Source organism: Faecalibacterium sp. Marseille-Q0746, from assembly GCF_017377595.1.
GTDB classification, from domain to species: Bacteria; Bacillota; Clostridia; order Oscillospirales; family Ruminococcaceae; genus Faecalibacterium; species Faecalibacterium duncaniae.
The window spans coordinates 114036-227925 of the sequence record NZ_JAFREI010000001.1 but is presented as its reverse complement, the minus strand read 5'-3'; the positions used below and the strand labels follow the sequence as shown (position 1 = coordinate 227925).

Sequence of the window (113890 nt, the reverse complement as noted above, 5' to 3'; positions counted from 1 at the left end):
CCCGTCACCCGGAGTTCCGGGTGGTCCGGCCCACTGTGGCGTTCCCTGACGGAATGACAGTGGGGGAGCACGGGGCGCTCTCGGTGCCCACCCGCACCGGGATGGACGGCTTTTTCCTCTGCGCCATGCAGAAAACGCAATGAACCCGCCGTCCGGTTCGTATTGATTCATAGGAGAATACCATGGAACAAAAACGCTGTATCTCTTCCCTGACGCTGGCCGAGCTGACCGCTGCGCTGAAAGCCATGGGTCAGCCGGGCTTCCGGGCAAAGCAGATCTTCCACTGGGTGCACCAGAAGCTGGTCACCGAGTTTTCTGCCATGACCGACCAGCCCAAGACCCTGCTGGCAAAGCTGGAAGAGCAGTTTTACATTGCTGCCCCCAAGATCGAGCGCCGGCAGGAAGCCAAGGACGGCACCGTGAAATATCTGCTGCGGATGGCCGACGGCAACTGCATCGAGACCGTTGTCATGCGCTACCACTACGGCAACACGGTCTGTGTCTCCACTCAGGTGGGCTGCCGGATGGGCTGCCGCTTCTGTGCCTCCACCCAGGCAGGCCGGGTGCGCAACCTGGAAGCCGGTGAGATCTGCTCTGAGATCTATACCGCCCAGAAGGACATCGGGGAGCGCATCTCCCACATCGTCCTCATGGGCATCGGGGAACCGCTGGATAATTTTGACGAGGTCATGCGCTTCCTTGAGAACATCTCCTCCCCGGAGGGCGTGAACATCGGAATGCGCAACATCAGCCTTTCCACCTGCGGTCTGGTGCCCAAAATCGACCAGCTGGCTGAGAAAAAGCTGCAGCTGACCCTTTCGGTCTCCCTGCATGCCCCCAACAACGAGATCCGCAGCGGCATGATGCCGGTCAATGATGCCTACCCCGTGGAGGTGCTGATGCCCGCCGTCCGCCGCTATCAGGAGACCACGGGCCGCCGGGTCAGCTTTGAGTATTCGATGGTGCGCGGTGTCAATGATTCCGATGCCTGTGCCAGACAGCTGGCCGACCTCATCCGGGGCATGGGTGCTCATGTGAACCTCATTCCCATCAACCCGGTGGACGGAAGCCCCTACTCGGCTACCGATGCCGCCAATGTCCAGCGCTTCCAGAAAAAGCTGGAGAGCCTGGGGGTCAACGCCACGGTACGCCGCCGTCTTGGCAGCGAGATCAGCGCCGCCTGCGGCCAGCTGCGCCGGGACGAAATGAATGGTAAGGCGTAAATCGCAAGAGGAGAAGCCTATGAAACTAGCAGGAAAAACGGATGTGGGCCGCGTCCGGCAGGAAAATCAGGATGATTACCGTGCCGGGGAGCTGCCTGGCGGTGCTGTCTGGGCACTGGTGTGTGATGGTATGGGCGGTGCCAAAGGCGGCCGCGAGGCCTCACAGGGGGCCTGCAATGTCATCGAACAGGTGTTTCAGGAGCAGTACGCCCAGTGCGGAGCAGGGCAGGAGGAAGCTTTTTTGAAAAAGGCCCTCATCAGTGCCAACCGCTATGTGTTCAACAAAGCTGCCCACGAGGAATCGCTGGCCGGTATGGGCACCACGGCGGTCTGCGCCCTGGTGCGGGGTGGGGAAGCCACCCTCTGCCACGCGGGCGATTCCCGCGCCTACCTCTGCCGGGGCGGTAAACTGACCCAGCTCACCCACGACCACTCCTATGTGCAGGAGCTGGTGGACTGCGGCACCATCACGGAGGAGGAGGCCGAGCACCATCCCCAGAAGAACATCATCACCAGGGCGCTGGGCGTGGATTACCGGCTGGAGCCGGAGGTCACCTCGGTGCAGCTGCAGGCAAAGGATCTGCTGCTGCTCTGCTCGGACGGCCTGACCAACATGGTGCCGGTGGAGCAGATGGAGCAGCTGCTGGCGCAGGGTCCGTTCTACGACCTGCCCGACCGGCTGGTGGATGCCGCCAACGAGAACGGCGGCTCCGACAACATCACCGCCCTTCTGCTGGCTGTGGAACCTACGGAGGTGCACCATGGATAACCTGATCGGCAAAACGCTGGACGGCCTGTACACGGTGCGGGAGCTCATCGGCACCGGCGGCATGGCCAATGTCTACAAGGCCGTTGTGGGGCCGGGGGGCCCGGTGCCGGAGGGCACGGTCGTGGCCGTTAAGGTGCTGCGGCAGGAGCTCATGCACGACCCCGACCTTGTGCGCCGTTTCAAGAACGAGTCCAAGGCCATCTCGCTGCTCAACCACCCCAACATCGTCAAGGTGTATGATGTCTCGGTGAGCGACCATCTGCAGTATATCGTCATGGAATATGTGGACGGTATGACCCTGCGCGAGTATCTGAACGAGCGGGGCGGCAAGCTGACCAGCCGGGAGACCGTCCACTTTATCTCTCAGATCCTGAAAGCGCTGGACCATGCCCACCACAACGGCGTGGTGCACCGGGACATCAAGCCCCAGAACATCATGCTGCTGGACAACGGCCAGCTGCGGATGATGGATTTTGGCATTGCCCGCATCTCCCGGGCCGAGAACCAGCTTTCGGGCGGCAAGGCCATGGGCAGCGTCCACTATATCAGCCCGGAGCAGGCCAAGGGCGATGAGACCGACTTCACCAGCGACCTCTATTCGGTGGGCGTGATGATGTACGAGATGCTCTCGGGGCATCTGCCCTTCGATGCCGATGACGTGGTGGAGGTGGCCATCAAGCAGATCTCGGATCAGCCCAGGAGCCTGCGGGAACTGGCTCCCTGGGTGCCGGTGGGGCTGGTGGAGATCACCGAGCGCGCCATGGCAAAGCGGCCCGAAAACCGCTACAAGAGCGCCGCTGAGATGCTGGAAGCCCTCAACGCCTATGTAGAGAACCCGGCCATCGTGTTCAACTACACCTATCTTCCCGATGAAATTCCTGAAAAGGTGGTGGAACCCCCTATGCCCAGAAAAGAATCCCGTCCGGAGCGCGGCAGTGCCCCGGCAAAAGGCAGAAAAAAGAAAAAGCGCACCGTGTTCCTGCCGGTGCTGTTTGGCATCACCGTGGCCTTTGCACTGGCCTGCGCGGCCCTGTGCTGGATGATCCTGAATGATTCCAGTTCCCTGATGGGGGAAAAGGCCGATGTGGTGCTGGCAGATTACAGCGGCATGACCCAGGATGAGGTCAACGCTTCCCAGCAGGTGGCATCCGGCCAGATCGTCATCAACTGGGAGCAGGCCTACAGCAACGATTACGCCGCCGGTTACGTCTACCGGCAGTCCCCGGTGGCGGGCCGTACCGTCCGCGAGGGTCAGAGCGTGACCCTGACCGTCAGCCTGGGCATCCAGTATGTCACCGTGCCGGATGTCTCCAACTATGTGCAGGCAGATGGTGAGCAGCAGCTCAAGGATCTGGGGGTCTCTGTTTTGATCACCCAGGCGGTGGAACCCAGCGTGGCCGCAGGCTCCATCATCCGCACCGAACCTGCTGCGGGCAGTCAGGTTGCCGCAGGTTCCACAGTGGTGGTCTATGTCAGCCGCCCGCAGGTCAACACCACGGCCAAGGTGCCTGCCCTGACCGGTCTCAAGAGCGTGAACGATGCCCGCTCCGTGCTGGTGCAGAACAAGCTGGGCCTTGGCAGCACCACCGAGCAGTACAGCGACCAGCCCGCAGGTACCATCATCGGCCAGAGCCCGGCGGCAGGATCTACCGTCAAGGTGAACAGCCGTGTCAGCATTACCGTGAGCGCAGGCCCCGAGCCGGTGCCTGAGACCCCGGCTGAACAGCCGGGCAGCTCCTCCAGCGATTGGTGGAGCGGCCTGATCGGGGGCAGCTCTTCCAGCAGCGGCGATTCTTCCAGCAGCGAGGGTACCGGCCTGGGCGACTGGTGGAGCGCGCTGCTGTCCTGAGGGAGGAACGGATGAAGGGATATATCGTAAAAGGAATTGGCGGCTTTTACTACGTCAAGACCGAAGAGGGTGTGATCGAGTGCAAGCCCCGGGGCATCTTCCGCAAACAGAAGATCACCCCCGTGGCGGGCGATGAGGTGACGCTGGAGACCGAGAACGGCGCGGCAGTCATTGCCGAGATCGCACCCCGCAAAAACGTGTTTGTCCGGCCGCCTGTGGCCAATCTGGATGTGCTGTTCCTTGTGGCCAGCACCACCCAGCCCACCCCCAGCACGCTGGTGCTGGACAAGCTCTCGGCCATCGCCGTGGACAAGGGGGTGCAGCCCGTCATCGTCTGCACCAAGGCTGACCTCGGTGAGGTGGAGTTCCTGCGCAGCGCCTATGAAAGATCCACTCTGCCCTTCATTGCCATCCGCTACGACAGCGGGGAAGGGTTGGACGAGGTCAGGCAGTGGATCAGCGGGCGGCTCTGCGCCTTCTGCGGCAACTCCGGTGTTGGCAAATCGACCCTGCTCAACACCCTGCTGCCTCAGGCCGAGCGGGAGACCAGTGCCATCAGCCAGAAGCTGGGGCGCGGCCGCCATACCACCCGCGAGGTGACCATCTTTGAGGCCTTTGGGGGCCGCATTGCGGATACCCCCGGTTTTGCCAGCCTGGAAGCCAACCGCGCCGGGTTCATCCCCAAGGAGAATCTGGAGCACGCCTTCCCGGAGTTCGGGCCCTACCTTGGGCAGTGTCAGTTCACGGGCTGCTCCCACCGCACGGAAAAGGGCTGTGCCATCCGTGCCGCTCTGGCCGAGGGAAAACTCTCCCGGACCCGGTACGACAGCTACTGTGCTATGTATGAGGAAGTCAAGGATGTCAAGGACTGGCAGAGGAGGGGAATGTGATGCGCTGTGTGATCCTCTCGGCCTGCCCGGTTTCGCCGGAGTTGAAGCGTCTGCTCCGCCCCGATGACTTTATCATCGCCTGTGATGCTGGCTACCGCAACTGCGCGCCGCTGGGCTGCAAGCCCAATATCATCCTGGGAGATTTCGATACCGCGCCCTGTCCGGTGCAGCAGAACGACGATATCATCGTCCTGCCTCACGTCAAGGACGACACCGACACCGAATATGCCGCCAAGCTTGCCAGTGAGAAGGGCTTTACCGAGGTGCTTCTTCTGGGCGCGCTGGGCGGCAGGCGGATCGAGCATACCCTCTCGAATCTTGCCACCGGCCTTGGGCTGGAAGAACGGGGGGTGCGGGTAACGCTTCAGGATGAGCGCAGCCGCGTCACCTTTGTCCGCTCCGGCGAAACCCGCGCCTACCCGAAGGAGGAGTTCTTCTATTTCTCCGCTTTCCCCATGGAGGGCAGGGCGGAGGGCGTGTGTGAGCGCGGTTCCTATTATGAGCTCACCGATGATGTGCTGGTGGCCGGTTACCCGCTGGGAGTCAGCAATGAGTATGCCGAAGGCTCAGACTGCATCACCATCTCCACCCGCAAGGGGGCGCTGGTGGTCGTGGAAACGGTGCCGGATACACCGATCCTGACCGGGAACAAGGCCTGAGCCGCACACTTTGCCGTCCTGCCGCTTATATTGTGGTATCACACCACGAAAGGCGGGAGAGCGATGCAGGTGGTCGTTATCAAAAGCCCAAAGTGTCTGCGCGGCGTTCTGCGCAGGCTGTTCGGCATCAAAAAGGGATAAGAAAAATACCGGGGCAGGCGGCTGCTCCGGTATTTTTTGTGGCACATCATTCTTTTGTGGTATAGGTCAGATCCAGCACCGGGCCAAAGGGGTCAAAGATGAGGTTCTGGATGCCGGGTGCGATCAGCAGGCGCTTCTGCTGGGCAAACAGAGGGACCGCCACGGCATCGCTGAGCAGCTGGCGCTCACAATCGCCCAGCAGGCGGCAGCGGGAGCTTCCGGTGGCCTGGGTGCTGGCCTGCAGCTGGGTGGCATACAGGGAATCTGCATAGCCGGTCAGGCCGTCGCCCGCTGCGGTGAACTGGTTCAGCATGTTGTACACACTGCCGCCCTCGGCGCTGATGGGGGCCAAGGCGATGGTGTAGTCCCCCTCGGCCAGCCGTTTCGCAAAGGTCTCCTCGTCCACTTCTTCTACGGAGAAGAAGAGGGAAAACTCCTTTTGCCACACGCCATTGATCTCCTCAGCGGCGCTGGTCACGCCGGAACCGGCGGGCACCATCAGGCTGACCTTGTTGAAGTCGGAGGTGGTCAGCGTCTGCCGCGCCGTGAGGTAGAGCGCCCGGGCATCCACCGCGGCGGGAGTCACATCCCCGGCGGTATCCCGGTAGTTCATGCCGTCCACAGTCAGGCCGTCCGGTACCAGACCGTTGGCGGCGGCATAGAGTCCGCCGTCCGGCACCTCGGCTGCACCCCGCGCGGCGGAGGCCAGTGCCTGCCGCAGCTCGGTGGAAGCAAACACGCTGCTGCAGTTGAACAGCAGGCTCCATGTGGTATCGGAGTAGGAGAGGGAAGTCAGGGTGGTGGGCGCGGCGGTGTCGTCCGGGGCGGCAGAGCACTTCTCGTTGGCAATCAGCTCTGCGGCGGACTGCCCGGCGCTGTTGGTGTTCTGCACCAGCCGCAGGCTGTCGATGAGGCTGCCCGAGGGGGCACGCCGCAGGAACAGGCCGCTGGCTGTCCAGTTGTAGATGTAGAAGCTGCCGCTGGAAAGGGTGGACGAAGCATTCAGACCGTAGGTGCCCCGGGTGGAATTGAAAAATTCCTCATCGCAGGGCATGGCACCGGGCAGGGTGAGCTTCTCGAGGAAGTTGTCGTCGGCACTGCTCAGGTGGAACACCAGCGTCAGCGGCCCGGAGGCCGTGACTCCCAGCGCGCTCTCGGGCATCTGCCCGGCCAGCACGGCGGCGCTGTTTTCAAGGGCCGCAAACTCCACCGCGTAGGGGGAGTTGGTCTCCGCCCGGAACAAGCGCCGGAAAGCGAACACAAAATCCTCGGCGGTGATGGCGTAGTCGGTGGCGTTGCCCTTGGTGGCGGTGTAAGTCAGGCCGTCCTTGAGGTAGAAGGTGTAGGTGAGGCCATCGGAGGACTTCTCCCACCGTTCGCAGAGGGCAGGCTCATATTTGCCGCTGGGAGCTTTGCGGACAAGGCCGCTGTACAGGTTCTCGCAGGCGATGACATCCGCAGAAGCCGAGGCCACCTGCGGGTCAAGGTTGGCCGGGATGCTGTCCACGAACCAGGTGAAGCTGTTGGAGCCCGAACCACAGCCGGTCAGGGCAAAAACAAACGCAATGGTCAGCACCACTGCGGAAAAGCGGATCAGGGAATGTTTCAAGAAAATGCGCTCCTTGTAAAATGATACGATTAAAGTATAGCGGAAACGGTCGGAAAAGACAATCGACATTTTGTGAATTCAGATAGGATTTCGGTGCATCCGGGGCCAGAACAAGGTTTGGCGTTGCCAATTGGCTGGAAAAGGTGTAAAATGGAGCAGTGAATCAATTTCAGCCTGAATTTTCATAGAGGAGGTTCTTTCTTTATGCAGAAAGATCAGCAGAAGCTTGCAGAACTCATCCAGGGCAAAAAGGTGGCGTTCATCGGTGCCGGTGTCAGCCACAAGACCCTTATCAAGGAGTTTGTGGAGCTGGGGGCCCATGTGACCCTGTGTGACCAGAAAAAGAGCGTGGAGGAGTTTGGCGATTATGCCGCTACCATCCGGGAACTGGGCATTGACCTGAGCCTGGGCGAACACTATCTGGACGGCTTCAAGGGCCAGGATATCATCATGCGCACCCCCGGCTTTGTGGGCTACTTTGAAAAGCCCCTGCAGGATGCCATGGCGGCGGGCACCATGGTCACCAGCGAGGTCGAACTCTTCTTCGATTTCTGCCCCTGCGAGATCGTGGCCGTGACCGGCTCTGACGGCAAGACCACCACCACCACCCTCATCTCCAAGTTCTATGAGGCCGCAGGCCGCAAAGTACATCTGGGCGGCAACATCGGCGCTGCCCTGCTGCCCATGCTGCCTGAGGTCCGGCCGGAGGATGTGGCTGTGGTGGAGCTGTCCAGCTTCCAGCTCATCAGCATGCACCAGAGCCCGAAGATCGCGGTGGTGACCAACGTCACCCCCAACCACCTCGATCACCATAAGGATATGCAGGAGTACATCGACGCAAAACGCAACATCCTGCTCTACCAGAACCCGCCCTGCCGTGCCGTGCTGGGCTACGAGAATGAGATCAGCCGCTCCATGCAGAAGGACTGCAAGGGCAGGCAGGTCTGGTTCACCCGCCTGCACGATACCGACAACGGTGCATTCCTGCGCAAAGAGGACAACATGCTCTGCATGGCCGAGGACGGCGTGGTAACACCCTTCCTGGCCCAGAAGGACATCAAGCTGCGGGGCCTGCACAACATCGAGAATCTGCTGGCCGCTGCCGCCGCAGTCTGGGGTGAGGTGCCCGTGGAGGCCATCCAGAAGGTGGGCAGCACCTTTACCGGCGTGGAGCACCGCATTGAGCCGGTGCGCACGCTGGACGGCGTGCTCTACTACAACGATTCCATCGGCACCAGCCCCACCCGCACCATTGCGGGCCTGCGCAGCTTTGACCAGAAGGTCATCCTCATTGCGGGCGGCTACGATAAGCACATCCCCTATGAGCCGCTGGCCCCCGAGATCGTGGCCCACGTCAAGGATCTGGTGCTGATGGGTGCCACCGGCCCCCGCATTGAAAAGGCCCTGCGGGAGGACCCCGGCTTCAACGAGGCCGCACTGCCCATCCAGCACGCGGACAATATGCAGCACGCTGTGGAGCTGGCCCGTGCCGCCGCAAAGCCCGGCGATATCATCATCCTGTCTCCCGCCAGCGCTTCCTTCGACCTCTACCCCAACTTTGAGGTGCGCGGCCGCGAGTTCAAGAACATCGTCAACGCACTGAAATGATCACGCAGGTCAGAACGCCCCGCCAGAGGCAGCGGTTCCGCAGTGCCTGCCGCGGAAAGCTCTGCCTTGAGGCCACGATGCCGCAGGCGCTGGAGCTTTTCGGCAAAAGCCAGCCGGGCCGGTTCTTCGCCGGGCCAACGCTGGCGCTGGATGTGGGCGGCAGCACCGCTTGGCTGGCGGGCCACGCCAACCCGGACGAACTGGCCAGCTTCCTGCATTTCTGCGGCTGTAGGGCAGTTGTCCTGGACGAAGCCGAGTGCCCGCCGCCCACCGGCTGGGCCCGGGTAAAGTCCCTTTTTGTCTTTGGCCTGGCACCCGGAAAGCAGCTGCCGGAACCCGCTGTGGAAGAAACGCTCTGGGCCTCCCTGCATTTTGACCCGGAGCCCCCGGCGGGCCCCGTTGCACAGATGCTGTTTCCGGACCGCCCCACGCGGCGGGATGACTTTTACTCTGAGCTCTGCTCAAAGCGCGCCCGCGGCAGGGCTGTGGTCTGGGCTCTGGAGCAGGGCGGGGAGCTTGCCTGCACCGTGGGCGCTTACGCCATTGGAACGGAGCAGGCTTACATGGCCTGCGGCGAGACTGCGGAGCCATTGCGGGGGCGCGGCATCGGCGGGCGGCTCATCGTCCGGCTGGCCAACACCCTCTCGGCGCAGGGGCTTCAACCCCTTTTCCTCTGCTCCCCGGAACGGGTGCACTTTTATACCCGCCTCGGCTTTGAAAAGCTGGGAGAGTATGCCCGATATGAAAATAAAGATCAAGGATAGATTATGTCAATGTTGAACCACTTTTTTGATTACAAACCCGAAGTCCTGGCGCTGGACGAAAAAGCCATGGAGCTCTGCCAGCCCTATTTCCGTCACATGGAGGAGATCCGGGACTACAACCAGCTGAAAATGCTCAAGGCCTTTGCCGATACCCAGATGTCCTCCACCGATATGCTGGGCACCACCGGCTACGGCCTGTGGGATACCGGCCGCGCCAAGCTCGAGCAGATCTTTGCCGAGGTGATGGGCGCGGAGGATGCCCTTGTGCGCAGTCAGTTCCAGAGCGGCACCCATACGCTGGCGGTGGCCCTGTTCGGCCTGCTGCGGGCAGGGGATACCCTGCTGGCTGCTACCGGCCGCCCCTACGATACGCTGGAGGGCGTGATCGGTCTGGACGGCAAGGGCAAGGGCACTGGCACCCTGATGGACTACGGCATCCGGTACGACGAAGCCCCCCTCAAGGCCGACTTTACCCCGGATTACGCGCTGATCGCTCAAAAGGCCCCGGGGGCAAAGGTCTGCCATATCCAGCGCAGCCGCGGCTACCTGCAGCGCAATGCCTTTGATCTGGATACCATTCAGAAGATCGCCGACACGGCCCGTGCCGCCAACCCCGAGATCATCATCTTTGTGGACAACTGCTATGGTGAGTTCACCCAGATGAAGGAGCCCTGCCAGGCCGGTGCCGACCTTGTGGTGGGCAGCCTCATCAAGAACCCGGGCGGCGGCATCGCCCCCACCGGCGGCTATATCGCGGGCCGGAAGGATCTGGTGGAGCTGTGTGCCTACCGCCTGAACGCCCCCGGACTGGGCAAGGAGCTGGGCTGTACGCTGGAAACGCCCCGTGATATGTACCTTGGCTTCTACTATGCCCCCGGCGTGGTGTGTGAGGCCATCAAGACCGCCATCTATGCCCAGTGCCTGCTGGAGCTGGTGGGCAAAAAGCCCATCCCGCGCTACTGCGAAGACCACAACGATATCGTGACCTGCTTCGATGCCGATACCGCCGATGCCCTCATCGGCTTCTGCCGCGGCATTCAGGCCGCCAGCCCCGTGGACAGCTATGCCGCACCGGAACCCTCTCCGGAGCCGGGCTATACCGATGAGGTCATCATGGCAAGCGGCAGCTTTACCCAGGGCAGCACCATTGAGCTCTCCTGCGACGGCCCCCTGCGTGAGCCTTACACCTGCTACCTGCAGGGCGGCCTGAACTTTGCCGCAAGCCGTGCCGGTGTCCTGCTGGCCGTGCAGAATGCTTATTTCAAGGATTGAACTTTTCAGAAAGAAAGCGTGAATCAAATGAATCGTGTTACTTCCATTGATGCCCGGATGCTGGAACGCTTTGAGCAGGGCTATGCTGCCCGCCCGGAGCTGAATGTGATGTCCAATGCAGTTTCCCGCACGGCTCTGCCGGACGCAGCCTTTGTGCCCGCCGCTGCTGCCAAGCTGCGGATGGACTTCTCTGTGCTGGTCAAGACCAATAACATCACCAACCAGAAGCAGAGCGGCCGCTGCTGGATGTTCTCCACCCTGAACGTCCTGCGCCAGCGGGTGATCGCCAAGTGCGATCTGGAGGATTTCTCCTTCTCTCCCACCTATCTGGCGTTCTACGATAAGCTGGAAAAGGCAAATCTCTTCCTTGAGAACATCCTCCACTTTGCGGATCAGGACCTGACCGACCGTGAGACCTACACCCTGCTGGGCAGCCCGCTGCCCGACGGCGGCCAGTGGGATATGGCCATCAGCCTGATCAAAAAGTACGGCGTGGTGCCCTCCTGGGTCATGCCGGAGACCGTCCACTCCACCGGCACGGCCAAGTATCTGCCCATCCTGAACCGCAAGCTGCGGGAGGATGCGCTGGAACTGCGGGCCATGGCAAAAGAGGGAAAGGACACGGCCGCCCGCCGCGAGGAGATGCTGGCGGAGATCTACAACGCCCTGTGCATCCTCTACGGCCAGCCCCCCAGGAGCTTTGACTTTGAGTATACCGACAAGGATGAGCACTACCACTGCGACCGGAACCTGACCCCGCACACCTTCCTGGAGAAATATGTGGGCAATGATCTGGATGATTACGTCGTCATCATCTCCTCGCCCATCCATGCACTGAACCGCACCTACTGCCAGCCCTTTATGGGTGACGTGGTGGAGGAGAATATGTTCTGGCTGAACCTCTCGCAGGAGGAGCTGGAGGATCTGACCATCCGCCAGCTGCAGGCAGGGGAGGGGGTCATGTTCAGCTGCGACTGTCACCCCGACGGTGACCGCGCCAACGGTTATTGGGATCCCGACTGCTTCCAGTACGGCGAGGTGCTGGGCGGCCTGACCTTTGGCATGACCAAGGCCGAGCGGCTGCTCACCCGTGAAAGCACCATGAACCATTGCATGATGTTCTGCGGTGTCAATCTGGACGAGAACGGCAAGGCTGACCGCTGGAAGATCGAGAACAGCTGGGGCGATGCCTCCGGCCAGAAGGGCTACTACATCGGCAGCGAGAAGTGGTTCAAGGCCAATGTCTACCAGATCACCGTCCGCAAGAGCCTGCTGAGCGATGCCCAGCGCGCCCTGCTGGATCAGGAGCCCCTGCCCATGAAGCTGTGGGACCCGCTGGCTTAAATTTAAATAAGATGCTATAAAGAAATCCCCCCCGCCTATGGCGGAGGGGATTTCTTTGTTAAGCGGATAATAGGGGAAGCTTCAACGTGAAGCAGCTGCCTTTGCCCACTTCGCTTTCCAATAGGATTTCTCCGTGGTGCAGGTGGGCAAGCTCCTGCGCAATGGTCAGTCCCAGACCTGTGGAGTCGTGCTTGGAAGAGGTGGTGGTGTGGAAATACCGGTCAAATACGGCGGCCTGATCCTCCGGCGCAATGCCGCAGCCCGTGTCCCGGACGCTCACCAGAGCAGCACCGGCCTCCACCCGGCTGTTGACGGTGATGCTCCCTCCTGCAGGGGTGTAGTGAATGGCATTTGTCAACAGGTTCTGCAGGATCTGCTGCAGCCGGATCTGGTCGCCCCACACCGGCAGCTCCGAAGCCGGGGGAGCCTGAAGCACCACGCCCTTCTTCTCAGCCTCCTCCCGGCAGCTGTCACAGACCGCAGCGATGACCTCCCCCAGAGATACCCGGTCCTCGTTGAGCATCACCTGTTTCTGCTCCAGCTTTGCAGCCAGAAACAGATCCTCCGTCAGGCGGCGGAGAAAGGCCGTCCGCTGCTGCAGGGCGGGCAGCAGGGCCGGCAGGGCCTCCGGTGCAGCCTCCAGTGTGTCCAGTCCACTGCTGACCGCAAACAGGGGGCTTCGCAGGTCGTGGAAAATGTTCAGCATCATGCTTTTCCGGGCCTCAGTCTCCTCCGTCAGGGCCTTTGTCCGCTGAATGACCCGGGCATCCAGCTCCCGGGCCAGCTGCTCCGCCCGATCAAATTGCAGGGCATACCGGCGGCAGACGTAGGCCATGCAGCCCAGAGTAAAAGGCGCATCGTAGATCCGGGCACACCGGAACAGGTAGAAAAACACGCTCTCCTGAAAAAACGGCACATGCATGCCCGGCAGGACCACCCATACCCGGAAGCCAATGGTGATGGCACAGGGAAACAGCATCAGCAGGGCAGCGTCGGAGCCCCGGGCATACATCGCCATCAGTATGCCCAGACAGTAGCCCATGCCCAAAAGCAGCCCCACCGCCCGTACACGGCTGGGGGGAATCAGCGTCAGAACAAGATACCCCAGCGTCAGAAGCAGGGAACCGAGCCGCTGCCTGTGAGACACCGGCACAGCCCCTGTCAGGGCGGCACACAGCAGAATACCTGCCAGAACCGTGACGGTAAAGAATCCCCGGCGGAAAAAGGCGCTCCAGCCGGAACTTCCCACCGGAGCCAGAATGATCACCAGAGCCCAGAGGGTCAGCACCGTCAGATACAGCAGAAAATACCCCAGTTCCTTCTGAGGCTTGTATCGGTACAGGGCCAGCACCACCGCTCCCAGAGTGCAGAATACCGCAATGGCCATCCACTGCAGCACCGTGCGGAAGGTCAGGGCAGCCACTCCTTTTTCCGGGAACAGGGCAGCCCATGCCATCAATTGGGCTTCGGAGTCCATGCCGGGGACTCCAAAATCCGCCAGCGCCGGCAGTCGCTGGTTGAACCAGATCCCTGCCAACCCAATGGTCAGTGCCAGTGCCCCGGCAGCAGCCGGAAGCAGAAATCGCTTTTTTATCATAAAAAGACCCCCTGCAAAACTTTGGAGAACCGGTTGAGAACAGCCCGGAAATACGGTATACTAGATAAAGATATTATAGCAAATTCACGCCGAAAAGGGGAGGGCAAACCGCATGATCCGCATTCTTCTGGTGGAAGATGATCCGGTGATCCGGGACACTACCAGCTATTTCTTGAAATGTCAGCAGAATTTTGAGGTGGTCTGTGCTGACACCGGCGGCGAAGCGCTGAGCCACGCCCGGGAAAAGTTCGATGTGATCCTGATGGATATCCTTCTGCCGGACACCAACGGCATGGATCTGTGCCAGCGCCTGCGCAGCTGGCACCACTGCCCCATCATTTTTACTTCCTGTCTGGACGATACAGACACAGTGGTACGGGCACTGGAATTGGGCGGCGATGATTTCCTGACCAAGCCCTACAACCACAAAGTTCTGCTGGCCCGCATCATGGCAAACATCCGCCGTGTCCAGATGGATGCCGCAGAGCCCAGCGTCAGCGGCTACCACTGTGTGGCCTTTACGCTGGATTCCAACAGCCATTGCGTGGAAAAGGATGGCCGGAGCATCCATCTGGCCGATATGGAGTACCGCATCCTGACCCTCTTCATCCGGCATCCCAACACTTTCTTTACCGCAAACGAGCTTTACCGGAAGATCTGGGGGAAGGAAAGCCTGGGTGATGTCCGCACTGTGCAGGTGCATATCCATAACCTCCGCAGTAAGATCGAGCCCGACCCCGCAAAGCCCATCTACCTCAAAAATGTCTGGGGCAAAGGCTATATTTTCCGCCCGGAAGGGGAGACGGAAGCCTGAAATGGTTTTGCTGTCTTAAATATCGTTAACCCTCAAAGCACCCACTTCTTAAGGAAACTTAAGCCGGGGGTGCTTTTTTCTGCTCTGATTTGACCGTTATTTATCAAACAAAGTGGGAAACAGGAATTTCCCAGCGAAGAAACGGCAAAGATGTTTAAGAATTCTTAAAAGACAACAGGCAGACTTTGTGTTAATTTATTATCGAACGAAGTCTGCACCGCATTGTGGCGGTACGTTTCGGATAAGAGGAAAATCGAAGAATAAGAACAGAAAAAGAGAAGAAAGGATCATCCAAGCATGAACAAGATCTCGCGTAAAGGCTTTCTGAAGATCGCCGCTGCCGCTGCCATGTCCGGTGTCACCGCCGGTGCACTGGCTGCCTGCAACGCTGCAAGCTCCTCCACCGCCGCTTCCGCCGGTGCAGCAGGCAGCTACACCCCCGGTACCTACACCGGCACTGCTGAGGGCATTTCCTCTACCGTCAAGGTCACCATGACCTTCTCTGACAGTGCTGTGACCGACGTTGTGGTCGATACCTCCGGCGAGACCGCTTCCTACGGCGCTGCTGCTGCCGAGGAGCTGAAGAACCAGCTGCTGAACGCCGGCTCTGACGAGATCGACGGCGTGTCCGGCTCCACCATCACCTCCGATGCCGTGAAGAAGGCCGCCAAGAGCTGCTTTGCACAGGCAAAGGGAGAGGCAACTGTAACTTCCGTACAGCTGCCCACCGGTGACGAGACAGATTGGCTGGGCAAGGAGCCTGACATTGACGAGGCTGCCATCACCGAGACCGTGGACACCGATATCCTCATCGTGGGTGCCGGCAACGGCGGTATGTTCGCTGCTGCTTATGCCGCTGCCAAGGGCCTGAACTTCCGTGTCATCGAGCAGAACGGCAATGTGCAGGATACCCGTCACTGGGTGGGTGCCGTGGACGGCTTTGGCGCTCAGGAACAGGGCATCAAGATGGATCGTGCCAAGCTGCTGAGCGAGGTCTCCCGTTACGCCTCCGGCAAGTGTGATCAGCGCGTGGTCAAGACCTGGATCAACGAGTCTGCCGAGATGATCGAATTTGTCCGCTCCATCATGGAGGACAAGTACGGCGTGAAGATGATCTACACCTACGGCGACGAGGCCAAATGGCCTGCAGAAAACGCCGAGCACAACACCGATTATATGTACCCCGAGATCGAGTATACCTATGATCGTTCCAGTGGTGCCGCCCGGAACGAGCTGCTGCTTCAGTACATTCAGGAGCTGGGCTACGATGTGGACTTCAAGACCAGTCTGGCCAAGCTGGAAAAGAACAGCGATGGCCGCATTACCGGCATCATCGCCCAGAGCACCGAGGATGACCACTTCATCCGCTACAACGCCAACAAGGGCGTGCTGCTGGCCTGCGGCGGCTTCCCCGGCAACCCCTACATGATGGAGCAGCTGGACCCGCTGGGAACCTCCGTCACCACCGCATGCTCCTACTCTCCCTCCGATAAGGGCTACGGCATCCGGGCTGCAATGTGGGCAGGTGCCAATCTGGACAAGGAGGCCGCTCCCATGCTGTTTGACCGCGGCATCGTGGCCCCCGGCGTGGATGGCGGCTATGTGGACAGCGACACTGCCTTTGGCGGCAAGGCTTTCCCGGGTACCATCCGTCAGTACAACCCCGGCACCCAGCCCTTCCTGAAGGTGAACCGCAACGGCGAGCGCTTTGCCAACGAGAGCAGCCCCTACAATGACATCGTCTACGCCGCTGCTCACCAGCCGGGCCGTGTCTACGCTCAGGTCTGCGATGCCAACATTCTGGAGGACGCAAAGCGTTTCCACACCATCGGCTGCTCTGCCCAGACCCGTAACGGCGGTGAGAAGTACATTCAGGGTAAGATGGACGAGGCGATCGAGGCCGGTGCATTGTTCAAGTGCGATACGCTGGACGAGCTGGCTGACAAGATGGGCTTTACCGGTGCTGCCAAGGACACCTTCCTTGCCACCGTGGAGCGCTACAACGAGCTCTACGACAAGCAGAACGACGAGGACTTCGGCAAGCCCGCTTACCGCCTCAGCGCCATCCGCACCGCGCCCTTCTACGGCTGCTGGCTGGGTGCCTCTCTGCTGACCACTGAGCAGGGCATTGCCATCAACGAAAAGGGTCAGGCTCTGGACAACGATAACAAGCCCATGCCCGGCCTGTATATCACCGGCGATATGTCCGGCAGCTTCTTTGCCAACAACTACCCCTGCCTGATGGCTGGTGTTGCCATGGGCCGCACCCTGACCTTCGCCATGAAGGCCGTCAAGCAGATGGCCGGTCTGGAATGATGCCACTCCCTGGAAAATGAACTGAAAACTGCATAAAAATGCAGCGCCGCTGAAGCCCTGAAAAGCTTCGGCGGCGCTGTTTTACGTTTCCCTCTATACACAAAAAATGTCAGGCAGTCCTCAGCACACGGCGCGGCGGGGAGCGGCCAGAGGCTCGATCACCGGCGGGTGCATCCCTTCCCGGTAGTCCAGATCCCCCTGATCCATGCCGCGGAGCAGCACCTCGGCGGTGGCAATGTTGGTGGCAATGGGTACGCTGTGCATATCACACAGGCGGAGCAGGTTCTGCTCGTTGGAGCTGCCGCTGTCGGCCCGGAGCGGGTCACGGAAGAACAGCACCAGATCCACTTCATCGCAGGCAACACGGGCGGTGATCTGCTGAATGCCGCCCAGCTTTCCGGAGAGGTAACAGTGAACTGGCAAGCCGGTGGCCTGGTTCAACATCCGGCCGGTGGTACCGGTGGCAATGACAGTGTTCCGGGACAGGATACCACTGTAGGCGGTGCAGAACTGAAGTGCAAGTTCTTTGCGGGAATCATGTGCAAGAATGGCAATTGTCATAATTCGCTCTCTCCTTTGTACTAGTGTCGTCATGCGGACATCCGTTTGAAATGGATTGCAGTTGTGAGAAGGACAGTTCCGGGTGCACTTCAGAGCGCCCCGCTGAACTTGTTTCCATACTTTCCAATATAGTTTTACCGCGTCGAAATATGGGTTGTCAAGGGGAAAATGAGAATTTTTGCCCTAATTTCCGATAAAAGTACGACTTTATTTTTGTACAGAATGGAGAAATGAAAAATACATCATGGCACAAACGGAAAAATAATTTCCGAAATTTTGGTCCGAAAGTGTTTCTATAACAAAAACAGTCCATCCCTGTAAAACAAAAATACAGGCCGCTGTCCTTCCACTGCGGCCTGTGAGAAAAAAACGGAAAAATGTTTTCGCAATTGAACGGTTCAGCGGATCTGGCCGCTGCCGTGAATGATGTATTTGTAGCTGCACAGCTCTTCCAGCCCCATGGGGCCCCGGGCGTGGAGCTTCTGGGTGGAAATGCCCATCTCGCACCCCAGCCCGAACTCCCCGCCATCGGTAAAGCGGGTGGAGCAGTTGACGTAGACCGCCGCACTGTCCACCGCCGCCGTAAAGAGGGCGGCATGGGCCTCGTTCCGGGTCAGGATGGCTTCGCTGTGGCCGGTGGAGTGCGCGGCGATGTGGCTGACGGCCTCCTCCACGCTGTCCACGACCTTGACAGCCAGGATGTAGTCCAGGAACTCGGTGTCAAAATCCGCAGGGCCTGCAGGGGTGCCGGGGATGATGGCGGCGGCACGCGGGTCCAGCCGCAGCTCCACCGGATGCAGTCCCTTTGCAGTGCGGTCAGGGCCCAGCCGCCGGGCCAGCTTGGGCAGGAACTCTGCCGCAATGTTACGGTGCACCAGGCACACCTCCTCCGCGTTGCAGACGCTGGGGCGGCTGGCCTTGGCGTTTTCGATGATATCCAGCGCCTTATCCTGCTCGGCAGAAGCATCCACGAAGATGTGGCAGATGCCGGTGCCGGTCTGGATGCAGGGGATTTTTGCATTTTCCACACAGGCGCGGATGAGCCCGGCCCCGCCGCGCGGGATGAGCAGATCCACATAGCCCACCGCCGTCATCAGGGCGTTGGCCGAGGCGTGGGTGGTGTCCTCGATCAGGCAGACCGCTGTTTCGGGCAGGCCGTTTGTCCGCAGACCCTCCCGAAGAGCCGTTACAATGGCGTTGGCACTGCGCCATGCCTCTCTGCCGCACCGCAGGATGCAGGCATTGCCGCTCTTGATGGCAAGGGCGGCGGCATCGCTGGTCACGTTGGGGCGGCTCTCGTAGATGATGGCGATCACGCCCATGGGCACGGCGGTCTTTTCAATGACCAGCCCGTTGGGGCGCTCTACCCGGCGCAGGACTCTGCCCACCGGGTCGGGCAGGTCAGCCACTTCCCGGATGCCCTTTGCCATGGCGTTGATGCGCTCCGGTGTCAGGGCCAGCCGGTCCAGCATGACCTCCGAAATGTGTCCCCTGGCTGCTTCCAGATCGGCGGCATTGGCATCCAGAATGGCCTGCTGGCGGGCAGGGGAGCAGAGCGCCTCCGCCATGCCCAGCAGGGCGGCGCGGCGCGCCTCGCCCGAAGAAAGGCCCAGCGCGCTTCTTGCCGCGCGGGCGGCTTCCAGGATCTCCTGTGTCGTCATGGATCAGCCCTCCTTTCTGCCCGCAAAGCGGGTGCCTGCGGGTCTGCCGTCTGCAATGTCGTAGAGCAGCTCCGGGTGGGAACCGTTGGCGATCACCATGTCCGCGCCCTCTGCCGTTACCATCTGGGCGGCACGGAGCTTGGTGGACATGCCGCCGGTGCCCAATGCGGAGCCTGCACCGTCTGCCAGCGCCAGCACCTCAGGGGTGATGCGCTCTACCAGCGGGATGAGCTTTGCGTCCGGGTGGGTGTGGGGGTTGGCGGTGTACAGGCCGTCGATGTCGCTCAGCAGCACCAGCAGATCCGCATGGATGCAGCAGGTGACGATGGCGGCCAGCGTGTCATTGTCGCCGATGGAGGTGATCTCATCAGTGGCAACGGTGTCGTTCTCGTTGATGATGGGCAGCGCACCCAGCTCCAGCAGCCGGGTCAGGGTGTTCTGGAAATTCAACCGCCGTCCCTCGTGCTCCACATCCACGCCGGTGAGCAGGATCTGCGCCACGTTGTGGTTGTAGGCGGTGAACAGGCGGTCGTAGGTGTACATCAGCTCACACTGGCCCACAGCGGCGCAGGCCTGCTTGGTGGCCATATCACCGGGGCGGGAGGGCAGGGACAGCTTGCCCACTCCCATGCCGATGGCACCGGACGAGACGAGAATGACCTGGTGCCCTGCGTTCTTCAGGTCGCTCAGCACCTTGACCAGATCCTCTGTGTGGCGGATGTTCAGCCGCCCGGTGGAGTGTGCCAGCGTGGAGGTGCCCACTTTGACGACGATGCGCATAAACTTAACCCTTTCCCATTTCCTTTGTCTTGTCGTAGGCGGCAATCACCGCATCGGTCACCGCGCCGCGGAAGCCGTGCTCTTCCAGCACGCGCACGCCCTGAATGGTGCTGCCGCCGGGGCTGCACACCGCATCCTTGAGCTCGCCGGGGTGTTTTCCGCTTTCCAGCACCAGCTTGGCGCTGCCCAATACCATCTGGGCCGCGTATTCCTGCGCCTTGGCCCGGGGCAGGCCGCAGGCCACGCCGCCATCGGCCAGCGCTTCAATGAACTGATACACCCAGGCCGGGCCGCAGCCGGAAACGCTGCTTGCCGCGTCGATCAGGGCCTCGGGCACAGCGTCCAGCCGCCCGGCGGGTGCCATCAGCTTCAGAAACTCCTGCTCCTCCTCCGCTGTCACATTGGCGGAGCAATATTGGATCATGCCTGCCCCCACCGAAGCCGGGGTATTGGGCATGATGCGGATCACGGGGTAATCTTCCCCCGCCATCTCCTGGATGCGTGCGATGGAAAGCCCTGCCGCCATGCTGCAAAGGATGAAGCGGCTCGGCCGCTCGTTCAGGGTGAACTTAAGCGGAGCCAGCAGAGCCTCCATCATCTGTGGCTTGACCGCCAGAAAGATCAGGTCGGAGCGGCCCGCCACTTCGGCGTTCGTGGTGGTGTTGCAGCCCAGCTCTGCGGCCAACGCCTCTGCCTTGGCGGCAGTGCGGTTGGCAAGATAAACATTCTGTGGGTCGGCAGCCTTGCAGACGGCCCGCGCAATGGCACCGCCCATGTTCCCACAGCCTAAAAATCCGATGGTCTTGATCATACTTACTTTCCCTTCCTTTCTCACTCAGAAAGAAATAAATGGAACGCACATTCGTTCCACTCCATCCATTGTAAGCATCCGGAGCCAGAAAATCAAGAGGAACCTCCCGGAAACCCGGCAAAAAGGCGGCGGGACGGCTGCAAAATGGAGAGGAACGTGAAAAAAATATCAAAATGAGAGATTTTGAACTTGCAAAACGGGGGGCATTTGCGTTATAGTATAAAGGAAGTATTCTTACTTCTCTGGCCCCATAGGGCGGCTACCACGGTCAGCGGCACAGTGTGTGCCGCTGGGAAAGGATGGATCTCGTGTCGCAAACTACAAAAAGGGCGTTGGAGGCATCGCTGAAAAAGCTGCTGCTTCAAAAGCCGCTGAATAAGATCACCATCAATGATATCACCGAGGACTGCGGCGTGAACCGTATGACCTTCTACTACCACTTCAAGGACATCTACGACCTCGTGGATTGGATCATGGTCGAAGATGCCGCCAAGGCATTGGAGGGCAGACAGAGCTTTGAGAACTGGACAGATGCCTTTCTGGACATCCTGCATCAGGTGCAGGACAACAAGGTTCTGGTGATGAATGTTTACCGCTCCGTGAGCCGTGAGCAGGTGGAACAGTACTTATATAAACTGCTGGACTCCATGCTGCGGGACTTTGTGGACCGCAGCGCGCAGGGCTTTACCGTGCAGGATTCCGACAAGCAGTTCATCATCGACTTTTACAAATACGCGCTGGTGGGCATGGCGCTGGAATGGATTCGCAAGGATATGAAGGAGGACCCCGTCCGGATGACCGAGCGGCTGAATGTTCTGCTTCATGGCGAGCTTGAGCGGGCGCTCCGCCGCTTCCGCACCGACCGCAGCCCCGCAGATCTTGACGACTGACAATATTTTATCAATCCGGGCACCGTGATGGGTTTTCCATCACGGTGCTTTTTCTGTTTATGGCCTTCCGTTTGACAAAATGTTACAGTATGGTCAGCGCAAAATGAAAGGTGAAAACCTGGAAACCACAGCAAACGGAGGGAATAAAATGTATTATTCCAGCGGGAACTATGAGGCCTTTGCGCGCCCGAAAAAGCCTGTGGGAGTGGATCGGAAATCGGCCTATCTCGTGGGCACCGGTCTGGCGGCGCTGACAGCTGCCTGCTACCTGGTCCGTGACGGTCAGATGAAAGGGGAACATATCCATCTCTTTGAAAAGGGGTCCATCCCCGGCGGTGCCTGTGATGGCTGCCAGTACCCCGGCATCGGTTATGTGATGCGGGGCGGCCGGGAGATGGATGACCATTTTGAAGTCATGTGGGATCTGTTCCGTTCCATCCCGTCGCTTGAGACCGAGGGCGCAAGCGTGCTGGATGAGTACTATTGGCTGAACAAGGCAGACCCCAACTACTCGCTCTGCCGCGCCACGGAAAACCGGGGGCAGAACGCCCACACCGATGGGAAGTTCGGCCTTTCGGATCAGGGCTGCATGGAACTCATCAAGCTCTTTTTTACCCCGGATGAGCAGCTCTATGATAAGCGCATCACCGATGTCTTTGACGCGGAGGTGTTCTCTTCCAACTTCTGGCTTTACTGGCGCACCATGTTCGCCTTTGAGAACTGGCACAGCGCACTGGAAATGAAGCTCTATCTGAAGCGCTACATCCACCATGTGGGCGGTCTGCCTGATCTGCGGGCACTGCGCTTTACCCGGTACAACCAGTACGAGAGCATGATCCTGCCCATGATCCGCTATCTGGAAGGGCACGGTGTGCGCTTCCACTACAACACCAAGGTCACCAACATTGAGTTTGAGCTGACCGGGGGCAAAAAGCAGGCCAGGACCATCTGCCTGCTGGTGGACGATGAAGCGGAACGGGTGGACCTGACCGAGAATGATCTGGTGTTCATCACCAACGGGGGCTGCGTGGAAAGCACTTCCATCGGCTCCCAGGATCAGCCTGCAGTGTTCAACCCTACCCTCCGGCCCGGCAACGGCTGGGATCTGTGGAAGAAGATCGCCGCGCAGGATGAGGCCTTTGGCCGCCCGGAAAAGTTCTGCTCCGCTCCGGAGCAGACCAACTGGATGAGCGCCACGGTTACCACGCTGGACGAACGCATCGTGCCCTACATCCAGAACATCTGCCAGCGTGACCCGTTCAGCGGCAGGACTGTCACAGGCGGCATCGTCACGGCACGGGATTCCGGCTGGCTGCTCAGCTGGACATTCAACCGTCAGCCCCAGTTCCGGGATCAGCCCAAGGGCCAGCTCGTGGGCTGGATCTACGGCCTGTTCAGCAACACGCCCGGCGACTACATCAAAAAGCCCATGCGGGATTGCACCGGCAAGGAGATCTGCATGGAGTGGCTGTATCATCTGGGAGTCCCCGAAAACCAGATCGAGGACCTGGCGGAGCACAGTGCCAACACCGTGCCCGTAATGATGCCCTATATCACAGCTTTCTTCATGCCCCGCACCGCAGGCGACCGCCCGGCGGTGGTGCCGGAGGGCGCAGTGAACTTTGCCTTCATCGGCCAATTTGCCGAGACGAAGCGGGATACCATCTTCACCACCGAGTATTCCATGCGCACCGGCATGGAAGCCGTGTACACCCTGCTGGATATCGACCGGGGCGTGCCGGAGGTCTGGGGCAGCACCTACGATGTCCGCGACCTGCTGAACGCCGCTGTTCAGCTGCGGGATGGCAAACCCCTGAGTGATCTGAAAATGAACTGGATCAAAAAATTCGCACTGGGAAAAGCGGTAGAAAAGGTACAGGACACCGACCTGGGCCGTCTGCTGCTGGAGTATAAGATCATCTGAGCGCCGGGAATTCAGCCCGGCAGGCAGGGAAGAGAACCCTGTAAAATTCTATTGAATCTGGAGGAAATAAAAATGAATACCGCATTTGATTCTCTGACGCACAAAATGCAGCGTGCTGCACTGGGCAAGACTGTGGATCTCGTGCTTTCTCATGCCGAGAAGGACCCCGCCAAGACGGTTGGACAGATCGTAGATCTTTCAAAGCAGTTCTACGGCGATTCCTTCAGCGAGGAGACCTACACACACGCCAAGCAGACCCTGACTGACCCCAACAGCAAGTGGTCGAAGCTCATCAACTGTATGCTGAACCAGCTGGACCCCAACGTGGCCCGCACCACGGCCCTGAACCTGGGCTATGAGGCCTTCTTCCGCGGTACCAAGACCATCCGCGAGAATCGTGTCAAATATCAGTGCAACATTCCCTGGCTGATCCTGTTTGACCCCACCTCTGCCTGCAATATGCACTGCGTGGGCTGCTGGGCCGGTGAGTACGGCCACAAGAACAACCTGAGCTTCGATGATATGGATAAGATCGTCACCGAGGGCAAGGAGCTGGGCGTTTATCTGTACATGCTCACCGGCGGTGAGCCGCTGGTGCGCAAGGCTGATATCCTCAAGCTGGCCGAGAAGCACAACGATGTGCAGTTTGCCATCTATACCAACTCCACCCTGATCGATGAGCCGTTCTGCAAAGAGGTCGTCCGCCTGGGCAACATCGCCTTCATGCTGTCCATTGAGGGCACCCCGGAGACCAACGATGCCCGCCGCGGCGAGGGCCACTATGCTGCCGTTATGCGCGCGATGGATCTGCTCAAGGAGCACGGCATCCTGTTCGGCACCTCCATCTGCTACACCCGCGACAACATCGAAGCCGTTACCAGCGATGAGTTCATGCGTTTCCTCTGCGATAAGGGCGCACACTTCGGCTTCTACTTCCACTACATGCCCGTGGGCAACGAGGCAGCGCCTGAACTGATGCCCTCTCCCGAGCAGCGCAAGTACATGATCGACCGCATCCGTTACCTGCGCAGTGAAGCCTGCGATATCCCGTTCTACCCCATGGACTTCCAGAACGACGGCGAGTTTGTGGGCGGCTGCATTGCCGGCGGCCGCAACTACTTCCACATCAACTCGGCTGGTGACGCTGAACCCTGCGTGTTCATCCACTACTCCAATGCCAACATCCATGACAGCAGCATTCTGGAGATCCTGCAGAGTCCGCTGTTCATGGCCTACCACAACGGCCAGCCCTTCAACAAGAACCATCTGCGCCCCTGCCCCATGCTGGAAAACCCTGAGCTGCTGCGCAAGATGGTCCACGAGACCGGTGCCCACAGCACCGACCTCCAGAGCCCGGAAAGCGTCGATCATCTGTGCGACAAGTGCAAGTCCTATGCCGCCAACTGGCAGCCGACCGCCGACGAGATCTGGTCCCATACCAAGATCCGTGAGAGCCGCTACGAGAACTATAAGGACTGGAAGCCCAATCAGCAGTAATTGCAGGTGCTCCCCCTGAAATCTCCCTTTTTGGTTTATCTGCCCTGAAAGCCGAAGCTCCCCCTTCCCCAAGCGCCGAGACAGCGCCGGGAAGGGGGAGCTTTGCGTTTCTCGGCTGCTCTGAGAAAATCATGCGGTAGGAATACAAAAACCGGCCCCGCCTCCCATGCAGGAGACAGAGCCGGTTTTGCGATTCTATTGTGTTTGGGATCACTCGTCGTCGGGGTCGCCGAAGGCATCGTGATAGAGGTTTACCATGCCGGATTCGTCGTTGCGATTCAGGCCGTGGAACACCAGCTTTTTGATGACATCATAGATGACTGCGAAGAGCGGAACGCCGATGATCATGCCCACAAAGCCCCACAGGCCGCCGAACAGCAGGATGGCAAAGAGCACCCAGAAGCTGGAAAGGCCGGTGGTGTTGCCCAGGATCTTGGGTCCGATGATGTTGCCGTCCACCTGCTGCAGCACCAGAACGAACAGCACGAACCAGAGCGCCTTGATGGGGTTCTGGATCAGGATGAGCAGGGTGGCGGGAATGGCACCGATGAAGGGGCCGAAGAAGGGGATAACATTGGTCACGCCGATGATGACCGACACCAGCAGGGCGCTGGGGAACTTGAAGATCAGGCAGGCAATATAGCACAGCACGCCGATGATGGCGGAATCCAGGATCTTGCCGTTGATGAAGCCGCCGAACATCCGGTCAGCGTAACGGACTTCCTCCATGATGAGGTCGGCCCAGCGGGGCTTGACCAAACTATAAAGGATGAGCTTGCCCTGCTGTCCGAACTTCTTCCGGCTGGCCAGCAGATACACCGAAACGATGAGGCCGATAATGAAATTTTTGATCCAGGTCACCACATTTACCACGCCAACAGCGGCACCACTGAGGATGTTCTGCATGGAGGGGAGCAGGGTGTTCTTGATCCAGGCATCCAGGTTGGCATCCAGGCTGTCGTAAGAGTTCTCGATGAAGTCCAGCAGCTTTTTGTTGTTGGCAATGAACTCCTGCCTGGAGATCCACTCCACAAAGTCGCCGATGTTGTCACGTGCCGTGTAGTACAGGGCGGTCACGCTGTTGATGAGCTGCGGCACGATCATCATGATCAGAGCGTAGATCAGCAGCAGGCCGAACAGGATGGTCAAAGCAACGGCCAGCATGTTGGCAAAGCGGTGCATCCTTTCCGGGAACAGCTTGTGGAGAAATGCTTCAAGCCAGTTGCACACCGGCTTGAGCAGATAGGCAATGACACTGCCGTAGATAAAGGGCATCAGGATGCCGGTCAGGGTTGAAACGGCATTGCCGAAGCCCTGAAAGCGGTAGATCAGGAAAAAGAAGAGGATGCTCAGGCTGATCGCGCCAAAGCCTGCGAACATTCCGTAGAGATAGGGTTTGATATGCGGTTTTTTGTCCATCATGTCATAGAAACTCCATTCCTGCCGCAGACAGCAGGATTCCCTGCGGCAATGTCAGCGCTTGTTGCTCCTGCGCCAGATGTGCAGTTTTTCGGCTTCGGCGATCAGCTCGTCCCGGAAATCGGGGTGTGCCACGCTGATCAGTGCTTCTGCCTTTTCCCAGCTGGTCAGTCCCTTCAGGTTCACACAGCCGTACTCGGTGCACAGGTAGTGCACGTTTGCGCGGGTGTCGGTGACGATGCTGCCGTTTTCCAGGGTGGGACGGATGCGGCTCTCCAGCTTGCCGGTCTTTTTATTCATAAAGGTAGAGGACAGGCAGATGAAGCTCTTGCCGCCGTTGGAAAGGTATGCGCCCAGGACAAAGTCCAGCTGACCGCCTGCACCGGAAATGTGCTTGATGCCTGCACTCTCCGCGTTCACCTGACCGAACAGGTCAATATCCACCGCATTGTTGATGGAGATGAAGTTGTCGATGGCGGAGATGCTGCGGATGTCATTGGTGTACTCCACGGGAGCGGCCATGCACTCCGGGTTGTTGTTCAGGTAATCGTACATCTTCTGGGTACCTGCACCAAAGGCGTAGACCTGACGGCCCTTGTCCAGATTCTTGTGGCGGCCGGTGATCTTGCCTGCCTTTGCAATATCCACAAAGGCATCCACATACATCTCGGTATGCACGCCCAGATCCTTCAGGTCGCTCTGCGCGATCAGGTTGCCGATGGCGTTGGGCATACCGCCGATGCCCAGCTGCAGGCAGGCACCGTCGGGGATCTGCGGGACGATGAGGTTTGCCACCTTCAGATCGACCTCAGTGGCGGCACCGGCAGCGGCCATCTGGCCGATGGGCGGGTTGCTGCCCTCCACAACACCGGCAACCTGGGAGATGTGCACCCAGTTCTCGGTGCCGCCCAGGCATTTGGGCATGTTCCGGTTGACCTCAACGATGATCTTCTTGGCCTTATCGCAGACGGCACCCAGGTGGGAAGCACAGGGACCAAAGTTGAAATAGCCGTGCTCGTCCATGGGAGTCACCTGGAACACCGCCACATCCACGGGGTCAGAGCTGTCGCGATAGTAGCGGGGCAGTTCAGAGTAGCGGATGGGGGAGTAGAAGGAGAAGCCCTGGGCAATGGCCTTGCGCTCAATGCCGCCCATGTGCCAGCTGTTCCAGGTCATGTGGGTCGCAGGATCCTCGATCTGGAAGATGGCGGGCACCCACATCAGGATGCCGCCGCGGAAGTTGACATCCTCCAGCTCAGGCAGACGCTTTGCAATGGCAGCGTCCACTGCAACGGGGGTGTTCACGGCCCAGCCGTAATCCACCCAGTCGCCGCTTTTGACCAACGCGGCAGCCTGGTCAGCTGTCATTTTCTTCTGCGCATACAATTCCGTAAAATCCATTATAAACCATCCTCTCTTACAATAACATAAAGGAATTGTAAATTCCAACTTAGTTATATCATTAACAAACGGGAGAATCAATACTTTCCTGACAAAAAACAGGGCTGGATGCAATATGACTAAAAATCTTAGCTTTTTGTAGAGATTCTTTGGTGCACAAAAAATAAATTTTACACAAAAAATACTTGATAAAATTTTGACGATGTGCTTTACTTATAGCGTAGCAGGATGCAGCGTGGCACTGCGGGTAAGATTGTTTAAAAATTAACGATACACCGCAGCAGAAGAAAAGAACATCTTGCACAGTAAACTGGAAAGTGCTATCATGTCAGAACCAATGCGCTTTTCAAAGGCGCGCAAGGAGGACAAAACCGATGGCAACTGCAGTTTACCCCGGGTCGTTCGATCCGGTCACACGAGGTCATCTCGATATCATCAAGCGCGCGGCAAAGATCAACGATCATCTGATCGTGGCCGTGCTCATCAACAGTGCAAAGCACCCATTGTTCACCGTGGAGGAGCGGGTGGCCCTGCTGCAGGAATGCTGCAAGGGTATCCCCAATGTCACGGTGGAAAGCTTCGACGGCCTGACCGTGGAGTTCGCCAAGAAGCGCCACGCTTCGGTCATGGTGCGGGGCCTGCGGGCGGTAACGGATTTTGAAAACGAGATCCAGCTGGCGCAGACCAATCACGCGCTGATGCCCGGTATTGAGACCATGTTCCTTGCAACCAGCATCAAGTGGAGCTATCTTTCCTCTACCATTGTAAAGGAAGCCGCCCGCTACGGCAGCAGCATCTCCAAGTTCGTCACCCCGAATGTGGAAGCTGCCGTGGAGCAGAAGATGGCCGAGCTGCGCAGCAGGGGAGAGAGCGTCTGACCCCCGTTCCTTATGCAAGAAACGCTTCGGCGTTTTGATAAAACAGTCTTTCTTAAATCACAACATACACAATCAGGAGGCTATTCACATGAAAAAGATCGTTATCGCATCTGCATGCCGTACCGCCATTGGTAAGTTCGGTGGCACCCTTGCCAACGTCCCCGCTGCTGAGCTGGGCTCCATCGTCATCAAGGAGGCTCTGAACCGCGCAAACGTCAAGCCTGAGCAGGTCGATCATGTTTACATGGGCTGCGTGATCCAGGCTGGTCTGGGCCAGAACGTTGCCCGTCAGGCTTCCCTGAAGGCTGGCCTGCCCATCGAGACCCCCGCTGTCACCGTCAACGTGGTCTGCGGTTCCGGTCTGAACTGCGTGAACATGGCTGCTCAGATGATCGAGGCAGGCGATGCTGATATCGTGGTCGCAGGCGGCATGGAGAACATGGACATGGCTCCCTTTGCAATGATGAAGGGCCGTTACGGCTACCGCATGGGCGCTCCCATGGGCAAGAGCGAGCTGGTCGATACCATGGTCAACGATGCTCTGTGGGATGCCACCGGCTTCAACAAGCACATGGGCATGACCGCTGAGAATGTCTGCACCAACGAGACCTTCCAGAAGAAGTACGGCTACAGCCCCATCACCCGCGAGATGCTGGATGAGTTCTCCTACAACAGCCAGGTCAAGGCTGACAAGGCCATCAAGGACGGCGCTTTCAAGGATGAGATCGTTCCTGTTGTCATCAAGGGTAAGAAGGGCGACACCGTGTTCGATACCGATGAAGGCCCCCGTCTGACCCCGGTCGAGAAGCTGGCAACCCTGAAGCCCGCTTTCACCAAGGACGGCATCGTGACCGCAGGCAACTCTTCCGCCATCAACGACGGCGCTGCTGCTCTGGTCGTTATGAGTGAGGAGAAGGCCAAGGAGCTGGGCGTTAAGCCTCTGGCAACCTGGGTCGCCGGTGCTCTGGCAGGTGTCGAGCCCGAGGTCATGGGCCTGGGCCCCATCGCAGCAACCAAGAAGGTCATGGCAAAGACTGGCCTGACTGTTGCTGATATGGATCTGATTGAGGCCAACGAGGCATTCGCTGCACAGTCTGTGGCTGTCAGCCAGGCTCTGAACTTCGATATGAGCAAGGTGAACGTCAACGGCGGCGCCATCGCTCTGGGCCACCCGGTCGGCGCTTCCGGCGCTCGTATCCTGGTCACCCTGCTGTACGCTATGAAGCACCGTGGTGCTCACAAGGGTCTGGCTACCCTGTGCATCGGCGGCGGCATGGGCTGCGCTACCATCGTTGAGATGTAAGCTCTCCCTTTGGAATTGAATTGAATGACAGCCCGCGCCCCGGCTCAGACCGGAGACTCTGCCGGGGCGCGGGAGCTGTTTTGAAACACTGAGAATCTGAATTGGAGGTTTTCACAATGGCTTTTGTAAAAACCGAGGTGCAGGGCGCTGTCGAGATCATCACCATCGACCGTCCCAAGGCACTGAATGCCCTGAACCCTGAGGTTCTGGCAGACCTGAAGGCAGCTTTTGAGGCTGTCGATCAGGAGACCATCCGCTGCATCGTCCTGACCGGCGAAGGCGACAAGAGCTTCGTTGCAGGCGCTGATATCGGCTCCATGAGCACCATGACCAAGGCAGAGGGCGAGGCCTTCGGCAAGCTGGGCAATGACGTGTTCCTGATGATCGAGAGCTTCCCCATCCCCGTCATTGCAGCCGTCAACGGCTTTGCACTGGGCGGCGGCAATGAGCTGGCCATGAGCTGCGACATCCGCATTTGCTCTGACAACGCTGTGTTTGGTCAGCCCGAAGTTGGTCTGGGCATCACCCCGGGCTTCGGTGGCACCCAGCGTCTGGCACGTCTGGTCGGCATGGGCATGGCAAAGCAGCTGGTCTACTCTGCCCTGAACATCAAGGCAGACGAGGCTTACCGCATTGGTCTGGTCAACGCCGTGTATCCGCAGGCTGAGCTGATGGAAAACGTGCTGAAGCTGGCCGGCAAGATCGCCAAGAACGCTCCCATTGCAGTGCGCAACTGCAAGAAGGCCATCAACGGTGGCATCAGCCTGCCCATTGAGAAGGCTGTGGAAGTTGAGGAGAAGCTGTTCGGCGATTGCTTCGAGACCCACGATCAGCAGGAGGGCATGGCCTGCTTCCTGAGCCGTGAGAAACCGAAGCCCAAGGCAGTGTTCACCAACAACTAATCTATTACATAATTTTTGATATTAAAGGAGAGATTTCCTATGAAGATCGGTGTTATCGGCGCTGGCACTATGGGCCAGGGCATCGCAAAGGCATTTGCACAGGTTGAGGGCAACACCGTTGCTCTGTGCGACATCAAGCAGGAGTGGGCTGAGAACGGCCTGGCAAAGATCAAGAAGGGCTACGAGAAGCTGGTTGCTAAGGGCAAGATCCCCCAGGAAAAGGCTGACGCGATCGTTGCAGCCATCACCCCGGGCCTGAAGGAAAATCTGTGCGCAGACTGCGACCTGATCGTTGAGGCTGCTTTTGAGGATATGAAGGTCAAGCAGACCACTTTCGGCGAGCTGGATAAGATCTGCAAGCCCGAGTGCATCTTCGCTTCCAACACTTCCTCTCTGTCCATCACCGAGATCGGCAAGGGCCTGAGCCGTCCTCTGGTCGGTATGCACTTCTTCAACCCCGCTGACCGCATGAAGCTGATCGAGGTCATCGCCGGCTGCAACACCCCCGCAGAGACCGTTGAGAAGATCAAGGAGATCTCCGTGGCCATCGGCAAGAACCCTGTTCAGGTCAACGAGGCTGCAGGCTTTGTGGTCAACCGCATCCTGATCCCCATGATCAATGAGGCTGCCTTCATCAAGATGGAGGGCGTTTCCGATATCGCAGGCATCGACACCGCTATGAAGCTGGGTGCCAACCACCCCATGGGACCCCTGGAGCTGGGCGACTTCATCGGCCTGGATATCTGCCTGGCCATCATGGATGTCCTGTACCATGAGACCGGCGACAGCAAGTATCGCGCCTGCCCGCTGATCCGCAAGATGGTCCGCGGCGGCAACCTGGGCTGCAAGACCGGCAAGGGCTTCTACGTTTACAACGCAGATCGCACCAAGACCCCTGTTGACCAGCTGTAATTTCTGATAAACATTTCTCCCGGCCGTGGGGAAAGCGGTCGGGAGGAATTTGTTTGCAACCGGATAGGGGAGAACCCCGACCCCGGGAGATAAAAAACACCCGTTAGGAGGATATAGCGATGGATTTTACTCTGTCCAAGCAGCAGCAGATGGTGCAGAAGATGTACCGCGAGTTTGCTGAAAACGAAGTCAAGCCCCTGGCTAAGAAGGTTGATGCAGAAGAGTACTTCCCCAAAGAGACCGTCGAGAAGATGGGCAAGCTGGGCATGATGGGCATTTACTTCCCCACCTCTGTCGGCGGTGCAGGCGGCGATGTGCTGTCCTACGTCATGGCAGTGGAGGAGCTGAGCAAGGTCTGTGGCACCACTGGTGTCATCGTCTCCGCTCACACCAGCCTGTGTGCTGCTCCTATTTATGAGAACGGCACCCCCGAGCAGAAGGCAAAGTACCTGCCCAAGCTGTGCAGCGGCGAGTGGCTGGGCGCTTTCGGCCTGACCGAGCCGGGCGCTGGTACCGATGCACAGGGTCAGCAGACCATTGCCAAGGAAGAGGATGACTGCTGGGTCCTGAATGGCTCCAAGATCTTCATCACCAACGCCGGTTTCGCTGATGTCTTTATCGTCATCGCTGTCACCGACCACGTTCTGGATAAGAAGGGCCGTCCCACCAAGCTGTGCTCTGCCTTCATCGTTGAGCGTACCGATCCGGGCTTCTCCGTCGGTAAGGCTGAGGATAAGATGGGCATCCGTGGTTCTTCCACCTGCGAGCTGATCTTCGAGGACTGCCGTATCCCGAAGGATCGTATGCTGGGCGTGCGCGGCAAGGGCTTCCAGCTGGCCATGGCTACCCTGGACGGCGGCCGTATCGGCATCGCTTCTCAGGCTCTGGGCATTGCTGAGGGCGCTCTGGAGGAGACCGTTGCCTACGTCAAGGAGCGCAAGCAGTTTGGCCGCAGCATCTCCGCATTCCAGAACACCCAGTTCGAGCTGGCTGAGATGAAGGCTCGCGTTGAGGCTGCCAAGTATCTGGTCTACGCTGCCGCTCTGAAGAAGCAGCAGGCCATGGACGGCGCAAAGGTCCGTTACAGTGTCGAGGCTGCTCAGGCTAAGCTGATCGCAGCCCGCACCGCAAGCGATGTGACCCGCCGCTGCCTGCAGCTGTTCGGCGGTTACGGCTACACCCGTGACTACCCCATCGAGCGCATGATGCGTGATGCCAAGATCACTGAGATCTACGAGGGCACCAGCGAAGTGCAGATGATGGTCATTTCCGGCGCTCTGCTGAAGTAAGGGAGGTAAGATTTACAATGAAAGCAATTGTTTGTGTAAAGCAGGTTCCTGATACCTCCGGCAAAGTCGCCGTCAAGGCAGACGGTACTCTGGATCGTGCCTCTATGGCCACCATCACCAACCCCGATGACCTGAACGCTCTGGAGGCAGCTCTGAAGCTCAAGGATGCTACCGGCTGTGAAGTCGTTGTCATTACCATGGGTCCTCCTCCGGCCGAGGGAATGCTGCGTGAGCTGCTGGCCCGCGGCGCGGACAAGGCTGTTCTGGTCTCCGGCCGTGAGTTCGGCGGTTCCGATACCTTTGCAACCAGCCAGATCCTGGCTGCTGCTGTCAATAAGATCGGCGTTGGCCCCGAGGACGTTGTGTTCTGCGGCCGTCAGGCAATCGATGGCGATACCGCACAGGTCGGCCCCCAGATCGCTGAAAAGCTGCATCTGCCTCAGGTCACCTATGTGGCCGACATCCAGAAGGATGGCAACACCCTGACCGTGAAGCGTATGCTGGAAGACGGCTACATGATGGTCAAGGTGCAGACTCCCTGCCTGCTGACCTGCATCAAGGAGCTGAACCAGCCCCGTTACATGAGCGTCAATGGCATCTTCACCTGCTACGACAAGCCCATGGAAGTGTTCGATTACAACGCTCTGAAGGACGATCCGCTGATCGAGGTCGATACCATCGGTCTGAAGGGTTCTCCGACGAACGTCTTTAAGTCCTTCACTCCTCCGCAGAAGGGCGCAGGCACCATGCTGACTGGCGACGACACCGCCGCACAGCTGGCAGGTATCCTGGCCAAGAAGCACCTGATCTGATGAAAGGAGCATAGGATTACAATGGCTGATTTTAACGAGTACAAGGGCGTTTGGGTCTTTTGTGAGCAGCGCCAGGGCAAACTCATGCCCACCGATTTCGAGCTGGTCAGCGAGGCCCGCAAGCTGGCTGATGAGCTGAACTGCGAAGTCACCGGCCTGCTGCTGGGCGATAACGTGGACGGCATTGCCAAGGAACTGGGCGGCTATGGCGCTGATAAGGTCATGGTTTGCGACAGCCCCCTGCTGAAGGATTACACCACGGACGCATACGCCAAGGTCGTCTGCGACATGGTCAACGAGTACAAGCCCGAGGTCCTGCTGATCGGTGCCACCAACATTGGCCGCGATCTGGGCCCCCGCTGCGCAGCCCGTCTGCACACCGGCCTGACCGCTGATGCTACCCACCTGGATATCGACACTGCAAAGTACATCGACTTCCTGAAGGAGAGCTCCACCATTGACCTGTCCAAGCAGAAGTTCGATATGGAAGACCGCAACCTGAAGATGACCCGTCCCGCATTCGGCGGCCATCTGATGGCTACCATCATCTGCCCCCGCTTCCGTCCTCAGATGTCCACCGTGCGCCCCGGTGTTATGAAGAAGGCTCCCTTCGATCAGGCCAAGGCTGATGCCTGCCAGATCGTGAAGCCCGCTTTCGAGCTGTCCGCTGCCGACATCAAGACCGAGGTCCTGAGCGTCGAGAAGGCTGCTGAGAAGCTGGTCGATCTGATCGGTGCCGATGTCATCGTCTCCGTTGGCCGCGGCATCAGCAAGGATGTCAACAAGGGCATCGAGCTGGCTGAGCAGCTGGCTGCTGCACTGGGCGGCGGCGTTGTGGGTGCTTCCCGTGCCGTTACCGATGCAGGCTGGATGACCGCTGACCATCAGGTCGGTCAGACCGGTAAGACGGTCCACCCCAAGATCTATGTTGCTCTGGGTATTTCCGGTGCCATCCAGCACACCGCTGGTATGCAGGATTCCGAGTGCATCATCGCCGTCAACAAGAACGAGAGCGCACCCATCTTCGGTGTTGCTGACTACGGCATCGTGGGCGATCTGTTCAAGGTCGTTCCCGAGCTGATCAAGCAGATCGAGGCTGCCAAGGTTGCTGAATAAGCACCTGATTTTCCCCGAACCCTGATTGTGATAAGGCCGCCGCGCAGTGGAAACGCTGTGCGGCGGCTTTTTGCGTCTCCGGAAAAGCGCTCCGTTCTATCCAACCTGTTCCCGGAATAAAATGACACCAAGAGCGGACAGGAAAGGAGCGCGTACCATGGAGTTGAAGATCTTTCGGGATGCCCTGCCGGCGGCGGGGACAAACTGTACCCTCAAGGCAGAGCTGCCGCTGGAAACAGAAATCCTGATCTCTGATTATCTGCCACCGGTGTTCAAGCTGGTCAAGTGCTTTGTCAGGCCGGTGGTGCTGCAAAAGCGGCTGCAGCCCGGCAAGCTGCAATTGGAGGGATATCTGCGCTGTGTGGTCTATTATCAGGGGGAAGATGGAGCGGGCCTGTGCCAGACCGAGCAGAAGCTCCCTTTTACAAAGCTGCTGGACCTGCCGGAGTTCGTCTTCACGGCATGGGCCGTGCAGGTGGAAGGCCAAACCGAATATCTGAACTGCCGCACCGTCAACCCGCGCCGCATCGAGGTGCGGGGGGCGTATGGGCTGGTGGTATCGGTGCATACGCAGGTCAAAACGGATGTCATCACGGCCCTTTCGGATGGCGGGGTGGAGCAGAAACTGGTCACCCTTTCCGGGGTGCGGCGCGCCGCTGTGCTGGAAAAGCTGGTCACGGTCGAGGGCGAGATCCGCTTTCCCACGCCGCCCGCCGCCGTTTTGGACCTCAGCGGCAATGCCTCTGTCGGAGACCTCAAGCTCCTGAACGGGAAAGCCGTTGCCAAGGGCGTGCTGGTCGTTTCCTGTGCCTGGCGTGCCGAGGGCGACCCGGCACTGCAGAGCCAGAGCGTGAACCTGAACTTCAATCAGGTGCTGGATGTGGACGGCCTGAGCGAGGACTGCCGCTGCCTCTGCGTGGCCGAGCCGGTGGGCTTTACGCTCACGGAGGGAGAAGGGGAGGAACCCAGCCGTCTGACCGCCACCCTGATGCTGCGCCTGCGGGCATGGAGGCCCTACCAGCTGCAGTGCGTGGCGGATGCCTTCTCCACGAAATTTGAGACAGAACAGACCCCGCAGACGGTACAGACGGAATCGCTGGCCTGCACCCTGGATGAGACCGTGACCCTGACCGGCTCCGGCCCTCTGCCGGACGCTGGGGCTAAAATTCTGGCCTGCTTTGCCTCCTTTGGCCCGGCCCTGCTGGCATACAGGGAAAACAACTGGGATCTGACCAGCCGGGTGACCGTGACTGCCTTTGGGGAGAACAGCCTTTCGGAGCTGGAAAGCTATGAAAAGGTGTTGGAGCTTGCCCTGCCGCTGGGGCGGGAGCTGCCCTCGGACGCGGAGCTGATCCCGGAGTGCTGGCTCCGTGCCGAGGACCTGCGCTGTGTCTGCGCAAACGGCACACTGGAGGTCAACCTTTCCGTCAAGGCAGAAGGAGCCATCCTACAGCGGAGCGGAAATACCTGTGTGGGCTCCATCGCGCTGGGAGAGCCGTTGACCCCGGCAGACCCGGAGATCAGTCTGCGCATCTATTATGCACAGGCGGGGGAGGAGCTGTTTGCCATCGCCAGGCGGTTCCATGTCTCCCCGGCCCAGATGCTGGCCGCCAACGACCTTGCGGAGGGCACCACGGCCATTGATGCGCCTCGGAGGCTTCTGGTGCCGGGAGCAGGGGGCTGATCCATCCGATTTTGTGCTTCACAGAAAAACAATTTAAAGTTAAAGTATGACTTATGAACTAAAAATGAACAAAAAACATCCCGGACCTCTCCCAATTTGAGAAAGGCTCTGCTATAATAATTTTTGTCGTGTAAAAAAGCCTTTTAGATAAAGGAGAAGTTATGATCAAAAATATCGAGTTGGAGAAGGGTGCATACCAGTTTGATGCCAAGATGCCCCTTCGCCAGGCCATCCCGCTGGGCCTGCAGCATGTATTTGCCATGTTCGTGGGCAACCTGACCCCGCTTCTTATCATCACCAGTGCCTGCGGCCTTGCAGGCGGTGAGTTTGCTGACCTGCAGGTCAGCCTGCTGCAGAACGCCATGTTCGTGGCCGGTGTGGTCACGCTGGTGCAGCTGTTCTCCATCGGCCCTGTGGGCGGTCAGGTTCCCATCATCATGGGTACCAGCTCCGGCTTCCTGGGCGTGTTCAACAGTGTGGCTGCTTCCATGGGCGGCGGCGTGCTGGCCTACGGTGCCATCATGGGCGCTTCCATTCTGGGCGGCCTGTTTGAGACTGTGCTGGGCTTCTTCCTCAAGCCCCTGCGCAAGTTCTTCCCCACGGTGGTCACCGGTACGGTGGTGCTGTCCATCGGTCTGTCCCTGATCTCCGTGGGTGTCAATTCCTTTGGCGGCGGCAACGCAGCCAAGGACTTCGGTTCCGCGGAAAACCTGTTGCTGGCCGTGTTCGTGCTGGTGGTGATCCTGTTCTTCAAGCATTGGACCACGGGCTTCCTGAGTTCTTCCTCCATCCTCATCGGCATCGTAGCGGGCTATCTGGCAGCCTTTATCATGGGCTTTGTCCTGCCCACTACCGGTGTCACTGCCGAGGGTGTGGAGTTCACCAAGGCATGGGTGCTGAACTGGAGCAAGGTGGCACAGGCCGACTGGTTTGCCATCCCCAAGCTGGTTCCCGTCAAGATCGTTTTTGATATGCGCGCCATCCTGCCCGTGCTGATCATGTTCATCGTCACCGCTGTGGAGACCGTGGGCGATATCTCCGGCGTGATGGAGGGCGGCATGAGCCGTGAGGCCACCGATAAGGAGCTGTCCGGCGGTGTTATCTGCGACGGCCTGGGCTCTTCCTTTGCCGCCTGCTTCGGCGTTCTGCCCAACACCTCCTTCAGCCAGAACGTGGGCCTGGTTTCCATGACCAAGGTCGTCAACCGCGGTGCACTGGCTACCGGTGCCATCTTCCTGATCCTCTGCGGCCTGATCCCCAAGCTGGGCGCACTGGTCTCCATCATGCCGCAGGCCGTTCTGGGCGGTGCTGCCGTGATGATGTTCTCTTCCATCGTGGTGTCCGGCATCCAGCTCATTACCAAGGAGAAGATGACCCCGCGCACCCTGACCATCGTTTCCGTTGCACTGGGCGTGGGTTACGGCATGGGTGCAAATGCCAGCATCCTGGCACACACCCCCCAGTTCTTCCAGTTGATCTGCGGCGAGAGCGGCATCGTGCCCGCAGCCTTTGTGGCCATTGTGCTGAACGTGCTGCTGCCCAAGGACGATAAGGCCGAATAAACCTCTCAGTCACCTTCGGTGACAGCTCCCCTGACAGGGGAGCCAAGAAGTGCCCTTGCCTCTCCTGTCAGGGGACACACCATTGCGCTGCAATGGCGGAGAGCTCCTCCAGAGCTTCCGGCGTATCTGCATCCAGCAGTTCTTCCCGCCGCTGGGCGTAAACGATCTGTACCTGCTCAGGGTGAGCCTTGAGCACAACACTGCCGCCCTTGCCCTCGGGCAGGGTGCGCAGAGCGGGAAAATATCCGCATCCAAACAGAACGGGACTTCCGACAACGGTGTCCGGGCCATGTGCGGCCCGGGCTCCCAGCCGGAAGATCGCCCGCTCTGTTTCTTTTTGTGTCTGGGCAAAAGCAGTGATCAGCGCTTCCAGCGTCTCCCGCTGCAGCAGTGGCTGATCTCCGGGCAGGAAGATGCAGCCTGCAAGGTTGGGGCATTGCTCCAGCAGCGCCTCCAGCCCCAGCTGAACAGTGTCATTCCGGCCCGGCAGGCTGTGGAGCAGGCAGGGAACGGCCTGTGCGTCACACAGGGCCTTTACCTCGGCAGAGCGGGTCACGACCACCCGGGCGGCAAGGGCGGGGGTGGCGGTGACCTCCAGCGCCCGGCAGAGCAGGGGGCGGCCCCCGAAATCTGCCAGCAGCTTGTTGGAGCCGAACCGCCGGGCCAGCCCCGATGCCATGATGACGCATCCCACCGAAGGGCGGGCGTTTCTTCTGCACAATTCTGCCATAAAATCATTCCTCCTGAATCTGCCGGATCTGCGGCAGTCTTTCCAGTGGCATTATAAGGGATTTTGTGATAAAATAAAAGTAGCAATCGAAAAAAGAGAGGTACTGCGTATGATGACGATCCGGGAATACAAACGGGCCGAAAGCCTCGAGGAAGCCTGGCAGCTCAACCAGAAGCGAAACAATCGGGTCATCGGCGGCATGATCTGGCTCAAGATGGAGAACATCAATGTCGGCACCGCCATCGACCTGTCGGGCCTTGGGCTGGACAAAATTGAGGAAACGGCCGAGGGCTTTTCCATCGGGGCCATGGTGCCCCTGCGGCAGATCGAGCTCCACGAGGGGCTCAATGCCTACACGGACGGCGCTGTGCGGGAATCTGTGCGCCACATTGTGGGTGTGCAGCTGCGCAACCTCGCCACCGTGGGCGGCAGCATTTACAGCCGTTTTGGCTTTTCCGATGTTCTGACCATGTTCCTGGCCCTGAACGCTTCGGTGGAGCTCTACAAGGGCGGCATCGTGCCGCTTTCGGAGTATGCCCAGCGCCCGTACGACAGGGATATCCTGGTGCGGGTCATCGTGCCGAAGGAGCAGGCAGCATTCTGCTATCAGTCGGTGCGCAACAGCCAGACGGATTTTCCGGTGCTGACCTGTGCCGCCGCGAAAACGGCCGGGGGCTTCCGGGTCGCCATTGGTGCCCGGCCCGGCAAGGCAGTGCTGTATACCCTGCAGCCCAATGCCGCCGAAACGCCGGAGCTGACCGCCGCCCGCTTTGCCGCTGAGGTGCGGGCAAACATCCGGACGGAGAGCAACATGCGCGGCAGTGCGGAATACCGCAATCATCTGGCCGGGGTGCTGGTCAAGCGCGCTGTGCTGAAATTGAAAGGGAACAGGTGAGACAAGATGCAGGTGAATATTATTCTGAACGGAACCAAAGTCACGGCAGAGGCCGCACCGGACACCCTGCTCATCGATTTTGTCCGCGCACACGGCTGTTACAGTGTCAAGCGCGGCTGTGAGACCTCCAACTGCGGCCTGTGCACCGTCTTTCTGGACGATGTGCCGGTGCTGTCCTGCTCTGTGCTGGCAGCCCGTGCCGACGGCCACAGGGTGACCACGCTGGAGGGCCTGCAGGAGGAGGCTGCTGAGTTCGGTGCTTTTATCGCCGATCAGGGTGCGGAGCAGTGCGGCTTCTGCAACCCGGGCTTTATTATGAACGCTCTCGCCCTCTTCCGGGAAAAGGAATACCCCACTGAGGAGGAGATCAAGGAATATCTCGCGGGCAACCTCTGCCGCTGCTCCGGCTACGAGGGTCAGCTGCGGGGCATCCAGAATTTCCTCGCCTGGAAGAAAGCAAAACAGGAGGGTGCCGAATGAAAAACGTCAACAAAGCATTCCGCAAAAAAGATGCCATGCAGCTTGTGACCGGCAAGCCCGTTTACATGGATGATCTGGCCCCGGCAGACTGCCTGATCGTCAAGCTGTACCGTTCGCCCCATGCCAACGCCATGGTGGAGCGCATCGACACGTCCGTGGCCAAAAAGGTGCCCGGCATCGAGGCCATCTTCACCTGGGAGGATGTGGATCAGAACGCCCGCCGCTACACGCAGGCCGGCCAGACCTACCCCGAAGCCAGCCCCTACGACCGCCTGGTCATTGACCGCCACGTCCGCTTTGTGGGGGACGTGGTGGCCATTGTTGTGGGCAAGGATGAGAAGTGTGTCGAGAAAGCCATGAAGCTCATCAAGGTGGAGTATCAGGTGCTGGAGCCGGTGCTGGATTTCCACACTGCGAAGGACAACCCCATCCTTGTCCACCCGGAGGACAACTGGGAGAGCCTGAGTCCTGTGGGTGCCGATAACAAGCGCAACCTCTGTGCCCACGATGCGTGCGGCGACGGCGACATCGATGCCGTGCTGGCAAAGTGCGATGTTGTCATCGACCGTGTTTACCACACCAAGGCCTGCCAGCAGGCCATGATGGAGACCTTCCGCACCTGCTGCTGGATGGATCTGTACGGGCGGCTGAACATCCTCAGCTCGACCCAGATCGTGTTCCATACCCGCCGCAATGTGGCAAACGCCCTGCACATCCCCAAATCCATGATCCGCGTCATCAAGCCCCGCATCGGCGGCGGCTTTGGTGCCAAGCAGACAGCGGTCTCGGCCATCTATCCGGCCTTTGTTACCTGGAAGACCAAGAAGCCCTGCAAGCTGATCTTCACCCGCGAAGAGAGCCAGACCGCATCTTCGCCCCGCCACGAGATGGAAATGCACGTCCGTCTGGGTGCCACCAAGGACGGCATTGTGAAGGGTATCGACCTCTACACCCTGTCCAACACCGGTGCCTACGGCGAGCACGGCCCCACAACGGTGGGCCTTTCCGGCCACAAGTCCATCCCGCTGTACGGCAAGGCCGAAGCCTTCCGTTTTGTCAGCGACGTGGTCTACACCAACCACATGTCTGCCGGTGCGTACCGCGGCTATGGTGCGACCCAGGGCCTGTTTGCGGTGGAATCTGCTGTCAACGAGCTGGCTGCCAGGCTCCACATGGACCCCTTCAAGATCCGTGAAATGAACATCGTCAAAGAGGACGATGTAATGCCCGCCTATTACGGCGCTGTGAACACCAGCTGCGCGCTGGATCGCTGCCTGAAAAAAGTCCACGAGATGATCGACTGGGACAACAAGTACCCTGTGCGCGACCTTGGCAATGGCAAGGTGCGCGCCGTGGGCATGGGCATGGCCATGCAGGGCTCCGGCATTTCCGGCATGGATGTGGGCAGTGCCACCCTCAAGGTAAACGATGACGGATTCTACTCCCTCATCATCGGCGCTGCCGATATGGGTACCGGCTGTGACACCACGCTGGCTCAGATCGCCGCCGAGGTGCTGGACTGTGACCTGGACAATATCACCGTCTTTGGCGCGGATACCGATACCTCGCCCTATGACTCCGGCTCCTACGCTTCCTCTACCACCTATGTCACCGGCAAGGCAGTGGAGAAGTGCGCCCTCCGGCTGCGCGGCCAGATCTGCAAGCTGGGCGCGGAGCTGCTCCAGACGACCGAAGATGCCGTGGATTTTGACGGCAAGTTCATTTCCCTGAACGCAGACCCGGAGAAGAGGGTCTCTCTCTCTGAGGTGGCATTCGCCTCCCAGTTCGGCCACATGGTGCCGCTGGAGATCACCGAGACCCACACCTCGCCCCTTTCGCCCCCGCCCTACATGGTCGGCGCGGCTGAAATTGAGCTGGACAAGGAGACCGGTGAAGTCAAGGTGGTGGATTATGCCGCCTGCGTGGACTGCGGCACCCCCATCAACCCCAACCTGACCCGTGTGCAGGCTGAGGGCGGCATCCTGCAGGGCATCGGCATGGCCCTGACCGAGAACATCACCTACGATGCCAAGGGTTGGCCGATGGAGAACTCCTTTATGCAGTATAAGATCCCCGCCCGTGTGGACATCGGCCACATCCGGGTGGAGTTTGAGAGCAGCTACGAGCCCAACGGCCCGTTTGGTGCAAAATCCATCGGTGAGGTGGTCATCAACACCCCGCTGCCCGCCATCGCGGATGCCATCTACAATGCCATCGGCACCCGCTTCTATGAGCTGCCCATCACCCCGGAGCAGGTCGCCATGGCGGTGGAAGAAAACCGCTGATGCTTCCGGAAAAACAATTTCCGTTTCTGGCTGAAAAGGGCCATGTGGTCTCGCTGGTGGGCGGCGGCGGAAAAACCACCCTGCTCTATGCCTTTGCCCGGCATTGTGCCGCCAAAGGCTGGCGGGTGCTGGTGAGCACCACCACCCACATCCGGCAGCCCGGGGAGAATTATGCCGCGGATGAAGCCGCGCTTGCGTCCCTCTGGGCGGCAGGGCGATATGCCGTGGCCGGTGTCCCGGCAGAGCAGGGCAAGCTGACCGCCCTGCCGCCGGAGCAGTTGACCTGCTGGATGGCACAGGCGGATATGGTTCTTCTGGAAGCGGACGGTGCAAAACGGATGCCCTGCAAAGTTCCGGCGGCCCATGAACCGGTGCTGCTGCCGGAAAGTGATATCGTGCTGGCCGTGGCCGGGTTGTCCGCACTGGGCAGACCTCTGCGGGAGGTCTGCTTCCGGCTGGAGCAGGCCTGCGCCCTGCTGGGCGCTGCCCCCGAAACGCTTCTGACCCCGGAGCTGCTGGCAAGGCTGCTGGCCAGCGAGAAGGGGGGACGAAAACTGGTAGGGAACCGCCGTTTTTCTGTGGTGCTCAATCAGGCGGATGACCCCGCCCGCATTGCCGCAGGCGAACAGACCCTCGCGCTCCTGCGCGAAAAATATGAGGTGCAGGGCGTGTTGACTTATTTTGATGAAAAGGAGCGTGCATGAAATGGCAGAACAAGGCCCCATTGTATTCTGCACCGGCGGCGGATGCACCGCCAAGCTGGGTGCCGGGGTACTGAGCCGCATTTTGGAAAAGCTGCCCCGGGGCGAAAAAGACCCCGACCTTCTGGTTGGCTACGACAGCCGGGACGATGCTGCCGTCTACCGCATCACCGAGGACGTTGCTCTGGTGCAGACGGTGGATTTCTTCCCGCCGATGGTCGATGACCCCTATACCTTTGGGCAGATCGCCGCGGCCAATGCCCTGAGCGATGTCTACGCCATGGGCGGTGAGGTCAAAACGGCACTGAATCTTGTCTGCTTCCCCGAGAGCATGGATCTGAACGTGTTGGGGGAAATCCTGCGCGGCGGTGCCGAAAAGGTGGCCGAAGCCGGGGGTACGCTGGCGGGTGGGCACTCCATTGCCGATACCGGCGTGAAGTACGGCCTGTCGGTGACCGGTCTGGTAGACCCGCACCGCCTGACGGCCAACGATACCGGCCGCCCGGGCGACAAGCTTCTTCTGACCAAGGCGCTTGGCGTGGGTCTGATCTGTACCGCCAACCGGGTGGGCGAAGCCGCTCCGGAGCAGATGGAAGCCGCCGTCCGTTCCATGACCACCCTGAACAAAACGGCGGCAGAGATCGCACGCAGGTACGAGGTGCACGCCGCCACGGATGTGACCGGGTTCAGCTTCCTGGGCCATCTGCACGAGATGATGGGGGAGAAGCTCTCCTGCGTCATCGATGCCCATGCGGTGCCGGTACTGCCCGGTGCGTGGGAGGCCGCAGATGCCTGCCTGTACACCGCCGCCGGTCAGCGCAACCGCAACCACACCGGGCCCTTTGTCCGGTTTGAGAAAGTACCCTTCCCGATGGAAGAAATCCTGTTTGATCCCCAGACCTCCGGCGGCCTGCTGTTTGCCGTGGCCCCGCAGGATGCCGCTGCCCTGGAAGCAGAGCTGCAGGCGGCGGGTCTGCCCGCAAATGTCGTGGGCACCATTGGGGAAAAGCAGACACCGGAGATCACAGTAACATACGAATGATGGAGGAACAACCGATGATCAAGATCGATGCCCGTGGAGATGCCTGTCCGCTGCCCGTGGTCAAGGCCAAAAAGGCCATTGCAGAGCTGCACGGCCCCGGCGAGGTGGAAGTGCTGGTGGACAATGAAATTGCTGTCCAGAACCTGACCAAGATGGCCCAGCAGAAGGGCTATCTGTCCAGCTCCGAAAAACTGGCCGAACAGGAATACCGTGTTCGCTTTACCATCAAGGACACGCCCGCTGCGGAAACCGCTGTGCCGGGCAAGGTGAAACAGCAGGCAGAAGCGGAAACCTGCATCCCGGATGCCCGCACCGATACAGTGGTGGTCATCGCGTCCGACAAGATGGGGGAGGGGGCCGAGGAGCTGGGCAAGACCCTGCTCAAGGCCTTCGTGTTCTCCCTGACCCAGCAGGACAAGCTGCCCAAGACGATCCTTTTCTATAACGGCGGCGCATCCCTGACCTGTGAGGGTTCGCCCATGCTGGAAGACCTGAAGGCACTGGAAGCTGAGGGTGTGGAGATCCTGACCTGCGGCACCTGCCTGAACTACTACGGCATAACGGAGAAGCTGGCCGTGGGCGGCGTGACCAATATGTATGTCATCGCTGAAAAGATGCTGAACGCCGGGAACGTGGTCAAGCCGTGATCTACCTTGATAACGCCGCAACCACTCTGCACAAGCCTCCGGAGGTGGGGCAGGCGATGCTGGATGCTCTGCAGACAGCGGGCAACCCGGGCCGTGGGGCCCATGCGCCCACCCTGCACGCCTCCCGTGTCGTCTACGAGACCCGGGAAGCGCTGGCCCAGCTCTTCCACGCCGAAGGCCCGGCCTGCATCGCCTTTGCATCCAATGCGACCCAGGCGCTGAACACGGCCATCAACGGGCTCTTTGGCCCGGGGGATCATGTCATCACCACGGTCTGCGAGCACAATTCCGTCCTGCGGCCCCTCTACCGCCTCCAAAGGCAGGGGGTTGAGGTGAGCTTTGTGGATGTGGACGCAAACGGTGTGCTCTGCTATGCGCAGTTTGAGCAGCTGCTCCGTCCAAACACCAAGGGAGTGGTTGTGACCGGTGCTTCCAATGTCACCGGAAACCGCACGGACCTGGCGTTCGTGTCCGCTTTTGCAAAAAAGCACGGCCTGTTGTTTCTCGTGGATGCCGCCCAGACAGCGGGTGCCATGTTGGTGGATGTGCAGGCACTGGGGATCGATGTGCTCTGCTTTACCGGGCACAAGGCGCTGCTGGGCCCGCAGGGCACCGGCGGGCTGTATGTCCGGCCCGGGCTGCAGGTTGCCCCCCTTGTGGTGGGCGGCAGCGGAGTCCACAGCTTTGATGAACGCCACCCCGTCGAAATGCCCACTGCTCTGGAAGCCGGAACGTTGAATGTGCCGGGAATCGCCGGGCTGGGGGCCGGGGTGCGCTGGCTCCTGACGCAGGGCGTGGAAGCGTTGGAAACAAAAGAAAATGCGCTTGCACGCCTGTTTTACGAAACTGTCCGGGAAATTCCCGGTGTGCGGCTTTATGGTGACTTCACTGCGCCGCGTGCGCCCATCGTCTCACTGAACCTGGCGGGCGAGGATTCCGCCCGGGTGGCGGATGTGCTCTGGGAAGAGTACGGCATCTGTGTGCGGGCCGGTGCGCACTGTGCCCCGCTGATGCACAGGGCGCTGGGCACCGTGGAGCAGGGCGTGGTGCGGTTCAGCTTCTCCCACACCAACACCCGGGAGGAGACGCTTGCCGCTGCCTGTGCGGTGCGCAGTCTGGCGGAGGAATAAACGATGCGAGCAAAGAGACCCTATATCGTGTTATCCTTCCGCACCACAGTGGAAGCGATGGCATGGGAAAAACACTGCGAAGCGGAACACATCCCCGGGCGGCTCATTCCGCTGCCCCGGGAACTCTCTGCCGGGTGCGGCCTTGCGTGGCGGATGCCGCCCGAGGACTGGCTGCTGTGGCAGAGCCGCATCGACCCCGCTGCCTATGATGCCGCAGCGGTGGTAGAACAATAACAAATAAAGGAGAATTGGATGGGAAACCGTTCTTTTTTCAACGCACTCCATGACCGGGAGGGAAATTTTCTGCTGGCCACGGTGCTGGAAGGCCCGGCGCAGGGGGAACGTGTCCTGCTGCGGAACACAGCACCGGTCTGGCCGGAGGAACTGCCTGCGTTCTGGGGGGAGCATCTGCCTGCCCTGGCCGCTGTGACCTCCAGTGGAATTCTGAAATCAGCCGGACAGCGCTTTTTTGTGGAGCGCTTTGGCGCGGCCCCGCAGCTTGTGGTCTGCGGCGGCGGCCATGTGGGCGCGTCGGTGGTGCGGCTGGCAAAGCTGCTGGGCCTGCCGGTCACAGCGCTGGAGGACCGCCCCGAGTTTGCGGAGGAGCTGCGTCAGGCCGGGGCCGATGCTGTGCTCTGCCTGCCCTTTGCAGAGGGTCTTGCGCAGATCCCCGGCGGGCAGGAGACATACTTTGTGGTCGTGACCCGTGCCCACAGCTGTGATATTGCTTGCCTGCGTTCTATTCTGCAAAAGCCCGCCGCCTATGTGGGCATGATGGGCAGCCGGAAGCGTGCGGCTCTGGTGCACACACAGCTGGCTGAGCTGGGGCTGCCGCAAGAGCGCATTGATGCCCTGCACGCGCCCATTGGGCTTTCCATTGGCGCAAAAACCGCACAGGAGATCGCACTTTCCATTCTTGCGGAGATCGTCTCCGTGAAAAACAGCCGCCAGCAGACCGAGGGCTTTTCCCCGGCGCTGCTGGCCGCGCTGGAACAACAGACCGTCCCGGCGGTGCTGGCGACCATCGTAGGCCGCCATGGCTCTACGCCAAGAGAGGAGGGCTCCAAGATGTTGGTCCTGCCCGATGGCTCTGCTGTGGGCAGCGTGGGCGGCGGCATCATGGAGTACCGCACCCAGCAGCTGGCGCGGGAATTGCTGGAGCCAGGGGCTGCCCCATGCAGGCTGGCCGCCTTTACCACAGAGGGGGCCAGCGATGCCGCGGCCATTGCGGCCTGCGGCGGCTCCATGGAAGTCTTTTTGCAGCGTGTGGAACCGGAGGGATGAGCCATGAAGCGTGATGACCTGATCGTTGTTCGGGGCGGGGGAGACCTTGCCACCGGTGTTGTGCATCGGCTTTGGTCGGCAGGGCTGCGGGTGCTGGTGCTGGAAACATCCCATCCTGCCGCCATCCGTCGGCAGGTGTCTCTCTGTGAGGCTGTTTACGAAGGCGAGACCGCTGTGGAAGGAATGCGGGGCATCCGGGTGGAGACGCTGGCGGATGCCGATGCCGTCTGGGCACAGAACGCCGTGCCGATTTTGATAGACCCCACGGGTGCTTGCCTGCCGCAGGCAAGGCCTGCTGTTCTGGTGGATGCCATCATCGCAAAGAAAAATCTGGGCACCACCCGGGAAATGGCTCCGCTGACCATTGCCCTTGGCCCCGGTTTTACGGCGGGGCAGGATGTGGACGTGGTGGTGGAGACCAAGCGCGGCCACAAGCTGGGCCGCATCATCCGGGAAGGATCTGCCGCGCCAAACTCCGGCGTGCCGGGCATCATCGGCGGCTATGGTGCTGAGCGTGTGCTCCATGCGCAGGCCGCGGGCATCTTCCGCAACCTGCATTCTATCGCTGATTTTGTGGAGGCGGGCGAGGCTGTGGCCGAGATCGAAACACCAGACAGCCAGCGTTTGCCGGTGATCACACAGATCTCTGGCATCCTGCGGGGTCTGCTGCGGGATGGCTACCCGGTGACCAAAGGGTTCAAGGTGGCTGATGTGGACCCCCGCCGTGCGGAGCTGGAAAACTGCTTCCTCATCTCGGATAAGGCCCGCTGCATTGCGGGCAGTGTGCTGGAACTGATCACAGCAGCGTGCTGGAACTAAAAGAAACGGGACTGTTTTTGCAACAGCCCCGTTTCTTTGTTACTCTGTCAGTTTTGTGATGAGCATCTGATAGATCTCGTTGCCCTTGAGGATGAACTGCTTCTTGACCAGATCGGCACTCAGCCGGTCAGGCGTGCCGATATCCAGACAAAACAACTCCTGATCCAGTGCCTTGATGGTGCAGCGGATGGAGCAGTGGCCGTCCGGCTTTTCGGTGATGCGGGCGCTGTACTCGGCTTCCTTGCGGGCCCAGGTCTGGCTGCGCAGAACCGCCGCCACCGCGCGCTCCCGCACACTGCGGGGCAGGTCATAGGCGAGCTCCTGCGCGACCTTGCGTCCTTTTTCGGTGATGGAATAGCGATCTTCCTTCAGCGTGACCAGCTGCTGGCGGGTGATATCATCCAGACAGGAGCCGATCTCAAAATAGTTGACCAGCTGTTCTTCCATCAGCGCATTCTCGATCTCCGTCCGGGTGATCGGCCCGGCATTCTTTACCAGATAACACAACAGCAACCGGATCTCCGTGCTGTCGGTCAGCCCGCCGGGACGAACACCGGCGGTAAAAGCATCGTTGGCGGCCATCGTTCTGCACATCCCCCTGTCATTTCAAATTGCTGCCCGGCACTGCCTCGGGGCAGGCCGTAAAGAATCACTTTCTTATAGTATAAAGGGTTTCAGACAGGATTGCAAGCCGCAACCGCAAAATCTGTCTCAATGCGCTTGCGGCTTTCGGGAGTGGAATACAGCCAGTGGTCGATATGCCCCTCGGTGATGAAATAGCGCAGGTCGAACCGGTGGCTCTGGCCCAGGCTGTGGTTGACGATGACCAGCTTGATCTTCATTTTATCGGGCAGGATGTTTTTGATGTAAACGCTCACTGCCTGCCCGGGGTGCAGGTCGGGGCAGGTCTCGGCAAGGCCGGCCAGATTGGGGGCGATCTCCACAAAGGTGCCGTATTCCTCCACGCTCCGCACAATGCCCACCACGGTCTCGCCCACGGTGAACCCGGCGGCGTTCTCCTCCCAGGTGCCCAGCAGCTCCCGGATGCTCAGCACGAACCGCCCCTGCGCATCCCGGCTTTTGATGGCGCACAGGATCTGCTGGCCCACACTCACCCGGTCGGCAGGGGATGAGATGCGGCTGACCGACATGCAGTCGATGGGCAGCAGGGCGCTGATGCCGCACCCAACGTCACAAAAGGCACCAAACGGCTCGATGTGGGTCACAGTGCAGGGCAGGATGTCCCCGGGCTGTAAGGTGTCCAGATACTCTGCCTTGCACATCCGCTGTGCCTCAGCCCGGGAAAGCTGGTAGCAGGGCTGGCCGTTTTCCCCGGTCTCCATCCCTTCGATCACAAAGCAGGTGGGGCGGCCCACCCGCGTCAGCACCGCAATGTCCCGCACGGTGCCGCTCTCAGCCCCATCGGCACACTGGCCAAAGGGCATCACGGCCTTTACCCCGCCCAGGTCGAACCGGAGCTGGCGCTGGGTGTCAAAGGCAAGGGCAGTGCTCTGTAAAATTTCGCGGCTGGCGATGGCGGCGCGCAGTTCTGCGGGGCTGAGCCGGTCTGCGGAACGGTAATTGCCTTCAGTACGAAATGTCTGCATCATGGTTTGTTCCTCTTTCTGTGTTATTTTAGCGTTTTCCGCTGCACGTCGGCACACAAAGCAGGTGTCGGCATTAAAACTCTATGCGCGGACAATTGCATTTTATACGAGTTTGGTTTATACTATATCTGTATGTGCGGCATGGAAACCTGCTGCACAGGGTACTGCCCCGCAAAGGGGCGGCAGGAGGGAAAGAAACATGGATATCGCAGTGGGAGATACCATCCAGACCCGCAAAAAACACCCGTGCGGAGCTTCCAGCTTCGAGGTGCTCCGGGTCGGCATGGATTTCAAGATCCGCTGCACGGGCTGCGGCCGTGAGGTCATGCTGCCCCGCGCGAAAATTGAAAAAAACATCAAGAAAGTGCTCAAGTCCGGCGCTGCCGAGTAACCATTGGGTCATGTAAGGAGAACTGCACAGTATGTCAAGACTGCTTTCCCAAATGGAGGCTGTCAGCCACCGGTTTGAAGAACTTTCCATCCGCCTGAACCAGCCGGAAACAGCGGCAGATTCCGCACTGTTCCGCCGCCTGATGCAGGAGTATCACGAGGCGGAGCCCGTGGTGCAGGCCTATCAGGCCCTGATCACGGCGCAGGATCATCTTGCTCAGGCCAAAGCCCTGCTCGAGGGCGAGGCCCTTGATCCGGACTTTAAGGAAATGGTACAGCAGGAGATCAGCGAAAAAAGTCAGGAAGTGGCGCAGCTGGAAAATAATCTCAAAATTTTGCTGCTGCCCAAGGATGTCAACGATGGCAAAAGCGTCATCATGGAGCTGCGCGGCGGTGCGGGCGGCGAAGAGGCCGCGCTGTTTGCCCACAGCCTGATGCGGATGTACACCATGTACGTTCAGAGCAGGGGCTGGGAGCTGGAGGTTCTGAACCTCAATGAGACGGAGCTGGGCGGTGTCAAGGAAGCCATTCTTGCCGTGAACGGCGCAGGGGCCTATAACCGGCTCAAGTATGAGAGCGGAGTGCACCGTGTCCAGCGTGTGCCCGAGACCGAAACGCAGGGCCGCATCCACACCTCCACGGCAACCGTGGCGGTGATGCCGCAGGCCGAAGAGGTGGATCTTGTCATCGACCCCAAGGATCTGCGCATCGATACCTTCCGCTCCTCGGGTGCGGGCGGCCAGCACATCAACAAAACGTCCAGCGCCATCCGGGTCACGCACATCCCCACCGGAATGGTGGTGGAGTGCCAGAACGAACGCAGCCAGTTCCAGAATAAGGATAAGGCGCTGGAGATCCTGCGCAGCCGCCTGCTGGCCCAGAAGCAAAAGGAACAGCAGGATGCCATCAATGCCAACCGCGCGGGGCAGGTGGGAACCGGTGACCGCAGCGAGAAGATCCGGACTTACAATTTCCCGCAGGATCGCTGCACCGACCATCGCATTGGCCTGACGGTCCACAATCTGGATAAGATCATGGACGGAAATCTGGACGAGATCATTGATGCACTGGCAACCCATGAACAGGCCGAAAAACTGCGTCAGCTCAACGCACAGGCCGAATGATACTGCGATGAAAAGAATAACGTGCTTGCGTTGATTTAATGATTGGAAAGTAATTATACTTTACAGATAGAAAGAACGATGAATCGCATGAAAATGAAAACTGAAATTTTACCTGCTGAGGGCGAAGCAATCGCCAAAGCGGCTGATCTGCTGCGCAGAGGGGAGCTGGTGGCCCTGCCCACCGAGACGGTCTACGGCATTGCCGCCGATGCGCGCAACGGCGCGGCAGTCGCAAAGATCTTTGTGGCCAAGGGCCGCCCGCAGGACAACCCCCTGATCGTCCATGTCACCGGCCCGGAGATGCTGCCCGGCCTTGTCAGCGAGGTGCCCGAGCGTGCCCAGCTGCTGATGGCCGCGTTCTGCCCCGGCCCTCTGACCATCATCATGCCCCGCGGCCCGGAGGTGGCCGCGGAGTGCTGTGCCGGTCTGGACACGGTGGGCATCCGGATGCCCAGCCACCCGGTGGCACGGGCTGTCATTGCGCAGAGCGGCTGTGCCTTTGCGGCCCCCAGCGCGAACCTTTCCGGCAAGCCCAGCCCCACCAACGCACAGGATGTGTTCACCGATATGGATGGCCGTCTGCCCCTGATCCTGGATGGCGGCGAGTGCGATGTGGGTGTGGAGAGTACCGTGATCTCTGTGGTAGGCGAAAAGCCCACCCTGTTCCGCCCCGGCCATATCACGCTGGAAGATCTGGAGCGCGCTCTGGGTGAGGAGGTCGAGGTCTCCAAAGCCATCCTCGAGAAGCTGCCCGAGGGTGCTGTTGTCCGCAGCCCCGGCATGAAGTATAAGCATTACGCCCCTAAGGCAGATGTCACCCTGCTGGACGGCACCTTTGAGCAGTTCAAAGCCTATGTGGATGCCCATGCCGACCAGAACCCCAGCTGTCTCTGTTTTACCGGCGAGGCCGAAAAGCTCGGCTGGCCCTGCGTGGAGTATGGCAGAGAGGGTGACGGTGCCGATCAAGCAAAGCATATTTTCCGCAGTCTGCGCGCCCTGGATGAGCAGGGGGACGGCGTGGTCTATGCCCGCTGCCCGAAAAAGGACGGCCTGTCCATGGCGGTGTACAACCGCCTGATCCGTGCGGCAGCGTTCCGGGTGATCCAGCTATGATCACGCTTGGGATCACCGGCCGCAGCGGCTGCGGCAAATCGACCGTGACGGCGGTGTTTGCCGCCCATGGTGTCCCGCTGGTGGATGCCGACCAGATCTCCCGCGAGATCCTGCTGCCCGGTTCTCCGCTGCTGCCTGTGCTGGCCCAGCGGTTCGGGGCAGATATCCTGTATACCGACGGCAGCCTGAACCGCCGCCTGCTGGCAGACCGCGCCTTTGCCGCGCCGGAAGGAAAGGCTGCTCTGGATTCCCTCGTGCTTCCGGAGATCATCCGGCGGGTCTGCAGACTGAAGCAGGCCGCCCGGGAAGCCGGAGCACCGCTTTTTGTGATAGACGGAGCCGTGATCGTGGGCACTGATGCGGAAAAAGAGTGCGACCACCTCTGCGTGGTCACTGCGCCCTTTGCCACCAGTGTGGCCCGCATTGCGGCCCGGGACGGCATCGCCCCGGAGATGGCGGCACGGCGGCTCAACGCCCAGACCCCGGAAGAGGTCCTGCTTGCCAGGGCCGATCTTGTCCTGCGCAACGATGCTGACCTTGCTTCTCTGGAAGCGGCGGCAGCGGCGCTCTGTGAGCAGCTGCAGGCTGAGGGTGCACGGAAAGGGGGCGCGGACACTTCGCTTTGAAAAAGTTTTTGAAAACGCTGGTGCTGCTCTTTCTGCTCTGTGTGGTCCTGCTGGCGCTGCCGCCGGTGCGTCGTCAGGTGGAACAGCGGCTCTACCCGCGGAAATACAACGACCTTGTGGAGCAGTACGCTGCCGAGTATGACCTTGACCCGCTGCTGGTCTATTCCTTCATCCGCACCGAGAGCGGCTTTGACCCGGGCGCAACTTCCAGTGTCGATGCGCGTGGCCTGATGCAGATGACGGAGGAGACCTTCCTCTGGCTCCGCAGTAAGCTGGGCCTGGGGGAGGAGGTTTCCTTTGGCGACCTGTACGACCCGGATGTGAGCATCCGCTTTGGATGCTATTACCTCCACCTCTGCCTGGTGCGTTACAACGGCGATATCTCCACGGCCGCCGCAGCCTACCACAGCGGGTGGGGCACTGTAGATGCCCTGCTTCAGAAGGAGGAACATTCAGAGGACGGGTTGACCCTGTCGGGTTTCCCCTATAACCAGATGCACCACTATGTGGAAAAGATCACCGCCTGCTATGCCAAGTACACCGAGCTGTACGGAGCCTGAGCAGGCTGCAAACCCGCTTGAACCGGCTTGCGCCGGTTTGAAATATTTAGGAATACCGAAAGAGAAAGGCAGGAGAAATTCTATGGCAGAAAAAACTCCGAACCAGCAGCTGGCTGAAAAGCTGCTCTATAAGCCTGCTTACGTCGCCGATAAGGACGCTGACGTGAAGCAGAAGGCCCACGACTTTGCCGAGGGCTACAAGAAGTTCCTGGATGCAGGCAAGACCGAGCGTGAGGTTGCCGCCGAGAGCGAGCAGATGCTCAAGGATGCAGGCTACCAGCAGTTCGACCCGAAAAAGACCTACAAGCCCGGCGACAAGATTTACTTTGTCCAGTGCAACAAGGCTGTGGTGGCTTCCACCATCGGTACCAAGAGCTTTGAGGATGGCTTCCATCTGGTCATTGCCCACACCGACAGCCCTCGTCTGGACCTGCGTCCCACCCCGCTGTATGAGTCCGACCACCTGAGCTACTTCAAAACCCATTACTACGGTGGTATCCGCAAGTATCAGTGGGGCACTATCCCTCTGTCCATCCACGGCGTGTTCACCCGTGAGGATGGCTCCACCGTCACCGTCCGTGTGGGCGAGGATGAGAACGATCCCGTCTTCTGCATCACCGACCTGCTGCCCCATCTGGGGGCCGAGCAGAACGCCCGTCCCCTGAAGGACGGCATCAAGGCTGAGGAGCTGAACATCCTCATCGGCTCCGACGCTGTTGATGACGAGAACGTCAAGGAAGCTGTCAAGCTGAACACCATGATCCTGCTCAACGAGAAGTACGGCATCACTGAGAAGGAGTTCATGCGCGCTGAGATCGAGATCACCCCGGCTTACAAGAGCCGCGACGTTGGTTTCGACCGCTCCATGGTGGGCGGCTATGGCCACGATGACCGTGTGGACGCTTATCCTGCACTGATGGCCGAGATCGAGACCAAGAACCCCGCTTACACTACCGTCTGCGTCCTGACCGATAAGGAAGAGATCGGCTCCGATGGCGTGACCGGTATGCAGAGCATGTACGCCTTCCACTTCATGCAGGAGCTCTGCCGTACCGCCGGTCAGGATGATATCCTGGCCTTCCGTCACAGCGTCTGCCTGTCCGCTGACGTGACCGCTGCCTACGATCCCACCTGGGCAAGTGCATTCGAGCCTATGAACGGCACTTATGCAGGCCGCGGCGTTGCCATCTTCAAGTACACCGGCGGCGGCAGCAAGGGCTCCGCAAGCGATGCCTGCGCTGAGCTGGTCAGTGATATCACCCGGATGCTGGACAACGGCAACGTTGCATGGCAGATCGGTGAGCTGGGCCGTCTGGATCTGGGCGGCGGCGGCACCATCGCCAAGTATGTCGCAAACCGCGGCATCCCCGTGCTGGATATCGGTGTGCCTGTGCTGTCCATGCACGCTCCCTTCGAGGTCATCCATAAGAACGACCTGTACATGGCTTACCGCGCCTTCTCCCTGTTCAACAACGCACAGTAAGCGCGATCCAGAATGAATGCCCCGGCAGGTTTTGCGCCCGCCGGGGCATTTTTGCGCTATTTTTTGAAAAATGCTTGACCTTCAACCGACTTTATGGTGTAGTGTAAGGGCGGAGGTGAAGCAAATGAACATCAAACAGGCTGCGGAACAGAGTGGAGTTTCCAGCCCCAACATCCGCTTCTACGAAAAAGAAGGGCTTCTCACACCGGCGCGCAGGCAGGGCAATGCCTACCGCGATTACACCGCCGGGGATATCCGGACCCTGAAATTGATCCGGATGCTTCGGATGCTGGATGTGCCGCTGCCCGTAATACAGAGGGTCCTCAACGGGGAACAGCCGCTGAGCGAAGCACTTCAGGCACAGCAGGCGGTACTGGAGCAGCAGGCGGCACAGTTGGCGGGTGCGATCCGCTTTTGCGCAGAGCTGACCCAACAGGCTCCTCAGGTGGATCAGCTGGATGTGGACGACTGCCTGAAACGGATGCAGGACCCGCAGGAGCCGGGCAGATTTTTCTCCGGCTGGCTCAGGGATTACCGTACCGTGGCAGAAAACGAACAGAAAAAACGCTTTTTCATCGTATCGGAACAGTCCATCAATACCCCGGAGGATTTTGCAGCCGTGCTGCTGCGCTATGGGAAAGCTCAAGGGAGCCCCGTCTGCATCACAAAAGGGGGAATGTACCCGGAGTTTGAGTGGCACGGTATCCGGTATAAGGCATGGCGCGGGCAGGGCCGCTATTGCGATTCTATCTGCTGCGAAGCACTCTTCCCGGAATCTCTCAAAACGGGACTGCCGCTCAGGCGGGAACGCCTGCTGCGCTGGCTGCGGCGGCTGCTCCCTGTGGCAGTGGCCGCTATGGTGCTGGGAGCACTTGCTCTACGCGGCAGAATGTGAACCCCTGATCCCGATACCACTGGATGATGTCCGGCAGCGCCTCGGCGGTGGTGCGGGTGGTGGCAGAATCATGCATCAGAACGATGCACTGGGTCTGCTCGCCGGTCTCGCGCACTACATTCCGGTAGATGGTCCCGGCACTGGGCTTTCCGCCCACGGCATCCTCAGCGCAGACATTCCAGTCTACATAGGCATATCCCTTCTCGGCACACTGCTGTTTCAGCTCGGCCATCACTCCGCGCCCGCCGTAGCGGCGGCTGACCGTGTTGGTGCTGCCGCCCGGAAAGCGCAGGTAATGCAGAGAAGCTGTGTTGACATAGGGCGAGATGCGCTCTTTCAACAGCTCGATATCCTGCCAGTAAGCATCTGCACTCTGGTAGATGTCGCTGTATTCATGGGATGCGGAATGCAGCGCGATCTGGTGGCCTGCTGCCGCTGCATCCGCAATGAGCGGCAGGTACTTTTCATTGTAGCCCGTGGCCACCACAAAAAAGGTGGCCTTGACCCCGGCGGCGTTCAGCGCATCCAGAACCGCCGGGGTCGTTTTGCTGGGGCCGTCATCGAAGGTCAGGCAGACCCATTTCTCCGGCACCGGCTCCTCCTGCGGCAATGAGCTTGCAGGGGCCGCCTCCGGAGCAGGGGAGACAAAGCCGGTATCCGGTACCGGGGTCAGGTCGCTTTCCTGGCAGCCGGGCCCCGCCGGCACAGCAAAGAACAGCCCCAGCCCAAAGCCTGCCGCTGCGCCCGCCAGAAGCAGAGCTGCCCCGCGAAATAAGATCTTCCCGTTTGCTCTCAGCCATGAAACCATCTCCCAAACCTCCTTGACAGATCACATTGGATCTGCAGTATCTCTTATAGGATATGACCCGCTGAAAATTTGTAGAATACAAAAGCAGGCAGAGGAATTGACATTTCCCGCAAAAATTGATAAACTAAATAAGTTCTCCGTGCAGGAGTGGCGGAATGGCAGACGCGCTGGTTTTAGGCACCAGTTCCCAGTGAGTGAGGGTTCAAGTCCCTTCTCCTGCATACACAAAACGGCAGGCCCTTGGATAGAATCCGGGCCTGCCGTTTTGTTTGCGGCTTTGGTTGGAAAGCATAAGAAAAGCCCACGATCTATCGCTAGACCGTGGACTTTCTTTTATGCAGGAATGCAATCCAAATCCGAACCATTTCCCTCGGATGCAACTTCCGTCGCTTCTCCAAAAGTCACGGTCTGTGTCCCTTCTTTATAGTTGAAGGTTATCAAAACCTTATCATCGTACAGGTAAATCGAATTGATGAACGTATCCACCAACGCCTGCCTCTGGTCTTTCAGGCTCATGTCCAGTTTACGGAAGCGCATCAGCCAGAAACGGATAAATTCCTCTTTGATTTTTGGCTTTGCCAGCTTTTCTTCCGCAATGCGGGCTTCAAGCTCACGCTTGGTTTCTTCGAGCTGTTCCAACCGTTCCTTGGTGGAACTGGTGAGGATTCCGGCTTGAATTGCGTTGAGCATATTCTGGATACCCGATTCTGCATCCCGGAGCTGTTTCTCATAGAGAGGAAGGTTGGTGTTCTCTCGGTCTTGCAGCTCCATGACCTTGGCGATAATGGATTCCATGGCGGCATCGTCCCGGACAAGCTGCATGGTCTGGTTCACCACCAGATCTTCCAGCCACTGTTTGCGGACAGTTTTCTTCTTGCAGCCCTTCTTCTTTTTGGCCGTGGCACATTTATAGTAGCGGTGGACTTCTCCCGTCCGGCTTGTGCCGCTTTCGCCAAACATCAGCGCACCGCAGCAACCACAGTGCAGCTTGGTTGTCAGCAGGTAATCGTCCTCTGCCTTTCTTCGGGCAGGGGCTTTCTTGTTTTTGGCAATCTTTTCCTGCACATCATCGAACAGTTCCAGCGGCACGATGGGCGGAATCGCATCCGGCACGACCACATCCCGGAATTTCAGTTCTCCGATATAACGCCGGTTTTTGAGCATGTGCTCCACGCTGTTGTAAGTAAATTCGCCTCCGACCGGGTTCTTGATGCCGTTTTCATTCAGCCAGTCCCGAATCTCTTTCATCGTGAGGCCATCCCGATACTTCGTGAACGATTCCAGCACGAAAGGGGAGGCAAGCGGGTCGATGTGAAATTTCCGCTCGGAATCCAGCGTATATCCAAACGTTCCACGACCACCGTTGCAGCGGCCTTTCAGGATGTTCTCTGTCTGTCCACGGACAACCTTTTCGGCAAGGTCGGCAGAGTAGTATTCTGCATAGCCCTCCAGAACCGATTCCAGAATGATACCCTCTGGCCCCTCGGAGATGATCTCCGTAGCCGACATGAGCTTGACACCGTTCTTCTTCAGCTGGGTCTTATACCGGGCACTGTCGTAGCGATTCCGGGCAAAGCGGTCAAGTTTCCAGACCAGAACAATATCAAACAGCTTCTTGTCGCTGTCCTTTATCATCTGTTGGAATTGAGGGCGATTATCTGTCTTGGCAGAGATGGCACGGTCGATGTAGTGCTTGACGATGGTAATGCCGTTTTTCTCGGCATATGCCGTGCATTCACGAATTTGACCTTCAATGGATTCTTCACGCTGGTTGTCGCTGGAATAGCGGGCGTAGATCACGGCAGTCATGGCAAGCACCTCTCTTTACACGTCATTGAACGGTGGAGCGTTCTTTCAAAGCACTGTTTCGTATAATGTATATACCATGTTTTGATGGAGAAATCAAGACTTTTTATTATCTTCAGTTTTTCTTTTTGAACAATTGACCCAACAGCCACCCCTCTCGTTGAAATGAGGTGACTGTTGGGCCGACTTGCTCGGATTCCTTTATTCTTCGTTTAGCTGGACGATGGTATTATAAAAGATTTTGTTTGGAATAACGACTTGAAGAACACCCTTTTTCAAAAGTGCTTCTATGCGTTTCATGACATACCAGTCACTTACCGGAGCAGAAATCGCTTTTAATACGTCTGCGGTAAGTTCACCAACCGAAATAGGAATTCTCGATACTAAACTAATAATTCTCTGGTCGAAATAATCTATGTTAACGCTTTTAACATCGTTCGCATGCCAAATACGCATGGAGGTGTTTTCGTTTAATAGCTTTCCCCATCTTTTGGCATACTCAGTAATAGTTTCTTCCGTCAAATACTTTTGTGAGATCTTATCGGTTTTCCCTTCCATAAATTCTTTCAGACCTTCTCTGGATGCAAGCAAAATTCTATTTGTACCATACTTTGCTGCATAGTAACAAATATAATAAATGCCGCACCAACAATCGGCAGAACTCCTGACCCAAACACGCAGTGGCTTATGATTTATCATATCACATTGAACCGCATTCGCTGTACCATGATATTTCGACCACAGTTGTCTAGCTTCAATTTGGCTGTCAGGATAATATTCTGAAAGGCAATTCACGAATTGTTTGCAACGATATTCTGAATCGCAAGCATATTGAAGTTCTCCCATTGATAACATAAACGGAAACAACTTTACACTTTCGACGATGCCTAAAGCTGCTAACATATTGACATCACTGGGTTCAAAAACAATTTCATCCATAGCTGGTCAGAATCATAATTTCGGGATAGTGACTTGTGTAGTTGCACTCCAATAGATTGGTTTGCTTGAGCCAACCACTCCAAAATAACACCCAACGCTGCAATCAAGATAAGTTCCAACATCATAGAAGTCATATGTATAGGTTGTATTATATATACTTTGTTCTGGAACTAGTGCTGTCGTTGAAAATGGGCAGCTTCGTTCGATGTTATCGGAATAGCTCGTGTAGTAATCCGTTCCTGAAACATTTTTTATTAAATCCGGGCCAATACCGACGGTAGTTCCACTCATATAAAAGCCCAATCCATTGGCCTTTGTATAAAGAACTCTCCATGTTCCATCAATATACGATACAACTCTTGAGCCGTCTGTATTAGAAACAGGAACGCGCATTGGAACCTCGGCCAAAACATAAAATCCGAGATTCTCTTGTTCTTGCACAGAAAGATTGAGAAGTTCTTCTATCGAATAATCATCGATCTTTCTCTTATTTCCAGTTGCAAATGCTGGCTGAATGGTCAGGAGAAATAAAACCGTGACCAATAGAATGGAAATCAGCCGTTTGATTTTGTTAGTCATGGTATACTGCCTCCTAATTTATTTTTTTTCTTCACTCAATACACTAAAGCTCCATTGGAATCACCTTCATTAAATTTTCCCCTTCAGGTGTATACTCCTCGGCAAATAAATGTGAACCATACAAATGCTGAAACTACTAGAATACTGTTGGAATAGAAAATATTGTGACCTTACACTGCTTTGGGTGATTACTTTGCTTTCCTTCATTGAATAGCTAGAACAACAGCTACTATCAAGAACAAAGTTGAAAGCCCAAGCTGAACCCATGCAATTTTTTCGTTTTCGGCATTGTTACAGCCTTTGGAGGATACTGCCACTTGGATATAATGCACTGCTACGATTCCATATGAGAAAAACAAAGAAGCCCAAGCATAAGGTACTGCGCTTTTATCTGTCAATCGGACAAGATTACTAGTCCATACTGAAATGCAGCCCCAAAGGGCAAAAGGAGCAATAAGAAAAAAGTTGCTTTTGCCTTTTTTCATTCTTAGCCTCCCACAGCTTGATGGTACGATTTTGTAGTATCCATAAGGTGTCCACCGGAATCATACGAATACAAAATATCATGATAGCAATGGGTATAGTAGCTATTACTCATGATCACATTTTCCTTTCCTTATTTTGATTTGATTGCTTTTACGACTAAATAAATGACCAGTATGCCGATGCAGAGCGAAATAATTGTCAATGCCTCTGCCGTTGCATTAAGGCAAGCACCAATAAAATAAACCAATACCAAAAATGCAACAAAAGCGATAAGAAGCAGCACCCATTTGTTTTTTTTCATGTTATCACCTCCCTATCTACAAAAGTTGGCATTAAATTTTTGTTGAACCAAAGGAATTGTTGAGAATACAATCAATACCCATTTGGAGAGATAGTAGCAAACTACATGACGTGTATACGGAAGCACATTAAAAATGGCAAGCAGGAAATCTATTGACGAAAGAACAGATGCGACCATCTTGTAACTTGACCGCTTCTTTTCACTTAAAGGCTTATTCTTTGCTTCGATAGGTGAGAGAAAGATAGAGATGCCCAAAAGAGCTACTGTTGTCAGGATACGGAAAAGGTGATTTGCTGCGATTGCCTTACTTAGCAAAATGCAGATAAGTGCCAGTCCGGAGAATGCCAAATAGCATCTGGTGTGCGATGTTGCATGGTATCCGCCAATGTAGATTCGCTGTGGGATAAACCCAATCAAAAATGAAAGTGCGTACCGCACATCACCACACACAACAGCGATTAAAACAACAAGCAGAACGCTCACAACAGATGATATGAGCAACTCGTACCCATAGACATACGCATCCGCCTTTGCTTCATCTATCACTTTTTGCTCGCAGAAAAGACGGACTGATTTTTGAGACAGCGTGCGTTCCCACATTGCAGTTGCGCCACCTTATCTTCTGATTTTTGCTTCACTGTATCATAAATTTCAGCAAAATCAAGAGGTTTGGCAAAACTGGTCGTTCTGGTGACAAAAGTGGTAGGTCAGGCTACTTGTAAGGAGCCTTTGCACAGTCTATAATAGTAGCAGGACATTATTTTGTGGAGGTTGTCGAAATGCTGAAGTACCACGTTGCAGTCTGCGATGATGAGAAATCAGACCTTGATGGCATTGTTCAAAGCGTCCAGCAGTACGATGTGCAAGGCTGCTTTGACATTGAAACTTACATGGATGGAAACGAACTTCTGAGCGAATTGCAAATGCAGAAGAAATCCTTTGATCTGCTTCTTCTCGATATCGAGATGCCATCCAACGGTTTTCAGCTGGCGCAGTCTTTGATTCAGATGGAGAAGCATCCTTTGGTGGTATTTGTCACGAAGCGGCATGAGTACGCTGTGCAGGGATATGGCATTGCATTCCGCTACCTTGTCAAACCTTTGGATCAGACGCTGTTCGCTGCGGCAATGGATGCCGTCCTTCAGGAACTGAACTCCAAACATTTCACGATCGAATACGATGGTGTTACCATGTCCTTGGAAACATCGGACATTTACTTTCTGGAAAGCCACGGACATAAAGTTCTGATTCACTGCAAGGAGCAAGACCTTACATTGCGAATGAGCATTCCTGAAGCCTTGGAGCAGCTTCCCAAACGGTGCTTTGTGTCACCACACAAAAGTTATCTCGTCAACATGGAACACATTGTTTACGCTACGGGAACCGCTGTTTTTCTTTCCAGCGGACATCAGCTGCCGATCAGCAGGAGGAAGCGTCAGGAGTTCAATCAGAACTTCAACGCTTATTTGGGAAGATGATGCTTTATTATTTCGTTGAGTTTGCAGGGAGCTTTGCCAACATTGCCCTGTTGCTGCTTTTTATTGGTCGGCTGTTTCCCAAAAAGGAGCCCGTCTCAAGGTGGTTCTATGCCTATGTTGCACTCTTGATTGCTGGGCAGTGTGCTTTGAGTTTATTCCCGGATTGGGTGACGCAGCGCACGATCTATCTTTTAGTTGGCGGATTTTTTCTTGCATTGCTGTTCTATGAGGTTCGACCGTGGCAGGCGGTTTTTGCAAGCGGAGCTTTCTTCACACTGATTGCTTTGGTGGAAGTGCTTGCAATGCTTCTGATTGGGCTGCGTATCCCGGATACCGACATTCTGATGCAGGCTGGGGCAGCACGGTTGGTCTATGTTGTTTTTTCAAACCTGATTCAAATTCCACTCGTAGTCCTGATCTCACATTTTTTCAGCCGAAAAGGAAATGCTCTGCGCATCCTATGGCTGCTGCCGATCATTGCGATTCAAATCGCAAGTATTGCTGTCTGTTATGTGGCACAGTATCATGCTGCGGATGAGTATTTCCCGGATTATATGGTCGGTCTTATGGCGGTGCTTCTCCTTATAAACATCCTGATCGTGTTCTATGTGGAAGCTCTCCGGGAAAATGAACTGGAAAAATTCAAAGTTAAGTTCAACGAACAGCAGTACAATCTTCAAATGGAATACTACCAGCAGCTCAAAGAACGCCAGGAAGAAGTCCGTTCTCTGCGGCATGATGTGAAGAAATACATCCTGGCGATGCAGGCAGTTGCAGAACACGGTGATACCGAAGAACTTCACAAGATTGCGCAGGCTGCCACGGATGTTTTCGAGCGTTCCACAAATATTTCTGCGGTCGGAAATCCTGTTGTTGATGCTCTTTTGAATTATTACTTACGAATTGCGGAAAGGAATAACATCAACGTCAAACTGGATGTGATGATTCCTGAAGTCCTGACGATCTCATCGTTGTTTTTGAGCATCATTATCGGAAACACATTTGACAATGCCATCGAAGCCTGTTGCGACCTGCCAGCGGAACAGAGAATCATTCATCTACAGCTGCGCAAGCAGTATCGCAGTCTCTTTTACCGGCTTGAGAATCCATACAGCGATACCGTTCGCAGCATCCGCATCGGAGAGTATCACGGTTACGGACTAAAGAACATAAATCGTATCGTTCAAGAGAACCATGGCGACTTCTACACAAAGAAGAAGGACGGTGTGTTTACCGTCCAAGTCCGCCTGAACTGCGAAAATTAAAACATTCTTCTAAAACGCAGCCTTGCTTTCGCTTGTACTTTGTGTGTTTCGTTCATCTGATGTATTCATTATCCTGAAGTGTTGACACGCATTCGTACTTATGTTATCATTCCCAACAAATCCACAGAGATTTCTGTAAAGAAACGATTCTGTGCGGTTTTATTTCCTGCGAAGATTTACCGCCCCGCAACACACCCGATCATTTTGCCGTCTGTTTCACCCGACAAAATCCTTCGCCTGTACTGCGTGGGCGGTATTTTTCTTTTCCGGGGAAGATTGCACCTTGAAAATTTCATGAGCCGACCGAACGTGATACCGGCTCTCCAGTCAACGCCGCTGCAAAACAGGGGCAGGAACTTCGTTCGGGGCAAACGGCGATCAACATACACGAGCAGTGGAACTCTCTACTTATTTTTGCGTCTTAACAATTCGGAAACAACTTTCGGAAATACGTTTTGAGCGCAGCAGTGGAGAGCAAGAACCGTCCCGTGGCCACAAATTTTCAATTCTTGAAAATGTTGTGCTCCACTGGGACTTCACTTCTCAAACTCTTGCGAGTTTTCCAAGTGATCTTGTTGGGGCGTGCCTGCCCCAAACCCTGCTCATATTCGCACCTTGCGGTGCGAAAGAACGGCGTGTCGTGCTTACATAGCTCCACCGAGGAGCTAGCGAAACGACAGGAGGTTCAATGAACAAAACGAATGTCAAAACGAAACCCAGCACGACCCACCGCCACGACACGCCGAACAACAAAACGCACATCATCAAGTTCCGTGTGACGGAAACTGAAAAGATGGAACTCCAATGCACAGCAAAACTCCTTCATCTCTCCCTGTCCACCCTCATCCGCCGTGCGCTGCACAATGCGAAGATCGAGCGCACCGTTGTCGTTGCCGGCGGCGGAGAAGAAACCCTGACTGCCGTTTCCACTCTGCTTGCCCAGTGCAGCAGGGTGGGCGGCAACCTGAACCAACTCGCACGACACTTCAACTCCGGCGGAGCAGACACCGAACAGCTCCGGGCGAAACTTCTGGACGAACTTGCAGACCTGACTGCCTTCCGGCTCAACGCCGAGAAAGTTCTGGGTAAACTGTATGGCAACGCTGAAGCATATCGCCTCTAAAAATTCGGACTACTCTGCCGCTGAGACCTATCTGGTTTACCAGCACGATGAATTTTCCGGCAAGAAAATTCTGGATGAACAGAGCAGACCCAAGCTGCGGGAATCGTACATTCTGGACACCCTTGAATGCGGCGAAGCCTCGTTTGCAATGGCCTGCCTGCTGGCAAACCGGAAGTACGACAAGAACAACCACCCGGATGACATCAAGAGTCACCAGTATATCATCAGCTTCGACCCGCGGGATGCAGCCGAAAATGGGCTGACGATGGAAAAGGCACAGGCCCTCGGCCTGAACTTCTGCAAAGAGAACTTTCCCGGTCATCCTGCTATCGTCTGCACCCACCCGGACGGACACAACCATTCGGGAAATATCCATGTCCACATCGTGATCGGCAGCGTCCGGACACGAGAAGTGGAGCGCAAGCCCTATATGCAAAAGCCCCGTGACTGGCGTGAGGGCATGAAGCATTCCAGCACAGCCCAGACCATGCGGCACCTGCGTGTCGCAGTCATGGAAATGTGTCAGGATGCCAAGCTGTACCAGATCGACCTGCTCAGCTCGAAAAAGCGTGTGAGCGAGCGTGAATACTGGATGAAACGGCGCAGTCAAATGAAACTCGACCGTGAAAACGCTGCCCTGCTTGCCGCCGGACAGCAGCCTACACAAACGGAGTTTGAAACCGCAAAGGAGACTTTGCGGAAACAGATCTCGGATGTGCTGGACAATGCAGCGAGCTTTGAAGATTTCTCGGACAGGCTCTTGCAGCAGTACGGCATCACGGTCAAGAAAAGCCGTGGGCGGCTCAGCTACCTGCCAGCCGGAAGAAAGAAGTTTATCCGGGCGCACAGCCTCGGTGACAAGTTTGAGAAAGAACTCGTGCTTGCCACCTTGAAAGAAAATGCCAAGAGCCAGCCCATTATCCTCCACAGCAATCTTGAGGAAAAACCCGACCGAATCAAGAAGCTGGTGGACATTCAGGCAAAACTGAAGCAGGGCAAGGGCATCGGCTATGAGCGTTGGGCGAAGAAGCACAACCTCAAAGCCATGGCGCAGACCTTGATTCTTTTGCAGGAGAAAGGTCTGCTCAACGAGGACGCACTCGACCAGAGAATTGCAGAGCTTGACACCAAGTTCCATGAATCGCTGGCCGTAGTGAAAGACCTCGAAACCCGCATGGCAAACAACCAAACACTGCGCCGTTATGCTGCTTCCTACAAGCAGTACCGACCGCTCGCGCAGAAACGGAACGCTGCCAAATCCCCCGCAACCTTTGAAGAACAGCATCGTGCAGAGCTGACAGCATACCGGACAGCAGCAGCCTATCTCAAGGCAAACAACATCACTAAACTGCCAAGTCCGAACAAGCTGGAAGCGGAATACTGCGCTCTTGCTTCCGAAAAGGCCCAGTTCTATGAGCAGTACAAGGAAGCCAAGATCGAACTGCTCAAGCTGAAAGATGCAAAACAGAATGTTGCCCTGTTCTTCCGGGAGGACGAACGGACGCAACATCACGAGAGATAAGGAGTTGTGCGTATGATCAATCTGAAAATCGACCCGGAGTTCCAGAATCAGATCCCGCCGCTGACGGACGATGAGTACAAGCAGCTTGAAGAAAACATCCTCAAGGAAGGCAAGCTGCTCTCTCCTTTGATCGTCTGGAACAACACCCTCGTTGACGGCCACAATCGTTATGCAATTCTCCAGAAGCACCCGGAGATTTGCTTTTCCACCATGCCGCTCCGATTTGAAAGCAGAGAAGAAGTCCTCGCATGGATCTGCAAGAATCAGTTGGGGCGGCGCAACCTCACCCCGGAGCAGAAGCTGTTCCTCATCGGGAAGCAATATGAAGCGGAAAAATCCTCTCATGGCGAAGCCCGCAAAGAATCGCATGATGAAAATGGCCGATTTCACCGGAGTTCTCAAACTGATAACTCCGGTGAAGCCATGAAAACCTGCGAACGAATCGCAGAGGAAAATGGTGTAAGCAAGGCAACTGTACTTCGCGCATCGAAGTACATGAAAGGTGTTGAAATTGCTGAATCCCTGATTCCCGGTATGCGGGAGAAGATTCTGAACAAACAGGTAAAAGTCAGCAAGGCTGATATGCACCGCCTTGCACGAGCCAACTATGATGCCCGCGCACAGACCTTGCAGGAAATCCTGCACCCGGAACTGAAAGTTGAACCGAAACCGGATGCCGATGGCATCATCCGGGAACCGGGAAAGGCACCTGTATTGCCGTTTCAGAAAATCGAATCGGTTTACGACAGCGATGCTTACCCGGAAGAAGTGCGGCATGATTATGTCGCACTGGAACACGTTACAACACGTTTCCGCACAGAGTTTGACTATCTTCTGAGAACTATGCCAGACACAGCACAGCGAGAAGTCATTCTCGAAATCATCCACAAGCACAAGGAGTACCTTGCTTCGCTGGAATCTGCGCTCGCAGAGGATGAGCAGACAGCATAACAACAGGCACATTGTATGCTGTCAACAGAAATCCAAAGGAGTGTGCGTTTGAACAAAAAGAAAAAGTCCACAAATATTTCCCCTTACTCCGATGAAGCCATCGAACGACTGGCACGGGCATTCTATCCGGCGATCCTTGCCTGCTGGAACAGCGAGGAAGGTCAACGGGAATTTGCTGCATGGCAGGCGGAACAGGCTCATATCGCAACCAAAGAAAAACAGGAAGTTCCCGTCGGGGAACTCCCTGCCTTACTTATCGTGTGTGGATTTTTGCAGGGTGCGTCCGGCAGGGCGCACCCTGTTTTTGCGTTCAGTCCTCTAATCCGTGACTTCCAGCCGCATTTCTCAGATACTCCTCTGGCTCACCGTTCAAAATTAGCTCTGCATACGCCAGCGGGTCATTGTAGATGAGGTAGTCCAGTTCAGACCTCTGCGCCATGGTAACATCCAGTGCATCCTCGACACCGGTGCAGTTGATGGAAATTTTGCGCCCATCCCGGAGCAGCAGCTCCACACAGCCGGTGCCCATGTTAAACTGACAGGCTCTTGCATCGTACTTCATAATCTTGCGTCCCTTCTGCCTTACGGCACTCTTACTGTTGTGACCTTCGTGATACGGTCTTTCTTCTGATAAGGTTTTGGACACACAGCCGTAAGGGAAGAGCCATTGTTCTCGTTTCCGAAGAAAACAAAAAATCCGAGCCCTTCTCCTATCGAGAAAAGGTTCGGATTTTCATGGTTTGGTGCGAGGGAGGGGACTCGAACCCCCAAGGATAAACCACACGCACCTCAAACGTGCGCGTCTGCCAGTTCCGCCACCCTCGCACAACTATAAAATTGTTGCAATCCTGGATTTCTGAGGCTTGAAACCGTTGTTGCGGACTGCTTGAATATACTACCACATTACCCCGGGAAAGTCAAGCGATTTTGATAGAAATTTCCTCGTTTCATATTCGATCGTGTCCCGGTGCATACTAGAACAAATTATCACCGGGGAGGCAGGGCCGTGAAACGACGCAACAGAGCATACCGATTGCTGAGACTGACAGCAGTGTATCTTCTCCTGCTGCCGTTTCTGCTGCTGGGTTGGCTGTACAGCCGCCTGCCGGATTGTGTTTATCTGGAACCCGGGCAGGCCTTGCTTTTGCCCCGCTTTGGCTGGGTGGAACCTATGGGGCTTCACGGCAGCCAGAATGCGGCCAGTACCCAGGTCGTGGGCAGTTACCAGACCACTCTGTCACTGGGCGGATGGCTTCCCATCAAGAATATCCGCACGGTGGTCACGGAGCGCACGCAGGTCACGGTCTGCGGTACGCCGTTCGGGGTCAAAATGTTCTCCGAGGGGGCACTGATTGTTGGCTTTTCTGATATTGACAGCCCCGGCGGGAGCACAGTGAACCCGGCAAAGGCAGCGGGACTGCGCCTGGGAGACCGCGTGATCCGCATTGGACAGATCAGCACGGAAAACAATGACGCTGTGAAGGAAGCGCTGGAAGCCGCCCGGGGAAGCGCCGCAGAGGTTATCTATGTCCGCAGCGGAGAACAGCGCAGCACCACCCTGACCCCTGTCTGGGATGCCGCTGCCGCCCAGTGGCGGGCAGGCATGTGGGTGCGGGATTCCTCCGCCGGTGTGGGTACCCTGACCTTTGTGGACCCGGAAAAGGGTGTCTTTGCGGGGCTGGGGCATCCCATCAGCGACGGCGACACCGGCGAAAGCATCGCTCTGCGCAGCGGGGAGATCGTGCCATGTGAGATCACCGGGTGCAGCATGGGCACTGTGGGCAGCCCAGGGGAGCTGAAGGGGAAGTTCCTGAGTGCCCACGCCATTGGCAGCATCCGGATCAATGGAGAAAACGGTGTTTATGGCACAACACGGACAGGCTTTTCCGGGCAAACCATGCCGGTGGCATTTGCGCAGGAGGTCGAGACGGGGGATGCACAGATCCTGGCTACCGTCGCCGGGGAAACACCCCGTACCTACCATGTCCGCATCGAGAAGATCAGCGATGCCGACCCGCGCCGCAATATGGTCGTCCGGGTGGTGGACAAAGCCCTGCTTACCCGGACCGGCGGCATTGTGCAGGGGATGAGCGGCAGTCCCATTTTACAGAATGGGCGGCTGGTCGGCGCAGTGACCCATGTTCTCGTCAACGATCCGACACGAGGCTACGGGATTTTTGCGCAGACCATGTTGGAGCAGGTTGAACAGGTTGTAACGGCGGAAAAATGAGCAGATTTGGTAAAATAAAACAGGCTGATTCGACTGAAGATTCCATAATATGGCAAAAATAACAGTTGAAATCCATGGGAATTTATGGTAAAATCAGAAACGTAAGGAAAACCGCACACATTGGAGGAATGAACGATGGACAAGATCAAATTTTTGATGTCGGATACTGGCGCAGAGATCACGGCAGCCTGTCGTGAAGCTTTGGAGCAGAAGGGCGTAGAGGTGACCGTGGTGGAAAAAGACGGCCTGAAGGTCCTGCAGAAAATGCTTGCAGTGCGGCCCCAGGTGGTGTTGCTGGATGCCTTTATGCCCGGGCTGGATGCGCTGGCCGTGAAACAGAAGTACAATGCAGCCGGTGAGCGTCACACCTCTTTCTTTGTGACGGGGGCGTTCCAGAGCGAGGAAATGGTGCAGGAGCTGCTGGACGAGGGCTTTGCTTACTACTTCGTCAAGCCCTTTGACGAGACGGTTCTGGCAAACCGCGTGCTGAAGGTGGCTGCCGGGCAGGAAAAGCGCATCCTGCACACCAGCGTGGACAGTGATGAGCTGACAGTCACTGAGATCCTGCACCAGATCGGTGTTCCCGCTCATATCAAGGGCTATCAGTTTCTGCGGGATGCCATCCTGCTCACCATGAACGAGCCAGAGTACATCAACGCTGTGACAAAACGCCTCTACCCGGAAATTGCCAAGAAAAACGGTACCACTGCCAGCCGCGTGGAGCGGGCCATCCGCCACGCCATCGAGGTGGCGTGGGACCGGGGCGACGTGGATACCCTCAACAGCTACTTCGGCTATACCATCCACAACCTGCGGGGCAAGCCCACCAACAGCGAATTCATCGCGATGATCGCTGACAAAATGCGGCTGGATAAACGGCAGAGAGCAGTGTGATGGATGCACATGCCGACGTGATATTTTGCGTGCACATCTGGCAATTCTGGGGGGTTGAAAAAATGTTTATCGCTATGGAATTATAGAATTATGGATTCCGTAGTGATAAACAGAAACCTTCCATAGCGATAAACCTTCTGGATTCATTGAGCGGCAGCGGATGATCCAGAAGGTTGTTTTTATGTTGGAACGTGATGTGGAACTGTTCATAGAGCACTGTGAATTGAAGGGGTTGAGCAAAAAGACGATTGGAAGCTACGAACAGACGATGCGATTATTTATTAGATTTTCCAACGAACAGGGAATTGTGCAGACGGAGAAGGTGACGCACATGATGGTACAGAACTATATTAGCGCCAACTAATGTGGTTGAACGAGGGTTGATAAAATGACTGCTCTATGATAAAATAAACAATAGAAACAGGAGGTGAGGGAAGTTGCAGGAAACCGAAGCACAGAAGCGTGAACGGCATCATCAGGAAGACCTTCAGCGATTGAGAGGGTTCCGGCCTATCGACGATACGTTTATGCGCGGGATGTTCAAGGATAATATTCCATTGGCAGAACTGGTGCTCCGCATCATTGTGGGTAAACCTGATCTGATACTGACCAAATGTGAAACGCAGGCCGACCTGAAGCGCGTGACTGGAGCACGGTCAATTTGTCTGGATGCATATGCCACCGACAGCACGGGCAAGAAATATGATATCGAGATTCAGCGCTCTGACAATGGAGCTGACCCACACCGGGCAAGATATCATTCCAGTGTGATGGATGTAGAAAATCTGGACAAGGATCAGGATTACCGAGAACTGCCGGATACCTATGTCATTTTCATTACGGAAAAAGATTACTATAAGGCCGGAAAACCTGTATATGTCATTCGGAATATGAACTTGACGTTGGGACTGCCGTTTGAAGATGGAACTCATATTCTGTATGTGAATGGCGAGTACCGTGGCGATTCGGACATCGGAAGACTGATGCATGATTTCAATTGTACCAGTGCAGAGGATATGAACTTTGACCTGATGGCAGAACGAACGCGCTACTTGAAAGAAAACCCGAAAGGAGTGGGCAGTATGTGCAAGGCTATGGAAGAATTGAGAGTTGAAAGCTATGCCGAGGGAAAAGCTGAAGGCGTAGAAATCGGTAAAATGGAACAGGCAAAAAAGACTGCCTTGAAACTCAGTCGGAAGGGAAATTCCGTAGAAGAAATCGCAGACCTTCTTGGCTATGATGTTGATACTGTAAGCAGTTGGATCGCCCCGAAAGCATGTTGAGCGAAATGTGCAAGGCTATGGAAGAGCTGAGAGTAGAAAGCCGAAAAGAAGTGGCAGTTGAGATGGCACAGAGCCTTTATGAACAGGGTGTATCGATTGAGCAGATTGCAAAAGCAAGCAAGGTCGATGCGGACACTGTAAAAGGATGGCTCACACCGAAGGCTGGGTAACAGCAGAACAATAAGACACCAGCGTATCGTGTTGCGAAAACATGGTACGCTGGCGTTTTTGCTTGAAGAAATTGCTTTGTTCTCTTTCTGCTGGTAAAATAGGGGCGGATGTACGAATAAGAATGAATGTGGGAGCGTGATGGAAAGTGGATATCTCTTTTAAGATGGGCGATGAAAAGTTCAATTATAGAGTGAGTGCAATCATAATTTCTAACGGAAGAATTTTGGCAATGTCCCATGACAAACCGTCAGAGTACTACTCTCTGCCCGGGGGTAGAGTGATGATGGAGGAAACGGCCGAACAAGCGATGATACGGGAAGTTCGGGAAGAGCTTGGTGTTTCACTGAAGATATCCCGGCCATTATGGTTGAATCAATCTTTCTTCACAAAAGATACAGATGGTCTCCGATATCACGAGATATGTATTTATTTTTTGATGGATACCGCAGATGCTGGCCTGCTGGAAAGGCAAAACACGTTCACTCGAACAGAGGGAACCGATACGCATATATTTAAATGGTTAGAGATTGCTCAATTAAAGGATGAAACTTTTTATCCATTGTTCCTGAAAAAAGAAATTTCCAACCTTCCGGATGGGTTCACGATCCGAACGGAAGTGCGATGATGAATCTGTGCTTTCAATGTTGACGTTTTTGTTGTACAAAATTGAGGAATTTATCCTAATGGCATTTCTTCTGTTGTGATATAATTGTATCGATCAAAAGGAGGAATGCAAGATGATCCATCTGCTGTTAGCGGTGATCTATGTTTCTTTTATCAGTCTGGGCCTGCCGGATTCTCTGCTGGGGGCTGCGTGGCCTTCGATCTATCAGGGATTTGGGGTTCCGGTCTCCTATTCCGGTGTGATCTTCTGCATCATATCGGTGGGAACGGTGCTCTCCAGCCTGCAAAGTGACCGGATGACCCGCCGGTTTGGAGCAGGCGGTGTTACAGCCATCAGCGTTGCCATGACCGCCGCAGCACTGTTCGGGTTCTCTGTCAGCAGCTCATTCTGGGCTATGTGCCTGTGGGCGATCCCTTATGGACTTGGAGCTGGAAGCGTGGATGCAGCACTCAACAACTATGTGGCGCTCCATTTTGCCAGCCGCCACATGAGCTGGCTCCATTGTATGTGGGGGATCGGAGCCTCGGTCGGGCCCTACATCATGGGCGCGGCGCTTTCTTCCCGTGCCGGGTGGCAGACGGGGTATCGGGTCATCAGTGTGATGCAGATGGTGCTGACGATCATCATTCTGCTGAGCCTCCCGCTCTGGAAAACAAAATCGGGTGCGAATGCCGAGGAGCGGGAAGCAGTCCCGGCAGAAGCGCTGACCCTGAAACAGATTTTCCGGATCTCCGGCGTAAAAGAGGTTCTGGTTACATTTTTCTGCTACTGTTCTCTGGAGCAGACCACCAGTCTGTGGGCCAGCAGTTATCTGGTGCTGAACAGGGGAATCGCGCCGGAGACCGCCGCCGGCTTTGCCAGTCTTTTCTTTGTCGGCATCACCGTGGGACGGGCGTTGTGCGGCTTCCTGACCTTAAAATTCGATGATACCCAGATGGTTCGTATGGGGCAGGGGATCATCGCGATTGGGATAGCGGCGTTTCTTCTGCCGCTTGGGGAAGCAGTGACACTGGCAGGGCTGCTGCTGGTTGGTCTTGGCTGTGCTCCGATCTATCCCAGCATCATTCATGCAACGCCGGGCCGCTTCGGTGCGGACAGGTCACAGGCGATCATTGGGGTTCAGATGGCCAGCGCCTATATTGGCAACTGCCTGATGCCGCCGTTGTTCGGTGTGATCGCAAACCACACCACGATCTCGATTTTTCCGTATTACCTGCTGGTGATCCTGATTTTGATGGGGTATATGCACGAAGCGCTGCAAAAGAAAACGAAAGCGGTGCAATAAAATACCGCTGCTCTTGCATTTGGGGAAATGCACAAGAGCAGCGGTATTTTTTGTATGCATATCAATCCCGCACCTGCACCGGAACAGTCGGCAGGCCTCGCGGTCGGCTGCAGCACACCACGATTCTGGATGCGGCACTGGGGGAAAACCTTTACTCAGACGGCCCGGATCGCTGGGGTTCTCTTGCCTGTATGCGTCGGCAGGCATCCTCCTTCACAAGCTCAATGATCACCGCCGTCAGGGGGATAAAGAAGATGATGCCGATGATGCCAAAGAGCTCTCCGCCGATCATAGCGGCCACAAGGGTGTACAGCGGAGAAAGTCCCACGGATTTTCCCACCACCCGGGGGTAGATGAACTGGTTTTCAATAAACTGTACGGCAAGGTAAACAATGAGGCAGCGCACGGCCAGAACGGGATCCACCAACAGCACGAGGAATACGCTGACCACGCAGGAAATCAGCGCTCCGACGTAGGGGATAATGGCGCAGATGGCGGTCAGCATTCCCACCAGGCTGCCGTAGGGGATCTTGAAAACGGAAAACGCAAGAGCCATGAGAACGCCAAGGATCACGGCCTCGCTGCATTGCCCTGTCAGAAAATTTGCAAAGGATTGCCGGAACAGTCGGCAGAACTTCAGCAGCCAGGCGGAGTGGCTGGGCTTCAGGTAGGCACAGACCAATGTGCGGGCGTGGTGGCAGAGACTCTCTGAGCCAACGGACATATAAACAGAGATGATCAGGGCAAAGGATGCGGTCACCACGATATTTACCGTGGCAGATACGGCACCTACCGCATTGACCAGCACGGTATCGATGGTGTCAGTGACCCTGTGAAGCAGCTGCTCCCAGTCGATGCCCTCCAGCCAGCTCATCAGCCACCCCATGTCGGCATCCTGTGCGCTGAGATAGGCGTTCCAGCGGGGGATGTTTGCTTCGATCTGTACATAGAGGCTGTGAAAAGACTGCACCAGCTCCGGGATCAGCAATGTCAGCGCCAGCACCAACACCAGCACAACACCCAGCAGGGTGATGAAGAAGCTCAGGAGATGGAGTGCTTTATCCGAGGGCTGTTTTTTGGCCTTGCAGAACAGGCGTTTCAGCCGTTTCTCCAGCCCGGTCATAGGCACATTGATAAATAGTGCCAGAATGCCGCCTGCCAGAATGGGCAATACCAGGTCTACCAGCTGTGCAGCAAATGCCAGAACGGAAGAAAGCCGCAGCAGCGCCACAAAAAGCGTGACTCCTACAACAGTTATGAGCAGATATTGTTTTGTTTTTGGTTCCATGAAAAAATCCTTTCCCGGAGCTGATGGCTGAAATATGCAAAGAGAACGTCTGCGAACTCTTTTTTCGTATTGTAATCAGAAGCAGCTGGCTTGTCAAGAAGTCGGGAACTGCGGGGTTTTCTTTTTGGGCCGGGCGTGATATAATATATAGGTCGCAATTCCGTGAAAAAACTCAAAATAAACGGGAATGCGTGGAAAAGCAAAGGAATATAACAAAGAGTATCTTTGCTGTTTGCATAAGGTTGAACGAAAATCAACTTAATACAAAATTCCATAGTACAGTCTGTATAAAAATGACACGAAAAAAGCTGAAATTCCCTCTTGCTTTTTCTGAGATCTGTGCTATAATATTAAGGCAATCGTTTCCAAGGCCGCTCGCGGGGGTAGCCGATATTGAAGGTTGTGATGGGCACATACATTTATAATATGGCCCCAATAAGTCAGAACCAGAAATGAGGTGAAAAAGAATGAAACAGGGTATCCATCCGAACTACGTTGACTGCACCATCACTTGTGCTTGCGGCAACGTCATTAAGACTCGTTCTACCAAGCCCGAGATCCACGTCGAAGTTTGCTCCAAGTGCCATCCCTTCTACACTGGTAAGCAGAAGCTGGTTGACACCGGCGGACGTGTTGAGCGCTTCAACAAGCGTTTCGGCCGTAAGTAATTACTGGTCTTTTCAGCGCCGTCTCCTTTGGGAGGCGGCGTTTTTTGTTGTTATGCCGCACAAAAGCGCTCTTTCTGTAATTTACACGCCGTTCCCTTATTTTGAACACATTTCCGGACTAAAATAAACCAGTATCTTCAAAAAGCGCTTTGCGCTGCCTTAGAAAGGAGCGTTGTGAACATGATCGAAGTTTCTCATCTCACCAAACAGTATGGCAATCATCTTGCCGTGGACGATGTCTCGTTTACCGTGGCAGATGGCCAGATCTGTGGTCTGCTGGGGCCCAACGGCGCGGGCAAATCCACCATTATGAACATCCTCACCGGCTATCTCTCTGCCACCAGTGGGCAGGTGACGGTGGCAGGGCACCCTTTGCCCGAGGAGGCCGATGCCGCCAAGGCCTGTGTGGGTTATCTGCCCGAACAGCCGCCCCTTTACCCGGAGATGACGGTGCAGGAGTACCTGACCTTTGCCGCCGAGTTGAAGGGTGTGAAAAAGGCGGAACGGAAGGAGCAGGTGTGCAGGGCTGCCCGCCGTACCGGGCTGGAAGCCGTTCTGCCCCGGCTCATCCGCAGCCTTTCCAAGGGCTACAAGCAGCGGGTGGGCATTGCACAGGCATTGCTGGGCAGTCCCAGGCTCATCATTCTGGACGAGCCGATGGTCGGCCTGGACCCGGCACAGGTCATCGAGATCCGCAAGCTCATCCGGGAGCTGGGCCGGGCGCATACGGTCATCCTGTCCAGCCATATCCTCAGTGAGGTGCAGGCAGTCTGCCAGCAGATCCTGATCCTTTCCAAAGGACACTTGGCGGCAGCAGGCAGTCTGGAGGAGCTGACCGCCGATGGCAAGAGCCTGGAAGAGGTGTTTCTGGAACTGACCGACGGTGAACCGGAAGAAGCAACCGGAGAGGAGGACGCAGAATGACAGCTATTTTTAAGCGGGAATTCCGCAGCTTCTTTCACGGGATGCTGGGGTACGTCCTCACGGCGTTTCTGGTGGCGAGTTCCGGCCTGTATTTTCTGGCCCGGTGCCTGATCTACGGCCTGACCGATTTCAGTTATTACACCCTTTACCAGACCATTTTCATGCTGCTGCTCTATATCCCGGTGCTGGCGATGCGCTCACTGGCCGAGGAGCGTCACAGCCGCACCGACCAGCTGCTGCTCACCAGCCCGGTCTCAGTGTGGGGCATCGTGCTGGGCAAGTTCTTTGCCATGGCGGCCGTGTTCGCTCTGCCCTGCGCTGTGGATGCGGTGATGATCTTCATCCTCTGGGCGCTGGGCGGCACCGTGTCTGCTCTGCTCGCAAACCTTGCGGGGCTGCTCTGCTACTTTTTGCTGGGCTGTGCGGCCATTGCATTGTGTGAGTTTCTCTCCGGCCTGACCGAGAACCAGATCATTGCCGCCGTGGCGGGCTTTTCAGCCTTGCTGCTGGCCTACCTGATGCCCAGCCTGCGCAGTATGTTCAATGCGGGCAGCGCCGTGGCGCTGGCAGTGTTCACCGGGATCGCAGGCGCGGCTTCTCTGGCGGCCGGTCTGCGCACCCGCAGCTTTGTGCTGGGGTGCCTGACCTTTGCGGCGCTCTGCCTGGGCCTGACAGGGCTGTTTCTGCTCCGCAGTGCATGGCTTACCGAGGCTTTCAGCGCTGTGCTGAGTGCCTTGTGCCTGTTTACACCCTTTGAGGATTTTGTCAACAACAGCTTCTCCATCCCTGCCGTGGTCTATTATCTGACCGTGACGGCGGTGTTCCTGTTCCTCACGGCGCAGGACATTGAGAAGCGCCGCTGGAACTGAGAGGAGGGAACACAGATGAAGCTTTTTGCAAAGCAGAGCTCCTCGGGTGACGGGCGGGTGTTCCGTAGCGGGGTGTGGTCGGCAGCCATTGCCGCGGCTGTGATCGTGCTGGCCGTGCTGGTCAATCTCATTGTCCGGGCCATTCCTTCCAGATATACCGAGTTCGATCTCTCCGAGGCGGGGCTCTACACCCTGAGCGAGAGCTCCAGACAGGTGGCCGACGATCTGACGCAGGATGTGACCATTTACTATCTGGCCCAGACCGGCAATGAGGACCAGATCATCTCCAAGCTGCTGGACAAGTACGCCGCCCAGAGCAGCCATATCACCTGGGAGCTGAAAGATCCGGCAGTCTACCCGACCTTTGCGGCCCAGTACGGCGCACAGGATCTGACCTCCGGTGGGCTGATCCTGGTCTGCGGGGAACAGAGCAAGGTGCTGGATGCCGCAGAGCTTTACGACTACGATTACAGCGATTATGCCACCACCGGCGCGGCCAACGTGACCTTTGACGGTGAAAGCAGGATCACCTCTGCCATCTACCAGCTGACCAGCGGAGAGAGCCGCCATGTGTACTACACCACCAACCACGGCGAGCAGGCGCTGACTTCCACCCTGACCGATGCGCTGGAAAGCCAGAACTTGACCGTCTCGGCACTTGACCTGCTCTCCCAGACCATCCCCGAGGACTGTGACCTGCTTGTCATCAACGATCCGGCGCAGGACTTTTCTGGTGCAGGCAGTCTGGTGGATGAGCTGGGCCAGCTGCGCAGCTATCTGAGCAACGGAGGCCGCGTGCTGCTGCTGACGGATTCCTATTATAGTACCCCCAATCTGGATGCTGTGATGGCTGAGTTCGGCCTGACCCGCACCGAGGGCCTTGTGGTGGAGGGCGACACCAACCATTACCTCAATGGCTACCCGGCCCTTTACCTGCTGCCGGATTATGCCAGTACAGAGGAATCCACCGTGCTGGACGGTGTGAACACCAGCCGCAGAGTTCTGCTGCAGATGGCACAGGGCATCACCCTGACCGAGACAGAGAATGTGGTCTCGGATGCCCTTCTGGTCAGCTCGGACAGTGCTTACAGCAAACCGGAAGGCTACGAGATGACCACCACCGAGAAGGCGGACGGCGACATTGCCGGTCCCTTCACGCTGGCAGCATACGCCCGCAATGAGGACACGGGTGCCCAGGTCATCTGGGTCAACTGCGGCAATATGGACAATGAGGGCATCTATCAGGTCATCCCGGGCAATGTGACCTTCCTGCAGGGGTGTGCGGCCTCGCTGGCCGGGCAGGAGAGCGCTGTCCTCATCGACAGCAAGGCACTGGAAGCAGTTCCGTTGGAAGTGCCAGGTATTGCCGCCTCTACGCTGGGCCTGCTCTTTGTCATCGTTCTGCCTGCGGCTCTGCTGGCTGTGGGTGCCGTGGTGGTCGTGCTGCGGCGTAGAAAGTGAGGACCTGTCCATGAAAGCAAAACAGCGTACCCTCGGGGTGCTGCTTTTCCTCATCCTGCTGGCAGGCGGCGTGTTTGCCCTGCTGACGCTGCGGAATGCCCGGGAAGAACAGGCTGCCAGTGCGGCCGCAGATGGAACCATTCCGCTGGCGGCAGTTTCGGGCAATGACCTGACGCAGATCGTGCTCCACTATCAGGGCGAGACGAACACCCTGCTCTATACCGCCGATGGCTGGACGCTGGCTGAAGATCCCGCTTACCATCTGGACACCTCTGCCTGCAACACAATGCTCATCGCGCTTTCCTCTTTGAACGCAAAGCGGGAGCTGAGCCCGCAGGCAGGGGAGGACTACGGCTTTGCGGAGCCTGCGCTGACCATAGAGGTGACGGCAGCGGGCGAAACGGACACCTATACCTTCGGGACCAGCAATACCATGACAGGGGATCTCTATGTCCGCAAGAATAACAGCGATGTCATTTATACGGTATCGGGGACCAAAGCCGCCTGCTTTGAGTTGACCAGGGCGGAGCTGTTCGGTGCCTTCAACCCGGCGGGGCTGACGGTCTCGGAGATCGAAGCCGTCTCCTATACGCTGGCCGATGGCGAGACCGTGACCCTGAAAGCAAACTCGGAGCCTGTAGCAGAGAGTGACAGCAACGCCTACCAGACTGTCTGGCGGCTGGCAGGGGACACCGCCGCAGACCTCGACGAGACAAAGGTGGATGCCATCCTCTCGGCGCTCTGCACCTATGTCTCGGCACAGGCAACAGATGCCGACCCGGCGGCGTATGGTTTTGAGGCTCCGCTGGTCACAGCAGAGGTCACCACAGCCGATGGCACAATAAATCTGACCTATGCCATGGGGACAGACGGCTGTTACCTGATGGTGGAAGGCGACAGCTCCGTTTATACGGTGGATGCCAGTGTGGTGAGCGCGCTTTTATACCCTGCGGATCAGCTGAAAGCAGAATAAAACGTTTCACTCCCGCACTGTGCGAATTCTTGGTACAGCGCGGGATTTTTTTGCGCCGGATGTAAAGTTTCGGCAAACCTCGACAGAGTGATTGACATTTCAGTTCGGATTGTTTATGATAGGCGATGACAGGGCAGAATAACTGCACAATATTACGGATGTCATGGATGTTGTGCGGGGCTGGTCGCCCTGGTACGAAGGATGGGGTGGATGCCCTGTCTTTTTTCGTATCTGAGTTTAAGGAGGAAAAGTAAAAAATGGACAACTCGGTGATCGTTTCACTGCGCGATATCGTGGTGGAATTTGACGGTCAGCGCATTCTGGATGGGCTGAACCTGGACATCCATGACAAAGAGTTCGTAACGCTGCTGGGCTCCTCCGGCTGCGGCAAGACCACCACCCTGCGCCTGATTGCAGGCTTCCTGGAACCCAACGCGGGTCAGGTGCTGCTGAAGGGCCGAGATATTACCGGTGTGCCCCCCTATAAGCGTCCGGTGAATACCGTGTTCCAGAAGTACGCGCTGTTCCCGCACCTGAACGTGTTTGAGAATGTGGCCTTTGGCCTGCGCCTGAAGAAGATGGACGAAGAGACCATCCGCCGCAAGGTACGCGATATGTTGGAGGTGGTCGGCCTGAAGGGGTTTGAGCGCCGCAGCATCGGTCAGATGTCCGGCGGCCAGCAGCAGCGAGTTGCCATTGCCCGCAGTCTGGTCAATGAGCCTGAGATCCTGCTGCTGGACGAGCCTCTGGGTGCACTGGACCTTAAGCTCCGCAAGGAGATGCAGCTGGAGCTCAAGCGCCTGCAGCGTGAGATGAACATCACCTTTATTTATGTTACCCACGATCAGGAAGAGGCCCTGACCATGTCCGATACCGTCGTTGTGATGAACGGCGGCAAGGTGCAGCAGATCGGTACCCCCGAGGATATCTACAACGAGCCTAAAAATGCCTTTGTGGCGGACTTTATCGGCGATTCCAACATTGTGGATGGCGTGATGCACCGCGACTTCCTGGTCTCCTTCTCGGGTGTGCAGTTCCCCTGCGTGGACCGCGGCTTTGCCCGGGAACAGAGCGTTCAGGTGGTGGTCCGCCCCGAGGACATTGAAGTGGTCAGTCCCGTGGAGGGTCAGCTGGTGGGCGTAGTCAATGATGTCATCTTCAAGGGCGTTCACTTTGAGATGCACGTTGAGTGCGAGGGCCGTGAGTGGCTGATCCACTCCACCCGCGCCTGCACCCCCGGTGAAACCATTGGTATGCGCATCGGCCCCAACGAGATCCATATCATGGCACGTTCGGAGGGCTGAATGGGAAATGATGAAAATTTACGATAAGAAGCTGGCCTATCCTTATTTTATCTGGATGGTGCTGTTCACGGTGGTTCCGCTGATCATCGTGGTCTATTATGCCCTGACCGATGGCAGCGGCAATTTCACCATTGCCAATCTGACCAGCGTCAGCGGCTACGGCTCCGTGTTTGCCCGCAGCCTGCTGCTGGCCCTTGTGGCTACCGTGATCTGCCTGATCATTGCATTTCCGGTGGGCTATTTCCTGTCCCGCCTGCGGGTGAACAAGCAGCATATCATGCTGATGCTGGTCATGCTGCCCATGTGGATGAACTTCCTGCTCCGCACCTATGCCTGGATGGGCCTGCTGAGCATCAACGGCCCTGTGAACGCGGTGCTGGGCTTTTTTGGCCTGGGCCCCTATACCATGCTGAACACCTCCGGCGCGGTGGTGCTGGGCATGGTGTATAACTATGTGCCCTACATGATCCTGCCCCTCTACACCAGTATGACCAAGATCGATCAGAGCCTGGTGGAAGCGGCACAGGATCTGGGAGCCTCCACCACCCAGACCCTTTTCCGGGTGCTCATCCCCATGAGCGTGCCCGGCATCAGCACCGGCATCACCATGGTGTTCGTTCCGGCGGTGTCCACCTTTGTCATCAGCCGTATGCTGGGCGGCGGCTCCAACCTGATGATCGGCGACCTGATCGAGATGCAGTTCCTGGGCAACAGCTACAACCTGAACGTCGGTTCGGCCATGAGCCTTGTGCTGATGATCATCGTCCTGCTCTGCATGAGCTTCACATCCAGCTTTGATGAAGATGAAATGGAGGGCGTGTCCTGATGAAAACGAAACATCTGCGCCTGATGCAGCGGGCCTACGTCATCCTCTTCTTCTGCTTCATGTACCTGCCCATTGCCTATATGATTGTGTTCAGCTTCAACCAGAGCAAGGGCTACGCACTGTTCACAGGCTTTACCCTTAAGTGGTACACCAGCCTGCTCCATAACTCTGCCATCCTGAGCGCTTTGCGCGTCTCGCTGGAGGTGGCCCTCATCTCTGCGGTCATTGCAACGGTGCTGGGCACGGCGGCCTCGCTGGGCATTGCATCCATGAGCCGCAAGAGCCGCCTGGTGGTCACCAACATCACCTATATCCCGGTGGTCAACCCGGAGATCATCACCGGCATCTCCCTGATGCTGCTGTTTGTGGCTTACCAGCGCTTTTCCGAGGGAGTCTCCTGGCTGCCCGACACCATCATGGGAATGCCCACGCTGCTGATTGCGCATATCGCCTTCAATGTGCCCTATGTCATCTTCAACGTGACCCCCAAGCTCAAGCAGCTGGACATCAAACTGTATGAGGCAGCTCTGGATCTGGGCTGCGATCCCAGGCAGGCGTTCTTCAAGGTCATCCTGCCTGAGATCAGCCCGGCCATCCTGTCTGCCTTCCTCATCTGCCTGACCTACTCCATCGATGATTTTATGATCTCCTATTTCAACTGCGGCACGGTGGAGACCCTGCCCATTGCCATCTATTCCATGACCCGGAAAAAGGTCAGCCCGGAGATCTATGCCCTGTCCACCATCATGTTTGTGGTGATCCTGACCATCATCCTCATCTCCAATGCCATGGAGAGCCGGGAGTACCGCCGGGATCAGAAGGCACTGAGAGGGGAGGACGTAAAATGAAACGTTTTGCTGTTCTGCTGCTGACGCTGGCCATGGTATTCTGCTGTGCTGCGCCCGCCTTTGCCGCCGGAACCATTGAGGTGACCGAGGACGTTTCGGTCTCGGACGATTACGACTGGACTCGCTTTCAGGGCCAGAATCTCACCCTGAACGTTTACAACTGGGGCGAATACATCTCCAACGGCTCCGATGACAGCGTGGATGTGGTGGCCGCCTTCGAGAAGCTTACCGGCATCAAGGTCAACTACACCACCTTTGATTCCAACGAGTCCATGTACGCCAAACTGAAATCCGGTGCGGCCAACTACGATGTGGTCATCCCTTCGGATTACATGGTGGCAAAGATGATCGCCGAGGGAATGCTTGCACCGCTGGATTACAGCAACATCCCCAACTCCCAGAACATCGATGCGGTCTACCGTGATCCGGATTATGACCCCACCAACGCCTATACCGTGCCCTATATGCTCTGTACCACCGGCATCATCTACAACACCACCATGGTGGAGAATGCCCCCACCAAATGGGCTGACCTGTGGGACGAGCAGTACACGGGCAACATCCTGATGTTCAATAACAGCCGTGATGCCTACGCCATTGCAGCGTTCAAGAACGGCACCAGCATCAACCCCGAGACCCCGGAAGAGGTGGACGAGGTGGTGGAGACCCTGAAAGCGCAAAAACCGCTGGTGCAGGCCTACGTTATGGATGAGATCTTTGATAAGATGATCGGCGGCGAGGCGGCCATCGGCGTGTACTACTCCGGCGATGCCATTACCATGATCGATGATAACCCGGATCTGGCCTGGGTGTTCCCGGAGGAGGGCAGTGTGCTGTCGGTGGACTGCATGGCGGTGCCTGCCACCAGTGAGCACAAGGAAGCTGCGGAGATGTTCATCAACTTCATGTGCGAGCCGGACATCGGAAAGGCCAATGCGGAGTATATCGGCTATACCACCCCCATGCAGAAGGTGTGGGATATCCTGGACGAGGATCTGAAGTACAGTGAGATCGCATACCCCTCTGAGGAAGTGGAAGCCAAGGAAAAGGTGTTCACCGCCCTGAGCGATGAGGTCAACAACGAGCTCGACGTAAAGTGGAGCGAGATGAAGAGCTACAATGAGGGCGGCAGCGGCGTTGTGTTCCTGATGCTGCTGCTTGCCATGGTAGCGCTGGCCTGCTTCAACATCTGGCGCAAGCTGCGCAAAAAGACCCGGAATCAGTATTGAGAAGAAAGGGCCCTCTCCGTCAAAGCCTCTGGCAATGCGAAGCAATGACGGAGAGGGTCCTCTTTTGGAAAGGAAACGTATGAATCAATATACCTATCATACAACCGTTCTGAACGCAGACGGCGACTTCCGCCGGATGATCAAGCCCAGCGCCCTGTTCCGCTATGTGGAGCAGGCTGCGGCAGACCACGCCCGTGCCTACGGCATGGATGATGCTTTTTTCAAGGCGCACCACACGGCGTTTCTGGTGGGCAAGCAGGCGGCGCAGATCACCCGGATGCCCCTGCGTGCCGAAAAGCTGACCTTTCTTACTGCCTGTGAGCCGTGCAAGAAGGGTTCGATGAAGCGGCTGACCCGCATTCTGGACGAAGCAGGGAAGGAGTGTGCCCTGATCGACAGCCGGTGGATCATGGTGGATACCGATCGCGAGTGCATCCTACGTCAGCCCTCCTGGTATACGCCCGGTTACTGGAACGAGAATCTGGACGGGGAGCTGCCCCAGCTGGTGCACAAAGCAAAGGAACTGACCTGTGCAGGCAGCCGGACAGCCAGTTACTCCTTGTGCGACCTGAACGGACATGTGAATAACGCCTGCTATCTGGACATCGCCTGTGATGCCCTGCCGCTGGAGGTGGTCAAGGCCGGGCCGCTGAAATTCGTCTCCGTCAAGTACCACCGGGAGATCCCGCTGGGCAGTCAGGTCGAGGTGTTTTATGCGCCCTCGGCCGATGGCTGGTATGTGGTGGGCCGCCGCGAAGAGCACGCCGCGTTTGAATGCTACCTGGAATTTACAAAATAAATCCGGGAAAATTACAATTATGTTACAAAATCTGCGAAAAAGGTCTTGCAAAACGGAAACAAAAGAGTTACAATATGGTTACAGAAAGCGATGAGCGCTTTTTGAGACTGAAATCTTTTTCTTCTTGTTGAATAAGAGATATCGGGTGCAGAGCCTTCTCCTCCTCCGGCTGTTCTCCTTCACAGCTGTCGGCACTGTACCGCACAGGCGGTATCTCGCTTCGTGTGCAAAAAAGTCCGTCCGGTTTTCCGGTGCGGACTTTTTTGCATTCCACTTTGTGCCAGAAAACCTGCCTGTCAGGCGAAAAAGTATGACCTTGCACGTTTTTGGTGGTCAATTTTACTGTTTTTCCGCAAAGGACAGTTCTAAAGTTTGTTGCCGCTGGGGTTTGTATTCTGACGGGGTTTGTGGTAAAGTATAGTCAATCAATTTATAAGCAGCAAACATGAATTATTTTGATGCTGGCCCGTTGTTGATGCGTTAAGAAAAAAGGAGTTTAGAGTATGGCTTATTTCTATGAAGAACCTTCCCGCACCTTTGGCGAGTACCTGCTGGTTCCGGGTTATTCCTCTGCAGAGAATGTCCCCACGGCAGTCAGCCTGAAGACCCCGCTGGTCAAGTACCGCAAGGGGGAAGAGGCCTGCCCGCTGGAAATGAACATCCCCATGATCAGTGCCATCATGCAGTCGGTCTCCGGCGATAAGCTGGCCATTGCACTGGCACGTGAGGGCGGTGTGTCCTTCATCTACGGCTCCCAGAGCATTGAGAACGAGGCTGCCATGGTGCGCCGCGTCAAGAGCTATAAGGCCGGTTATGTGGTCTCCGATTCCAACCTGGCTCCTACCGCCACACTGCACGATGTGCTGGAGCTCAAGGCCCGCACCGGCCACTCCACCATCGCAATTACTGCCGATGGCACTCCTCACGGCAAGCTGATGGGCATTGTGGCCTCCCGTGATTACCGTGTCAACCACACCCCCGATGATGCTTCCGTTACCACCTTTATGACTCCCATCGAGAAGCTGGTCACCGCACCGGAGAATACCTCCCTGCACGACTGCAACAACATCATCTGGGACAACAAGATCAACACGCTGCCGTTGGTGGATGCTGAGGGCAACCTGAAATACTTTGTGTTCCGCAAGGACTACGATTCCCACAAGAAGAACGTCAACGAGCTGCTGGATGCCAACAAGAGCTATGTGGTCGGTGCCGGCATCAACACCCGCGATTATGCCCAGCGTGTGCCCGCACTGGTCGAGGCTGGCGTGGATGTGCTCTGCATCGACTCCTCCGAGGGCTACTCCGAGTGGCAGAGCCGTACCATCGCCTGGATCCGTGAGCACTACGGCGACACCGTGAAGGTGGGCGCAGGCAACGTTGTGGATGCCGAGGGCTTCCGTTTCCTGGCAAAGGCCGGTGCAGACTTCGTCAAGATCGGCATTGGCGGCGGTTCCATCTGTATTACTCGTGAGACCAAGGGCATCGGCCGTGGTCAGGCCACCGCAGTCATCGAGGTCGCAAAGGCCCGTGACGAGTACTTCAAGGAGACCGGCATTTACGTGCCCATCTGCTCCGATGGCGGCATCGTCCACGATTATCATATCACTCTGGCTCTGGCCATGGGCGCTGATTTTGTCATGCTGGGCCGCTACTTCGCCCGCTTTGACGAGAGCCCCACGAACAAGGTGCGCATCAATGGCCAGTATATGAAGGAGTACTGGGGCGAGGGCTCCAACCGTGCCCGCAACTGGCAGCGTTACGACCTGGGCGGTTCCACCAAGCTGAGCTTTGAGGAAGGCGTGGACAGCTATGTTCCTTACGCAGGTCCTCTGGCCGATGGTGTCCAGACCACCCTGTACAAGGTCAAGAGCACCATGTGCAACTGCGGCGCACTCTCCATCCCCGAGCTGCAGCAGAAGGCCAAGCTGACTGTGGTTTCCTCCACCTCCATCGTGGAGGGCGGCAGCCATGACGTTGTGCTGAAAAATGCAACCCCCAATATTATAAACGGCTGAGCCTGAACAGGCTTACAGGGCCGCTCCCGGAGCTTTCGGGGGCGGCCCTTTTGGCAGTACCAAAAAAAGATTTTTCTTTCTGCACGCAGGAAATTTACAAAAGCCCTTGCACCCGGGCGGCAAAGATGCTATCATGGTACAAACGTCCTGTCAAGACAGGGTGCAGGCCCACGCACTGCCGGAACAAAGGCAGGGGAGAAGGGGCTGTTTTTTCAGCAGCGGCAAGGCTTTTTCGCTGCTGCGAAGTACGAGGAGAGGAAACTTTTCATGGACGAGATCAAAGTTGTTCCGTACATTCCGGACGAAGATTATGATAACCCTGCCATGGTGGTGGATTTCTACGAATTCACGATGGCAAACTGCCTGTTCCTGCACGGCTTTAAGAACACCACCCTTGTGTTCGATATGTTCTTCCGTAAGAACCCGGACAACATGGGTTACTCCATCAGCGCAGGCCAGCGCAAACTGACCCGGTTCCTGCTGAATTATCACTTCAACGAGCAGGATATCCGCTGGCTGCGCACCAAGGGTATGAGCGAGGAATTCTGCGAGTATCTGCGCACCTACAAGTGGAAGGGCGATATGTACGCTCTGCCCGAGGGCACGGTTTGCTACCCCCATGTGCAGATGGTCCGCATTGAGTGCGACCTGGTGGGTGCGATCCTGATCGAGACCTACCTGCTGCAGACGATGAACTTCCACAGCCTGATCACCACCAAGGCGACCCGTGTGACCGGCCTGAACACCCATACGCCCCGCAGCGTCATGGAGTTTGGCACCCGCCGCGCACAGGGCGAGAGCGCAGGCAATGATGGCGCGTATGCCGCTGTTCTGGGCGGCTGCATCGGCACTGCCAACTGCCTGGCTGAGATGAAGTATGGCTCTGAGGTCAAGGCGGTTGGCACCGTGGCACACAGCTTCATCGAGTTCTTCCCGACGGAGTTTGATGCCTTCAAGGCCTTTGCGGATACCTACCCGGATTCCGTCAGCCTGCTGCTGGATACCTACAACATCATGGAGAGCGGCCTGCCCAACCTCATCAAGCTGGACGACTACCTGATCGAGAAGTACCCCAATGACCCCAACCGCCGCGTCAAGAGTGCCCGTATCGATTCCGGCGATCTGGCCCGTGGCTCCAAGCGCCTGCGCAAGGCACTGGATGCCGCAGGCAAGCCCTATATCAAGCTGGTGGCCTCCAATGGTCTGGACGAGCGGAAGATCGCCAACATGGAGCTCTATGAGCACGCTCATTTTGATTCCTACGGCGTGGGCGAGAATCTCATTACCTCCGCTTCTGACCCCGTGTTCGGCGGCGTGTATAAACTGGTGGCGGTCAAGCTGCCGGATGGCACCTATCAGCCCAAGATGAAGTGCTCGGATTCTGCCAGCAAGGCCATCATCCCGGGCAAGAAAATGCCCTGGCGGCTCTACGATGAAAATGGTCAGGCCCAGTGCGATCTGATCGCCATGGATGGCGAGGTCATCGAGGCAGGCAAGCCGGTAAAAATGATCAACCTTGACCCGGATGCCATCGAGCGCACCATTACCATCACCCCCACCAGGGTCAAGCGGCTGCTGGTGCCCCATATCCTGAACGGTGAGCTGGCCATCGAACTGCCCGGGATTGCCGAGAAAAAGGCCTATATCGCAAAGCAGCTGACCGAAGAGACCTGGGAGACCGAGCTGCGCATCGAGATGCCGCATAAGCATTATGTCAATATGACCCCCGCTGTGGCCGAATGCCGCGCCAAGATGTATTCGGAACTGCATGGCGGAAAGGTGTAACTTGACAAAGCAGGGTTTCTATTGTATTATAATAGCCGTTGTGTGAATCTTACATGTTTTGATGCATGTTTGCAACTCCGTAACGACGGACTTGTGATAAATGTTTACCTCATCACCTGTTATTCCCGGCTCTCTGTGAATGTCCAGAGCAGCAGGGCTTTGTAAGCCGGGTTTCTATGTGCCACTGTGGTGAAATTGGCAGACACGAGGGACTTAAAATCCCTTTCTGGCGACAGAGTGCGGGTTCAAGCCCCGCCGGTGGCATAAAAAATCCCCTTCAGCGTAAGCTGAGGGGGATTTTTTACTGTTGTATCGTGTACAAAGTGTGATTCTGCGCAGGCGGGAATGCGGATGCAGTTCAGCGGTTTTCCATAGCATTGAATCGTTCCAGGAAGCTGTGATCCACACCCTCGGATCGATAGCCCGGCATGGTATCAATGGCAACATTGTGGATGCTGCGGAAGATGCTGTTTTCAATATTGGGATTGTCGCGCTTCAGGCGGCGGAGCAGGATCTTGATCTCCTGCCGCTTGGAACCACCGCCGCCGTTGTCGCACATGGTGCAGTTCTCAGTAAAGCGGCAGGCACACTGGATGAATTCCAGATCATTGTAGCGCTTCCAGGCCAGGATATCTTCTTCCCGGATGCAGTACATGGGGCGGATCAGGGTCATGCCGGGGAAGCTGGTGCTGTGGAGCTTGGGCGGCATGGCCTGCATCTGGGAGCCGTAGAACATGCTCATCACGGTCGTCTCAATGACATCGTTGAAGTGGTGGCCCAGCGCGATCTTATTGCATCCCAGCTCCTTGGCCTTGCTGTACAGGTGGCCGCGCCGCATCCGGGCACAGAGGTAGCAGGGGTTCTTTTCGGTGTTGTTGGCAACGGAAAAGATGTTGCTCTCGAAGATGGTCACCGGAATGTGCAGCAGCTCGGCATTGGACTCGATCTTCTGGCGGTTGATCTCATTGTAGCCGGGGTCCATCACCAGAAAGACCAGCTCAAAGGGAACATCGCTGTGCTTCTGCAGCTCCTGCATCAGCTTTGCCATCAGCATGGAGTCTTTGCCGCCCGAGATGCAGACGGCGATCTTGTCTCCCTCCTGTACCAGCTCGTAGCGCTTTACCGCCACGATAAAGGGGGTCCACAGCTCCTTGCGGTATTTCTTGATGATACTGCGTTCGATCATCTGATAAGGTTCAAGCTCACGTTTCATGTTGGTTCCTCTTTTTATTTAATGTACGGCGGTCAGCTCACGGTAGCAGACATCGAACGCCTGCAAAAAGGCTTTGATCTCGTCCTCGGTGGTCAGATGGCTCAGGCTGATGCGCCAGGAGGACAGTGCGTTGCGGCGGTCGCGGCTGACCGCAAACACCGCACGCGAAGGCAGTCCATCCGAAGAGCAGGCTGACTTGACCGAGACGCAGACCCCTTTGGCATCCAGCTCCCGCTGGAACACGGTGCCCTTGACATTACGGACGCTCAGATTCAGCACATGGGGGATGGCGTGTTCCGGGCTGTTGATGCGCACCAGCGGATATGTGCTGAGGGCGGCGCGGAGCTCTGCATTCAGCTTTGCCACATGGTCAACGCGATTGGGCAGGTCGATGACGGCGAGATCGAGCGCACAGGCCAGCGAGGAGGCCAGCGCCACAGTGGGGGTGCCGCTGCGGTAGATGGTGGTACTCTCGCCGCCATGGATGAGAGGCTCCAGTGCCAGATTCCGCCGCTTGATCAGCAGGCCAATGCCGTTCAGTCCGTAGAATTTGTGGGCCGTCAGGCTCATGGTATCCACGCCCTCAAAAGAAACGGGGATCTTACCCACAGCCTGGGTCGCATCCACATGCAGGTGACAGTGAGGGTATGCTTTCAGGATGGTGGCAATCTCCTGTACAGGCTGCACCACGCCCAATTCACTGTCCACCAGCGTTATGGCAACGCAGATGGTATCCGGGCGAAGCAGATCCTTCAGGTGCTCAAGATCTACAGTACCGTCCTGCTTCACGTCCAGCAGGTCGATCTCATACCCCTGCTCCTGTAATGCCGTCAGGGTGCCGCTGACCGAAGAATGCTCCAGCGGAGTGGAGATGATGTGCCTGCCCGCATGGCGGGAGAGACGGGCCAGCCCCTTTAAAGCAAAGTTGTTGGCCTCGCTGGCACCGGAGGTATAGATGATCTCTGCTGGCTGAACGCCCAGCAGAGAGGCGATTTTGATGGTGGCAGCATCGATCTCTGCCTTGGCGGCAGAGCCTGCCTGGTGGTGAGAGTTGGCGTTGCCGATGCAGCGGCGCTCCACGGCACAGAACTGCTCCAACACCCGCGCATCCACCGGGGTGTTTGCAGAATAATCCAGATAGATCATAACATTCCTCTTGAAATACAAATCAATTCAATAGGTTATATTATAGTGCGGACAGGGGCATATTTCAAGATGTCCGGCCAAAAAGCTGAGGAAACTGCGGCAAACGGATTGCATCCGGGCAGGGTTTCTGGTATACTTTATAAAGTCAGACAGGGAAGGGGAGAGCAAAATGTTTCGTTCGACTTTGCGGAGCGCGTGTTTTGCCTTCCGGTCCCGTTTTTTGAATCTGCTCCAGAAGATTGAGGCACTGCCGTTGCTGCGGCAATGCCTCTTTTTTTGGGCAGCGATGAAAGGAGAACTTCTCTATGAGTGAAAAGATCGATTACTCCAAGGGCATTTACGATGCCCGGCAGCTCGGCACCGGACGGATGCTGATCCTGGGCTTGCAGCACATGTTTGCCATGTTCGGCGCAACTGTACTGGTGCCCCTGCTCACCGGCCTGAGCGTTTCCACCACTCTGCTCTGTGCCGGTCTGGGCACCCTGCTGTTCCACCTTGTCACCAAGGGCAAGGTCCCGGCCTTCCTTGGCTCCTCGTTTGCTTACCTGGGCGGTTTTTCCATTGTAGCCCCCATGCTGGCTGACGCAGACGGCAACCTGACCGTTGTCAATACCAAAATGCTGCCCTACGCCTGCGCGGGCGTGGCACTGTCCGGCATTCTGTACCTGCTGGTCAGCCTGCTCATCTCCACCTTTGGCATCCGCCGCATTATGAAATTCTTCCCGCCGGTGGTCACAGGCCCCATCATCATCTCCATTGGTTTGATCCTGGCCCCCTCTGCCATCACCAACTGCGAGTCCAACTGGCTGCTGGCTTTTGTGGCCCTGGGCACTGTTATTGTCTGCAACATCTGGGGCAAGGGCATGGTCAAGATCCTGCCCATCCTGATCGGTGTGCTGGTCTCCTATGCTGTGGCTCTGGTCACTGGTGCAGTCAACTTTGAGGCCATTGCTGCTGCCGACTGGTTCGGCATCCCCCTGCACAAGAGTGCCATGGGTCTGTTTGCCATCGACGGCAGCCCTGAGTTCATCAGCGCAATGTTCACCATCATCCCCATTGCGCTGGCAACCATGATGGAGCATGTGGGCGATATCGCTGCCATCAGCGCTACGGTCGGCCACAACTATATCAATGATCCCGGCCTGAACCGCACCCTGATGGGCGACGGCCTTGCCACTGCCATGGCAGGTCTGCTGGGCGGCCCCGCCAATACTACCTACGGTGAGAACACCGGTGTTCTGGCCCTGAGCCGCATCTACGATCCGCTCGTCATCCGCATTGCCGCTGTGATGGCTGTGATCCTGAGCTTCAGCCCCAAGTTTGAGGCCGTCATCAACACCATCCCCACCGGCATCATTGGCGGCATCAGCTTTGTGCTGTACGGAATGATCTCCGCGATCGGTGTCCGCAATGTGGTCGAGAACCGTGTGGACTTTACCAACAGCCGCAACCTGATCGTTGCCGCTGTCATCCTGGTCTGCGCACTGGGCTTCAACTCTGTGGGCGGTCTGACCTTCGCTGTGGGTGGTGTCTCCATCAACCTGTCCGGCCTGGCCATTGCCGCCATCGTGGGCATCCTGCTCAACGCCATCCTCCCCGGCAATGATTACGAGTTTGATGCTGCCAACGGTTCCGATGCTCCGAGCAGCGGCAACCTGCAGGTCTAAAAATAAATAGGAATAATTCTTAAAATTAGTCTTGACTAATCTGGGAATCATTGCTATAATAGGCTCAGAAGCAAGGCCCCCTGTACCAGAGGGGAGGCCAAGATCATAATGAAAAACAATGGAGGATATTCTTATGAAAAAGTATGTTTGCACCGTCTGTGGTTATATCGCTGAAGGCTCTATCCCTGAGCAGTGCCCTGTCTGCAAGGCTCCTGCATCCGCATTTGTCGAAAAGACCGGCAACACCTATGTGACCGAGCATGTGGTCGGCATCGGCAAGGCTGAGGGTGTGCCTCAGGAGATCGTTGACGGTCTGCGCGCAAACTTTGAGGGTGAGTGCAGCGAGGTCGGCATGTACCTGGCCATGGCCCGTGTGGCAGAGCGCGAGGGCTACCCCGAGATCGCTGAGGCTTACAAGCGCTATGCCTACGAAGAGGCTGACCACGCATCTCGTTTCGCCGAGCTGCTGGGCGAGGTCGTGACCGACAGCACCAAGAAGAACCTGATGATGCGTGCTGAGGCTGAGTGCGGCGCATGCTCCGGCAAGATGGACCTGGCCAAGAAGGCAAAGGCCCTGAACCTGGATGCAATCCACGATACCGTCCACGAGATGGCAAAGGACGAGGCTCGCCATGGCCGCGGCTTCGAGGGCCTGCTGAAGCGCTACTTCAACGTGGAGCTGTAATTCCTGCATTTTTCTGAACCTGTTATCATAAAGCTGCCGTGCGGTTCCAAAGCTGCACGGCAGCTTTTTTTGCTTGACGGAATCCATGGCAGGGAGTACAATGGAAAAAACATTCCGAAAAAAGGGGAAGTCTTATGAAATCAACTTCCACACGCTGTGCGCTGCTGGACGAGCTGCGCGGGCTGGACCTGATCAGCATGATGCTTTACCATGGCATGTGGGATCTGGTTTATCTGTTTGGTGTGCGTGCACCGTGGTATGGCAGCTGGCAGGGAGAACTGTGGCAGCAATCCATCTGCTGGGTGTTCATCCTGCTGTCCGGCTTCTGTCTGCCGCTGGGCCGCCACCCGGTCAAACGAGGCGCGGTGGTGTTTGGGTGCGGCGCACTTGTCACGGCGGTCACGCTGATCTTTATGCCTGCGGATGCTGTCTGGTTCGGCGTGTTGACCCTGCTGGGCTCGGCTATGATCATCACAGGACTGCTGGAAAAGTGGATGGAAAAGGTGCCTCCGGTGGTCGGCCTTGCAGGGAGCATGTTTCTGTTTTACTTCACCCGCTATGCAGCCGATGGCTATTTGCAGCTGGGCCATTGGCTCATCACGCTGCCGGGTTTTCTCTACGCCAACTACTTCACGGCCTATCTGGGGTTTTATCCCTTTGGCTTCTTCTCTACGGATTACTTCCCACTGACCCCGTGGCTCTTCCTGTTCTGGGCTGGTTTTTACCTGCATCATCTGGCAGAGCGAACAGCGCAGAGTCTCCGTCCGCTGCGTCGTTCGGTTTGCCCGCCGCTGGGGTGGCTGGGGCGGAACTCGCTGATGCTATATCTGCTCCACCAGCCGGTGATCTACGGCGTGCTGACGGTGGTGTTCCTGTTGCTGCGCCGGGGTGAAGGAGCGCTCTGAAAAATTCTGCAAAAGGTTCTTGACAAGGAGCCCGCCCTGTGGTATTCTTTTGGTGGTTAGAAAAGCCTAACCAAATTGTTCTGTCTTATGTCAGGCAGAACAATTTCTTGAAGATAAAAGTTAGAATATACTAACCAAAATTGAAAGAGAGGTTCTTCTTTATGAGCAAAGTAGCAGTTGTATTCTGGAGTGCAACCGGCAACACGGAGACCATGGCAAACTGCGTGGCAGAGGGTGCAAACGGCACCATCGTTCCCTGTGGCGAAATGAACGCCGCAAAGCTGGCAGAGTTTGATGCAGTTGCATTTGGCTGCCCCGCAATGGGCGCAGAGCAGCTGGAAGAGAGCGAGTTTGAGCCGATGTTCTCCGATCTGGAGGGCTCCCTGAACGGCAAGAAGATCGCTCTGTTCGGCTCTTATGGCTGGGGCGACGGCCAGTGGATGCGCGACTGGGTCGAGCGTGCACAGGGTGATGGCGCACAGGTGCTCAACGGTGAGGGTCTGATCTGCAACGAGGCACCGGATGAGGATGTTCAGGCTGCCTGCCGCAAGCTGGGTGCAGATCTGGCAGCGTGGTGACCGGATTAGAAGCACATTGCAAAATTTGACAAATGGGGTTTGCTATGTTAAACTCTAGAAGTTGCGCAGCAGCCCATTTGCCGGACAAACGAACTTGAGAGCAGCAGGGGAACAACAGGGGCTGAACCCGGTCTCCTGCTGCTTTGCTTTTTAGGAAAGGTGGTGTGTATGGAAATGGCTGTTGCTGTTGGAATTACGGCTTGTTTCGCAGTTTTGCGTCACGCGGTGCGTTGCGCGGCTCTGCGGATGGCCCGCAAGGAAAAAATGCAGGAGGAACAGTCCCAATGTCCAAAACCACCCCGGAAGACCTGGCAAAGAAACGTTCCGACGAAAAAATGCTTGTCAGTGAGATGATCGCGCTCTACTGCCGCAAGCAGCATCACACCCTCAGAGGCAGTCTCTGCCCGGAATGCCAGCATCTGCATGATTATGCGCTGGCCCGCATTGAGCACTGCCCCTTTATGGAGACAAAGACCTTTTGCTCGGCCTGCAAGGTGCATTGCTATCAGCCGGAGATGCGGGAAAAGATCCGCACTGTCATGCGCTGGGCCGGGCCCAGAATGCTGCCGGTGCATCCCGTTCTCTCCATCAAGCATGTGATCGTGACAATGAAGGCAAGGCGTGAAGCAAACGCAGGAAAATAAGCAGCCATGTATAATCGCCTGAAGCCGGGGCAACCTAGAGCCAAGGAGGCGATAGAAATGGAAAACACAGGTGTGACCTGCGATGTCTGCGAGTGCCGCCACAATGTGCAGAACTGCAAGTGTGATCTGCCTCAGATCAAAGTGACAGAGCACTGCTCCTGCACCACCCAGCAGGTGGAGACCCCGCACTTCTGCCAGAATTACGAAAAGAAATAATCTGTAATGGCAGAAAACTCCCCGCCCAGCGCCCCAAACAGGGCATGAGCGGGGAGTTTTTGTGTGTTGTTCAGTGGATTGCCACACTGCAGGTAGCAAGGCTGCGCACCAGTGTGCCAACGCTGTCCTTCATCTGGATGCCGGCAAAGCCCAGACGGAAAGCGGCCTGTACATTCTCCAGCCGGTCATCAATGAAAACACTTTCCCCGGCCTTGAGCTGGTATTTGTCCAGCAGGGCCTTATAGATGCGAGGGTCGGGCTTGTTGATGTGCACCTCGCAGGAGGCCACGCCGCCGTCGAACAGGCCCTTGAGGTCGCGCTCGGTCAGAAAATCCAGCACATCCTCGGGGATATTGCTCAGGTAATAGACGCAGTAGCCACGGCTCTTGAGTTTCCGCACCAGCTCCTGCATCCGGCGGCGGGGGCGGAGGATATGCATCCAATCGTCCAGCACGCCTTGCACCTCAAACGCGCGGCCATATTCCTTTGCGCGGGCCAGCATCCGCAGGTTGGCCTCGGAGCGGGTGATAAGCCCTGCATCCAGCAGCTTCCACTCCTCGCTTTCAAAAGTCAGCTGGGATACCTGCTCCTCTACCTCGGCATTGCAGAAGCGGTCTACCAGATAGGTCTTGGGGTCGAAATCCACCATGACACCGCCCAGATCAAAGATGATATTTTTATACATCGCTGTTTCCTCAATTCTGTATGGATGTTTCTGCCAGAAAGATTCTGCCCACAGTATAGCACAACTGCCCGCCCTGCATCAAGCACTGTGCTGCCGCATAGGATGAAACAGGCAAACTGCGGGGAGGGGATCACGATGAAATTCCGGGAGCTGTGCGCAAAGGAGATCGTTCAGCTGAGCAACGGGGCCTGCCTTGGCCGCGCCGATGATCTGGAGCTCGATCCGGCAACGGCGCAGGTCAAAAGCCTGCTGCTGCTCGGGCAGCCTCATCTGTTTGGGCTGCTGGGCCGGGACGAGACTCTGGTCATCCCCTGGACGGACATCGAAACACTGGGAGTGGACGCAATCCTGGTCCGCACGGAGCTGCCGGAGCCGGAAGCCAAAAAGCAGGGTTTCTGGCAAAAAGTGCGGCACTGGCTGGACGGCTGAAATTTTTCGTGAATTTTTCCAGCATCAGGGTTTGATTTTACAAAAAATCGGATTATAATAGAGAACCGTGAGCGGCAGAGCCTTGCCGCTCCGGCTTGAAATCTGATTTCCGGAAGTGAAAGGAATTTCTCTCTATGAACGCAAAAAAACATACGCCGCTTTCCCTGCATGGGCTGCGGCTGCTCTTCCCTCCACTGGCAACGCTGGGCATCCTGTTCCTGACGGAGTGGATCGCCCGCGGCAGCCTGACAGGGGAGACCTTTACCCAATACATTTTCCCCCATGCCGAAGCCTATCTGCTGGCGTGGGCCATGCTGTTCCTCAGCTGGCTGGCAGTGGACTGGCTGACCCGGTTTGCACCGTTGGCGACCCTGCTGGCGGCGGTGCTGGGCTGTGCCCCGGCGGCAGTCAATTTCTACACACTGCAGCTGCGCGGCGAGCCCTTCCTGCCCTGGGATCTGATGCAGGTGTCAGAGGCTGCGGGCGTGGCAGCTGCGGCCGGTATCCACATCCAGACCAGCATGGTGGTATCCATTGTTATTATCGTGCTGCTGGTCGTGGTGTCTTTCTTCCTTTATAGAGGGCGGCAGAAGCTGAACTGGAAGCCCCGAGCGGCAGGCTTTCTTGCCAGTGCAGCAGCTGCCTGCGGCCTGCTCTTTGGCGTGTTCCTGCAGCCTGCCGTGACACAGGCCATTGGCATTGTGCCGGATGCCTGGATGCAGGATCGCTATTACCGCTATTATGGTGTCATCACCAGCTTTCTGACCAATCTGACCAATCTGGAGATCTCCAAGCCGGAGGGGTATTCAGAGGAGGCTGTCAACGAGATCCTGGATGATACTGAAGCTGCACAGAAATATTCCACTGCTCCGCTCTACCCGGGATCTTACGGTGCCACCACCTCTGCGGACGAGACTGTGAAAAAGCCCACCATCATCTATGTGATGAACGAGTCCTACTGGGATGTATCGGAACTGGAGCAGTATGGTTTCCAGTTTGATACCGATGTCTCCGCCAACCTCCACGCCCTGCAGCAGACCAGTGCTTCTGGCCGGGCGTACAGCCCCAGTTTCGGCGGCGGAACCTGCGATGTGGAGTTTGAAGCATTGACCGGCTATTCGGCTTCCTTTCTGCCCAACGGCAGCAAGCCCTACCAGCAGCATGTGACCAAGCCTATGTTCTCGCTGCCCAATTACCTCAAGCTGACGCAGGGATATCAGACGGCGGCAGTTCATTGCTTCTGGGCCAAGTATTGGAGCCGGGACACGGCATACCCCAACCTGGGCTTTGACACCTTCCTGAGCCTGGAACAGATGACCCATGTCAACAAGGTGCGCAGGCACTACTGGACCAGCGGTCTGGTCACGGATGACTCCATGGCAGACCAGATCATCCAGCAGTATGAGAAGATGAAAGCATCCTCGGATGCACCGGTTTTCCTGCACGCGGTCACAATGCAGAACCATACCAATTATAATAAAGACAACTACCCGGACGATGTGCGGGTGAAGGTGACAGAGCACCCGGCGGGCCTCAAGGCCAGCACCATCGGCGCGCTGGAAGATTTCGCGACCGGCATCCGGGATGCCGATGCCATGCTGGGCAAGCTGACCCAATACTTCTCGCAGGTGGACGAGCCGGTGATCCTGGTGTTCTGGGGCGACCATTACAACCCCATTGATTCCAATTATGATGTCTTTACCAGCAGCGGCTATGCCAGCGATTCCAGTGCGGACCCACGCCTGCACCAGACTACCCTGTTGATGTGGTCGAACTACACCGACAAGCCCGTGGATCTGGGCACCATTGCCGCTTACGATATCTCACCGGTGATGATGAACCTCTACGGTCTGGAACAGCCGCTTTATTTCCAGCTGCTGAACCGCCAGCTGCAGGTGGCCGACCGCGCCAATACCCGGGGCACGGTGATGAATCTGGACGGCACCACCACCCAGACCCCAAGCTCCCTGCAGGAAAGCTGGAGCCAGAAGCACTGGCTGCTGCAATATGACCTGATGTTCGGCAAGGGCTATGCCCTCAGCCGGATGGGCATGGAGAGCCTGAACAGCACTCAGACGGACGAATAAACGAAAAATACGCGATTTTCTTGTAAAAAACAGAGAAAACCCCTTGCATCACACGCCTGTTTGTGCTATTATTATTCAGCATTACACACGCATCACTATGCCCTTTTGTGCTCTTTCGGGAGTGGAGGGCAGTCCAAAGCCATCCGATATGGCCGCGGATCACGGTGTGCGGAGGCAAAACAATATTGGAGGTATTTTTACTATGGCAGTCGTTTCTATGAAGCAGCTTCTCGAGGCAGGTGTGCACTTCGGTCACCAGACCCGCCGCTGGAACCCCAAGATGAAGAAGTATATCTTCACCGAGCGCAACGGCATCTATATCATCGATCTGCAGAAGACCGTGAAGAAGCTGGACGAGGCTTACAACTACGTGAAGGAAGTTGCAGCTGAGGGCGGCGACATCCTGTTCGTCGGCACCAAGAAGCAGGCTCAGGAGTCCATCCGTGACGAGGCTCTGCGCTGCGGCATGCACTATGTCAACGCTCGCTGGCTGGGCGGTATGCTGACCAACTTCCGTACCATCCGTAAGCGCATCGACCGTATGGATCAGCTGGCTAAGATGAAGGAGAACGGCACCTTCGAGCTGCTGCCCAAGAAGGAAGTTGCTAAGCTCGAGCTGGAGATGGAGAAGCTGGACAAGTACCTGGGCGGTGTCAAGAACATGAAGACCCTGCCGAAGGCTATGTTCATTGTTGATCCTCACAAGGAGCGCATCGCTGTTGCTGAGGCTCGCAAGCTGAACATCCCCATCGTGGCTATTGTTGATACCAACTGCAACCCCGACGAGATCGATTACGTCATCCCCGGCAACGACGACGCTATCCGCGCTGTCAAGCTGATCGCTGGCGCTATGGCTGACGCTGTTCTGGAAGGCAAGCAGGGCAACCAGGAGGCTCCCGCTGAGGAAGCTGCCAACGCCTGATTTCTGGCTGTACAGAACAAACCCGTGAAATAACGTGTAAGGGAGACTACAAAAATGGCTATTTCTGCAAAGGACGTTATGGAACTGCGCAAGCAGACCGACTGCGGCATGATGGAGTGCAAGAAGGCTCTGACTGAGGCTGACGGCAACTTCGAGAAGGCTATTGAGATCCTGCGCGAGCGTGGTCTGGCTACTGCTGCCAAGAAGGCAAGCCGCGTTGCTGCCGAGGGTATGGTCTACGCTGAATACTGCCCCAAGTGCAAGGTCGGTGTTGTCATCGAAGTCAACGCTGAGACTGACTTCGTTGCCAAGAACGACAAGTTCGTTGATTTCGTCAAGGAAGCAACCAAGGTCGTCATGCTGCAGAACCCTGCTGATGTTGAGGCTCTGATGGCTTGCAAGACCGAGGCTGGTGAGACCGTTGACGAGGCTCTGAAGAACCTGATCCTGGTCATCAAGGAGAACATTAAGATTCGTCGTTTTGTCCGTTACGAGGGCGTTTGCTCTGCTTACGTCCACGGTGGCGGCACCCACGGCATCCTGGTCAACTTCGAGACCACCAACGACATCGACAGCAAGGACGAGTTCACTGCTTACGGCAAGGACATCGCCATGCAGGTCGCAGCTGCTAACCCCAGCTACGTCGATGAGGCTTCTGTCCCCGCTGAGGTCGTTGCCAAGGAGAAGGAGATCATGCTGGCTCAGATGGCTGGCGATCCCAAGAATGCCAACAAGCCCGATGCTGTGAAGCAGAAGATGATCGAGGGCAAGATCAAGAAGTTCTTCAAGGAGAACTGCCTGGTCGATCAGGAGTTCGTCAAGGACGGCGATCTGTCTGTTGCTCAGTACACCGCTAAGGTCGCTAAGGATCTGGGCGGCGAGATCAAGATCGTCAAGTTCACCCGTTTCGTGAAGGGCGAGGGCCTGGAGAAGCGTGCTGACGACTTCGCTGCTGAAGTTGCAAGCATGGTGAAGTAATTCAGTCTGACTGAATGAATTTAAGAGCTGTGGTACCTGTAACAGGGTGTCACAGCTCTTTTTGTTTGTGTTTGAACGTGAAGTGTGTTATCATAGGAACAATTACAATGAAGAGAAAGCTGGAAGTGAAGAATCTCGACCAGCCGCTATACCGAAAAAAGGAAGGCGGCATCTGACAGGAGATGTTACGATGAAAACACAGAAACTGGAGATCAGCGGTATTCCTGCTTTGCTGTACGGGAAAGAAAGCCGAAAAGTATATCTCTATGTCCATGGCAAAATGGGTTGCAAAGAAGAAGCCCTGCCATTTGCAGAGCTTGCCTGCCCAGCAGGGTATCAGGTTCTTGCTGTTGATTTGCCTGAACATGGAGAGCGCAGGGGCAGCTCCGAGAAGCTGCTGCCGTGGGTGGCGGTTCCAGAGTTGGAAGCGGTTTATTCCTATGCTGCAGAGCGTTGGAAGAATGTCTCGCTGCGGGCTACAAGTATTGGAGCCTGGTTTTCCATGTTGGCCTTACAGGCAAAGCCATTGCGGGGTGCTCTTTTGCTCTCACCAGTGGTAGATATGGAAGATCTTATCACCAATATGATGCAGTGGGCAAATGTGAGTGAGGCCCAGTTGAAGGAAGCCGGGGAGATTTCCACGGATTTCGATGAGACGTTGTCGTGGCAGTATCTCTGCTGGGTGAGGGAGCATCCCTACCGCTGGAAAGTGCCCACGCAGGTGCTCTATGGCGCAAAGGATAACCTGACTTCCAGGGCAGTGCTTGAGCAGTTCAAACAACGGACAGGTGCGCATCTGACCATCATGGTAGAAGGAGAGCACTGGTTCCATACCGAGCTGCAATTGGCTGTTCTGCAGGAATGGGAGCGAGCACATATCTGAAAGAAGAGGAGAGAGAAACATGAAGATCGAACCCAGAACGTTCACACGGCCCAATGGGGAAGTGCTGACGGTGCGCAGCTTATGCGCCGATGATGCGGAGGCATTGAGTGCATTCCGCAATGCAATCTACAGCGAAACACATTTTATGGCCCGATACCCGGAGGAAGGAGCGAGTCTGGAAGCGATGCGGAACGGGCTCGCAGGCTGCGTGGAAAGCCCTGTGAACTTTGAGGTGGGCGCTTTTGCCGGAGAAAAGCTGGTGGGGGAGTTTGGTGTTGCACAAGTGCGGCCGCATATCAAATATCGCCATCGTGCCGTAATGGGCATCTCCGTACGGAAAGATTACTGGGGCTGCGGTCTGGGCAGTTATCTGATGCAGCTGGCCATTGACCAGACCCGCGCCAACGGCTTCGAACAGCTGGAACTGGGGGTGTACAGCGATAACGCCCGTGCCATCCATCTCTATGAGAAGTTTGGGTTTGAGCGCTATGGCATCCAGCCCCGGGCCTTTAAACTGAAAGACGGCACCTACCGGGATGAGATCATCATGGTGAAGATGCTGTGACCTGAAAAGGATAAAATAAAATCTCCCACTGACGGGGTTCGATGTCGTCAGTGGGAGATTTTTATCGTTTTACGGTCAAACCGTGAAAACCTCAGATTTTGGCCTCGCTGTTGTGCTCAGCCTTTTTGTAAGCAGAGAAGGAGTGGAACACAATGTTCAGACCCAGAACGATCAGCAGGATAGCCAGGATCAGCTGCAGGCCGTTGGCAATGAACACGGCACCCCAAGTGGTCTCGCCCGCAGGAATGCTGACAGAAGCGGCGGTGCTGATGGCCTTGACCATGGCGATCAGGCGCTGCACCAGAGCGGTGAAGGTGACGCACAGCATGATGATCAGCGGGGGGAACAGCATTTTGTTGCTGCGGCCGGTGACCTTCAGGAAGACGCACAGGGTGGCCAGAACCAGAGCGCTCAGCAGCTGGTTGGCGGAACCGAACAAAGGCCAGATGTTTGCGTAGCCGATCTTGGTCAGCAGGAAGCCGAAGGCCAGAGTGAGGAAGGTGGAGAAGTAGACGTTGCAGAACAGCTTGCGCCAGCCCTCAGCGTGCTCCATGTCGTCCACACTGAACAGCTCCTGGAAGCTCATGCGGCCGATACGGGCCACAGCATCCAGACTGGTCAGGGCCAGAGCGGAAACACACATCGTCATAAAGACCGTTGCTGCATAAGCGGGAACGCCGAACATCTCAAAGAAACCGGCAACACCACGGCTGAAGATCTGGAACGGGGTGCCTGCAGCGGGGGTGCCGTCCGCAGCAGCGGCAGCACCGGCAACGCACAGGGCCAGAACAGCCAGCAGGCTCTCCAGGATCATTGCGCCATAGCCAACCTTCAGCATATCCTTCTCATTTTCAACGGTCTTGGAGGAAGTACCGGAGGAGACCAGGCTGTGGAAGCCGGAAACAGCACCACAGGCAACGGTGACGAACAGGATGGGGAACATGGTACCCAGCTTCTCGTTGGTGAAGCCGGTGTAAACGGGCAGATTCATGGTGGGGTGTGCAACGACCAGACCAACCACAGCGCCTGCGATCATGGCAACAAACATGAAGGTGGTCATGTGGTCCCGGGGCTGCTTCAGCAGCCACATGGGAAGCACGGCGGCAAAGAAGATATAAACGAAGGTGATATAGCTCCATGCGGCCTTGCCCAGGATGATGGGCAGATTTGCGCCAATGGCAAAAGACAGCACGATGAAAACGATGCTGATGACGCTTTCCTTCCAGCCGGAGAAGTTGAACTTCTTCTGGATCAGGCCAAAGACCACAGCGAAGACCATGAACATGATGGAGACCATGCCGGCAGCGCCGTTGGTCTGAGCAGCGTCCACCAGAGCGCCGTCCGCGCCATAAGCATTGAAGGTGCCAGCGACCATGTCAGCAAACGCTGCAATCACGATGCCGCAGAACAGCCAGCAGAACAGCAGGAACAGCTTGCGGCCAGTCTTGCCGATATACTTTTCGATCAGCATACCCATGGACTTGCCGTCATTCTTTACAGAAGCATACAGAGCGCCGAAGTCGGTAACAGCACCAAAGAAGATGCCGCCCAGCAGGACCCACAGCAGAACAGGCAGCCAGCCAAAGGCAGCAGCCTGAATGGCACCGGTAACAGGGCCGGCACCTGCAATGGAGCTGAACTGATGTGCAAAAACGGTCCAGCCATTGGTGGGAACGTAATCCCGACCGTCCTCATGGACGACCGCAGGGGTCTTGGCGGTGGGGTCGATGCCCCACTTGTTTGCCAGCCAGCGTCCGTAGAGGGTGTAAGCACCAAACAGACACACGGCTGCGATCAAAACGATGACCAGCGTGTTCATTTCTTTTACCTCTTTCCTTTGCTTTTCATGCGGCAAAGAGGTCACGCTGTGGCTCCTTTGCCTGAAAATTGTGTATACTTTATCCCCATTTTCATAATTTGTCAATATTTTTCGGAGCAGTTCAGAGGATGTGCCAATTCGACAGAAAATCCGGCAAGAAATTTTAGGTGATTTTATTTCACTTGTGAAAAGAAAAAAACTGTTGACGTGCTGAATTGAAAACGATTCACGCAAAAGACTTGACTTTCGCACTTTCGTGTGCTAAAGTGATAACATAATATGATTCTTTCTGTCAGAAGTTCCGGCGTTTGCCGCAGAGGAGACCGCAATGACTGAGAAAAATTCCAGAAAAAACGAGACCGTAGATGCATTGTTCGATGCCATCCTGAGCCTTGAGAGCCGGGAGGAGTGCTATGCTTTTTTTGAGGATCTGTGCACAGTAAAGGAGATCTCCGATATGGCACAACGGCTGGAAGCGGCAAAGCTGCTGCTTGGCGGCCGCACCTATGACCAGATCGTAAAAGAGGTAGAGATCAGCACGGCGACCATCAGCCGCATCAATCGCTGCATCCAATACGGAACCGGCGGTTACCAGAGCGTAATTGAAAAGATCTCTGCACAGGAGAAAAAGCAGTAACGGCTGCACGGCAGGGGACATAGGATGGGGTACACCTTATATAGAAAGGATGAGTCCCCTATGGCAACGATCAATTGTCCCACCACGCTGGAATGTCCGGCCCTGCCCCGTGTTACCCTGAGTCAGGCTGTGATCGATCTGATGGAAAGTATCGCGCTGCAGGAAAGTGCTCTGAGCCACATCCTCTGCGCCGAGAGCCTGAAGATGAAAACCGCACTCGCCATGAACGAGATCGACCTGTGCAAGCTGCTGGAAGTGAACGATTCGGCCACCAACATGGTGCACGCCGTGGCAAATCTGGAGCTGGTGCTGAAGGAAAAGCTGGAGTTTATCTCCAATAACCTCTACTATCCCTCCGCTGATAATGGCGCTGCAGACCAATAAGCCTGCATGATCCCCTGCCTGTCCGCATTCTGGCGGGCAGGCATTTTGCGTTTTAAGGCCAGATTGTGACCGATTTGTATAAAAAGAATAAAAACGATTTGTTGGAATTGCTGAAAGCGCAATTCTGTGCTATACTATACCGTGTGTATGTGTGAAAGAGAGGGAAACGAACTTGCAGCACTATGACGTGATCTTATTTGACGTGGACGGAACCCTGATCGATTCCGCCCCCGGCATCCTGAATACACTGGAAGAAGTTTTTACCAAGATGGGCGTGGATGTCACCCATGTGAACCTGCGGCGCTATCTGGGGCCGCCGCTCCGCAAGAGCTTTGGAGAGCATTTTTCTGACCCTGCAAAAATCGAGGAGGCCACCGAGCTCTATCGGGAGAGTTACCGCGAAAAGGGCAGCCATGAGGGTACGGCCTACCCCGGTGCGGCAGAGATGCTGCGCCGCCTGAAGGAGGCAGGATTTGTGCTCTGCACCGCAACCTCCAAGCCGACTGTGGTCGTGACTCCCATTCTGGAAGAACAGGGACTGGCCCCTTACTTTGATTTCATCGGCGGCGCGTCCATGGATGAGAGCCGGGATACCAAAACGGAAGTGGTGCGCTACGTCCTCACCCAGCCCTGTGTACAGGGCAAGCGGGTGCTGATGGTGGGCGACCGCAACGATGATATGCGCGGTGCCGCCGATTGCGGGCTGGATGCCGCCGGAGCCCTGTATGGCTACGGCAGCAGGGAAGAACTGGAGCCCTTTGGCCCGGTGCTGCTGGCGGAAAGTTGTGAAGAACTGACGGACAAGCTCCTGGCCTGCCGTGCAAACGGTTGAACGATAGGATAAGTGGTGAATATAACATGAATCATAAGAATCAATCGGACAAACAGTCTATGACATCGCTGCAGCGGCAGGCCGTTCTGGTCTGTGTGGTCTGCGCACTGGCGGCTTTGCTGACCGTAGGCATCACCCTGACCCTGCTCAAACGGGGAAAGCCGGAAATGCCCGGCACACCCGCAGACTCCGTGCCGACGGACACCACCGGGGACGGTGAAAGCACAGATCTTGCCAATCACTATCAGATCGATAACACCTCCAGCGCGCTGCTGACTGAAACAGCGGATGCGGGCGCGGAATATCTGGACAGCACCCTGTTTCTGGGGGATTCCAACACCGTGCGTCTGTATAACAACGGCCTGATCTCCTTGCAGCAGTTCTGTGCCAAGGAGGGCATTGGCACCCATGTGGCCCTGAACGAAGGAATCGTCACCTTTAAGAATGACACCACCCACTACACCATCGCACAGGCGGTGGCAAAAATGAAGCCCCGCCGTGTCGTGATGACCTTTGGCACCAACGACACCGGCATGGAGGTGGCTGATTTTATCAGTAACTATACCGCGCTGGTGCAGGCCATTCAGGAGGCTTACCCCTACACTGATATCATCGTGAACACGGTGCCTCCTATCCCGGAGAATCACTCCAATTACCCCCACATGGATCAGGCCAAGGTCGATGATTTTAACATGGCGCTGCTCAACATGTGTGAACAGCTGGGGGTCAAATTTCTGAATACGGCTGAGGTTCTCAAGGGAGAAAATGGCTACGGCCAGCCGGATTACTACACGGATGGTGATATCCACCTCAAGAGCGCTGGTCTCAAGGCTGCACTGAGCTATCTGCGCACCCACGCCTACCAGACCGAGGATCGCCGCCCGGACACCAATAATATCCCCACCCGTACACTGGAATATGTATCCAACCCCAGCTCGGCGGTGCAGGCTCCCAGCTCGGAAGAACCCGCTTCTTCCAGCGAGAGTGAAAGCGTCAGCAGCTCTGAGACTGCCAGCGTTAAGTTTGAGGCCCGTTATCAGGTGGAAAAGAGCGGCGGCGGCACCCTGAGCTGTGGGAACGAGAGCGGCAAGACCAGCCTGACATACGGCATCACAGATGCATCCCAGTCGCTGACTGTCACGGCCACCCCTGCGGAGGGCCATGTGTTCGTCAAGTGGAGCGACGGCGTGACCAGCAAGACCCGTACCGATACCGGCTTCAAGCAGAATCTGGACGTGACAGCCGTGTTTGCAGCTGCTTCCGTTCACATCTCGGAAGGCAAGGCTTCCGCCGGCTCCTATGTCTTTAAGGCTGCGCTGGAGGGCAAATATGCCAAGAGTGAAAACCTGCATTGGTTCGCCAACGGTCAGGAAGTGAAGGAGGCCGCAGGCCAGACAACGGTCACCGTGTCCGCTTCGGCCATCACCAGCGGCAGCTATAAGATCTATGCGGTGGTCGTGTACAACGACTGCGCCGTGGCCAGCAATGCGCTGACCATTACGGTCAGCCCGGAGCCTGCTTCCAGCTCAAGCTCCGGCAGCTCTTCTACTTCTTCCGGCAGTACATCCGCGTCCTCTTCGGAGAGCAGCAAGTCTGAGAGCACGAGCAGCAGTTCTTCCCACAGCACGGCGGAAAGTGAGAGTAAGAGCGAATCCAAGAGCGAGAGCACCTCTTCTTCTCACAGCAGCTCAGAGAGCAAGGCAGAGAGCACTTCGTCCTCCGGCAGTGCTGCCTCTGAGAGCAAAACGGAATCCAAAGAGCAGACCAACAGTGAATCGGTCTCCGCTTCGGTTGAAAATGATATTGAACCCGCAGAGGGGGCTTCCGCTTCCACCGAAGCAGAAGCCAGCCGGTAAACCTTTTTCTGTCTGCCCGCATAGGCTGGGCAGAAGGGAGGGAGCCGGATGTTCTGTGAAGAGATCAAGATCCCCGGGCTGCCCGGTGAGGGAACTGTGACCGATGGCAGTGTGGATTGGTATGAGATGGACTGGGAGAATGTGGACAACGGCGTGACCGAGGAGCAGATGCCCAGAAACGTTGACAGACCCTGCGCCGCACAAGACCCGTGCACGGACAATTCCCCGGTGCAGACCGATGATGAAACCTATGAGATAGTTCAGGAATAACCGGAAGCCAGCTCTGCCGGGGCGGGGCTGGCTTCTCGCTGTTCTTTTGATCTGGGAAAAATTCCCCGGTGATCGGGGACAAGCGTCCCGGAAAATGACACAAGCATGAAAGAGGGGTAACGAACCATGGCAAAATACTATTGTGTTCTGTTTGATGCTGATAATACGCTGCTGGATTTTGATGCAGCGGAAAACAAGGCGCTGGCTGACACCCTGCGGGAGTACGGCATTGAGCCGGATGCCGAGACGGTGCAGACCTACCGCACCATCAACGAGGAGCTCTGGCGGCAGCTGGAAAAGGGTCAGATCCGCCGGGACAAGCTGATGGGGGAGCGGTTCACCCGCTTTCTGAAGGCAGTGAATGCCGCAGGCAACGGTGTGGAGATGAACAAATTCTATCTGGATCAGCTCTCTACCCACCCTGACCTGACATCTCCCAACGTGCTGGACGTGCTCCGGGAGCTTTCCGAAGTGGCAACATTGGCTGTGGTGACCAATGGCTTTGACCGGGTGCAGAGCCGCCGTGTGCGGGAATCCGGCATTCTGGATTTCGTGGAGGATGTGTTCGTTTCTGAAAAAATGGACAGCGAAAAGCCCAACCGCAAGATTTTTGATGCTGCGCTCCGTGCGCTGGGCGTGGAGAACCGTGAGCATGTGCTGATGGTGGGCGACAGCCTGAGCAGTGATGTGCAGGGTGGTGTGAACGCCGGGCTGGATACCTGCTGGTATAACCCCAACCACGCCGAGAATCCCGGCAAGGTCGTTCCTACCTATGAGATCAGCAGCCTGGAAGAGCTTTACCCGCTGGTGATGGAGCCGGAGGAACTGGCAAATGTGGGCCTGAAGAATCGCCGCCACCAGCTGTAATGCTGTGCGGCCTGTGTGAGAGATTGGAAAACGAACAATGCTGATACATTTGGAAAAGCTGGGCAAGAGCTTTGGCGAGAAGATCGTCCTGCATGATGTCACGGCCAGTGTCGAACGGGAGGACCGCATCGGCATCGTGGGCCAGAACGGCGCAGGCAAAACGACCCTGCTGAAGATCCTGACCGGCGAATATACGGACTACGAGGGTGAGTTCAGTGTGACCCATGGTGTGACGCTGGGCTATCTGGAACAGAATGCAAAGCTCGACCCTACGTTGGATATCTACGGCGAGATGCGCTCCTGCTTTGCCCATGTGCTGGATGCCATGGCCCAGATGCAGATCCTGGAGCGCAGAATGGCCGCCAGCCCGGAGGATGCCTCTCTGTTGGAACAGCACGATGCTTTGCAGAACATCATTGATGCCGCTGACGGCTACAATATGGACGTCAACATTAAAAAGGTGCTGTCCGGTATGGGGTTTGCGCAGGATACCTGGACGAAGAATATCGCTGTGCTTTCGGGCGGTGAGCTGACGCGCCTGCGTCTGGCAAAGCTGCTGCTGGAAAAGCCGGATGTCCTGATCTTGGACGAGCCCACCAACCACTTGGATTTTGCCACCATGGAATGGCTGGAGAATTACCTCAAGGGCTATTCCGGTGCCGTGCTGGTCGTCAGCCATGACCGCTATTTCCTGGACAATATCTGCACCAGGATCTGGGAGGTCTCCTTCCAGACCATGACAACTTATAAGGGCAACTTCTCGGCCTATCTGCCCCAGAAGGAAGCTGCCGATGCCCTGCGCCAGAAGCAGCACGATGCAGATGTAGCACTGGCTGAAAAGCTGCAGGATTATGTAGACCGCAATCTTGTGCGTGCTTCCACCACCAAGATGGCTCAGAGCCGCCGCAAACAACTGGAAAAGCTGGAGATCACGGAAGCACCAAAGGATGAAACGAACCAGCTCAAGTTCCGCTTTGAGTATGATGTGGAGCCGTGGAACGAGTTGGTGCTGATGAAGAACCTGACCATCAGGATCGGGGAGCGCACCCTGCTGGAACCCTTTACCTATACGGTCTGCCGGGGTCAGCGGCTGGTGATCGCAGGCCCCAACGGTGCGGGCAAATCCACCCTGATGCAGGTGCTGGATGGTAAGCGCCGCCCCTCTGGCGGCATGGTGCGGCTGGGTACGGGAGCCCGGCCCAGCATTTTTGCCCAGCAGCAAAACCGTCTGGGACAGGGCCGGGTGATCGATGTCATCTGGAACAAGTATCCCCGGATGACGGAGCTGGAAGTGCGCAGCCATCTGGCAAAGCTGGGTTTCCGGGGCGAGACAGTGTTCAAGCCCTGCGAGGCACTTTCGGGCGGCGAGCTGGCCCGCCTGCGCTTTGCTGAGATCGTGCTGGAGCGGCCCAATCTGCTGTTTCTGGACGAGCCCACCAACCACCTGGACATCTACACCCGCGAGAACCTGACCGAGGCCCTGATGGCATACACCGGGACCCTGCTCATGGTCACCCATGACCGCCATCTGATGAACAGTCTGGGCTGTCCCATCCTCTATCTGGAAGATGGCAAGGCCACCCTGTATCCGAGCTACGATGCCCTGATGGGCCGTGCCGCTTCTGCTGCCGCTCCGGAAAAAGCCGGGGAGCAGCCCGCCAAGGCCGGTTACGGCAAAGAGCAGCGCCGCCGCCGCGCGGAGCTGCGGGCCAAGATCAAGGCTTGCGAGGATGAAATGGAAGCCTGCGGGGCAAGGGAAGTGGAGCTTGACAATGAGATCAACTCCCCGGAGGTCTACAATGACCCCGATCTGCTCCGCCAAAAGAGCGATGAGCTCAGTGATCTGCGCTTCCATCAGGAGGAGCTGTTTGCTGCCTGGGAAAAGGCAATGGAAGAGCAGGAGCAGTACGAACAGGCTGCTGATGAAGAATAATCCGCTGCAAAGGAGAACAATGATGCCCTATAACCGCCGCAATTACAACAAAACGCACAGCATCGCCCTTTCAGGTCTGCTGTTTGCTCTGGCGATGGCGCTTTCCTTCATCGAGGGTACATTGGTCATCCCCGGGCTTTTGCCAGGCATGAAGCTGGGTCTGGCGAATATTGTGGTGATGTATGCCCTGTTCTTCATGGGGCCAAAACAGGCCCTTGTGCTGGATGTGCTGAAGGCGTTCTTCGTCTTTCTGGTCTCCGGCTGGACGGCAGGTTTTCTTTCCCTCTGCGGCGGCCTGCTCTCACTGCTGGTGATGTGGCTGCTCTACTATCACTGCCCGCTGCGGCCTACCTGGTTCATCCTGTCGGTCTGCGGCGCGCTGGCCCACAACATCGGCCAGCTGCTGGGAGCCAGTGTCATCCTTTCCACAGCAGTGTCCCTTTACTATGCACCGATTATGCTGGTGCTGGGTCTTGTGATGGGAATGCTCACCAGTGTCACCCTGCGGGCCATGCTGCCTGCACTGGGACGGCTGGGTTATAATATCCAGGAAAACCGCAAAGGATGAGCTGCCCGGTTGCAACCGGGGCCGGAATCCGATATAATAAATCAAATCTGAATTTTTACCCAACAAAAAAACTGCCCACGGGATAGCGCACTTTGGCGCGGGGCAGCTGGGAGGTATGAGTTTATGTCTGAAAAAGTGACTGTCAAGGTGGAGCGCAATATCCTCCATCTTCCCGCCATTGCCCTGCGTGGGCTGGTGGTGTTCCCCAACAACCTGCTGCATTTTGAGGTAGGTCGTGACAAGAGCATTGCCGCTGTGGAATGGGCCGTGCGGAATAAATCCGAGGTGTTCCTCATTGCGCAGAAGGATATGAAGGCTGAGGACCCCAAGGCAGAGGAGATGTACCAGTACGGCGTTGTGGCCGAGATCAAGCAGGTCATGCGTGTTTCGGATGATCTGGTGCGCATTCTGGTGGAGGGCAAGTTCCGCGCCAAGCGCACCGAGCTGGATACCGACGGCAGCTTCCTGCTGGCATCGGTGCGGCCGGCTCCTGTGCGCCCCATCAAGGCAGAGGAAGAGACCGAGGCGGAGGCCCTGCTCCGCAACGTAAAAACGAGCTTCGACGCGGTGCTTTCCATGAATCCCCGCATCAGCAAGGACGTGGTGTTTGCCGTTACCTCGAATAACGACCCCGCCTTCCTGTGCGAGTACATCCCTGCCAATCTGCTCTTCCGCTTTGAGGATAAGCAGGCTGTGATGGAGGAAAGCACCCTCATCGGCCGTCTGCGCCTGCTGGTGGAACGCCTGCATCGGGAGCGCCGGATGCTGGAGATCGACAAGGAGATCGCCCAGAAAGTGGACGAGGCCATGGACAAGAACCAGCGTGATTACTACCTGCATGAGCAGATGCACATGATCAGCCAGGAACTGGGCGAGGACGATGATACCACGGCAGAGGCCGAGGAGTACCGCCGCAGGATCCAGGAGCTGCATCTGGACGAGGAGCGGGAGAAGAAACTGCTCAAGGAAGTGGACCGCCTTGCCAAGATGCAGAGCAGCAACCAGGAGGGAACGGTCATCCGCACCTATCTGGATACCTGCCTGGATCTGCCCTGGAACAGCTTTACCGAGGACGACCTCGATATCGCCAAGGCACAGCGCATCCTTGACCGCGACCACTACGGCCTGAAGAAAGTCAAGGACCGCATTCTTGAGGTGTTGGCTGTCCGCAAGCTGGCTCCGGATGTCAAGGGTCAGATCATCTGCCTGGTCGGCCCTCCGGGTGTCGGCAAGACCAGCATTGCCCGCTCCATTGCCGAGAGCCTGAACCGCAAGTATGTGCGCATCAGTCTGGGCGGTGTGCGGGATGAGGCAGAGATTCGCGGCCACCGCCGCACCTATATCGGGGCCATGCCCGGCAAGATCATCAACGCCATGATCTCCGCCAAGAGTTCCAACCCCCTGATGCTGCTGGACGAGATCGACAAGCTGGCGGGCGATTTCCGGGGTGACCCGGCTGCTGCCCTGCTGGAAGCTCTTGATCCCGAGCAGAACACCACCTTTAATGATCACTTTATCGATATGCCGTTTGATCTGAGCCATGTGCTTTTTATCACCACGGCAAATGATCTGAGCGCCATTCCCGGCCCTCTGCGTGACCGCATGGATGTCATTGAGCTGCCCAGTTATACCCGGGTGGAGAAATACAACATTGCCCGCAAGCATCTGGTGCCCAAGCAGCTCAAGGCCTGCGGTCTGGCCGGGAAGGTCACCTTCTCCCAGAGCGCGCTCTACGGCATCATTGACGGCTACACCCGTGAGGCCGGTGTCCGCACCCTGGAGCGTACCATCACCAGTGTCCTGCGCAAGTGCGCCCGCAAGATCGCGTCCGGTGAAGCAGAAAACGTTTCTGTGACCGGCAGCAGCCTGGAAGAGCTGCTGGGGCCCCGCTTCGTCAAGCCCGATTTTCTCAACCGGACCAATGCCATTGGCATTGCCAACGGTCTGGCCTGGACCAGCATTGGCGGCGAGACCCTGCCCATCGAAGTGCAGGTCATGGATAATGGCAGCGGCAAGATCACCGTCACCGGTTCGCTGGGCGACGTGATGAAGGAAAGTGCCCAGCTGGCCATCACCTATGTCCGTGTCCACGCCGAGGAATACGGCATCGACCCTGAGCGGCTGAAGAAATGCGATCTGCACATCCATGCCCCCGAGGGTGCCGTGCCCAAGGACGGCCCCAGTGCCGGTGTTACCCTGACCACGGCTCTGGTGTCCTGTCTGTCCGGTATCCCGGTGCGCGGTGATGTTGCCATGACCGGCGAGATCACCCTGCACGGCAATGTGCTGCCCATCGGCGGTCTGCGCGAAAAGAG

General features: G+C 56.9%; 110 protein-coding genes and 3 tRNA genes (2 of these 113 only partly in view). 88 read left to right on the top strand and 25 right to left on the bottom strand.

Annotated elements, in window-relative coordinates; genetic code table 11:
• The 6 genes in view from rsmB to J3351_RS01110 are tightly spaced (at most 39 nt apart) and all read left to right on the top strand, a layout consistent with a single transcriptional unit that may run on beyond the window.
• A protein-coding gene (gene rsmB, locus J3351_RS01135) for a 16S rRNA (cytosine(967)-C(5))-methyltransferase RsmB (protein ID WP_207696921.1) crosses the window boundary here: on the top strand, positions 1-143 show its 3' portion. The gene continues 1180 nt to the left of window position 1, outside the view; only the last 143 of its 1323 coding nucleotides appear in the window; its start codon lies off the left edge, out of view; the stop codon is at positions 141-143.
• Between the two features lie 39 nt (positions 144-182).
• Positions 183-1223 (top strand): 23S rRNA (adenine(2503)-C(2))-methyltransferase RlmN, encoded by a 1041-nt coding sequence (gene rlmN, locus J3351_RS01130; RefSeq protein ID WP_005932700.1) that lies wholly within the window; start codon positions 183-185, stop codon positions 1221-1223.
• A 19-nt stretch (positions 1224-1242) separates the two neighbouring features.
• Positions 1243-1992, top strand: a complete 750-nt coding sequence (locus tag J3351_RS01125; RefSeq protein WP_156070142.1) for a Stp1/IreP family PP2C-type Ser/Thr phosphatase — start codon at positions 1243-1245, stop codon at positions 1990-1992.
• The gene (gene pknB / locus J3351_RS01120; RefSeq protein ID WP_156069724.1) at positions 1985-3841 is read left to right on the top strand and encodes a Stk1 family PASTA domain-containing Ser/Thr kinase; all 1857 of its coding nucleotides are present in this window, start codon (positions 1985-1987) and stop codon (positions 3839-3841) included. The genes J3351_RS01125 and pknB overlap by 8 nt, the downstream gene beginning before the upstream one ends.
• Positions 3842-3852: 11 nt before the next feature.
• Entirely contained in the window at positions 3853-4731 is an 879-nt protein-coding gene (gene rsgA / locus J3351_RS01115) for a ribosome small subunit-dependent GTPase A (RefSeq protein ID WP_098922511.1), read from the top strand.
• A complete protein-coding gene (locus tag J3351_RS01110; protein WP_242699253.1) occupies positions 4731-5390 on the top strand; it encodes a thiamine diphosphokinase in 660 nt (219 codons plus the stop codon). The genes rsgA and J3351_RS01110 overlap by 1 nt, the downstream gene beginning before the upstream one ends.
• A gap of 187 nt (positions 5391-5577) precedes the next feature.
• Here J3351_RS01110 and J3351_RS01105 read toward each other — a convergent pair whose 3' ends face one another.
• Positions 5578-7140 carry an ABC transporter substrate-binding protein gene (locus J3351_RS01105; protein WP_242699252.1) on the bottom strand — a complete coding sequence of 521 codons (1563 nt, stop codon included), beginning with the start codon at positions 7138-7140 and terminating at the stop codon, positions 5578-5580.
• Between the two features lie 204 nt (positions 7141-7344).
• On the opposite strand from J3351_RS01105, the gene murD reads away from it, so the two are divergent.
• The 4 genes from murD to J3351_RS01085 are packed head-to-tail and all read left to right on the top strand — an operon-like array spanning position 7345 to position 12128.
• Complete coding sequence (murD, locus tag J3351_RS01100) at positions 7345-8748, top strand: UDP-N-acetylmuramoyl-L-alanine--D-glutamate ligase (RefSeq protein ID WP_156070134.1); 1404 nt, start codon at positions 7345-7347, stop codon at positions 8746-8748.
• Entirely contained in the window at positions 8745-9512 is a 768-nt protein-coding gene (locus J3351_RS01095) for a GNAT family N-acetyltransferase (RefSeq protein ID WP_207696918.1), read from the top strand. Before murD ends, J3351_RS01095 begins: the two co-directional genes overlap by 4 nt.
• Before the next feature lie 9 nt (positions 9513-9521).
• The gene (locus J3351_RS01090) at positions 9522-10784 is read left to right on the top strand and encodes a methionine gamma-lyase family protein (protein ID WP_005932709.1); all 1263 of its coding nucleotides are present in this window, start codon (positions 9522-9524) and stop codon (positions 10782-10784) included.
• 27 nt (positions 10785-10811) lie between these two features.
• Positions 10812-12128, top strand: a complete 1317-nt coding sequence (locus J3351_RS01085; RefSeq protein WP_207696917.1) for an aminopeptidase C — start codon at positions 10812-10814, stop codon at positions 12126-12128.
• Between the two features lie 58 nt (positions 12129-12186).
• On the opposite strand, the gene J3351_RS01080 is transcribed toward J3351_RS01085, so the two are convergent.
• Positions 12187-13725: a HAMP domain-containing sensor histidine kinase gene (locus J3351_RS01080; RefSeq protein WP_207696916.1), complete on the bottom strand. Its 1539-nt coding sequence runs from the start codon at positions 13723-13725 to the stop codon at positions 12187-12189.
• 112 nt (positions 13726-13837) lie between these two features.
• On the opposite strand from J3351_RS01080, the gene J3351_RS01075 reads away from it, so the two are divergent.
• Both J3351_RS01075 and J3351_RS01070 read left to right on the top strand, forming a co-directional pair.
• The gene (locus J3351_RS01075; protein ID WP_207696915.1) at positions 13838-14539 is read left to right on the top strand and encodes a response regulator transcription factor; all 702 of its coding nucleotides are present in this window, start codon (positions 13838-13840) and stop codon (positions 14537-14539) included.
• A gap of 297 nt (positions 14540-14836) precedes the next feature.
• Positions 14837-16855, top strand: coding sequence for an FAD-binding protein (locus J3351_RS01070; protein WP_207696914.1), 2019 nt, complete (start codon positions 14837-14839; stop codon positions 16853-16855).
• Positions 16856-16975: 120 nt separating this feature from the next.
• Here J3351_RS01070 and J3351_RS01065 read toward each other — a convergent pair whose 3' ends face one another.
• The 4 genes from J3351_RS01065 to proC all read right to left on the bottom strand — a co-directional run bounded on the left by J3351_RS01065 (position 16976) and on the right by proC (position 20668).
• Positions 16976-17416: a methylglyoxal synthase gene (locus J3351_RS01065; RefSeq protein ID WP_005932722.1), complete on the bottom strand. Its 441-nt coding sequence runs from the start codon at positions 17414-17416 to the stop codon at positions 16976-16978.
• A gap of 398 nt (positions 17417-17814) precedes the next feature.
• Complete coding sequence (locus tag J3351_RS01060; protein WP_207696913.1) at positions 17815-19077, bottom strand: glutamate-5-semialdehyde dehydrogenase; 1263 nt, start codon at positions 19075-19077, stop codon at positions 17815-17817.
• Positions 19078-19080: 3 nt separating this feature from the next.
• Complete coding sequence (gene proB, locus J3351_RS01055; RefSeq protein WP_156068726.1) at positions 19081-19857, bottom strand: glutamate 5-kinase; 777 nt, start codon at positions 19855-19857, stop codon at positions 19081-19083.
• Between the two features lie 4 nt (positions 19858-19861).
• Entirely contained in the window at positions 19862-20668 is an 807-nt protein-coding gene (gene proC, locus J3351_RS01050; protein ID WP_097772215.1) for a pyrroline-5-carboxylate reductase, read from the bottom strand.
• A 299-nt stretch (positions 20669-20967) separates the two neighbouring features.
• On the opposite strand from proC, the gene J3351_RS01045 reads away from it, so the two are divergent.
• From J3351_RS01045 to J3351_RS01035, 3 genes are all read left to right on the top strand, one after another.
• Positions 20968-21558, top strand: coding sequence for a TetR-like C-terminal domain-containing protein (locus J3351_RS01045; RefSeq protein WP_242699251.1), 591 nt, complete (start codon positions 20968-20970; stop codon positions 21556-21558).
• A 148-nt stretch (positions 21559-21706) separates the two neighbouring features.
• Positions 21707-23482 (top strand): oleate hydratase, encoded by a 1776-nt coding sequence (locus J3351_RS01040; RefSeq protein ID WP_207696911.1) that lies wholly within the window; start codon positions 21707-21709, stop codon positions 23480-23482.
• Between the two features lie 72 nt (positions 23483-23554).
• Positions 23555-24979 (top strand): radical SAM protein, encoded by a 1425-nt coding sequence (locus J3351_RS01035; RefSeq protein ID WP_207696910.1) that lies wholly within the window; start codon positions 23555-23557, stop codon positions 24977-24979.
• A 210-nt stretch (positions 24980-25189) separates the two neighbouring features.
• Here J3351_RS01035 and J3351_RS01030 read toward each other — a convergent pair whose 3' ends face one another.
• Both J3351_RS01030 and J3351_RS01025 read right to left on the bottom strand, forming a co-directional pair.
• On the bottom strand, positions 25190-26401 hold the full coding sequence (locus J3351_RS01030; RefSeq protein ID WP_207696909.1) for an AI-2E family transporter: 1212 nt from the start codon (positions 26399-26401) through the stop codon (positions 25190-25192).
• A 51-nt stretch (positions 26402-26452) separates the two neighbouring features.
• On the bottom strand, positions 26453-27799 hold the full coding sequence (locus J3351_RS01025; protein ID WP_207696908.1) for a butyryl-CoA:acetate CoA-transferase: 1347 nt from the start codon (positions 27797-27799) through the stop codon (positions 26453-26455).
• A 374-nt stretch (positions 27800-28173) separates the two neighbouring features.
• Here J3351_RS01025 and coaD point away from each other — a divergent pair, with 374 nt between their 5' ends.
• The 9 genes from coaD to J3351_RS00980 all read left to right on the top strand — a co-directional run bounded on the left by coaD (position 28174) and on the right by J3351_RS00980 (position 38257).
• Positions 28174-28677: a pantetheine-phosphate adenylyltransferase gene (coaD, locus tag J3351_RS01020; protein ID WP_207696907.1), complete on the top strand. Its 504-nt coding sequence runs from the start codon at positions 28174-28176 to the stop codon at positions 28675-28677.
• 88 nt (positions 28678-28765) lie between these two features.
• Positions 28766-29980, top strand: a complete 1215-nt coding sequence (locus tag J3351_RS01015; RefSeq protein ID WP_098922491.1) for an acetyl-CoA C-acetyltransferase — start codon at positions 28766-28768, stop codon at positions 29978-29980.
• A gap of 116 nt (positions 29981-30096) precedes the next feature.
• On the top strand, positions 30097-30882 hold the full coding sequence (locus J3351_RS01010; RefSeq protein ID WP_156065687.1) for an enoyl-CoA hydratase-related protein: 786 nt from the start codon (positions 30097-30099) through the stop codon (positions 30880-30882).
• 39 nt (positions 30883-30921) lie between these two features.
• On the top strand, positions 30922-31794 hold the full coding sequence (locus tag J3351_RS01005) for a 3-hydroxyacyl-CoA dehydrogenase family protein (RefSeq protein ID WP_005932746.1): 873 nt from the start codon (positions 30922-30924) through the stop codon (positions 31792-31794).
• 119 nt (positions 31795-31913) lie between these two features.
• Positions 31914-33083 (top strand): acyl-CoA dehydrogenase, encoded by a 1170-nt coding sequence (locus tag J3351_RS01000; RefSeq protein ID WP_154276263.1) that lies wholly within the window; start codon positions 31914-31916, stop codon positions 33081-33083.
• A gap of 17 nt (positions 33084-33100) precedes the next feature.
• Positions 33101-33895, top strand: a complete 795-nt coding sequence (acrB, locus tag J3351_RS00995; RefSeq protein ID WP_005932750.1) for an acryloyl-CoA reductase electron transfer subunit gamma — start codon at positions 33101-33103, stop codon at positions 33893-33895.
• Between the two features lie 21 nt (positions 33896-33916).
• A complete protein-coding gene (acrA, locus tag J3351_RS00990; RefSeq protein WP_207696906.1) occupies positions 33917-35011 on the top strand; it encodes an acryloyl-CoA reductase electron transfer subunit beta in 1095 nt (364 codons plus the stop codon).
• Positions 35012-35168: 157 nt separating this feature from the next.
• Positions 35169-36695: an SPOCS domain-containing protein gene (locus J3351_RS00985; protein WP_207696905.1), complete on the top strand. Its 1527-nt coding sequence runs from the start codon at positions 35169-35171 to the stop codon at positions 36693-36695.
• A gap of 161 nt (positions 36696-36856) precedes the next feature.
• Complete coding sequence (locus tag J3351_RS00980) at positions 36857-38257, top strand: uracil-xanthine permease family protein (protein WP_097772211.1); 1401 nt, start codon at positions 36857-36859, stop codon at positions 38255-38257.
• 67 nt (positions 38258-38324) lie between these two features.
• Here the strand turns inward: J3351_RS00980 and J3351_RS00975 are convergent, their stop codons facing one another.
• The gene (locus J3351_RS00975) at positions 38325-38987 is read right to left on the bottom strand and encodes an NTP transferase domain-containing protein (RefSeq protein WP_242699250.1); all 663 of its coding nucleotides are present in this window, start codon (positions 38985-38987) and stop codon (positions 38325-38327) included.
• 109 nt (positions 38988-39096) lie between these two features.
• Between J3351_RS00975 and J3351_RS00970 the strand changes: the two genes are divergently transcribed.
• The 10 genes from J3351_RS00970 to yqeB are packed head-to-tail and all read left to right on the top strand — an operon-like array spanning position 39097 to position 48270.
• Positions 39097-39882, top strand: coding sequence for a xanthine dehydrogenase family protein subunit M (locus tag J3351_RS00970; protein ID WP_207696904.1), 786 nt, complete (start codon positions 39097-39099; stop codon positions 39880-39882).
• Positions 39883-39888: 6 nt separating this feature from the next.
• Positions 39889-40362 (top strand): (2Fe-2S)-binding protein, encoded by a 474-nt coding sequence (locus J3351_RS00965; protein WP_005932760.1) that lies wholly within the window; start codon positions 39889-39891, stop codon positions 40360-40362.
• Positions 40359-42647 carry a xanthine dehydrogenase family protein molybdopterin-binding subunit gene (locus J3351_RS00960; RefSeq protein WP_207696903.1) on the top strand — a complete coding sequence of 763 codons (2289 nt, stop codon included), beginning with the start codon at positions 40359-40361 and terminating at the stop codon, positions 42645-42647. Before J3351_RS00965 ends, J3351_RS00960 begins: the two co-directional genes overlap by 4 nt.
• Positions 42647-43351 carry a selenium cofactor biosynthesis protein YqeC gene (gene yqeC / locus J3351_RS00955; RefSeq protein ID WP_207696902.1) on the top strand — a complete coding sequence of 235 codons (705 nt, stop codon included), beginning with the start codon at positions 42647-42649 and terminating at the stop codon, positions 43349-43351. The genes J3351_RS00960 and yqeC overlap by 1 nt, the downstream gene beginning before the upstream one ends.
• Position 43352: 1 nt before the next feature.
• On the top strand, positions 43353-44390 hold the full coding sequence (gene selD, locus J3351_RS00950; protein ID WP_207696901.1) for a selenide, water dikinase SelD: 1038 nt from the start codon (positions 43353-43355) through the stop codon (positions 44388-44390).
• A gap of 14 nt (positions 44391-44404) precedes the next feature.
• Positions 44405-45037, top strand: coding sequence for a sulfurtransferase-like selenium metabolism protein YedF (gene yedF, locus J3351_RS00945; protein WP_035394061.1), 633 nt, complete (start codon positions 44405-44407; stop codon positions 45035-45037).
• Positions 45034-46167 (top strand): aminotransferase class V-fold PLP-dependent enzyme, encoded by a 1134-nt coding sequence (locus J3351_RS00940; RefSeq protein ID WP_207696900.1) that lies wholly within the window; start codon positions 45034-45036, stop codon positions 46165-46167. The genes yedF and J3351_RS00940 overlap by 4 nt, the downstream gene beginning before the upstream one ends.
• Before the next feature lie 3 nt (positions 46168-46170).
• The gene (locus J3351_RS00935) at positions 46171-46401 is read left to right on the top strand and encodes a DUF3343 domain-containing protein (RefSeq protein ID WP_156061249.1); all 231 of its coding nucleotides are present in this window, start codon (positions 46171-46173) and stop codon (positions 46399-46401) included.
• Between the two features lie 18 nt (positions 46402-46419).
• Positions 46420-47451 carry an XdhC/CoxI family protein gene (locus J3351_RS00930; RefSeq protein WP_242699249.1) on the top strand — a complete coding sequence of 344 codons (1032 nt, stop codon included), beginning with the start codon at positions 46420-46422 and terminating at the stop codon, positions 47449-47451.
• A gap of 3 nt (positions 47452-47454) precedes the next feature.
• Positions 47455-48270, top strand: coding sequence for a selenium-dependent molybdenum cofactor biosynthesis protein YqeB (gene yqeB / locus J3351_RS00925; protein WP_207696899.1), 816 nt, complete (start codon positions 47455-47457; stop codon positions 48268-48270).
• 39 nt (positions 48271-48309) lie between these two features.
• On the opposite strand, the gene J3351_RS00920 is transcribed toward yqeB, so the two are convergent.
• Together J3351_RS00920 and J3351_RS00915 are read right to left on the bottom strand one after the other, a co-directional pair.
• Positions 48310-48852, bottom strand: coding sequence for a DUF4364 family protein (locus J3351_RS00920; protein ID WP_097771065.1), 543 nt, complete (start codon positions 48850-48852; stop codon positions 48310-48312).
• A 92-nt stretch (positions 48853-48944) separates the two neighbouring features.
• Positions 48945-49880, bottom strand: coding sequence for a S1 RNA-binding domain-containing protein (locus tag J3351_RS00915; RefSeq protein WP_207696898.1), 936 nt, complete (start codon positions 49878-49880; stop codon positions 48945-48947).
• Between the two features lie 196 nt (positions 49881-50076).
• Between J3351_RS00915 and J3351_RS00910 the strand changes: the two genes are divergently transcribed.
• The 7 genes from J3351_RS00910 (at position 50077) to J3351_RS00880 (ending at position 56068) form a co-directional block, all read left to right on the top strand.
• Positions 50077-50268, top strand: a complete 192-nt coding sequence (locus tag J3351_RS00910; protein ID WP_207696897.1) for a DUF951 domain-containing protein — start codon at positions 50077-50079, stop codon at positions 50266-50268.
• A 31-nt stretch (positions 50269-50299) separates the two neighbouring features.
• Positions 50300-51391, top strand: a complete 1092-nt coding sequence (gene prfA / locus J3351_RS00905; RefSeq protein WP_207696896.1) for a peptide chain release factor 1 — start codon at positions 50300-50302, stop codon at positions 51389-51391.
• A gap of 87 nt (positions 51392-51478) precedes the next feature.
• Positions 51479-52504 (top strand): L-threonylcarbamoyladenylate synthase, encoded by a 1026-nt coding sequence (locus J3351_RS00900; RefSeq protein WP_223454101.1) that lies wholly within the window; start codon positions 51479-51481, stop codon positions 52502-52504.
• A complete protein-coding gene (gene coaE, locus J3351_RS00895) occupies positions 52501-53130 on the top strand; it encodes a dephospho-CoA kinase (RefSeq protein ID WP_207696895.1) in 630 nt (209 codons plus the stop codon). The genes J3351_RS00900 and coaE overlap by 4 nt, the downstream gene beginning before the upstream one ends.
• Positions 53127-53690 (top strand): lytic transglycosylase domain-containing protein, encoded by a 564-nt coding sequence (locus J3351_RS00890; protein WP_097771069.1) that lies wholly within the window; start codon positions 53127-53129, stop codon positions 53688-53690. Before coaE ends, J3351_RS00890 begins: the two co-directional genes overlap by 4 nt.
• An 82-nt stretch (positions 53691-53772) precedes the next feature.
• Complete coding sequence (locus tag J3351_RS00885; RefSeq protein ID WP_005932785.1) at positions 53773-55173, top strand: aminopeptidase; 1401 nt, start codon at positions 53773-53775, stop codon at positions 55171-55173.
• Positions 55174-55297: 124 nt separating this feature from the next.
• Positions 55298-56068 (top strand): MerR family transcriptional regulator, encoded by a 771-nt coding sequence (locus J3351_RS00880; protein ID WP_242699248.1) that lies wholly within the window; start codon positions 55298-55300, stop codon positions 56066-56068.
• On the opposite strand, the gene J3351_RS00875 is transcribed toward J3351_RS00880, so the two are convergent.
• Positions 56028-56876: a polysaccharide deacetylase family protein gene (locus J3351_RS00875; protein WP_207696893.1), complete on the bottom strand. Its 849-nt coding sequence runs from the start codon at positions 56874-56876 to the stop codon at positions 56028-56030. The genes J3351_RS00880 and J3351_RS00875 overlap by 41 nt on opposite strands.
• A 141-nt stretch (positions 56877-57017) precedes the next feature.
• On the opposite strand from J3351_RS00875, the gene J3351_RS00870 reads away from it, so the two are divergent.
• Positions 57018-57097: transfer RNA gene (locus J3351_RS00870), tRNA-Leu, on the top strand.
• Between the two features lie 112 nt (positions 57098-57209).
• Here J3351_RS00870 and J3351_RS00865 read toward each other — a convergent pair.
• The 6 genes from J3351_RS00865 to J3351_RS00840 all read right to left on the bottom strand — a co-directional run bounded on the left by J3351_RS00865 (position 57210) and on the right by J3351_RS00840 (position 61587).
• Positions 57210-58685: a recombinase family protein gene (locus J3351_RS00865; protein ID WP_207696892.1), complete on the bottom strand. Its 1476-nt coding sequence runs from the start codon at positions 58683-58685 to the stop codon at positions 57210-57212.
• Between the two features lie 198 nt (positions 58686-58883).
• Complete coding sequence (locus J3351_RS14040; RefSeq protein ID WP_223387800.1) at positions 58884-59621, bottom strand: DUF3658 domain-containing protein; 738 nt, start codon at positions 59619-59621, stop codon at positions 58884-58886.
• A gap of 12 nt (positions 59622-59633) precedes the next feature.
• A complete protein-coding gene (locus J3351_RS00855; RefSeq protein ID WP_117535234.1) occupies positions 59634-60200 on the bottom strand; it encodes a hypothetical protein in 567 nt (188 codons plus the stop codon).
• Positions 60201-60403: 203 nt separating this feature from the next.
• A complete protein-coding gene (locus J3351_RS00850; RefSeq protein WP_005943373.1) occupies positions 60404-60685 on the bottom strand; it encodes a hypothetical protein in 282 nt (93 codons plus the stop codon).
• Between the two features lie 131 nt (positions 60686-60816).
• Positions 60817-60987 (bottom strand): hypothetical protein, encoded by a 171-nt coding sequence (locus tag J3351_RS00845; protein ID WP_005924488.1) that lies wholly within the window; start codon positions 60985-60987, stop codon positions 60817-60819.
• A 12-nt stretch (positions 60988-60999) separates the two neighbouring features.
• Positions 61000-61587 carry an accessory gene regulator B family protein gene (locus J3351_RS00840; RefSeq protein ID WP_005924490.1) on the bottom strand — a complete coding sequence of 196 codons (588 nt, stop codon included), beginning with the start codon at positions 61585-61587 and terminating at the stop codon, positions 61000-61002.
• 179 nt (positions 61588-61766) lie between these two features.
• Here J3351_RS00840 and J3351_RS00835 point away from each other — a divergent pair, with 179 nt between their 5' ends.
• The 5 genes from J3351_RS00835 (at position 61767) to J3351_RS00815 (ending at position 67326) form a co-directional block, all read left to right on the top strand.
• The gene (locus tag J3351_RS00835) at positions 61767-62465 is read left to right on the top strand and encodes a LytTR family DNA-binding domain-containing protein (protein ID WP_117472332.1); all 699 of its coding nucleotides are present in this window, start codon (positions 61767-61769) and stop codon (positions 62463-62465) included.
• Positions 62462-63730, top strand: coding sequence for a GHKL domain-containing protein (locus J3351_RS00830; protein WP_207696891.1), 1269 nt, complete (start codon positions 62462-62464; stop codon positions 63728-63730). Before J3351_RS00835 ends, J3351_RS00830 begins: the two co-directional genes overlap by 4 nt.
• A gap of 688 nt (positions 63731-64418) precedes the next feature.
• Entirely contained in the window at positions 64419-64853 is a 435-nt protein-coding gene (locus J3351_RS00825) for a plasmid mobilization relaxosome protein MobC (RefSeq protein ID WP_005934538.1), read from the top strand.
• A complete protein-coding gene (locus J3351_RS00820) occupies positions 64825-66375 on the top strand; it encodes a relaxase/mobilization nuclease domain-containing protein (RefSeq protein WP_112144086.1) in 1551 nt (516 codons plus the stop codon). Before J3351_RS00825 ends, J3351_RS00820 begins: the two co-directional genes overlap by 29 nt.
• Positions 66376-66387: 12 nt before the next feature.
• Positions 66388-67326, top strand: coding sequence for a hypothetical protein (locus tag J3351_RS00815; RefSeq protein WP_005922692.1), 939 nt, complete (start codon positions 66388-66390; stop codon positions 67324-67326).
• 310 nt (positions 67327-67636) lie between these two features.
• Here J3351_RS00815 and J3351_RS00810 read toward each other — a convergent pair whose 3' ends face one another.
• Positions 67637-67888: a DUF6061 family protein gene (locus J3351_RS00810; protein ID WP_005922694.1), complete on the bottom strand. Its 252-nt coding sequence runs from the start codon at positions 67886-67888 to the stop codon at positions 67637-67639.
• Positions 67889-68067: 179 nt separating this feature from the next.
• Positions 68068-68151 (bottom strand) — tRNA-Leu (locus tag J3351_RS00805).
• A 181-nt stretch (positions 68152-68332) separates the two neighbouring features.
• Between J3351_RS00805 and spoIVB the strand changes: the two genes are divergently transcribed.
• The 7 genes from spoIVB to J3351_RS00770 all read left to right on the top strand — a co-directional run bounded on the left by spoIVB (position 68333) and on the right by J3351_RS00770 (position 73814).
• A complete protein-coding gene (spoIVB, locus tag J3351_RS00800; RefSeq protein ID WP_307862844.1) occupies positions 68333-69556 on the top strand; it encodes a SpoIVB peptidase in 1224 nt (407 codons plus the stop codon).
• 135 nt (positions 69557-69691) lie between these two features.
• A complete protein-coding gene (gene spo0A / locus J3351_RS00795) occupies positions 69692-70450 on the top strand; it encodes a sporulation transcription factor Spo0A (protein WP_005932794.1) in 759 nt (252 codons plus the stop codon).
• A gap of 181 nt (positions 70451-70631) precedes the next feature.
• Positions 70632-70814, top strand: a complete 183-nt coding sequence (locus J3351_RS00790; RefSeq protein ID WP_156061226.1) for a site-specific integrase — start codon at positions 70632-70634, stop codon at positions 70812-70814.
• Positions 70815-70887: 73 nt separating this feature from the next.
• The gene (locus tag J3351_RS00785) at positions 70888-71733 is read left to right on the top strand and encodes a PD-(D/E)XK nuclease family transposase (protein ID WP_238078335.1); all 846 of its coding nucleotides are present in this window, start codon (positions 70888-70890) and stop codon (positions 71731-71733) included.
• A 17-nt stretch (positions 71734-71750) separates the two neighbouring features.
• Complete coding sequence (locus J3351_RS00780) at positions 71751-71903, top strand: hypothetical protein (protein WP_156069906.1); 153 nt, start codon at positions 71751-71753, stop codon at positions 71901-71903.
• Positions 71904-72067: 164 nt separating this feature from the next.
• Entirely contained in the window at positions 72068-72529 is a 462-nt protein-coding gene (locus J3351_RS00775) for an NUDIX hydrolase (protein WP_005932800.1), read from the top strand.
• Positions 72530-72641: 112 nt separating this feature from the next.
• The gene (locus J3351_RS00770) at positions 72642-73814 is read left to right on the top strand and encodes a sugar MFS transporter (RefSeq protein ID WP_207696889.1); all 1173 of its coding nucleotides are present in this window, start codon (positions 72642-72644) and stop codon (positions 73812-73814) included.
• 151 nt (positions 73815-73965) lie between these two features.
• Here J3351_RS00770 and J3351_RS00765 read toward each other — a convergent pair whose 3' ends face one another.
• Positions 73966-75102: an AI-2E family transporter gene (locus J3351_RS00765; RefSeq protein ID WP_207696888.1), complete on the bottom strand. Its 1137-nt coding sequence runs from the start codon at positions 75100-75102 to the stop codon at positions 73966-73968.
• A 467-nt stretch (positions 75103-75569) separates the two neighbouring features.
• Between J3351_RS00765 and rpmE the strand changes: the two genes are divergently transcribed.
• The 13 genes from rpmE (at position 75570) to J3351_RS00700 (ending at position 89070) form a co-directional block, all read left to right on the top strand.
• Positions 75570-75770 carry a 50S ribosomal protein L31 gene (rpmE, locus tag J3351_RS00760; protein ID WP_005926533.1) on the top strand — a complete coding sequence of 67 codons (201 nt, stop codon included), beginning with the start codon at positions 75570-75572 and terminating at the stop codon, positions 75768-75770.
• Between the two features lie 180 nt (positions 75771-75950).
• On the top strand, positions 75951-76694 hold the full coding sequence (locus J3351_RS00755; protein WP_207696887.1) for an ABC transporter ATP-binding protein: 744 nt from the start codon (positions 75951-75953) through the stop codon (positions 76692-76694).
• The gene (locus J3351_RS00750; RefSeq protein WP_207696886.1) at positions 76691-77563 is read left to right on the top strand and encodes an ABC transporter permease; all 873 of its coding nucleotides are present in this window, start codon (positions 76691-76693) and stop codon (positions 77561-77563) included. Before J3351_RS00755 ends, J3351_RS00750 begins: the two co-directional genes overlap by 4 nt.
• Before the next feature lie 15 nt (positions 77564-77578).
• The gene (locus J3351_RS00745; protein ID WP_207696885.1) at positions 77579-79024 is read left to right on the top strand and encodes a GldG family protein; all 1446 of its coding nucleotides are present in this window, start codon (positions 77579-77581) and stop codon (positions 79022-79024) included.
• 10 nt (positions 79025-79034) lie between these two features.
• Positions 79035-79997 (top strand): DUF4340 domain-containing protein, encoded by a 963-nt coding sequence (locus J3351_RS00740; RefSeq protein WP_207696884.1) that lies wholly within the window; start codon positions 79035-79037, stop codon positions 79995-79997.
• A gap of 257 nt (positions 79998-80254) precedes the next feature.
• Positions 80255-81301 (top strand): spermidine/putrescine ABC transporter ATP-binding protein, encoded by a 1047-nt coding sequence (potA, locus tag J3351_RS00735; protein ID WP_005932816.1) that lies wholly within the window; start codon positions 80255-80257, stop codon positions 81299-81301.
• A gap of 10 nt (positions 81302-81311) precedes the next feature.
• Positions 81312-82127, top strand: a complete 816-nt coding sequence (locus tag J3351_RS00730; RefSeq protein ID WP_097771254.1) for an ABC transporter permease — start codon at positions 81312-81314, stop codon at positions 82125-82127.
• Complete coding sequence (locus J3351_RS00725) at positions 82127-82975, top strand: ABC transporter permease (RefSeq protein WP_207696883.1); 849 nt, start codon at positions 82127-82129, stop codon at positions 82973-82975. Before J3351_RS00730 ends, J3351_RS00725 begins: the two co-directional genes overlap by 1 nt.
• Positions 82972-84204 (top strand): PotD/PotF family extracellular solute-binding protein, encoded by a 1233-nt coding sequence (locus tag J3351_RS00720; RefSeq protein ID WP_207696882.1) that lies wholly within the window; start codon positions 82972-82974, stop codon positions 84202-84204. Before J3351_RS00725 ends, J3351_RS00720 begins: the two co-directional genes overlap by 4 nt.
• Positions 84205-84283: 79 nt before the next feature.
• Entirely contained in the window at positions 84284-85003 is a 720-nt protein-coding gene (locus J3351_RS00715) for an acyl-[acyl-carrier-protein] thioesterase (RefSeq protein WP_242699247.1), read from the top strand.
• Positions 85004-85506: 503 nt separating this feature from the next.
• A complete protein-coding gene (locus tag J3351_RS00710; protein WP_207696881.1) occupies positions 85507-87021 on the top strand; it encodes an IMP dehydrogenase in 1515 nt (504 codons plus the stop codon).
• 267 nt (positions 87022-87288) lie between these two features.
• Positions 87289-88806 (top strand): nicotinate phosphoribosyltransferase, encoded by a 1518-nt coding sequence (locus J3351_RS00705; RefSeq protein ID WP_156065715.1) that lies wholly within the window; start codon positions 87289-87291, stop codon positions 88804-88806.
• A gap of 180 nt (positions 88807-88986) precedes the next feature.
• A tRNA-Leu gene (locus J3351_RS00700) sits at positions 88987-89070 on the top strand.
• 94 nt (positions 89071-89164) lie between these two features.
• Here the strand turns inward: J3351_RS00700 and J3351_RS00695 are convergent.
• Together J3351_RS00695 and J3351_RS00690 are read right to left on the bottom strand one after the other, a co-directional pair.
• Positions 89165-90019 (bottom strand): ATP-binding protein, encoded by an 855-nt coding sequence (locus J3351_RS00695; protein ID WP_117476216.1) that lies wholly within the window; start codon positions 90017-90019, stop codon positions 89165-89167.
• A gap of 18 nt (positions 90020-90037) precedes the next feature.
• Entirely contained in the window at positions 90038-91165 is a 1128-nt protein-coding gene (locus J3351_RS00690) for a cysteine desulfurase family protein (RefSeq protein ID WP_207696880.1), read from the bottom strand.
• Between the two features lie 305 nt (positions 91166-91470).
• Between J3351_RS00690 and J3351_RS00685 the strand changes: the two genes are divergently transcribed.
• From J3351_RS00685 to J3351_RS00660, 6 genes are all read left to right on the top strand, one after another.
• On the top strand, positions 91471-92832 hold the full coding sequence (locus J3351_RS00685) for a uracil-xanthine permease family protein (RefSeq protein WP_098922418.1): 1362 nt from the start codon (positions 91471-91473) through the stop codon (positions 92830-92832).
• A 133-nt stretch (positions 92833-92965) separates the two neighbouring features.
• On the top strand, positions 92966-93517 hold the full coding sequence (locus J3351_RS00680; RefSeq protein WP_035394078.1) for a ferritin family protein: 552 nt from the start codon (positions 92966-92968) through the stop codon (positions 93515-93517).
• A 134-nt stretch (positions 93518-93651) separates the two neighbouring features.
• Positions 93652-94422 carry a heparan-alpha-glucosaminide N-acetyltransferase gene (locus tag J3351_RS00675; protein WP_207696879.1) on the top strand — a complete coding sequence of 257 codons (771 nt, stop codon included), beginning with the start codon at positions 93652-93654 and terminating at the stop codon, positions 94420-94422.
• A 161-nt stretch (positions 94423-94583) separates the two neighbouring features.
• A complete protein-coding gene (locus J3351_RS00670; protein ID WP_097771090.1) occupies positions 94584-95000 on the top strand; it encodes a flavodoxin in 417 nt (138 codons plus the stop codon).
• A gap of 284 nt (positions 95001-95284) precedes the next feature.
• Positions 95285-95644 carry a nitrous oxide-stimulated promoter family protein gene (locus J3351_RS00665; protein WP_207696878.1) on the top strand — a complete coding sequence of 120 codons (360 nt, stop codon included), beginning with the start codon at positions 95285-95287 and terminating at the stop codon, positions 95642-95644.
• Between the two features lie 57 nt (positions 95645-95701).
• Positions 95702-95860, top strand: a complete 159-nt coding sequence (locus J3351_RS00660; protein ID WP_097771984.1) for a DUF1540 domain-containing protein — start codon at positions 95702-95704, stop codon at positions 95858-95860.
• 70 nt (positions 95861-95930) lie between these two features.
• On the opposite strand, the gene J3351_RS00655 is transcribed toward J3351_RS00660, so the two are convergent.
• Positions 95931-96545 (bottom strand): HAD family phosphatase, encoded by a 615-nt coding sequence (locus tag J3351_RS00655; RefSeq protein ID WP_154276234.1) that lies wholly within the window; start codon positions 96543-96545, stop codon positions 95931-95933.
• A 135-nt stretch (positions 96546-96680) separates the two neighbouring features.
• On the opposite strand from J3351_RS00655, the gene J3351_RS00650 reads away from it, so the two are divergent.
• The 6 genes from J3351_RS00650 to J3351_RS00625 all read left to right on the top strand — a co-directional run bounded on the left by J3351_RS00650 (position 96681) and on the right by J3351_RS00625 (position 102409).
• Complete coding sequence (locus J3351_RS00650; protein ID WP_207696877.1) at positions 96681-96974, top strand: PRC-barrel domain-containing protein; 294 nt, start codon at positions 96681-96683, stop codon at positions 96972-96974.
• Between the two features lie 134 nt (positions 96975-97108).
• Positions 97109-99061: an LTA synthase family protein gene (locus J3351_RS00645; RefSeq protein WP_207696876.1), complete on the top strand. Its 1953-nt coding sequence runs from the start codon at positions 97109-97111 to the stop codon at positions 99059-99061.
• Between the two features lie 202 nt (positions 99062-99263).
• Positions 99264-99983 carry a 30S ribosomal protein S2 gene (rpsB, locus tag J3351_RS00640; RefSeq protein ID WP_035394088.1) on the top strand — a complete coding sequence of 240 codons (720 nt, stop codon included), beginning with the start codon at positions 99264-99266 and terminating at the stop codon, positions 99981-99983.
• Between the two features lie 54 nt (positions 99984-100037).
• Positions 100038-100961, top strand: a complete 924-nt coding sequence (gene tsf, locus J3351_RS00635) for a translation elongation factor Ts (RefSeq protein ID WP_097771981.1) — start codon at positions 100038-100040, stop codon at positions 100959-100961.
• 190 nt (positions 100962-101151) lie between these two features.
• Entirely contained in the window at positions 101152-101844 is a 693-nt protein-coding gene (locus tag J3351_RS00630) for a carboxylesterase (protein ID WP_207696875.1), read from the top strand.
• Positions 101845-101863: 19 nt separating this feature from the next.
• The gene (locus J3351_RS00625) at positions 101864-102409 is read left to right on the top strand and encodes a GNAT family N-acetyltransferase (protein ID WP_207696874.1); all 546 of its coding nucleotides are present in this window, start codon (positions 101864-101866) and stop codon (positions 102407-102409) included.
• A gap of 91 nt (positions 102410-102500) precedes the next feature.
• Here J3351_RS00625 and J3351_RS00620 read toward each other — a convergent pair whose 3' ends face one another.
• Positions 102501-104228 (bottom strand): carbon starvation protein A, encoded by a 1728-nt coding sequence (locus tag J3351_RS00620; RefSeq protein WP_207696873.1) that lies wholly within the window; start codon positions 104226-104228, stop codon positions 102501-102503.
• Positions 104229-104556: 328 nt separating this feature from the next.
• Here J3351_RS00620 and J3351_RS00615 point away from each other — a divergent pair, with 328 nt between their 5' ends.
• The 9 genes from J3351_RS00615 to lon all read left to right on the top strand — a co-directional run.
• Positions 104557-104865, top strand: a complete 309-nt coding sequence (locus J3351_RS00615; protein ID WP_097771978.1) for a YerC/YecD family TrpR-related protein — start codon at positions 104557-104559, stop codon at positions 104863-104865.
• Positions 104866-104925: 60 nt separating this feature from the next.
• Positions 104926-105249: a hypothetical protein gene (locus J3351_RS00610; RefSeq protein WP_097786379.1), complete on the top strand. Its 324-nt coding sequence runs from the start codon at positions 104926-104928 to the stop codon at positions 105247-105249.
• A gap of 172 nt (positions 105250-105421) precedes the next feature.
• The gene (locus J3351_RS00605) at positions 105422-106081 is read left to right on the top strand and encodes an HAD hydrolase-like protein (protein WP_035394092.1); all 660 of its coding nucleotides are present in this window, start codon (positions 105422-105424) and stop codon (positions 106079-106081) included.
• Between the two features lie 59 nt (positions 106082-106140).
• Complete coding sequence (locus tag J3351_RS00600) at positions 106141-107937, top strand: SGNH/GDSL hydrolase family protein (RefSeq protein WP_242699246.1); 1797 nt, start codon at positions 106141-106143, stop codon at positions 107935-107937.
• A 48-nt stretch (positions 107938-107985) separates the two neighbouring features.
• Positions 107986-108207, top strand: a complete 222-nt coding sequence (locus J3351_RS00595; RefSeq protein WP_207696871.1) for a hypothetical protein — start codon at positions 107986-107988, stop codon at positions 108205-108207.
• 126 nt (positions 108208-108333) lie between these two features.
• A complete protein-coding gene (locus J3351_RS00590) occupies positions 108334-109074 on the top strand; it encodes a YjjG family noncanonical pyrimidine nucleotidase (RefSeq protein ID WP_097771976.1) in 741 nt (246 codons plus the stop codon).
• Positions 109075-109111: 37 nt separating this feature from the next.
• The gene (locus tag J3351_RS00585) at positions 109112-111007 is read left to right on the top strand and encodes an ABC-F family ATP-binding cassette domain-containing protein (RefSeq protein WP_207696870.1); all 1896 of its coding nucleotides are present in this window, start codon (positions 109112-109114) and stop codon (positions 111005-111007) included.
• Between the two features lie 22 nt (positions 111008-111029).
• Positions 111030-111575: a Gx transporter family protein gene (locus tag J3351_RS00580; protein ID WP_156058263.1), complete on the top strand. Its 546-nt coding sequence runs from the start codon at positions 111030-111032 to the stop codon at positions 111573-111575.
• Positions 111576-111698: 123 nt separating this feature from the next.
• Positions 111699-113890 carry the 5' portion of an endopeptidase La gene (gene lon / locus J3351_RS00575; RefSeq protein ID WP_207683844.1) on the top strand. 259 nt of this gene lie beyond the right edge of the window, so 2192 of the gene's 2451 nt are visible here — the first part of the coding sequence; the start codon lies at positions 111699-111701; its stop codon lies beyond the right edge, outside the window.

What these genes read in the sequence shown, in the direction of transcription:
- J3351_RS00930 (WP_242699249.1), top strand. Translation starts at nt 46,420, where the DNA reads ATGGGAAACCGTTCTTTTTTCAACGCACTCCATGACCGGGAGGGAAAT.
- J3351_RS00935 (WP_156061249.1), top strand. Translation starts at nt 46,171, where the DNA reads ATGCGAGCAAAGAGACCCTATATCGTGTTATCCTTCCGCACCACAGTG.
- J3351_RS01095 (WP_207696918.1), top strand. Translation starts at nt 8,745, where the DNA reads ATGATCACGCAGGTCAGAACGCCCCGCCAGAGGCAGCGGTTCCGCAGT.
- J3351_RS00710 (WP_207696881.1), top strand. Translation starts at nt 85,507, where the DNA reads ATGGCTTATTTCTATGAAGAACCTTCCCGCACCTTTGGCGAGTACCTG.
- J3351_RS01070 (WP_207696914.1), top strand. Translation starts at nt 14,837, where the DNA reads ATGAACAAGATCTCGCGTAAAGGCTTTCTGAAGATCGCCGCTGCCGCT.
- J3351_RS00875 (WP_207696893.1), bottom strand. Translation starts at nt 56,876, where the DNA reads ATGGTTTCATGGCTGAGAGCAAACGGGAAGATCTTATTTCGCGGGGCA.
- J3351_RS01000 (WP_154276263.1), top strand. Translation starts at nt 31,914, where the DNA reads ATGGATTTTACTCTGTCCAAGCAGCAGCAGATGGTGCAGAAGATGTAC.
- pknB (WP_156069724.1), top strand. Translation starts at nt 1,985, where the DNA reads ATGGATAACCTGATCGGCAAAACGCTGGACGGCCTGTACACGGTGCGG.
- J3351_RS01060 (WP_207696913.1), bottom strand. Translation starts at nt 19,077, where the DNA reads ATGACGACACAGGAGATCCTGGAAGCCGCCCGCGCGGCAAGAAGCGCG.
- J3351_RS00885 (WP_005932785.1), top strand. Translation starts at nt 53,773, where the DNA reads ATGGCAGAAAAAACTCCGAACCAGCAGCTGGCTGAAAAGCTGCTCTAT.
- J3351_RS00650 (WP_207696877.1), top strand. Translation starts at nt 96,681, where the DNA reads ATGAAATTCCGGGAGCTGTGCGCAAAGGAGATCGTTCAGCTGAGCAAC.
- J3351_RS00730 (WP_097771254.1), top strand. Translation starts at nt 81,312, where the DNA reads ATGAAAATTTACGATAAGAAGCTGGCCTATCCTTATTTTATCTGGATG.
- J3351_RS00680 (WP_035394078.1), top strand. Translation starts at nt 92,966, where the DNA reads ATGAAAAAGTATGTTTGCACCGTCTGTGGTTATATCGCTGAAGGCTCT.
- J3351_RS00585 (WP_207696870.1), top strand. Translation starts at nt 109,112, where the DNA reads ATGCTGATACATTTGGAAAAGCTGGGCAAGAGCTTTGGCGAGAAGATC.
- J3351_RS01035 (WP_207696910.1), top strand. Translation starts at nt 23,555, where the DNA reads ATGAATACCGCATTTGATTCTCTGACGCACAAAATGCAGCGTGCTGCA.
- J3351_RS00670 (WP_097771090.1), top strand. Translation starts at nt 94,584, where the DNA reads ATGAGCAAAGTAGCAGTTGTATTCTGGAGTGCAACCGGCAACACGGAG.
- J3351_RS14040 (WP_223387800.1), bottom strand. Translation starts at nt 59,621, where the DNA reads ATGGATGAAATTGTTTTTGAACCCAGTGATGTCAATATGTTAGCAGCT.
- yqeB (WP_207696899.1), top strand. Translation starts at nt 47,455, where the DNA reads ATGAAGCGTGATGACCTGATCGTTGTTCGGGGCGGGGGAGACCTTGCC.
- J3351_RS00765 (WP_207696888.1), bottom strand. Translation starts at nt 75,102, where the DNA reads ATGGAACCAAAAACAAAACAATATCTGCTCATAACTGTTGTAGGAGTC.
- rpsB (WP_035394088.1), top strand. Translation starts at nt 99,264, where the DNA reads ATGGCAGTCGTTTCTATGAAGCAGCTTCTCGAGGCAGGTGTGCACTTC.
- selD (WP_207696901.1), top strand. Translation starts at nt 43,353, where the DNA reads ATGGCAGAACAAGGCCCCATTGTATTCTGCACCGGCGGCGGATGCACC.
- J3351_RS00675 (WP_207696879.1), top strand. Translation starts at nt 93,652, where the DNA reads ATGAAATCAACTTCCACACGCTGTGCGCTGCTGGACGAGCTGCGCGGG.
- murD (WP_156070134.1), top strand. Translation starts at nt 7,345, where the DNA reads ATGCAGAAAGATCAGCAGAAGCTTGCAGAACTCATCCAGGGCAAAAAG.
- tsf (WP_097771981.1), top strand. Translation starts at nt 100,038, where the DNA reads ATGGCTATTTCTGCAAAGGACGTTATGGAACTGCGCAAGCAGACCGAC.
- J3351_RS00770 (WP_207696889.1), top strand. Translation starts at nt 72,642, where the DNA reads ATGATCCATCTGCTGTTAGCGGTGATCTATGTTTCTTTTATCAGTCTG.
- proC (WP_097772215.1), bottom strand. Translation starts at nt 20,668, where the DNA reads ATGATCAAGACCATCGGATTTTTAGGCTGTGGGAACATGGGCGGTGCC.
- J3351_RS01030 (WP_207696909.1), bottom strand. Translation starts at nt 26,401, where the DNA reads ATGATGGACAAAAAACCGCATATCAAACCCTATCTCTACGGAATGTTC.
- J3351_RS00830 (WP_207696891.1), top strand. Translation starts at nt 62,462, where the DNA reads ATGATGCTTTATTATTTCGTTGAGTTTGCAGGGAGCTTTGCCAACATT.
- rsgA (WP_098922511.1), top strand. Translation starts at nt 3,853, where the DNA reads ATGAAGGGATATATCGTAAAAGGAATTGGCGGCTTTTACTACGTCAAG.
- J3351_RS00825 (WP_005934538.1), top strand. Translation starts at nt 64,419, where the DNA reads ATGAACAAAACGAATGTCAAAACGAAACCCAGCACGACCCACCGCCAC.
- J3351_RS00625 (WP_207696874.1), top strand. Translation starts at nt 101,864, where the DNA reads ATGAAGATCGAACCCAGAACGTTCACACGGCCCAATGGGGAAGTGCTG.
- J3351_RS00820 (WP_112144086.1), top strand. Translation starts at nt 64,825, where the DNA reads ATGGCAACGCTGAAGCATATCGCCTCTAAAAATTCGGACTACTCTGCC.
- J3351_RS01090 (WP_005932709.1), top strand. Translation starts at nt 9,522, where the DNA reads ATGTTGAACCACTTTTTTGATTACAAACCCGAAGTCCTGGCGCTGGAC.
- J3351_RS00610 (WP_097786379.1), top strand. Translation starts at nt 104,926, where the DNA reads ATGGCAACGATCAATTGTCCCACCACGCTGGAATGTCCGGCCCTGCCC.
- J3351_RS01065 (WP_005932722.1), bottom strand. Translation starts at nt 17,416, where the DNA reads ATGACAATTGCCATTCTTGCACATGATTCCCGCAAAGAACTTGCACTT.
- J3351_RS00725 (WP_207696883.1), top strand. Translation starts at nt 82,127, where the DNA reads ATGAAAACGAAACATCTGCGCCTGATGCAGCGGGCCTACGTCATCCTC.
- J3351_RS00960 (WP_207696903.1), top strand. Translation starts at nt 40,359, where the DNA reads ATGAAAAACGTCAACAAAGCATTCCGCAAAAAAGATGCCATGCAGCTT.
- J3351_RS01080 (WP_207696916.1), bottom strand. Translation starts at nt 13,725, where the DNA reads ATGATAAAAAAGCGATTTCTGCTTCCGGCTGCTGCCGGGGCACTGGCA.
- J3351_RS00865 (WP_207696892.1), bottom strand. Translation starts at nt 58,685, where the DNA reads ATGACTGCCGTGATCTACGCCCGCTATTCCAGCGACAACCAGCGTGAA.
- J3351_RS00920 (WP_097771065.1), bottom strand. Translation starts at nt 48,852, where the DNA reads ATGGCCGCCAACGATGCTTTTACCGCCGGTGTTCGTCCCGGCGGGCTG.
- J3351_RS00660 (WP_097771984.1), top strand. Translation starts at nt 95,702, where the DNA reads ATGGAAAACACAGGTGTGACCTGCGATGTCTGCGAGTGCCGCCACAAT.
- J3351_RS01085 (WP_207696917.1), top strand. Translation starts at nt 10,812, where the DNA reads ATGAATCGTGTTACTTCCATTGATGCCCGGATGCTGGAACGCTTTGAG.
- acrB (WP_005932750.1), top strand. Translation starts at nt 33,101, where the DNA reads ATGAAAGCAATTGTTTGTGTAAAGCAGGTTCCTGATACCTCCGGCAAA.
- J3351_RS00745 (WP_207696885.1), top strand. Translation starts at nt 77,579, where the DNA reads ATGAAGCTTTTTGCAAAGCAGAGCTCCTCGGGTGACGGGCGGGTGTTC.
- J3351_RS00775 (WP_005932800.1), top strand. Translation starts at nt 72,068, where the DNA reads ATGGGCGATGAAAAGTTCAATTATAGAGTGAGTGCAATCATAATTTCT.
- J3351_RS00695 (WP_117476216.1), bottom strand. Translation starts at nt 90,019, where the DNA reads ATGAAACGTGAGCTTGAACCTTATCAGATGATCGAACGCAGTATCATC.
- J3351_RS00595 (WP_207696871.1), top strand. Translation starts at nt 107,986, where the DNA reads ATGTTCTGTGAAGAGATCAAGATCCCCGGGCTGCCCGGTGAGGGAACT.
- acrA (WP_207696906.1), top strand. Translation starts at nt 33,917, where the DNA reads ATGGCTGATTTTAACGAGTACAAGGGCGTTTGGGTCTTTTGTGAGCAG.
- J3351_RS00915 (WP_207696898.1), bottom strand. Translation starts at nt 49,880, where the DNA reads ATGATGCAGACATTTCGTACTGAAGGCAATTACCGTTCCGCAGACCGG.
- J3351_RS00655 (WP_154276234.1), bottom strand. Translation starts at nt 96,545, where the DNA reads ATGTATAAAAATATCATCTTTGATCTGGGCGGTGTCATGGTGGATTTC.
- J3351_RS00835 (WP_117472332.1), top strand. Translation starts at nt 61,767, where the DNA reads ATGCTGAAGTACCACGTTGCAGTCTGCGATGATGAGAAATCAGACCTT.
- J3351_RS00855 (WP_117535234.1), bottom strand. Translation starts at nt 60,200, where the DNA reads ATGACTAACAAAATCAAACGGCTGATTTCCATTCTATTGGTCACGGTT.
- rlmN (WP_005932700.1), top strand. Translation starts at nt 183, where the DNA reads ATGGAACAAAAACGCTGTATCTCTTCCCTGACGCTGGCCGAGCTGACC.
- J3351_RS00615 (WP_097771978.1), top strand. Translation starts at nt 104,557, where the DNA reads ATGACTGAGAAAAATTCCAGAAAAAACGAGACCGTAGATGCATTGTTC.
- J3351_RS00850 (WP_005943373.1), bottom strand. Translation starts at nt 60,685, where the DNA reads ATGAAAAAAGGCAAAAGCAACTTTTTTCTTATTGCTCCTTTTGCCCTT.
- spo0A (WP_005932794.1), top strand. Translation starts at nt 69,692, where the DNA reads ATGGACAAGATCAAATTTTTGATGTCGGATACTGGCGCAGAGATCACG.
- J3351_RS00780 (WP_156069906.1), top strand. Translation starts at nt 71,751, where the DNA reads ATGGAAGAGCTGAGAGTAGAAAGCCGAAAAGAAGTGGCAGTTGAGATG.
- J3351_RS00790 (WP_156061226.1), top strand. Translation starts at nt 70,632, where the DNA reads ATGTTGGAACGTGATGTGGAACTGTTCATAGAGCACTGTGAATTGAAG.
- J3351_RS00910 (WP_207696897.1), top strand. Translation starts at nt 50,077, where the DNA reads ATGGATATCGCAGTGGGAGATACCATCCAGACCCGCAAAAAACACCCG.
- J3351_RS00685 (WP_098922418.1), top strand. Translation starts at nt 91,471, where the DNA reads ATGAGTGAAAAGATCGATTACTCCAAGGGCATTTACGATGCCCGGCAG.
- J3351_RS00590 (WP_097771976.1), top strand. Translation starts at nt 108,334, where the DNA reads ATGGCAAAATACTATTGTGTTCTGTTTGATGCTGATAATACGCTGCTG.
- J3351_RS00750 (WP_207696886.1), top strand. Translation starts at nt 76,691, where the DNA reads ATGACAGCTATTTTTAAGCGGGAATTCCGCAGCTTCTTTCACGGGATG.
- J3351_RS00900 (WP_223454101.1), top strand. Translation starts at nt 51,479, where the DNA reads ATGAAAATGAAAACTGAAATTTTACCTGCTGAGGGCGAAGCAATCGCC.
- J3351_RS00985 (WP_207696905.1), top strand. Translation starts at nt 35,169, where the DNA reads ATGGAGTTGAAGATCTTTCGGGATGCCCTGCCGGCGGCGGGGACAAAC.
- rpmE (WP_005926533.1), top strand. Translation starts at nt 75,570, where the DNA reads ATGAAACAGGGTATCCATCCGAACTACGTTGACTGCACCATCACTTGT.
- J3351_RS01110 (WP_242699253.1), top strand. Translation starts at nt 4,731, where the DNA reads ATGCGCTGTGTGATCCTCTCGGCCTGCCCGGTTTCGCCGGAGTTGAAG.
- J3351_RS00715 (WP_242699247.1), top strand. Translation starts at nt 84,284, where the DNA reads ATGAATCAATATACCTATCATACAACCGTTCTGAACGCAGACGGCGAC.
- J3351_RS01045 (WP_242699251.1), top strand. Translation starts at nt 20,968, where the DNA reads ATGGATCTCGTGTCGCAAACTACAAAAAGGGCGTTGGAGGCATCGCTG.
- J3351_RS00600 (WP_242699246.1), top strand. Translation starts at nt 106,141, where the DNA reads ATGACATCGCTGCAGCGGCAGGCCGTTCTGGTCTGTGTGGTCTGCGCA.
- J3351_RS00845 (WP_005924488.1), bottom strand. Translation starts at nt 60,987, where the DNA reads ATGAAAAAAAACAAATGGGTGCTGCTTCTTATCGCTTTTGTTGCATTT.
- J3351_RS00880 (WP_242699248.1), top strand. Translation starts at nt 55,298, where the DNA reads ATGAACATCAAACAGGCTGCGGAACAGAGTGGAGTTTCCAGCCCCAAC.
- coaE (WP_207696895.1), top strand. Translation starts at nt 52,501, where the DNA reads ATGATCACGCTTGGGATCACCGGCCGCAGCGGCTGCGGCAAATCGACC.
- J3351_RS01010 (WP_156065687.1), top strand. Translation starts at nt 30,097, where the DNA reads ATGGCTTTTGTAAAAACCGAGGTGCAGGGCGCTGTCGAGATCATCACC.
- J3351_RS00965 (WP_005932760.1), top strand. Translation starts at nt 39,889, where the DNA reads ATGCAGGTGAATATTATTCTGAACGGAACCAAAGTCACGGCAGAGGCC.
- J3351_RS00580 (WP_156058263.1), top strand. Translation starts at nt 111,030, where the DNA reads ATGCCCTATAACCGCCGCAATTACAACAAAACGCACAGCATCGCCCTT.
- coaD (WP_207696907.1), top strand. Translation starts at nt 28,174, where the DNA reads ATGGCAACTGCAGTTTACCCCGGGTCGTTCGATCCGGTCACACGAGGT.
- J3351_RS00645 (WP_207696876.1), top strand. Translation starts at nt 97,109, where the DNA reads ATGAACGCAAAAAAACATACGCCGCTTTCCCTGCATGGGCTGCGGCTG.
- J3351_RS00815 (WP_005922692.1), top strand. Translation starts at nt 66,388, where the DNA reads ATGATCAATCTGAAAATCGACCCGGAGTTCCAGAATCAGATCCCGCCG.
- proB (WP_156068726.1), bottom strand. Translation starts at nt 19,857, where the DNA reads ATGCGCATCGTCGTCAAAGTGGGCACCTCCACGCTGGCACACTCCACC.
- J3351_RS00740 (WP_207696884.1), top strand. Translation starts at nt 79,035, where the DNA reads ATGAAAGCAAAACAGCGTACCCTCGGGGTGCTGCTTTTCCTCATCCTG.
- J3351_RS00755 (WP_207696887.1), top strand. Translation starts at nt 75,951, where the DNA reads ATGATCGAAGTTTCTCATCTCACCAAACAGTATGGCAATCATCTTGCC.
- J3351_RS00720 (WP_207696882.1), top strand. Translation starts at nt 82,972, where the DNA reads ATGAAACGTTTTGCTGTTCTGCTGCTGACGCTGGCCATGGTATTCTGC.
- J3351_RS00665 (WP_207696878.1), top strand. Translation starts at nt 95,285, where the DNA reads ATGTCCAAAACCACCCCGGAAGACCTGGCAAAGAAACGTTCCGACGAA.
- J3351_RS01025 (WP_207696908.1), bottom strand. Translation starts at nt 27,799, where the DNA reads ATGGATTTTACGGAATTGTATGCGCAGAAGAAAATGACAGCTGACCAG.
- J3351_RS01040 (WP_207696911.1), top strand. Translation starts at nt 21,707, where the DNA reads ATGTATTATTCCAGCGGGAACTATGAGGCCTTTGCGCGCCCGAAAAAG.
- J3351_RS01015 (WP_098922491.1), top strand. Translation starts at nt 28,766, where the DNA reads ATGAAAAAGATCGTTATCGCATCTGCATGCCGTACCGCCATTGGTAAG.
- yedF (WP_035394061.1), top strand. Translation starts at nt 44,405, where the DNA reads ATGATCAAGATCGATGCCCGTGGAGATGCCTGTCCGCTGCCCGTGGTC.
- J3351_RS01125 (WP_156070142.1), top strand. Translation starts at nt 1,243, where the DNA reads ATGAAACTAGCAGGAAAAACGGATGTGGGCCGCGTCCGGCAGGAAAAT.
- J3351_RS01005 (WP_005932746.1), top strand. Translation starts at nt 30,922, where the DNA reads ATGAAGATCGGTGTTATCGGCGCTGGCACTATGGGCCAGGGCATCGCA.
- J3351_RS00840 (WP_005924490.1), bottom strand. Translation starts at nt 61,587, where the DNA reads ATGTGGGAACGCACGCTGTCTCAAAAATCAGTCCGTCTTTTCTGCGAG.
- prfA (WP_207696896.1), top strand. Translation starts at nt 50,300, where the DNA reads ATGTCAAGACTGCTTTCCCAAATGGAGGCTGTCAGCCACCGGTTTGAA.
- J3351_RS00810 (WP_005922694.1), bottom strand. Translation starts at nt 67,888, where the DNA reads ATGAAGTACGATGCAAGAGCCTGTCAGTTTAACATGGGCACCGGCTGT.
- J3351_RS01075 (WP_207696915.1), top strand. Translation starts at nt 13,838, where the DNA reads ATGATCCGCATTCTTCTGGTGGAAGATGATCCGGTGATCCGGGACACT.
- potA (WP_005932816.1), top strand. Translation starts at nt 80,255, where the DNA reads ATGGACAACTCGGTGATCGTTTCACTGCGCGATATCGTGGTGGAATTT.
- J3351_RS00970 (WP_207696904.1), top strand. Translation starts at nt 39,097, where the DNA reads ATGATGACGATCCGGGAATACAAACGGGCCGAAAGCCTCGAGGAAGCC.
- J3351_RS00690 (WP_207696880.1), bottom strand. Translation starts at nt 91,165, where the DNA reads ATGATCTATCTGGATTATTCTGCAAACACCCCGGTGGATGCGCGGGTG.
- J3351_RS00620 (WP_207696873.1), bottom strand. Translation starts at nt 104,228, where the DNA reads ATGAACACGCTGGTCATCGTTTTGATCGCAGCCGTGTGTCTGTTTGGT.
- J3351_RS00705 (WP_156065715.1), top strand. Translation starts at nt 87,289, where the DNA reads ATGGACGAGATCAAAGTTGTTCCGTACATTCCGGACGAAGATTATGAT.
- J3351_RS00975 (WP_242699250.1), bottom strand. Translation starts at nt 38,987, where the DNA reads ATGGCAGAATTGTGCAGAAGAAACGCCCGCCCTTCGGTGGGATGCGTC.
- J3351_RS00630 (WP_207696875.1), top strand. Translation starts at nt 101,152, where the DNA reads ATGAAAACACAGAAACTGGAGATCAGCGGTATTCCTGCTTTGCTGTAC.
- yqeC (WP_207696902.1), top strand. Translation starts at nt 42,647, where the DNA reads ATGCTTCCGGAAAAACAATTTCCGTTTCTGGCTGAAAAGGGCCATGTG.
- J3351_RS00980 (WP_097772211.1), top strand. Translation starts at nt 36,857, where the DNA reads ATGATCAAAAATATCGAGTTGGAGAAGGGTGCATACCAGTTTGATGCC.